At 58.6% G+C, this 114,468-nt stretch carries 111 protein-coding genes (2 of these 111 running past the window's edge); 68 read left to right on the top strand and 43 right to left on the bottom strand.

Annotated elements, in window-relative coordinates:
* Both trpA and ACR3E2_RS09020 read right to left on the bottom strand, forming a co-directional pair.
* A protein-coding gene (gene trpA, locus ACR3E2_RS09025; protein WP_480484007.1) for a tryptophan synthase subunit alpha crosses the window boundary here: on the bottom strand, window positions 1–214 show its beginning. The gene continues 578 nt to the left of window position 1, outside the view; 214 of the gene's 792 nt are visible here — the first part of the coding sequence; its start codon is at window positions 212–214; the stop codon falls past the left edge of the window.
* Window positions 215–315: 101 nt separating this feature from the next.
* Window positions 316–804 (bottom strand): acyloxyacyl hydrolase, encoded by a 489-nt coding sequence (locus ACR3E2_RS09020; protein ID WP_480484006.1) that lies wholly within the window; start codon window positions 802–804, stop codon window positions 316–318.
* Window positions 805–1,004: 200 nt separating this feature from the next.
* On the opposite strand from ACR3E2_RS09020, the gene ychF reads away from it, so the two are divergent.
* Window positions 1,005–2,102 carry a redox-regulated ATPase YchF gene (gene ychF, locus ACR3E2_RS09015; RefSeq protein WP_480484005.1) on the top strand — a complete coding sequence of 366 codons (1,098 nt, stop codon included), beginning with the start codon at window positions 1,005–1,007 and terminating at the stop codon, window positions 2,100–2,102.
* 95 nt (window positions 2,103–2,197) lie between these two features.
* Here ychF and ACR3E2_RS09010 read toward each other — a convergent pair whose 3' ends face one another.
* On the bottom strand, window positions 2,198–2,788 hold the full coding sequence (locus ACR3E2_RS09010) for a hypothetical protein (RefSeq protein WP_480484004.1): 591 nt from the start codon (window positions 2,786–2,788) through the stop codon (window positions 2,198–2,200).
* A gap of 227 nt (window positions 2,789–3,015) precedes the next feature.
* Between ACR3E2_RS09010 and ACR3E2_RS09005 the strand changes: the two genes are divergently transcribed.
* From ACR3E2_RS09005 to ACR3E2_RS08985, 5 genes are all read left to right on the top strand, one after another.
* Window positions 3,016–3,897 (top strand): LysR family transcriptional regulator, encoded by an 882-nt coding sequence (locus tag ACR3E2_RS09005; RefSeq protein ID WP_267365476.1) that lies wholly within the window; start codon window positions 3,016–3,018, stop codon window positions 3,895–3,897.
* An 85-nt stretch (window positions 3,898–3,982) separates the two neighbouring features.
* Entirely contained in the window at window positions 3,983–5,686 is a 1,704-nt protein-coding gene (locus ACR3E2_RS09000; RefSeq protein ID WP_480484003.1) for an NAD(P)H-dependent oxidoreductase subunit E, read from the top strand.
* Window positions 5,687–5,699: 13 nt separating this feature from the next.
* Window positions 5,700–8,483 carry a formate dehydrogenase subunit alpha gene (fdhF, locus tag ACR3E2_RS08995; protein WP_480484002.1) on the top strand — a complete coding sequence of 928 codons (2,784 nt, stop codon included), beginning with the start codon at window positions 5,700–5,702 and terminating at the stop codon, window positions 8,481–8,483.
* Window positions 8,484–8,594: 111 nt separating this feature from the next.
* Window positions 8,595–9,383 (top strand): cyclase family protein, encoded by a 789-nt coding sequence (locus tag ACR3E2_RS08990; RefSeq protein ID WP_480484001.1) that lies wholly within the window; start codon window positions 8,595–8,597, stop codon window positions 9,381–9,383.
* 10 nt (window positions 9,384–9,393) lie between these two features.
* Complete coding sequence (locus tag ACR3E2_RS08985; RefSeq protein ID WP_480484000.1) at window positions 9,394–9,915, top strand: thioesterase family protein; 522 nt, start codon at window positions 9,394–9,396, stop codon at window positions 9,913–9,915.
* Window positions 9,916–9,937: 22 nt separating this feature from the next.
* Here the strand turns inward: ACR3E2_RS08985 and ACR3E2_RS08980 are convergent, their stop codons facing one another.
* Entirely contained in the window at window positions 9,938–13,984 is a 4,047-nt protein-coding gene (locus ACR3E2_RS08980) for a translocation/assembly module TamB domain-containing protein (RefSeq protein ID WP_480483999.1), read from the bottom strand.
* 38 nt (window positions 13,985–14,022) lie between these two features.
* The gene (locus tag ACR3E2_RS08975; protein WP_480483998.1) at window positions 14,023–15,828 is read right to left on the bottom strand and encodes an autotransporter assembly complex protein TamA; all 1,806 of its coding nucleotides are present in this window, start codon (window positions 15,826–15,828) and stop codon (window positions 14,023–14,025) included.
* A 329-nt stretch (window positions 15,829–16,157) separates the two neighbouring features.
* On the opposite strand from ACR3E2_RS08975, the gene ACR3E2_RS08970 reads away from it, so the two are divergent.
* Entirely contained in the window at window positions 16,158–17,093 is a 936-nt protein-coding gene (locus ACR3E2_RS08970; protein WP_209598213.1) for a LysR family transcriptional regulator, read from the top strand.
* 36 nt (window positions 17,094–17,129) lie between these two features.
* Here the strand turns inward: ACR3E2_RS08970 and ACR3E2_RS08965 are convergent, their stop codons facing one another.
* From ACR3E2_RS08965 to ACR3E2_RS08955, 3 genes are all read right to left on the bottom strand, one after another.
* On the bottom strand, window positions 17,130–18,116 hold the full coding sequence (locus ACR3E2_RS08965; RefSeq protein WP_480483997.1) for a type I glyceraldehyde-3-phosphate dehydrogenase: 987 nt from the start codon (window positions 18,114–18,116) through the stop codon (window positions 17,130–17,132).
* Between the two features lie 53 nt (window positions 18,117–18,169).
* Window positions 18,170–18,493 (bottom strand): hypothetical protein, encoded by a 324-nt coding sequence (locus tag ACR3E2_RS08960; protein WP_480483996.1) that lies wholly within the window; start codon window positions 18,491–18,493, stop codon window positions 18,170–18,172.
* A 111-nt stretch (window positions 18,494–18,604) separates the two neighbouring features.
* Window positions 18,605–19,438 carry a bifunctional allantoicase/(S)-ureidoglycine aminohydrolase gene (locus tag ACR3E2_RS08955; protein WP_267366556.1) on the bottom strand — a complete coding sequence of 278 codons (834 nt, stop codon included), beginning with the start codon at window positions 19,436–19,438 and terminating at the stop codon, window positions 18,605–18,607.
* A 176-nt stretch (window positions 19,439–19,614) separates the two neighbouring features.
* Here ACR3E2_RS08955 and ACR3E2_RS08950 point away from each other — a divergent pair, with 176 nt between their 5' ends.
* A complete protein-coding gene (locus ACR3E2_RS08950; RefSeq protein WP_480483995.1) occupies window positions 19,615–19,971 on the top strand; it encodes a hypothetical protein in 357 nt (118 codons plus the stop codon).
* A gap of 15 nt (window positions 19,972–19,986) precedes the next feature.
* On the opposite strand, the gene ACR3E2_RS08945 is transcribed toward ACR3E2_RS08950, so the two are convergent.
* The gene (locus ACR3E2_RS08945) at window positions 19,987–20,922 is read right to left on the bottom strand and encodes a 2-hydroxyacid dehydrogenase (RefSeq protein WP_480483994.1); all 936 of its coding nucleotides are present in this window, start codon (window positions 20,920–20,922) and stop codon (window positions 19,987–19,989) included.
* A gap of 231 nt (window positions 20,923–21,153) precedes the next feature.
* On the opposite strand from ACR3E2_RS08945, the gene ACR3E2_RS08940 reads away from it, so the two are divergent.
* The 3 genes from ACR3E2_RS08940 to ACR3E2_RS08930 are packed head-to-tail and all read left to right on the top strand — an operon-like array spanning window position 21,154 to window position 23,575.
* Window positions 21,154–21,957 carry a thioesterase family protein gene (locus ACR3E2_RS08940; protein WP_480483993.1) on the top strand — a complete coding sequence of 268 codons (804 nt, stop codon included), beginning with the start codon at window positions 21,154–21,156 and terminating at the stop codon, window positions 21,955–21,957.
* 44 nt (window positions 21,958–22,001) lie between these two features.
* A complete protein-coding gene (locus ACR3E2_RS08935) occupies window positions 22,002–22,676 on the top strand; it encodes a DUF1007 family protein (RefSeq protein WP_480483992.1) in 675 nt (224 codons plus the stop codon).
* Window positions 22,661–23,575, top strand: coding sequence for a nickel/cobalt transporter (locus ACR3E2_RS08930; protein ID WP_480483991.1), 915 nt, complete (start codon window positions 22,661–22,663; stop codon window positions 23,573–23,575). The genes ACR3E2_RS08935 and ACR3E2_RS08930 overlap by 16 nt, the downstream gene beginning before the upstream one ends.
* Window position 23,576: 1 nt before the next feature.
* On the opposite strand, the gene truA is transcribed toward ACR3E2_RS08930, so the two are convergent.
* Window positions 23,577–24,344 (bottom strand): tRNA pseudouridine(38-40) synthase TruA, encoded by a 768-nt coding sequence (gene truA / locus ACR3E2_RS08925; RefSeq protein ID WP_480483990.1) that lies wholly within the window; start codon window positions 24,342–24,344, stop codon window positions 23,577–23,579.
* A gap of 107 nt (window positions 24,345–24,451) precedes the next feature.
* On the opposite strand from truA, the gene ACR3E2_RS08920 reads away from it, so the two are divergent.
* From ACR3E2_RS08920 to ileS, 8 genes are all read left to right on the top strand, one after another.
* Complete coding sequence (locus ACR3E2_RS08920; protein ID WP_480483989.1) at window positions 24,452–25,867, top strand: YcjX family GTP-binding protein; 1,416 nt, start codon at window positions 24,452–24,454, stop codon at window positions 25,865–25,867.
* Window positions 25,864–26,319: an N-acetyltransferase family protein gene (locus ACR3E2_RS08915; RefSeq protein ID WP_480483988.1), complete on the top strand. Its 456-nt coding sequence runs from the start codon at window positions 25,864–25,866 to the stop codon at window positions 26,317–26,319. The genes ACR3E2_RS08920 and ACR3E2_RS08915 overlap by 4 nt, the downstream gene beginning before the upstream one ends.
* Window positions 26,312–27,301 carry a YcjF family protein gene (locus ACR3E2_RS08910; RefSeq protein ID WP_480483987.1) on the top strand — a complete coding sequence of 330 codons (990 nt, stop codon included), beginning with the start codon at window positions 26,312–26,314 and terminating at the stop codon, window positions 27,299–27,301. The genes ACR3E2_RS08915 and ACR3E2_RS08910 overlap by 8 nt, the downstream gene beginning before the upstream one ends.
* A gap of 62 nt (window positions 27,302–27,363) precedes the next feature.
* Complete coding sequence (locus tag ACR3E2_RS08905; RefSeq protein ID WP_267367744.1) at window positions 27,364–28,074, top strand: VIT1/CCC1 transporter family protein; 711 nt, start codon at window positions 27,364–27,366, stop codon at window positions 28,072–28,074.
* A gap of 76 nt (window positions 28,075–28,150) precedes the next feature.
* Window positions 28,151–29,467, top strand: a complete 1,317-nt coding sequence (locus tag ACR3E2_RS08900; protein ID WP_480483986.1) for an SDR family oxidoreductase — start codon at window positions 28,151–28,153, stop codon at window positions 29,465–29,467.
* Window positions 29,467–29,946, top strand: coding sequence for a DUF2269 family protein (locus ACR3E2_RS08895; protein WP_480484073.1), 480 nt, complete (start codon window positions 29,467–29,469; stop codon window positions 29,944–29,946). Before ACR3E2_RS08900 ends, ACR3E2_RS08895 begins: the two co-directional genes overlap by 1 nt.
* Before the next feature lie 80 nt (window positions 29,947–30,026).
* Window positions 30,027–32,735: a DUF2339 domain-containing protein gene (locus ACR3E2_RS08890; protein WP_480483985.1), complete on the top strand. Its 2,709-nt coding sequence runs from the start codon at window positions 30,027–30,029 to the stop codon at window positions 32,733–32,735.
* 164 nt (window positions 32,736–32,899) lie between these two features.
* Window positions 32,900–35,812, top strand: a complete 2,913-nt coding sequence (ileS, locus tag ACR3E2_RS08885; protein ID WP_480483984.1) for an isoleucine--tRNA ligase — start codon at window positions 32,900–32,902, stop codon at window positions 35,810–35,812.
* A 42-nt stretch (window positions 35,813–35,854) separates the two neighbouring features.
* On the opposite strand, the gene ACR3E2_RS08880 is transcribed toward ileS, so the two are convergent.
* A complete protein-coding gene (locus ACR3E2_RS08880) occupies window positions 35,855–37,825 on the bottom strand; it encodes a hypothetical protein (RefSeq protein ID WP_480483983.1) in 1,971 nt (656 codons plus the stop codon).
* Window positions 37,826–37,957: 132 nt separating this feature from the next.
* On the opposite strand from ACR3E2_RS08880, the gene ACR3E2_RS08875 reads away from it, so the two are divergent.
* Together ACR3E2_RS08875 and ACR3E2_RS08870 are read left to right on the top strand one after the other, a co-directional pair.
* Complete coding sequence (locus ACR3E2_RS08875) at window positions 37,958–38,413, top strand: methylated-DNA--[protein]-cysteine S-methyltransferase (RefSeq protein ID WP_480483982.1); 456 nt, start codon at window positions 37,958–37,960, stop codon at window positions 38,411–38,413.
* Window positions 38,414–38,489: 76 nt separating this feature from the next.
* Window positions 38,490–38,957: a hypothetical protein gene (locus ACR3E2_RS08870; RefSeq protein WP_267364127.1), complete on the top strand. Its 468-nt coding sequence runs from the start codon at window positions 38,490–38,492 to the stop codon at window positions 38,955–38,957.
* Window positions 38,958–38,979: 22 nt separating this feature from the next.
* On the opposite strand, the gene ACR3E2_RS08865 is transcribed toward ACR3E2_RS08870, so the two are convergent.
* From ACR3E2_RS08865 to fsa, 4 genes are all read right to left on the bottom strand, one after another.
* Window positions 38,980–39,675 (bottom strand): CDP-alcohol phosphatidyltransferase family protein, encoded by a 696-nt coding sequence (locus tag ACR3E2_RS08865; protein WP_480483981.1) that lies wholly within the window; start codon window positions 39,673–39,675, stop codon window positions 38,980–38,982.
* A gap of 69 nt (window positions 39,676–39,744) precedes the next feature.
* On the bottom strand, window positions 39,745–40,665 hold the full coding sequence (locus tag ACR3E2_RS08860) for a tyrosine recombinase XerC (protein ID WP_480483980.1): 921 nt from the start codon (window positions 40,663–40,665) through the stop codon (window positions 39,745–39,747).
* A complete protein-coding gene (locus ACR3E2_RS08855) occupies window positions 40,662–41,369 on the bottom strand; it encodes a DUF484 family protein (protein ID WP_480483979.1) in 708 nt (235 codons plus the stop codon). Before ACR3E2_RS08855 ends, ACR3E2_RS08860 begins: the two co-directional genes overlap by 4 nt.
* A gap of 197 nt (window positions 41,370–41,566) precedes the next feature.
* On the bottom strand, window positions 41,567–42,220 hold the full coding sequence (fsa, locus tag ACR3E2_RS08850; RefSeq protein WP_209505487.1) for a fructose-6-phosphate aldolase: 654 nt from the start codon (window positions 42,218–42,220) through the stop codon (window positions 41,567–41,569).
* An 88-nt stretch (window positions 42,221–42,308) separates the two neighbouring features.
* On the opposite strand from fsa, the gene ACR3E2_RS08845 reads away from it, so the two are divergent.
* The 4 genes from ACR3E2_RS08845 (at window position 42,309) to ACR3E2_RS08830 (ending at window position 47,206) form a co-directional block, all read left to right on the top strand.
* A complete protein-coding gene (locus ACR3E2_RS08845) occupies window positions 42,309–44,504 on the top strand; it encodes a primosomal protein N' (protein ID WP_480483978.1) in 2,196 nt (731 codons plus the stop codon).
* A gap of 79 nt (window positions 44,505–44,583) precedes the next feature.
* A complete protein-coding gene (locus tag ACR3E2_RS08840) occupies window positions 44,584–45,816 on the top strand; it encodes an MFS transporter (protein WP_480473741.1) in 1,233 nt (410 codons plus the stop codon).
* A gap of 65 nt (window positions 45,817–45,881) precedes the next feature.
* Window positions 45,882–46,760 carry a 50S ribosomal protein L11 methyltransferase gene (locus tag ACR3E2_RS08835; RefSeq protein ID WP_480483977.1) on the top strand — a complete coding sequence of 293 codons (879 nt, stop codon included), beginning with the start codon at window positions 45,882–45,884 and terminating at the stop codon, window positions 46,758–46,760.
* Window positions 46,761–46,849: 89 nt separating this feature from the next.
* On the top strand, window positions 46,850–47,206 hold the full coding sequence (locus tag ACR3E2_RS08830) for a hypothetical protein (protein ID WP_480483976.1): 357 nt from the start codon (window positions 46,850–46,852) through the stop codon (window positions 47,204–47,206).
* Window positions 47,207–47,313: 107 nt separating this feature from the next.
* Here ACR3E2_RS08830 and ACR3E2_RS08825 read toward each other — a convergent pair whose 3' ends face one another.
* Complete coding sequence (locus ACR3E2_RS08825; RefSeq protein ID WP_480483975.1) at window positions 47,314–47,529, bottom strand: DUF1127 domain-containing protein; 216 nt, start codon at window positions 47,527–47,529, stop codon at window positions 47,314–47,316.
* Window positions 47,530–47,862: 333 nt separating this feature from the next.
* Here ACR3E2_RS08825 and ruvC point away from each other — a divergent pair, with 333 nt between their 5' ends.
* From ruvC to ACR3E2_RS08735, 18 genes are all read left to right on the top strand, one after another.
* The gene (ruvC, locus tag ACR3E2_RS08820) at window positions 47,863–48,360 is read left to right on the top strand and encodes a crossover junction endodeoxyribonuclease RuvC (protein ID WP_480483974.1); all 498 of its coding nucleotides are present in this window, start codon (window positions 47,863–47,865) and stop codon (window positions 48,358–48,360) included.
* Complete coding sequence (gene ruvA / locus ACR3E2_RS08815; RefSeq protein WP_480483973.1) at window positions 48,357–49,034, top strand: Holliday junction branch migration protein RuvA; 678 nt, start codon at window positions 48,357–48,359, stop codon at window positions 49,032–49,034. The genes ruvC and ruvA overlap by 4 nt, the downstream gene beginning before the upstream one ends.
* Window positions 49,035–49,038: 4 nt before the next feature.
* On the top strand, window positions 49,039–50,058 hold the full coding sequence (ruvB, locus tag ACR3E2_RS08810) for a Holliday junction branch migration DNA helicase RuvB (protein ID WP_267364110.1): 1,020 nt from the start codon (window positions 49,039–49,041) through the stop codon (window positions 50,056–50,058).
* A gap of 64 nt (window positions 50,059–50,122) precedes the next feature.
* On the top strand, window positions 50,123–50,746 hold the full coding sequence (locus ACR3E2_RS08805) for a hypothetical protein (RefSeq protein WP_480483972.1): 624 nt from the start codon (window positions 50,123–50,125) through the stop codon (window positions 50,744–50,746).
* Window positions 50,743–51,126, top strand: coding sequence for a tol-pal system-associated acyl-CoA thioesterase (gene ybgC, locus ACR3E2_RS08800; RefSeq protein ID WP_480483971.1), 384 nt, complete (start codon window positions 50,743–50,745; stop codon window positions 51,124–51,126). The genes ACR3E2_RS08805 and ybgC overlap by 4 nt, the downstream gene beginning before the upstream one ends.
* A 109-nt stretch (window positions 51,127–51,235) precedes the next feature.
* A complete protein-coding gene (tolQ, locus tag ACR3E2_RS08795) occupies window positions 51,236–51,931 on the top strand; it encodes a protein TolQ (RefSeq protein WP_209505518.1) in 696 nt (231 codons plus the stop codon).
* A 2-nt stretch (window positions 51,932–51,933) separates the two neighbouring features.
* On the top strand, window positions 51,934–52,410 hold the full coding sequence (gene tolR, locus ACR3E2_RS08790) for a protein TolR (protein WP_480483970.1): 477 nt from the start codon (window positions 51,934–51,936) through the stop codon (window positions 52,408–52,410).
* Window positions 52,411–52,419: 9 nt separating this feature from the next.
* Complete coding sequence (locus tag ACR3E2_RS08785) at window positions 52,420–53,523, top strand: energy transducer TonB (protein WP_480483969.1); 1,104 nt, start codon at window positions 52,420–52,422, stop codon at window positions 53,521–53,523.
* Window positions 53,520–54,839, top strand: coding sequence for a Tol-Pal system beta propeller repeat protein TolB (gene tolB, locus ACR3E2_RS08780; RefSeq protein ID WP_480483968.1), 1,320 nt, complete (start codon window positions 53,520–53,522; stop codon window positions 54,837–54,839). The genes ACR3E2_RS08785 and tolB overlap by 4 nt, the downstream gene beginning before the upstream one ends.
* 72 nt (window positions 54,840–54,911) lie before the next feature.
* A complete protein-coding gene (gene pal / locus ACR3E2_RS08775; RefSeq protein ID WP_267364104.1) occupies window positions 54,912–55,421 on the top strand; it encodes a peptidoglycan-associated lipoprotein Pal in 510 nt (169 codons plus the stop codon).
* Between the two features lie 4 nt (window positions 55,422–55,425).
* The gene (gene ybgF, locus ACR3E2_RS08770; protein WP_209598305.1) at window positions 55,426–56,250 is read left to right on the top strand and encodes a tol-pal system protein YbgF; all 825 of its coding nucleotides are present in this window, start codon (window positions 55,426–55,428) and stop codon (window positions 56,248–56,250) included.
* Window positions 56,241–57,500, top strand: a complete 1,260-nt coding sequence (gene tilS / locus ACR3E2_RS08765) for a tRNA lysidine(34) synthetase TilS (protein WP_480483967.1) — start codon at window positions 56,241–56,243, stop codon at window positions 57,498–57,500. Before ybgF ends, tilS begins: the two co-directional genes overlap by 10 nt.
* Before the next feature lie 75 nt (window positions 57,501–57,575).
* Entirely contained in the window at window positions 57,576–59,492 is a 1,917-nt protein-coding gene (gene ftsH, locus ACR3E2_RS08760; protein WP_267367030.1) for an ATP-dependent zinc metalloprotease FtsH, read from the top strand.
* Between the two features lie 98 nt (window positions 59,493–59,590).
* Window positions 59,591–60,187, top strand: coding sequence for an MOSC domain-containing protein (locus ACR3E2_RS08755; protein WP_480484072.1), 597 nt, complete (start codon window positions 59,591–59,593; stop codon window positions 60,185–60,187).
* 144 nt (window positions 60,188–60,331) lie between these two features.
* Window positions 60,332–62,008, top strand: coding sequence for a formate--tetrahydrofolate ligase (locus ACR3E2_RS08750; RefSeq protein WP_480484955.1), 1,677 nt, complete (start codon window positions 60,332–60,334; stop codon window positions 62,006–62,008).
* Window positions 62,009–62,063: 55 nt separating this feature from the next.
* A complete protein-coding gene (locus ACR3E2_RS08745; RefSeq protein WP_480473724.1) occupies window positions 62,064–62,369 on the top strand; it encodes a chorismate mutase in 306 nt (101 codons plus the stop codon).
* 51 nt (window positions 62,370–62,420) lie between these two features.
* A complete protein-coding gene (gene folD, locus ACR3E2_RS08740) occupies window positions 62,421–63,311 on the top strand; it encodes a bifunctional methylenetetrahydrofolate dehydrogenase/methenyltetrahydrofolate cyclohydrolase FolD (protein WP_480484954.1) in 891 nt (296 codons plus the stop codon).
* 385 nt (window positions 63,312–63,696) lie between these two features.
* Window positions 63,697–64,290, top strand: a complete 594-nt coding sequence (locus tag ACR3E2_RS08735) for a LytTR family DNA-binding domain-containing protein (RefSeq protein ID WP_480484360.1) — start codon at window positions 63,697–63,699, stop codon at window positions 64,288–64,290.
* A gap of 2 nt (window positions 64,291–64,292) precedes the next feature.
* Here ACR3E2_RS08735 and pdeM read toward each other — a convergent pair whose 3' ends face one another.
* The 15 genes from pdeM to ACR3E2_RS08660 form a co-directional block, all read right to left on the bottom strand.
* Complete coding sequence (gene pdeM, locus ACR3E2_RS08730; protein WP_480484361.1) at window positions 64,293–64,955, bottom strand: ligase-associated DNA damage response endonuclease PdeM; 663 nt, start codon at window positions 64,953–64,955, stop codon at window positions 64,293–64,295.
* 40 nt (window positions 64,956–64,995) lie between these two features.
* Window positions 64,996–67,407, bottom strand: a complete 2,412-nt coding sequence (locus ACR3E2_RS08725; protein WP_480484362.1) for a ligase-associated DNA damage response DEXH box helicase — start codon at window positions 67,405–67,407, stop codon at window positions 64,996–64,998.
* Between the two features lie 40 nt (window positions 67,408–67,447).
* Window positions 67,448–68,755, bottom strand: a complete 1,308-nt coding sequence (locus ACR3E2_RS08720) for an ATPase (protein WP_209505546.1) — start codon at window positions 68,753–68,755, stop codon at window positions 67,448–67,450.
* A gap of 117 nt (window positions 68,756–68,872) precedes the next feature.
* A complete protein-coding gene (locus tag ACR3E2_RS08715) occupies window positions 68,873–69,418 on the bottom strand; it encodes a prepilin peptidase (RefSeq protein ID WP_480484363.1) in 546 nt (181 codons plus the stop codon).
* A 3-nt stretch (window positions 69,419–69,421) separates the two neighbouring features.
* Window positions 69,422–70,273, bottom strand: coding sequence for a tetratricopeptide repeat protein (locus tag ACR3E2_RS08710; protein WP_267363020.1), 852 nt, complete (start codon window positions 70,271–70,273; stop codon window positions 69,422–69,424).
* A 30-nt stretch (window positions 70,274–70,303) separates the two neighbouring features.
* The gene (locus ACR3E2_RS08705) at window positions 70,304–70,888 is read right to left on the bottom strand and encodes a tetratricopeptide repeat protein (protein WP_480484364.1); all 585 of its coding nucleotides are present in this window, start codon (window positions 70,886–70,888) and stop codon (window positions 70,304–70,306) included.
* A 9-nt stretch (window positions 70,889–70,897) separates the two neighbouring features.
* A complete protein-coding gene (locus tag ACR3E2_RS08700) occupies window positions 70,898–71,878 on the bottom strand; it encodes a type II secretion system F family protein (protein WP_480484365.1) in 981 nt (326 codons plus the stop codon).
* Between the two features lie 10 nt (window positions 71,879–71,888).
* Window positions 71,889–72,857, bottom strand: a complete 969-nt coding sequence (locus ACR3E2_RS08695) for a type II secretion system F family protein (protein ID WP_267363023.1) — start codon at window positions 72,855–72,857, stop codon at window positions 71,889–71,891.
* A gap of 11 nt (window positions 72,858–72,868) precedes the next feature.
* The gene (locus ACR3E2_RS08690; protein WP_480484366.1) at window positions 72,869–74,314 is read right to left on the bottom strand and encodes a TadA family conjugal transfer-associated ATPase; all 1,446 of its coding nucleotides are present in this window, start codon (window positions 74,312–74,314) and stop codon (window positions 72,869–72,871) included.
* 23 nt (window positions 74,315–74,337) lie between these two features.
* Window positions 74,338–75,573, bottom strand: a complete 1,236-nt coding sequence (locus tag ACR3E2_RS08685) for a CpaE/TadZ family protein (protein WP_480484367.1) — start codon at window positions 75,571–75,573, stop codon at window positions 74,338–74,340.
* A 221-nt stretch (window positions 75,574–75,794) separates the two neighbouring features.
* On the bottom strand, window positions 75,795–76,418 hold the full coding sequence (locus ACR3E2_RS08680; RefSeq protein ID WP_480484368.1) for an OmpA family protein: 624 nt from the start codon (window positions 76,416–76,418) through the stop codon (window positions 75,795–75,797).
* Window positions 76,419–76,435: 17 nt separating this feature from the next.
* Window positions 76,436–77,809, bottom strand: a complete 1,374-nt coding sequence (locus ACR3E2_RS08675) for a type II and III secretion system protein family protein (protein WP_480484369.1) — start codon at window positions 77,807–77,809, stop codon at window positions 76,436–76,438.
* A 193-nt stretch (window positions 77,810–78,002) separates the two neighbouring features.
* The gene (gene cpaB / locus ACR3E2_RS08670; protein WP_480484370.1) at window positions 78,003–78,881 is read right to left on the bottom strand and encodes a Flp pilus assembly protein CpaB; all 879 of its coding nucleotides are present in this window, start codon (window positions 78,879–78,881) and stop codon (window positions 78,003–78,005) included.
* A gap of 292 nt (window positions 78,882–79,173) precedes the next feature.
* Window positions 79,174–79,401 (bottom strand): hypothetical protein, encoded by a 228-nt coding sequence (locus ACR3E2_RS08665; protein ID WP_480484371.1) that lies wholly within the window; start codon window positions 79,399–79,401, stop codon window positions 79,174–79,176.
* A 302-nt stretch (window positions 79,402–79,703) separates the two neighbouring features.
* Window positions 79,704–79,940 carry a Flp family type IVb pilin gene (locus ACR3E2_RS08660; RefSeq protein ID WP_480484372.1) on the bottom strand — a complete coding sequence of 79 codons (237 nt, stop codon included), beginning with the start codon at window positions 79,938–79,940 and terminating at the stop codon, window positions 79,704–79,706.
* 353 nt (window positions 79,941–80,293) lie between these two features.
* On the opposite strand from ACR3E2_RS08660, the gene ACR3E2_RS08655 reads away from it, so the two are divergent.
* Window positions 80,294–81,160 carry a lytic transglycosylase domain-containing protein gene (locus tag ACR3E2_RS08655; RefSeq protein WP_480484373.1) on the top strand — a complete coding sequence of 289 codons (867 nt, stop codon included), beginning with the start codon at window positions 80,294–80,296 and terminating at the stop codon, window positions 81,158–81,160.
* A gap of 37 nt (window positions 81,161–81,197) precedes the next feature.
* On the opposite strand, the gene ACR3E2_RS08650 is transcribed toward ACR3E2_RS08655, so the two are convergent.
* The 6 genes from ACR3E2_RS08650 to tldD all read right to left on the bottom strand — a co-directional run bounded on the left by ACR3E2_RS08650 (window position 81,198) and on the right by tldD (window position 88,888).
* The gene (locus tag ACR3E2_RS08650) at window positions 81,198–81,824 is read right to left on the bottom strand and encodes a CoA transferase subunit B (protein WP_267363038.1); all 627 of its coding nucleotides are present in this window, start codon (window positions 81,822–81,824) and stop codon (window positions 81,198–81,200) included.
* On the bottom strand, window positions 81,824–82,528 hold the full coding sequence (locus ACR3E2_RS08645; protein WP_209505579.1) for a CoA transferase subunit A: 705 nt from the start codon (window positions 82,526–82,528) through the stop codon (window positions 81,824–81,826). Before ACR3E2_RS08645 ends, ACR3E2_RS08650 begins: the two co-directional genes overlap by 1 nt.
* Before the next feature lie 112 nt (window positions 82,529–82,640).
* Window positions 82,641–83,168 (bottom strand): superoxide dismutase family protein, encoded by a 528-nt coding sequence (locus ACR3E2_RS08640; RefSeq protein ID WP_480484374.1) that lies wholly within the window; start codon window positions 83,166–83,168, stop codon window positions 82,641–82,643.
* A gap of 123 nt (window positions 83,169–83,291) precedes the next feature.
* Entirely contained in the window at window positions 83,292–85,919 is a 2,628-nt protein-coding gene (topA, locus tag ACR3E2_RS08635) for a type I DNA topoisomerase (RefSeq protein ID WP_480484375.1), read from the bottom strand.
* A gap of 180 nt (window positions 85,920–86,099) precedes the next feature.
* On the bottom strand, window positions 86,100–87,227 hold the full coding sequence (gene dprA, locus ACR3E2_RS08630; protein WP_480484376.1) for a DNA-processing protein DprA: 1,128 nt from the start codon (window positions 87,225–87,227) through the stop codon (window positions 86,100–86,102).
* Window positions 87,228–87,466: 239 nt separating this feature from the next.
* Window positions 87,467–88,888: a metalloprotease TldD gene (tldD, locus tag ACR3E2_RS08625; protein ID WP_480484377.1), complete on the bottom strand. Its 1,422-nt coding sequence runs from the start codon at window positions 88,886–88,888 to the stop codon at window positions 87,467–87,469.
* Window positions 88,889–89,064: 176 nt separating this feature from the next.
* Here tldD and coxB point away from each other — a divergent pair, with 176 nt between their 5' ends.
* The 12 genes from coxB to ACR3E2_RS08565 all read left to right on the top strand — a co-directional run bounded on the left by coxB (window position 89,065) and on the right by ACR3E2_RS08565 (window position 99,023).
* Entirely contained in the window at window positions 89,065–89,976 is a 912-nt protein-coding gene (gene coxB, locus ACR3E2_RS08620) for a cytochrome c oxidase subunit II (protein ID WP_267363050.1), read from the top strand.
* Between the two features lie 88 nt (window positions 89,977–90,064).
* A complete protein-coding gene (cyoE, locus tag ACR3E2_RS08615; RefSeq protein ID WP_480484378.1) occupies window positions 90,065–91,015 on the top strand; it encodes a heme o synthase in 951 nt (316 codons plus the stop codon).
* The gene (locus ACR3E2_RS08610; RefSeq protein ID WP_267363054.1) at window positions 91,012–91,173 is read left to right on the top strand and encodes a hypothetical protein; all 162 of its coding nucleotides are present in this window, start codon (window positions 91,012–91,014) and stop codon (window positions 91,171–91,173) included. Before cyoE ends, ACR3E2_RS08610 begins: the two co-directional genes overlap by 4 nt.
* Window positions 91,173–91,748, top strand: coding sequence for a cytochrome c oxidase assembly protein (locus tag ACR3E2_RS08605; RefSeq protein WP_480484379.1), 576 nt, complete (start codon window positions 91,173–91,175; stop codon window positions 91,746–91,748). The genes ACR3E2_RS08610 and ACR3E2_RS08605 overlap by 1 nt, the downstream gene beginning before the upstream one ends.
* Before the next feature lie 22 nt (window positions 91,749–91,770).
* On the top strand, window positions 91,771–92,586 hold the full coding sequence (locus tag ACR3E2_RS08600) for a cytochrome c oxidase subunit 3 (RefSeq protein ID WP_209505605.1): 816 nt from the start codon (window positions 91,771–91,773) through the stop codon (window positions 92,584–92,586).
* Between the two features lie 88 nt (window positions 92,587–92,674).
* Window positions 92,675–92,767, top strand: a complete 93-nt coding sequence (locus ACR3E2_RS08595; protein WP_480484380.1) for a twin-arginine translocation signal domain-containing protein — start codon at window positions 92,675–92,677, stop codon at window positions 92,765–92,767.
* Window positions 92,743–93,420, top strand: a complete 678-nt coding sequence (locus ACR3E2_RS08590; RefSeq protein WP_480484381.1) for an SURF1 family protein — start codon at window positions 92,743–92,745, stop codon at window positions 93,418–93,420. Before ACR3E2_RS08595 ends, ACR3E2_RS08590 begins: the two co-directional genes overlap by 25 nt.
* The gene (gene thrC, locus ACR3E2_RS08585) at window positions 93,417–94,805 is read left to right on the top strand and encodes a threonine synthase (RefSeq protein WP_480484382.1); all 1,389 of its coding nucleotides are present in this window, start codon (window positions 93,417–93,419) and stop codon (window positions 94,803–94,805) included. The genes ACR3E2_RS08590 and thrC overlap by 4 nt, the downstream gene beginning before the upstream one ends.
* Window positions 94,802–96,064 carry a M16 family metallopeptidase gene (locus ACR3E2_RS08580; protein WP_480484383.1) on the top strand — a complete coding sequence of 421 codons (1,263 nt, stop codon included), beginning with the start codon at window positions 94,802–94,804 and terminating at the stop codon, window positions 96,062–96,064. The genes thrC and ACR3E2_RS08580 overlap by 4 nt, the downstream gene beginning before the upstream one ends.
* Window positions 96,064–96,648, top strand: coding sequence for a GNAT family N-acetyltransferase (locus ACR3E2_RS08575; RefSeq protein ID WP_267363063.1), 585 nt, complete (start codon window positions 96,064–96,066; stop codon window positions 96,646–96,648). The genes ACR3E2_RS08580 and ACR3E2_RS08575 overlap by 1 nt, the downstream gene beginning before the upstream one ends.
* Window positions 96,649–96,750: 102 nt before the next feature.
* A complete protein-coding gene (locus ACR3E2_RS08570) occupies window positions 96,751–97,569 on the top strand; it encodes an MBL fold metallo-hydrolase (protein ID WP_480484384.1) in 819 nt (272 codons plus the stop codon).
* A 38-nt stretch (window positions 97,570–97,607) separates the two neighbouring features.
* Window positions 97,608–99,023 (top strand): FAD-binding oxidoreductase, encoded by a 1,416-nt coding sequence (locus tag ACR3E2_RS08565; protein ID WP_480484385.1) that lies wholly within the window; start codon window positions 97,608–97,610, stop codon window positions 99,021–99,023.
* A gap of 42 nt (window positions 99,024–99,065) precedes the next feature.
* Here the strand turns inward: ACR3E2_RS08565 and ACR3E2_RS08560 are convergent, their stop codons facing one another.
* Window positions 99,066–99,605 carry an adenine phosphoribosyltransferase gene (locus tag ACR3E2_RS08560; protein ID WP_209505620.1) on the bottom strand — a complete coding sequence of 180 codons (540 nt, stop codon included), beginning with the start codon at window positions 99,603–99,605 and terminating at the stop codon, window positions 99,066–99,068.
* 325 nt (window positions 99,606–99,930) lie between these two features.
* Here ACR3E2_RS08560 and ACR3E2_RS08555 point away from each other — a divergent pair, with 325 nt between their 5' ends.
* Window positions 99,931–100,104 (top strand): hypothetical protein, encoded by a 174-nt coding sequence (locus ACR3E2_RS08555; protein ID WP_209505622.1) that lies wholly within the window; start codon window positions 99,931–99,933, stop codon window positions 100,102–100,104.
* A gap of 8 nt (window positions 100,105–100,112) precedes the next feature.
* On the opposite strand, the gene ACR3E2_RS08550 is transcribed toward ACR3E2_RS08555, so the two are convergent.
* On the bottom strand, window positions 100,113–100,742 hold the full coding sequence (locus ACR3E2_RS08550; RefSeq protein ID WP_209598172.1) for a LysE family translocator: 630 nt from the start codon (window positions 100,740–100,742) through the stop codon (window positions 100,113–100,115).
* Between the two features lie 163 nt (window positions 100,743–100,905).
* Between ACR3E2_RS08550 and ACR3E2_RS08545 the strand changes: the two genes are divergently transcribed.
* Window positions 100,906–101,058 (top strand): hypothetical protein, encoded by a 153-nt coding sequence (locus tag ACR3E2_RS08545; RefSeq protein ID WP_480492712.1) that lies wholly within the window; start codon window positions 100,906–100,908, stop codon window positions 101,056–101,058.
* Here the strand turns inward: ACR3E2_RS08545 and ACR3E2_RS08540 are convergent.
* On the bottom strand, window positions 101,055–101,927 hold the full coding sequence (locus ACR3E2_RS08540) for an S-methyl-5'-thioadenosine phosphorylase (protein ID WP_480484387.1): 873 nt from the start codon (window positions 101,925–101,927) through the stop codon (window positions 101,055–101,057). The two genes, ACR3E2_RS08545 and ACR3E2_RS08540, sit on opposite strands and share 4 nt — an antisense overlap.
* Window positions 101,928–101,993: 66 nt before the next feature.
* Window positions 101,994–102,554, bottom strand: a complete 561-nt coding sequence (locus tag ACR3E2_RS08535; RefSeq protein WP_480484388.1) for an invasion associated locus B family protein — start codon at window positions 102,552–102,554, stop codon at window positions 101,994–101,996.
* Between the two features lie 165 nt (window positions 102,555–102,719).
* Here ACR3E2_RS08535 and ACR3E2_RS08530 point away from each other — a divergent pair, with 165 nt between their 5' ends.
* Window positions 102,720–104,354 carry a SulP family inorganic anion transporter gene (locus ACR3E2_RS08530; RefSeq protein ID WP_480484389.1) on the top strand — a complete coding sequence of 545 codons (1,635 nt, stop codon included), beginning with the start codon at window positions 102,720–102,722 and terminating at the stop codon, window positions 104,352–104,354.
* A 135-nt stretch (window positions 104,355–104,489) separates the two neighbouring features.
* On the opposite strand, the gene ACR3E2_RS08525 is transcribed toward ACR3E2_RS08530, so the two are convergent.
* On the bottom strand, window positions 104,490–105,095 hold the full coding sequence (locus ACR3E2_RS08525; RefSeq protein WP_480484413.1) for a flavin reductase family protein: 606 nt from the start codon (window positions 105,093–105,095) through the stop codon (window positions 104,490–104,492).
* Window positions 105,096–105,167: 72 nt separating this feature from the next.
* On the opposite strand from ACR3E2_RS08525, the gene ACR3E2_RS08520 reads away from it, so the two are divergent.
* From ACR3E2_RS08520 to ACR3E2_RS08500, 5 genes are all read left to right on the top strand, one after another.
* Entirely contained in the window at window positions 105,168–105,662 is a 495-nt protein-coding gene (locus ACR3E2_RS08520) for a GNAT family N-acetyltransferase (protein ID WP_267363076.1), read from the top strand.
* A gap of 52 nt (window positions 105,663–105,714) precedes the next feature.
* Entirely contained in the window at window positions 105,715–106,458 is a 744-nt protein-coding gene (locus ACR3E2_RS08515; RefSeq protein WP_480484390.1) for an EcsC family protein, read from the top strand.
* A 140-nt stretch (window positions 106,459–106,598) separates the two neighbouring features.
* Window positions 106,599–107,060 carry an NUDIX hydrolase gene (locus ACR3E2_RS08510; protein ID WP_480484391.1) on the top strand — a complete coding sequence of 154 codons (462 nt, stop codon included), beginning with the start codon at window positions 106,599–106,601 and terminating at the stop codon, window positions 107,058–107,060.
* 72 nt (window positions 107,061–107,132) lie between these two features.
* Window positions 107,133–107,588, top strand: coding sequence for a DUF1178 family protein (locus ACR3E2_RS08505; protein ID WP_480484414.1), 456 nt, complete (start codon window positions 107,133–107,135; stop codon window positions 107,586–107,588).
* 3 nt (window positions 107,589–107,591) lie between these two features.
* A complete protein-coding gene (locus ACR3E2_RS08500; RefSeq protein WP_480484392.1) occupies window positions 107,592–108,230 on the top strand; it encodes an SDR family oxidoreductase in 639 nt (212 codons plus the stop codon).
* Here ACR3E2_RS08500 and ACR3E2_RS08495 read toward each other — a convergent pair.
* Complete coding sequence (locus ACR3E2_RS08495) at window positions 108,224–108,580, bottom strand: hypothetical protein (protein WP_480484393.1); 357 nt, start codon at window positions 108,578–108,580, stop codon at window positions 108,224–108,226. The two genes, ACR3E2_RS08500 and ACR3E2_RS08495, sit on opposite strands and share 7 nt — an antisense overlap.
* Before the next feature lie 165 nt (window positions 108,581–108,745).
* On the opposite strand from ACR3E2_RS08495, the gene ACR3E2_RS08490 reads away from it, so the two are divergent.
* The 4 genes from ACR3E2_RS08490 to edd all read left to right on the top strand — a co-directional run.
* On the top strand, window positions 108,746–109,984 hold the full coding sequence (locus ACR3E2_RS08490) for an aspartate kinase (RefSeq protein WP_209505646.1): 1,239 nt from the start codon (window positions 108,746–108,748) through the stop codon (window positions 109,982–109,984).
* A 46-nt stretch (window positions 109,985–110,030) separates the two neighbouring features.
* A complete protein-coding gene (gene ptsP, locus ACR3E2_RS08485) occupies window positions 110,031–112,274 on the top strand; it encodes a phosphoenolpyruvate--protein phosphotransferase (protein WP_209505648.1) in 2,244 nt (747 codons plus the stop codon).
* A gap of 149 nt (window positions 112,275–112,423) precedes the next feature.
* On the top strand, window positions 112,424–113,869 hold the full coding sequence (zwf, locus tag ACR3E2_RS08480; protein WP_480484394.1) for a glucose-6-phosphate dehydrogenase: 1,446 nt from the start codon (window positions 112,424–112,426) through the stop codon (window positions 113,867–113,869).
* Between the two features lie 2 nt (window positions 113,870–113,871).
* On the top strand, window positions 113,872–114,468 hold the 5' portion of the coding sequence (gene edd, locus ACR3E2_RS08475; RefSeq protein WP_480484395.1) for a phosphogluconate dehydratase. The gene runs 1,209 nt beyond the window's last position; the window shows 597 of its 1,806 coding nt (coding positions 1–597); the start codon lies at window positions 113,872–113,874; the stop codon falls past the right edge of the window.

The following is a 114,468-nucleotide window of genomic DNA, read 5'->3' as shown; positions in this document are numbered from 1 at the left end:
GCGCACGTTGGCCCGCGGCCTGAATTGTCGGGCCGTCGGCCATCGGGTCAGTAAAGGGCAAGCCCAGCTCGATAACATCCACGCCAGCACCAGGCAGGCCTTTGACCACTTCAAGCGAAGTGTCATAGTCGGGATCTCCGGCCATGACATAGGCGACAAAGGCTTTTTTTCCTTCGGCTTTCAGGGCGGCGAACTTGGCGTCGATACGGGTCATCGGATGTCCTTGCACTCGGGTTTCGACCTGATGTGCAGAAACTTTGACCGAAAATCAATCCCGCCCAGACAGGAATGGATCAGAAGCCCAGATGATATGGATCAGAAGCCCAGATGATAGCGTACCAGCAGGGCATTCACGCCCGGGTTCTCGTCATTGGTACTGGCGTTGGATTTATGGGTTAGCGCGACAGACACGCTGTTGCCATTGTTCAGGTTATAGCCAAGTCCCAAAAGGCTGCGAATCTGGAAATCGCCCCCAAGATCATTCAGGTCGTTGCTGGCATTATAGTAGCCGGGCATAACACTGCCTTCCAAAAACCAGCGATCACTCAGCGCATACTGCCCGATCAAACCCGCGCCGATATGCGTGTCACCATCTTCATTTACAGTTAGGGCCGCACCCCAACCGGCGCGAAACCGCGTCGCCTGATGAAATGGCGTGTGGTGGTATTCGATCGAGATCAGACCCTGATCTTCGGATGTGTCTTCAGAATAGTCCGCGTATCCGGCACCAAAAACAACGGTTTGGGCCTGGGCTGACGCGCAGGCCGTTGCCGCCAGAACGGTTGCAAGAAAAAGGTGTTTCATCAGTGTCCGCCAACAAAAAGTGATCGTGTGCTATTAACTGGTAATCGTAGGAGTTGTTTTTCAATTTCGGCAAGAACACAATTTTCAAACGATTTTGTGATGTGGCGAAATGGACTCGGCAAAGGTGCCGCCAGCAATCCCTTGCGCATTCAGGCGGACCTGCATAGAAGCTGCGATCGTATTCTATGCAGGAGGCCGTGATGGGCTTTAAAATGGGAATCGTGGGTCTGCCGAATGTCGGCAAGTCGACCCTGTTCAATGCGCTGACCAAAACCGCTGCTGCGCAGGCCGCGAACTTCCCGTTCTGCACCATTGAGCCCAATGTCGGGGATGTTGCGGTTCCCGACGCCCGCCTCGACAGGCTGGCAGCGATTGCGTCCTCAAAACAGATCATCCCCACGCGGATGACTTTTGTGGATATCGCGGGTCTGGTGAAAGGCGCGTCAAAGGGCGAAGGGCTGGGCAACCAGTTTCTGGCGAATATTCGCGAAACGGATGCGATTGCCCATGTGCTGCGCTGTTTCGAAGACGGTGACGTGACACATGTCGACGGGCGTGTTGATCCGGTTGCGGACGCTGAAACGATCGAAACCGAACTGATGCTGGCCGATTTGGAAAGCATCGAAAAGCGCCGGGCCAATCTGGTGCGCAAGCTGAAGGGCAACGACAAAGAGGCGCAACAGCAAGATCGCCTGTTGGCCGAGGCGCAGGCCATGCTGGAAAACGGCAAGCCCGCACGTCTGGTCGAAGTCAGAGACGAGGACGCCAAGGCATGGAAGATGTTGCAACTGCTGACAACCAAACCGGTTCTCTACGTCTGCAACGTGTCCGAGGAAGACGCCGCACAAGGCAACGAATTCTCTGCCCGCGTGGCCGAAATGGCCGCCGCGCAGGGCAATGCCCATGTCATCATCAGCGCCAAGATCGAAGAAGAGATCAGCCTGCTGGATGAGGACGAAGCCCAGATGTTCCTTGAGGAGATGGGTCTGGAAGAGCCCGGCCTCGACCGTCTGATCCGCGCAGGTTACGATCTGCTGAAGCTGGAAACCTATTTCACCGTCGGCCCGAAAGAGGCCCGCGCCTGGACCATCCGCACCGGCACCGCTGCACCGCAAGCAGCAGGTGTGATCCATGGCGATTTCGAAAAGGGTTTCATTCGCGCCGAGACCATCGCCTTTGACGACTATGTCGCTGCCAATGGTGAGCAGGGCGCGAAAGAGGCGGGTAAGATGCGGGCAGAGGGTAAGGGCTATATCGTCAAGGACGGCGATGTGATGCACTTTTTGTTTAATACGTGATTCACGGTCTTATTTGTGGATGGTTGTTTGAAGTGTTTTGAGGTGGGCGCTGTAACGTCTGCGGCGTCGCACCAATTGCCATTAGTAATTTGGTATCATCCTCTAACTGGATACCCACAGAGTGTTTCGCCGAAGCTTTTGAAGGGGAAAAAGCGGAAATCTTCGTAGCCGATGCTATGTTTTGTTTCGTTTGAATTTGGATGATACCGGAAGGCACCAAGGTATTTCATATCCTTGAAAAAGATTGAAGCAGGTGGGGCGACACCAGCGGTGGGCCCTACTTCACTGCAACTCCAATCATCATTACGCAGTCGTGCGTCCACTTCTTCCTGATGGTCGAAGATGCGGACGCTTGGCCCATCTAAAATCTTCATCATCCATACACTGTTCACGACGATAATAGTGCCGTCATCGTGCAGGTATAGATTAACCTCGCGGCCCAAATCGGCCACGAGCCATTCGTAGGCGCAAGAGAAGGGGGTGTCGTCACACACGACCAAGCGGCGCTCATACTCAGTAAAGAGTGATCGAAAAAGCGTGGGAACCTGCACGCGTACAGTCAAGCCGTCAGGGAACTTAAATGCATTCTTGTAGGGCTCATCTGCAGCCGCTGCTCGTAAGTTGACGGTTATAGAAACAGTGAAGACAAAGCAAATAAATAGGAAAGTTCTAAATGGTTTGCTCATCAGCTGCTCCGGTTTCTGGCGTTTTGATCTTTAAGGGCAAATGACATTTCATCTTTTGTGTGACAACGGTTTTGAATATCCAGTTTCACTTCAAATAAGAGGTGTCGATGGATAGTAACAAGTGTAAGCTCTTCTCGCTTATTGCGCGCGCCATGTAACGCCTGCTTTCCTTCCCAATCGAAGTCTCGCTAAGGTATGGATCAACCAGCTGTCGGAGACAATTGTAAGTGATCGAAATCCGCGACCTGCAACTGCTCAGCGCCTTGGCGCGGCATCGGCATTTTGCCAAAGCAGCCGAGGAATGCGGGATTTCGCAGCCCGCGTTTTCAATGCGCATCCGCAATCTTGAGGACCGATTGGGTGTCTCAATCGTCCGTCGCGCCAACCGCTTTCAAGGGCTGACCGAAGAGGGCGAGATGATTGTCCAGCGGGCGCGGCGTATTCTGGACGACACCAAGGCGCTGGAACAGCAGGTACTGGCCGCCAAGGGTGAGATTACGGGCACACTGATCCTCGGCGTGATCCCGACCGCAATCGCCTTCACGGGACGGTTGGTCAAAAGGCTGCGTGACGCGCATCCTCGTATCGTCACACGCATTGAAACCATGTCTGCCACCGCAATTCAGCACCGGCTGGACGAAGGCAGCCTTGATGCCGGGGTGACTTATGGTGACAGCATCGGCACGGACTTCCGGCAGGTTCAGCCTCTTTACGAGGAAACCTATGTGTTGTTGGTGCCCACGCATCTGACGGACCAAAGCGGCCCGATTCCGTGGGCGCAGGTCGCAGAATTTCCGCTCAGCCTTTTGGAGCCGCAGATGCAGAACCGGCGTATTCTGGACCGGGTGTTTGCCGAACAGGGGCTGCACCCCGATATCGTTGCCGAAACCAGCGGTTTCACGGCTTCGATGGTCATGGTGCGTGAGGGGCTGGCGGCGACGGTTGTTCCTCGGGTTCTGGTACGTGCGCTGGGCGATTTGAAGGGAACGAAAGTGTTGCCGCTGATCGAACCTGTTGTCAGCAAACCGATTTGTCTGGCGACCCTCAGCCGGGACCCCGAGTTGCCGACGGTCAAGGCTTTGCGGGATGTGGTGACCTCTTTGCGGTGATAAGGTGTCGTTATCGTGCGATTGCCAAAAGCGATTTGACGATATGTTTGCCTGATGAGAGACGGAACCTCAATCGGAGGGCATCATGGCACCATTAGATACCAAGCCATCAGGCACACCCAAGGGCGTCTGGAAGTCAGGTAAAGGCAAGGGGCGGCACACACCCAAAGGCCGTCAGTTCACGGATGAGGCGCAGGCTGAAATCACACGCCTGCTGGGCGATCGTCCGCGCCGCCGCGATCTGTTGATCGAATTCCTGCATTTGATTCAGGACGAACACGGCCATATCAGCGCCGACCATATCGCGGCATTGGCCGTCGAGATGCGGATCGGTCAGGCCGAGATCTACGAGACCGCGACTTTCTATGCCCATTTCGATGTGGTGAAAGAAGGCGAGGCGCCTCCTCCCGCTTTGACCATCCGGGTTTGTGATTCCCTCTCCTGCGAAATGGCCGGTGCCCAGCAGTTGCAGCAGGCGCTGCAAGACGGTTTGGACCCTGTCGAAGTTCGCGTTGTTCGCGCACCCTGCATGGGGCGTTGCGATACCGCCCCGGTATTGGAGATTGGCCACAATCACATTGATCATGCGACCCCCGAAAAGGTGCAGTCGGCGATTGCAGCAGGGGACACCCATGCGCATCTGCCCGACTATGAGACCTTCACGGCCTATGAGGCAAACGGCGGCTACGCCAAGCTGAAAGATCTGCGCAACGGCGGTAACTGGGAAGAAGTACAGGAAACTGTTCTGGCCTCGGGCCTGCGTGGTCTGGGCGGCGCAGGCTTCCCGTCGGGCAAGAAATGGGGCTTTGTTCGCATGAACGAAGGTCCGCGCTATCTGGCCGTAAACGGCGACGAGGGTGAGCCCGGCACATTCAAAGACCGCTATTACCTGGAGCGCACGCCGCATGTCTTCTTGGAAGGTATGCTGATCGCGGCATGGGCGGTCGAGGCCGAGACCTGCTTCATCTACATGCGCGACGAATACCCGGCAGTGCTGGAAATTCTGCGCCGTGAGATTGCGGCATTGGAAAATGCCGGTATCGTCGCAAAGGGTTACATCGACCTGCGCCGGGGGGCCGGTGCCTATATCTGCGGTGAAGAATCCGCGATGATCGAATCGATCGAGGGCAAGAAGGGCCTGCCGCGCCACCGTCCTCCGTTTGTGGCGCAGGTTGGGGTCTTTAACCGTCCGACCTTGGTGCACAATGTCGAGACGCTGTATTGGGTCTCAAAAATCTGCCGCGAAGGGCCGCAGGTTCTGAACTCTGTTGAAAAGAACGGTCGCAAGGGCCTGCGCAGTTATTCAGTCTCGGGGCGTGTGGCGAAGCCGGGCGTTTACCTGCTGCCCGCAGGTTCGACCATTCTTGATGTGATTGATGCCGCCGGCGGCATGGCTGATGGCCATGTGTTCAAGGCGTATCAACCGGGCGGGCCGTCGTCTGGTCTTCTCCCCTCGAGCATTGACGACGTCCCGCTCGACTTCGACACGCTTCAACCGCTTGGCACTTTCATCGGGTCTGCCGCCGTTGTGGTTCTGTCCGATCAGGACACCGCCCGCGATGCCGCGCTTAACATGCTGCGGTTCTTCGAGGATGAAAGCTGTGGCCAGTGCACCCCCTGCCGGGCAGGCTGCGAAAAGGCGGTCAAGCTGATGCAGGCCGACAAGTGGGACACCGATCTGTTGGAAGATTTGTGCCAGGTCATGAGCGATGCCTCGATCTGCGGTCTGGGGCAGGCGGCCCCGAATCCGATCCGCCTGGTCATGAAACATTTCGCTGACGAAATCTGAGGGAGACAGAGCCATGCTTGACGCAAGCCCAACCAAGACCGTCACCTTCAACCTGAACGGCGATGACGTCACCGTGCCCGCGGGCACCACGATCTGGGAAGCGGCTAATGGCCGGGGCCTGGTGATCCCGCATCTGTGCCACAAGCCTGCACCGGGATACCGCCCCGATGGCAACTGCCGCGCCTGCATGGTCGAGGTGGAGGGCGAGCGCACGCTGGTCGCCTCGTGCATCCGCCCGGCGGCCGATGGGATGGTGGTCAAGACCGACACCGACCGCGCCGAAAAATCGCGCGCCATGGTCATGGAACTACTGGTGGCCGATCAGCCCGAGCAGCCGCATGACGTATCCAGCCATTTCTGGGATATGGCCAAGCTGAACGATGTCAGCGACAGCCGTTTTCCTGCGAAAGAGGCCGAGAAAATCCCGCTTCTGGATGACAGCCATGTGGCGATGCGTGTCAATCTGGATGCGTGTATCAACTGCAACCTTTGTGTTCGGGCCTGCCGCGAAGTGCAGGTGAATGACGTGATTGGCATGGCTGGTCGCGGTCATACCGCGCAGGTGGTGTTCGACCAGAATGATCCGATGGGTACCTCCTCCTGTGTTGCTTGCGGTGAATGTGTTCAGGCCTGCCCCACCGGTGCGCTGATGCCTGCCACCGTGCTGGACGATCAGCAGCAGGGGGACAGCAAGGATTACGATAGCGAAACCGAAAGCGTCTGCCCGTTCTGCGGTGTGGGCTGCAAAGTGTCGCTGAAGGTCAAGGACGGCAAGGTGAAGTATGTCGAGGGCATCAACGGCCCCGCAAACGAAGGTCGTTTGTGCGTCAAAGGTCGCTTTGGCTTTGACTACATCCACCACCCGCACCGCCTGACCAAACCTTTGATCCGGCACGAGGATGCGCCCGCCAAGGGGCTGAACGTTGATCCGGGCGATCTGTCGACTCATTTCCGCGAGGCGACCTGGGAAGAGGCGATGGACTTGGCCGCGACCAAGCTGATGACCCTGCGCGCCGAAGACCCACGTTCGGTTGCGGGCTTCGGTTCGGCCAAGTGCACCAACGAAGAGGCGTATCTGTTCCAGAAGTTCATCCGTCAGGGCTTCAAGCACAACAACGTCGATCACTGCACCCGTCTGTGCCACGCTTCATCCGTTGCGGCGCTGATCGAGAATGTGGGTTCGGGCGCGGTGACGGCAACCTTTAACGAGATCGAAAACGCCGATGTGGCGATCATCATCGGTTCGAACCCGATCGAGAACCACCCTGTCGCGGCGACCTATTTCAAGCAGTTCGCCAAGCGTGGCGGCAAACTGATCGTGATGGACCCCCGCGGCGTTGGCATGCGTAAGTTCGCGGATGAAATGCTGCAGTTCCGTCCGGGGGCCGATGTCTCGATGCTCAACGCGATCATGAACGTGATTGTTGAGGAAGAGTTGTATGACAGCCAGTACATCCACCGCTGGACTGAGAACTGGGAGGCCGAGAAAGAACACCTGCGCGCCTTCACGCCCGAAGCGATGGCACCGATCTGTGGTATTGAACCGGATCAGCTGCGCCGTGTCGCGCGTACCTTTGCGCAGGCTAAAGCTGGCCTGATCTTCTGGGGCATGGGCGTCAGCCAGCACATCCACGGCACCGACAACTCGCGCTGCCTGATTTCGCTGGCTCTGATGACGGGCAATGTCGGTAAACCCGGCGCTGGGCTGCACCCACTGCGGGGGCAAAACAACGTGCAGGGCGCATCGGATGCGGGCCTGATCCCGATGTTCCTGCCGGACTATCAGTCGGTGACTGACGACGGCGTTCGCGCCAGATTCAATGATGTCTGGCATTCGGATGACTTCTCGAACGAGAAGGGTCTGACGGTGACAGAAATCATCGATCAGGCCTATGCGGGCAATATCAAGGGCATGTATATTCAGGGTGAAAACCCGGCCATGTCCGACCCGGATGTGAACCACGCCCGCGCGGCGCTGGCCAAGCTGGATCTGATGATCGTGCAGGACATCTTCCTGACCGAGACGGCGAACTATGCCGATATCATCCTGCCTGCCTCGGCGCTCTATGAAAAGAACGGTACGGTGTCGAACACCAACCGTCAGGTACAGCGTGTACGGCCTGCCGTTACCCCCCCGGGAGAAGCGCGCGAAGATTGGAAGATCACGGTCGAGCTGGCACAGCGCATCGGGCTGAACTGGGATTACACCGATGTCTCTCAGGTCTTTGCCGAGATGAAACTGACCATGGCATCGCTTGACAACATCACGTGGGAGCGTCTGGAGACCGAGACGATTACCTACCCGTCGCTCAGCGAAACCGACCCGGGTCAGGCCATCGTGTTCGGGGATGGTTTCCCCCGCTCGGGCGGTAAGGCGAAGTTCACCCCCGCCAGCGTCATTCCGCCGGATGAGGCCCCGGACGAGGAATACCCGATGATCGCCACCACTGGCCGTCAGCTGGAACATTGGCACACTGGCTCAATGACCCGCCGGTCCAACGTTCTTGACGCGGTGGAGCCCGAGGCAAACTGTTCGATGAATCCACGTACGCTCAAGCTGATGGGCATCGAGCCGGGCGACATGATCCGCCTGACCACACGCCGTGGTTCGATTGAGATCATGGTCCGCGCGGACCGGGCGATTGCCGAGGATATGGTGTTCATCCCGTTTGCCTATGTTGAGGCGGCGGCGAACATCCTGACAAACTCAGCCATCGACCCTTATGGCAAAATCCCCGAGTTCAAATTCTCGGCCATTCGCGTCGAGAAGATCGAAGGCGCAGTTGCGGCTGAGTAAACCCAATACATATCAAGCAAAGAAGGCGGCCAGACGGGTCGCCTTTTTCTTTTCTTGACAGGCGCTTGCGCTCAACCAACCCTGTCCGGGAATATGGTGGAGGAGTTGCTAATGGCCCGTCGTTTCGTCGATCTGTCCGTTCCGTTGGAAACCGGGATCGTGTCTGACCCGCCAATCATGTTGCCGCAAATCGAATATCTGACCCATGATCAGACGGCAGAACAGGTCATATCTTTCTTTCCGGGTCTGGAACGGCAAGACCTGCCGAACGGTGAAGGGTGGGCCATCGAACGGTTGCAGATCGCGACCCACAACGGCACGCATCTGGATGCGCCGTATCACCATCATTCCACGATGAACAAAGGTGAACGGGCGATAACCATCGACGAAGTGCCGTTGGAATGGTGCATGAACCCTGGCGTCAAGCTGGACTTTCGACACTTCGAGGACGGGTATGTCGTTACCGCGGCAGATGTCGAAGCCGAATTGAAGCGCATCGGCCACGAGCTTTGCCCGCTGGATATCGTCGTGGTCAACACTGCGGCAGGGACACGTTATGGCGCGCCGGACTATCTGGTCAAAGGATGTGGAATGGGGCGCGAGGCGACGCTTTATCTGACGGAACGTGGCGTGCGTGTCACCGGCACCGACGCCTGGAGCTGGGATGCACCGTTTCCGCTCACCGCTCAGGAATACGCAGAGACCCGAGATCCATCAATTATCTGGGAAGGCCACCGCGCGTCGATGGATATCGGGTATTGCCACTTGGAAAAGCTGACCAATCTGGAAGACCTGCCGCCCACCGGGTTCGAGATTTCCTGTTTCCCCTTCAAGATAAAAGGGGCCTCTGCGGGATTTGTCCGGGCCGTGGCTATATTTGACGATGAAGGCGCACAGTAAAGGGGGCCAAATGCAGCTGACTTCGACACCTCCTGGCGGGCATGATGGCCCGTATGCCGCGCCTGTGGAAATTCGCGGCTTTGAAGTACGGCCCGAATGGATCGACTATAACGGCCATGTGAATGTCGGGTTTTACGGTGTCGCCTTTGACATGGCGTTGGAAAAGCTGATGGTTGACCATCTCGGGTTGGGCGAGGTGCAGGTCAAGGCGTTGGGGCAGGGGCCTTACATCCTGCAGTCTCATCTGCATTTCGTGCAAGAGGTCAAAGATGGTTCGTCATTTTATTTCAGGTTCCGTATGCTGGATGCTGACAGCAAGAGAGGACATTACTTCGCCCAGATGCTTTTGGCAGAAACTGACGAGATTTGTGCGACGCAAGAGGCGCTTTTCATGAATGTCAGCCATAGTACCGGGCGATCCGCGCCCTATCCGAATTGGGCAGCGGCGCGTCTTGCGCAAATGGTGGAGGATCACAAGTCTCTGGAACCGGCTTCGCAGATCGGCCAACCGATAGGAATTCGCCGGAAATAGTTTGCTGGGGTCGGACGCGATCCTAATAGTCCTTTGAAAAGAACACTCCGATGCCCGTTTCGCCACGACCGTCAACCGTGCCCTTGACCGAGAAATTGTCGGTTACATCAAGGTTCAGGTTCACCTCGGTATTGCCTTCGGTATTGACGGTAAAGTCGGTGTAGAGGTTTTCACCCAGATAGGCCCCGGCACCCAGTCGGCCCGCGCCACCCTCTGACGCACCAACATCAATCGTATCAACACCGGTAGAGTCGCGTAATCCCTTGGTCGCATCCCCGCCAGCACCGCTGAGCTGCGCCAGCGATGCGGCCATCTGCGCAATCAGGAACGGTGAGATTTCCGAGAACCTGTTCCCAAAGAGCAGCATCGCCAGCGCCTCTTCAGCCGGACGCTCGGGATCGGAAAACACGTTAACCTCGGGTGAATCCAGTGGCCCTGCGATTTCGATGGTCGCGGTGCCGTCCGAGGTGCTGGCAGAGGATTCAAACTCGATATAAGGCGTCAAGTCACCTTGTAGGGTCACGATGCCTTTGGTCAGGGCCAGCCTGCGGCCCAGAATATCGAAATTACCGCGGATCAATTCAATCTGACCTGACGGGACCACCGAGGTCGTCGTACCACCAATGGAGATCCGGCCGCCCAATTCGGCATTTACACCGCGCCCCCGTACGAACACAGCTTTGGGTGCCAGCAAGTTGACGTCCAGTGCTATTCTGGACGTGCGTTGCCCCTTGTCTTCGGTGGCTACCAGACCTGCACGCTCACGCGTGATGAAACTGGCTCCGCTTTCGTTGACATGCTGTATCTCAGGGATCGGTGCGGCACCTACAGCCCCCGAAGCCGCAGCGAGGTTGATATTGGTCTCACCAAAGGTGATCTGCCCGGCCAGCGAACTGTTCCCGGCTAAGGCGCCGGTCATGGCAATCTGGCCATTCAAAGTCGTCTCATACAAAAGCCGATCGGTCAGGACGAGGTTGTCGATTGTTGTCGTGATCTGCGCGTTGAACGGGGGCGTCAGATCGACAGGTCCATTTACGGTAAAGCCACCACCGGCCCGCACACCGCCGTTCAGTTTGATGGTTGCACGGCTTTGCGCCAGATCCACCTGTCCGTTGATCCCGGTGATGGTCTGACCCGCGCCGGGAAGTGCTAGGGATGTTCCCGAGGTGGTAATCGACCCGCTTAGGGACGCCAGATCAGCCGGGCCTTTGAGGGCCAGATCAAAACGTGCGGACCCTTCAATCTTGTTAGGCGTGATGAAGACGTTTGCTATCCCCAGGTTTACGCCACCCTTCGCTGAAATATCTGCATTGCTGCTGGTTTCATCAAAGGTGCCTGCAACCGTGCTGACGATGTCTGCGGGACCTTGCGCCTTGGCGTCGATGGTCCAAACGCCACTGTCCCGCTTTGCATTGCCCGCAGCGGTAAGGGTGCCGGGAAACTCTGGCACAAACCTTTCGATGCGGTTGAACTTGGCATCAAAGTCCAGATCGGCGGATCCATTTGTGTCCACCGTACCGGCCACTTTGGCATAGGAACTCTCTGGCCCCAGCAGATGAGCTGACCCTTCCAGCCCGGATTGTGTCGGAGCGACGTTGCCGTCCAGCTTCAGAGGCCCGGAGAGTGTTTTCGACAGCCGCCCCAAATCATCCAGCGCAGCGGTAAAGGTCAGTCCGCCAGCATCGCGGTCCAGTTTGCCGGATGCATCCGCAGAAAGGGCGGTGCCGATCAGCTGGAATGTGCGAATATTCAGACCGGCCTCGTCATTCACCGCATCCACCGTCAGGTTCGTTCGCCCCTGGATCAGGTTGTCAACCGCATTGATGCCGGATTTGATGTCATCAGCAGCCAGGTTGCCTTTTACGTCAAAGGCCTTGCTGCCAACCGTACCTTTGCCTGCGACATCCGTGATAATCGAACCTGCAAGATCTCGCCCGGCAAGAGTTGAAAAGGGTGACAGGTCCGGGATGTTCAGACTGACCTGCCCGTCCACAGCCAATGCATCCGTCGGATCGTCAATTGTTGCTGCGGCGCTTGCCACAAGGGCTGAACCTTTGATCACCGCGTCACGGATTTCAATCTGCTTCTGGCTCAGCGCGCCGTCGAGCGTGATCTCGGTCCGGCCGACCAGCAGCGGGTCAATCTCGGGTAGGCCCGTTTTGACATCCCGGCTCATCATGCTGGCTGTGCCATCGAATTCGAGCGTCTGAACAGTGCCTTTGCCGTCCAGTTTCGCCTGTACCGCACCGCCAAGCTCACGTTTGGCGAGGCCCGAGAACACGGAAAGGTCCTGCGCGTTGACTGTTGCTTGCCCATCAATCGTCACGTTGCCGTCAGGGGTGGTAACCGCGCCATCCGCCTGCGCGCGCAGAGCGTCGCCGATCAGCGTAAAATCCCGGATCGTTACGCCATCCGCTCCGCGTTTGGCGTCCAGCGTGATTGTTGTGTTGCCCCTTATCACCGGGTCAATGTCGTCGCGCCCTGTGGAAAGATCGCGCCCTTCGACCTCAAGCTTGCCATCGAAACTGCCTTCAAGCGGCGAACCCTGGCCGGTGAGCCGGGCAGAGGCCTGACCGCCCAGTTCCAGCTGCGCCAGACCCGAAAACCGCGACAGATCGGTCGCCTGCAACGTCGCAGCACCATTGACGGCCAAACCACTGGACAAGCCGCTGATCTCGGCATCAACGCCCAGTTCATAGTCCGAGCCGACCATCTCGACCCCTGACAGGTTCAGGGTCTGATCCCTGCCATATTGGAACATACCGTCCAGCGTAATGCGGTCGCCAACGGCGGTGTTCAGGGCATCGTCAGTCAGGTCGATACCGTCCAAAGCAGCCTGCAAATCACCGTCGATCCGCAAAACGTCACCCTGTTCCAAGGTCCCTTGCGCCGTAATCTGCGCGCGTTGCAGGTTCAGGGTGTCGGATCTTACGGCGTTAGCGGTCAGACTTAGATCCCAGAGATTGCCGTTTTTCTCATCAAACAACGCAGAGACCTGCGCAGCTTCGATCGATGTGTCGCCACCTGATAACGGAAGGACGACGCTTTGCCCCTCTGGTGGCGTAATGCGTCCTTGCAGGGCCGCCAGTTGCAGCCGACCGCCCGGCGCCAGTTGCAACGCCCCTTTCAGGTTCAGTGCCTGAGAACTGAGTTCCAGATCACTGATATCCAACGCGCCTTCAGGCAGGGTCCGTCCTTCCACGATCAACTGCGTTTTGGGGCCGAAGAACGTATCCATATTCTCAGCGACAAAGGGCGTTAGGTCACCGCCCAGATCTGCGGTAAAGGCGATGCCCTCCTCCGCGCTAGCCGCGGCTGTTGGGGCCGAACGCAACCGAACCTGTCCGGTCACTCGTGGCTGCCCATCACTGCTCAGGCCAATATCGGCCGTAAAATCCGTCACCGGCCCGGACCCTTTCGCGGACAATCCGATCGGAGGGCTGTCCGGCATTTTTAGCGCGGTCGAGATCAGACCCCCCGCAGCTTCGGTGACCTGAAGGTCAAGATCGATCTGGCTGTCAGTGTTCCTAAAACCCGCAGCCAAAGAGATTTCATCACCGGCCCGATCCAGTCGGGTGATGTCCAGTTTGGTGTCCAGCGTGCCGTCGGCCAGCGACAGGTTGCCATTGACGGCCAGTTCCGCCGCAACGCCGATCAAAGGTTTGCCCAATGCCAGCTCGCCAAAACGGATTTCGCCGATTTCGATGGCCACAGGCAGTTCAGGCAGTTGAAAAGCCTGGGTCTCGGCAGAAGGGGACGGCGTGTCCTTGGTCGTGGTGCCCGGCGCACGGGCCACGTCGATTTCCTGTGCGGTCAGCGCGTTGACCGAAAACCGCCCGCGGATCAGCGCCAACCGGTTCCAATCCAGTTCCGCTCCCCGAATGGTCAGCCAGACCCCTTCATCATCGGCCACCGTGATCTCGGCAATGGTGGCGCGTGAACTCAGCGCGCCTTGCAGGCCTTTGACGGTGACATTCTGATCGTCGCCCGACAGCGTGTCCTGTAGGAACCGCTCGATCATGCTGCCGCCTTCGTCCTCCTGCGCGGGGCCGGCCACTGGCACAAGCATCAGCGTGCCAATCAGCAGAGGGTATGAAAGGTGCCGTCTCAAAACGCTTGCCCGATCCCGATATAGAATTGCAAACCGTCTCCGGTGGGGCCGCTTACCGGGAAGGCCAGGTCAAACCGCAGGGGTCCGAAGCCGCCCAAATCATATCTTACGCCGATACCGGCACCTGCATGATCTTCCGCGCCACTTCCAATAAAGGAAGAGGTATCGACGACACCGTAGTCGTAAAACCCAACCAGCGACAGAGAATCTGTCACCTTGCCCCGGATCTCGCCGGAAAGTCCAAGAAAGGACTTGCCGCCTGCGACACCGGTCCCGACAGGGATGCCAAGGCTTTCATAGGGTTGCCCGCGCACGGTTCCCGCACCACCGGAAAAAAACAGAAAGTCGGGTGTGACACCATCTGCTGGTGGACCAATGATTGATCCAATTTGCGCCCGCCCCGCCAGCACTATCCTTCCACCCGTGCCAAGGCTGGTATAGGCCCGACCGTCGAAGAACATGCGAATGCCAGTGTCTGTGCCAGAAAAACCGACAAACGGCATTATCTGAGAATCCAGATAGAAACCGCGTGTGGCACTAACTTTGCTGTCTCGCTCATCCCATTCCGAGCGGAAGGGCAGGATAAAGTATCTGAACTTGCGGCCACTTCCATAGGCGTCGTCAGCATCTGACCACTGTAACCCAGCCGAGGCTTCGGCATAGAGCGTGTCCGAGAATGTGCGGCGCGCACCATATGCCACAGACGCAACCGAGACATTGTAGTTTTCGGTGTTGCGGCGCTCCAGCAACGCGTTCCAGAAAGTATTGTCGTCCGGACCCAGACGATCGGGCTGATCCAGGCGCAATCCGATCCGCCCATCAAGATCTTCGGAACCACCGATATTTCGTATCGCGGCCTCGAACCGCAGGCGTTCCGCGCGTTTGAACATGTTTCGATGTGTCCAGGTCGCGGTCACGTCGAGGCCGTCGCGCGAGGCCAGCTCGAGCCCAAAGGTCAGCTGACGCTTTGGCAAGTCTTCGAATGTGGCGTCGAAATCCAGTGTGCCGTCGGGGTTTGCTGTCTCATGTTCCTGCAATGACACGACGTTGAACGTGCCGGTGCGGCGTAAACGTGTTCCAACCTTCTGGATTTTTTCTGGTGAGTAAACTTCTCCGCTTGGGAAACCGGCGATTTTTTCGATGGACCGGTGGCGCACATCCGTGTCGCCCTTGATGAACATTCTGCCAAACGTCAACCTGCGCCCCGGGTCCAGATCAATCTGCGCATCCAGACGGGCCTGCGCGTGGCGGGCGATGATGGTCTGATCCTCAATTTTCGCTTTCGCATGGCCCGCATTCCGCCACCCCTGCACACCGTCCGAGCCTGCTTTTTGAATGGCTCCGGTCGTTGCCAACTTGCCGGGGGCGAAACCTTCGGGCAGAACGGTGCCAGACGCCAGGGGCTGAACAATGGCCGTGCCGAATTTGAAGCTTGGTCCGGTTTCAACGGTAATTGCGGCCCTGTTGATCTGTGTTGGCACAGTCAAAGAGCTCAACTCAGCGGCTTCCTGCCCGTCAAGCTTGATGCTGACAACCGGGCTGAAATACCCTTCATCATACAAGATCTGTACAAGCGTGCGGTAATCCGACAAGGCGGCAGACAGGATCTCAAGTGGCGTATCCAAGCCCCGCTCTTTCGCTGTTGTAACCGATGATGTCTTTTTCAGGCGTTCAACCAGTTCCTTCGAAGCGCCCGGCGCCGTCAGAGAGGTTTCCAGCGCCATCAGAGCAGTCGGGGTCAGTGAAATGACAATGGCACTCAGCCAGAACTTCAAACGGCCTTGCGGCGTGCGCCCTTGCATGAATTGCCCCAATTGTCCCAGTTCCAAATCTCAGCTACCGTGTCACGGACGGTCTTATAGTGTCAGGTTAGAACATCTGAATGCTATTGGGAAAAGGGATAAACGCGGGATCGGGTAATTTTGGTCAAATTGTCCCGGTTTGTGCCGACACATCGTATTGCGCATCTAGATTGGCAGACTGGAATTGCCGCGTTGCAGGCGATAGTCAACCGTATGCAACAAATGTCCGGGCTGGCCTTTGGTCTTGGCCAGTGCAATTCACTAGGCAAACGGGCGGTTCTTCGGTATTCCCAGTATATTGCCAACGGGTATCAAAAAAAACCGAAAAAATGTCCTATCTCGACAACATCCGAACCTTTGTCAGGGTTTACGATCTGGGCAGCATGTCTGCGGCCGGGCGGGATCTTAGGATTTCGCCAGCGGTGACATCGGCGCGAATATCGCAGCTTGAGGACCATCTGGGTGTACGTCTGTTCCAGCGCACCACACGCAACCTGTCCCCGACAGAGCAGGGAAAGGCATTCTATCCCGGTGCGGTGGCGGTTCTGGATGCGGTGGACGAGGCCGAGGCTCAGGTCACACATCTGACCGAGGCACCGCGCGGGTCGTTGTTCGTGGCGTCTCCACTGGGGGTGGGGAGGCGATTGCTGGCTCCACATGTGCCCGAGTTTCTTGCGGAATACCCCGAGATTGATGTCCGGTTGCGCCTGACGGATCGCTCGGTTGATCTGACGACGGAAGGTCTGGATCTGGCGTTTTTCATTGGCCAGCCCGAGGACAGCACGTTGCGTATTCGCAAGATTGCCGACTGCCAGCGTGTACTGTGCACTGCGCCAGACTATGTGGCGCGGCGCGGTATGCCTAAGACCGGGGCTGACCTGATTGCCGACAAGCATGAATGCCTGAATCTGCGCTTTCCGGGTGCGACCGAGTTTCAGTGGATGCTGGTCACACCCGATGGCCCGAAACGATTTGCCGTGTCCGGGCGGTTCGAATGTGATGATGGGGATGTTCTGACGGATTGGGCGTTGTCCGGTCAAGGCATTGCAATGAAGCCGGTTTTCGAGGTGGCCGAGCATCTGAAATCCGGCCGCCTCGTGCCGGTTGCAACGGAAACTCCGCCTGTTTCAGTTCAGATGGCCTGCCTATACACGCATCGGCGCCATCAGGATCCAAAGGCACGCCTGTTCATGGATTTCATGATTGAACGGATCAGTAAGGTGGTTCGCGTTACAGAATACCCTGTCGCGGGGCCTAAACCATAGTTGCCGACCCGACGCTGTGTACGAAGGTTAGTCCGGTCACGACGCGGCCATCAGACGGGCCACGTCCAGCATGCGAGCCGAAAAGCCCCATTCATTGTCGTACCAGCCGAAAACGCGCACCTGATTTTCTCCGACCATGCGGGTTTCCGGCCCGGCAATGACCAGCGAATCCGGGCGCGCCCGCAAATCGGAAGAGACCAGCGGCATATCCGTCCAACCCAAAACCGGTGACGCGACAACAGCCTGACGCAAAGCACGATCGAAATCCTCGGCCCGCATACCGCGTTCCAGCGTGACCACGAGGTCGACCGCCGAAACGCTGGCTGTCGGGACGCGAACTGCGGCACCCGAGATGCGCCCGGCCAGATGTGGAAGGACCACGTCGATCAGGTGTGTGGCGCTGGACGTTGTCGGAATCATGGACAGCGCACCGGCCCGCGACCGGGCAAGGTCGCCGCGCGGGGCGTCAACCATGGGTTGGCTGTTGGTATAGCAATGGATGGTTGTCATATGGCCCGACAAAATACCGCCAATGTGGTCCAGCACTTTGACCAGCGGTGCCAGCCCATTCGTTGTGCAGGAGGCGTTCGATACGATCCGGGCGCTGCCCAACTGATCCTCGTTCGCCCCCAGAACGACGGTTAAGTCGGCCGCAGGCGAAGGACCCGAGATCAGGACCTTGCTGGCGCCCGCAGACAATCCGCGACGCGCCACGTCGGATGCGCGCGCGACCCCGGTACAATCCAGCATCACGTCTACGCCGGATAAATCAACGCGTGTCAGATCGGCACTGTGCGTCATAGGAACAGAGCGTCCGTCTACGATCAGCGCGGCATCGCCCTGTGACACATCGCCGGGATAGGGGCCGAAGGTGCTGTCGTATTTGAACAGGTAAGCACAGGTCTCCAGCGGCGCGATGTCATTGATCAGCACCAGCTCGATATCCGACCCTTCGGGCAGGGCCAGAACCTGCCGCAGGATCGTGCGGCCAATGCGGCCGAATCCGTTTATCGCGAGTTTCATGCGCAAGCTATGGCAGGGCGTCGGGTCGATCTCAATGCCTGATCAGCAACAGCTTACTTGCACCTGACCTGAGAAAAGAACTGACCCGATATATTCTGGTACATGCTGTTGAAGATCACCTTGCAGCCCGTCGCTTGTTGAATGGCAGTAATAGCTTGCGTCGTGCGAAGGCGTGGGGGCGGGCCGAACGGGTTCAGGTTGTTGTTGTCGCGTGTGGCGCGATAAATGACCGGTTCGTCTGCGACCTGTGTCACAGCCCAGTTGCGGCTCATGACGAAGACGGATTTGGTCTCTTCCCCCGCAATGGCGGGTGCGGTGTGCAGGATTGCAGAGGTAGAGAGTGTGGCAACGGCTATCAGGGCAAGGCGCAGTTTCATGGACAAATCTCCAATGCTCAAAACAAGAAGTTACCTGGATTTCAGCAAATTCCGACCCTTGTGTGAAGCCCCGGGGCAAAAGATCACTGCGATTCCCAGCCAGCCCAGCGTTTAGCGGCGCGACAGGGACAGGGGCATATGCCGGTTGACGTCCTTGTAAAGCAGATACCTGAACCGGCCCGGCCCCCCTGCGTAACAGGCTTGCGGGCAAAAGGCGCGCAGCCACATGTAATCTCCGGCCTCAACTTCGACCCAGTCCTGATTGAGGCGATAAACCGCTTTCCCTTCCAGAACATAAAGCCCGTGTTCCATCACATGGGTTTCGGCGAAGGGAATGACCCCGCCTGGTTCGAAATTGACGATGTTCACATGCATGTCATGGCGCAGGTCCTGCGGGTCTGCGAACCGCGTGGTGGACCATCGGCCTTCGGTGCCCGGCATTTCGACAGGCGTCACATCGCGTTCGTTGGTGATGATCGGGTCTGGCGCGGACAACCCGGGAACGGACTCATAGGCTTTGCGGACCCAGTGGAACCGGGCTGCCGTCTGGCCAGTGTTCCGCAATGTCCAGTCGCTGCCGGCGGGGATATAGGCGTATCCGCCTGTCTCCAACACATGGTTTTCCGAGTTCAGCGTCAAAGTGACTGTTCCTTCGACGACAAAAAGCACTGCCTGTGCTTGCGCGTCTGTCTCTGGCTGATCGCTGCCGCCGCCGGGCTGCACTTCCATGATGTATTGCGAGAACGTTTCGGCAAATCCGCTGAGCGGGCGTGAAAGAACCCACAGGCGTGTTCCTTCCCAGAACGGCAGATAGCTGGTGACAATGTCGCGCATCGTACCTTTGGGAATGACCGCATACGCGTCTGTGAACATGGCGCGGTCGGTCAGCAACTGGTTCTGGCCGGGGTGGCCGCCGGTCGGGGCGAAGTAGGTCGGATGGGTCATTTGTGTGCCTCGGGATCGTTTGAATGGCACTATGGGGACAAAGGCGCGGCGCTATTAGGTCCTGACGCGCGATAGGTTTGTTCGGGATATTTTGAAGGTCGGCACCCCGGGGCTTGGCCCTGCTGAAACAGAGGTATATCCTTGGTCGTAAATGATTTCAGTTCTGTGAGGCCACAATGAAAGCCCAGTTTTTACCCGTCATTGCCGCGTTTGGCACCCTATTGATGACCGGTTCCGCCGACGCCAAGTCACTCTCCCGAATCATAGCTGAGATGGGGCTGTCCCCGGCAGACTTTGAAGTGGTCAGTGAAACCTCGAATGCCCTTTTGAACAATGGCACGCCTTCTGTAGGGCAGGAACGGTCCTGGCAAAACGACGATACCGGCTCAAAAGGAACGATCCGGGTGCAAAACGTTCAGGGCAACTGCGTCGGCCTTCAGCATGTCATCCAGCCGGAAGGCAGCGACCAAAGCCGCGAGATCAGAACCCGCCGGTGCAATGATGGTAACGGAAACTGGATCCTGACACCCTGATCTCTGACTTGGCTATCAGTACCCGAGGTCCCGGCTGACTTCGTGCAGCAGGGGATCGCCGGATTTGAGCCTGTGGTAGTTCTCGGCCACATCCGACAGTGCATCGCCCAGATACCAGCCCGAGACATGCGGTGTGATCGTCACAGAAGGGTGCCGCCACAAGGGACTGTCTTTTGGCAGCGGTTCCTGTGACGTGACGTCCAACACGGCATGGCCCGGTGAGCCGTTATCCAGCGCCGCGATCAGCGCCGCCTCGTCAATCAGGTTTCCGCGTCCGGCGTTCAGCAACTGACTGCCCGGCTTCATCGCGGCCAGCGTCTGTGCGTCAAACAAACCCGCGGTTTGCGGCGTCGAAGGAAGGATGGCACAGACGTGATCACATTGCCCCAATAGCCGAGGCAGCGCGTCTTGCCCATGCAGGCAGGTGACACCATCGATGGACTTTGGTGAGCGGCTCCAGCCCATGACCTGAAACCCGACGGCATGTAACATGCGGGCAGTGCGGGCCCCTATATGGCCCAGACCCAGAACGCCCACAACCGTATCAGGTGTGAAGATAGGTGCGCGCGGCAACCATTCGGCGCGGCTCTGGGATGCCTCGTGAAAAACCATATGGCGCTGAGCGCGCAGAATATAGGCCAGAAACCATTCGGCAATGCCCTGCGCAGGCGCGTCTGGCTTCAATCGCGCTACACGGATATGCGGAGGCAGGTCCGGATGGCCAACTATGGTCTCAACCCCGGCCCCCAGCTTCTGAACCAGTTTCAGGTTGGGCAACTTCGCCGGGTGATTGCTTTGCATGCTGACCACTGCAAGCATCGTAATGTCGTTGGGGTCGCCCAGCGTTCCGGGTGTGCGGATGTCTGCACCGGGCGCTAAGGCTTGTAGTGAGGTGGCGATTTCCTCATCCCCAATCCAGTCCGACAACCCGGTTTCAATCAACAACGCCATATGCGACCCCACTTGGATGTGATGTGGTGACGTCCCGTCACAGCGGTGGACAGGATCAGGTCTGTTAAGCCATCCTCGTGCCTAAAAGTACAGCCCGGTTTCATAACCCGAAAAGGACAGTTTCGTGAAGATACCACTCACCTCGTGCAAGGGAAACCACGTTACTTCGCAACCGGTTACCGGTATGAGTGAACCGAGGCACACAACGCAGCGAATGACCAGAGGGGACTGATGGCAGGGCTCGACTTCACGGATCAGACCTATTTTCATCAGCGCGAGGATGGGGCGTTTGTAGGACATGATCCTGCACGCGGTCCGTGGTCTGCCGATCATTGCCACGCAGGGCCGGTCAGCGGGTTGATAGTGCGGGCAGCGGAAACTGAGGTTGGCCCCGAAAAGATGCTGACCCGCCTGACAGTTGACCTGTTGCGCCCTCTGCCCTTGGCCGGGTTGCGGGTTGCCGCAGAAACCACGCGCCATACCAAGACGCTGGCGACCACACGGGTTACGGTGCATGATCTGGATGACACACTCTGCGCCACGGCCACCACCATGCATCTGGTGCGGCGCGATCTGGGCGTGGTGGCAAACGTCGAAACCAGCGCGCCACAGTTGGAAGACGCGGTAGAAGGTCCTTTTCCAATCGGCGAGATTCGTCATGATTTGAAGGGGTTTGCCCACTACAGTGACATCCTTTATCCCAAAGACGGCAAACAGGGGGCCGGACCCAAAACGGTCTGGATGCGCACCCCAAAGCTGTTGAGCGGCGAAGATCAGTCGCCCATTCAGGCACTGTGCCCGTTGGCGGATTGCGGCAATGGAATCTCGTGGAATGCTCCGACGTCGGAAATGGGGTTCATGAACACCGATCTGACCGTGAATATCCACCGCGAACCGGTGTCAGATTGGCTGGCGTCCCGTTCGGTTTCACATTGGCAACCTACGGGCATCGGCATGTCTCAGTCCGTGCTTTTCGACACGCAGGGTCCTGTAGGAACCGCTCTGCAAACACTTGTGCTGTTCCCGCCAGTCTGAAGGTCGGCCAGTTTCCGCATGTGTGTGTAAAGGCCGTTGTCGCCGTGTCCCTTCAGACCTATATTGCGCATATGCGCTGGCTGTTCACTGTCATGACCTGTTGCCTGCCGATCCCGGCACTATCCCACCCGCATGTCTTTATCGACACCGGGCTGGAATTCATCGTGGATGAGGCCGGTCACCTGACCCATATCCGGGTGACTTGGGCATATGACGAATTCTACTCTCTGCTTGTTCTGGAAGACATGAATTTGGATCAGGATGCTGACGGCATTTTGACGAAAAGCGAAGAAGAACGTCTGAGCGGGTTCGATATGCAATGGGTCGAGGGGTATAACGGCGACTTCGTGCTCACCAAAGACGGAGCGCTGGTTGCACTGTCCGGTCCAATGGAGCCCAGTGCGACAACGGAAGATGGGCGGGTCGTGACCACCCATATGCGCGCGGTCGAAGGCGACGCGATACCTGCCATAGGGCTTTCCGCCAAGGCATTTGATGAGTCCTTCTATACGGCCTACGAGATTACGCGCCCTGTAACCGTGACGGGCCCGGCTTTATGCCGGGTGGATCGTAACGACCCTGACATAGACGGGCAGCTTGCACAGATGCAGGCGTTTCTGTTGACACTGGACGCGGATTACGACCTGGAGGAAAACGATATTCCCTTGGTTGGTGAGAGCTTTGCGACCGAGATCCTCATTTCATGTCCCGTTTCCTGATTGTTCCGGTCGCTCTGGCCTTTGGTTTGCTGCTTTGGTTCTGGGGCAGTGGTGGGTTTGACAGTCTGGCAGGTTGGGCAGCCGGAGAGCAGCGTGACTTTCAGAACCAGATCGCGCGATCCTTGCGTTCAGCGCGCGCGGAACAGCCTCAGGCGGTGGCCACGCTTCTGACTGTCTGTTTCGCCTATGGGTTCTTTCATGCTGTGGGTCCGGGCCACGGGAAGGTTTTGATCGGCGGCTACGGTTTGGGTCGGCGTGTCGCCTTCTGGCGGTTGTCGGCGATCAGTGTATTGTCCAGCCTTTGTCAGGCGGTGACGGCGGTTGTGCTGGTCTACGCGGGGGTACTGGTCTTTCAGATGTCCCGCGAAAGCCTAGTTGGGACGACCGAACAGGTGATGGCTCCGATCAGCTACGGGGCCATTGCGTTGATTGGGCTTTGGCTGGTTGTACGGGCTGTGCGCAATTTCGCACGACAGCAAAAAAAGCATGTCTCTAACGATCACACCCATCGGCACCATCATGATGAGGGAGCCTGTGCGGAGTGCGGTCATCGTCATGGTCCAACCGCGGACGAGGTCGCAAATGTGGGCACGTTGCGCGAAGCCCTGATCCTGATCGCAGGCATAGCAGCGCGGCCTTGTACCGGTGCCTTGTTTGTACTGATCCTGACGTGGCAAATGGGCATCGCCATGGTAGGGATCGCGGGTGCTTTCGCCATGGCGCTTGGCACGGCGACTGTGACTACGCTGGTCGGGTGGACGTCTTTTGGTCTGCGCGGCGGGCTACTGGCTTCGGCGTCGGCCACGCGCTTTGCGTCGGTTCTGGCACCCTCCATCGAACTGGTGGCGGGACTTGTCATTGCGGTGATTGCAGGCGGGTTGCTTCTGCGCGCGGTTTAGATCAGTCGAACACCGGGTCCGGATATCCGACCCGCGCCAGATACAGCCCGTGCGGCGGACATACCGGCCCGCAGGCAGCGCGGTCGGCGGCTTCTAAAGCCTCACGCACATCTTCCGGGGTCCACGCTCCGGCGCCCACACGTTCCAACGTTCCGACGAAACTGCGTACCTGATTGTGCAGGAACGACCGGGCGCGCACGTGGAAATGAACCTCGGGGCCGGAAAAGCCTGCGACCCGTTCAACGCGCAGTTCATCCAGGGTTTTGACCGGGCTGGCCGCCTGGCAGATCGACGACCTGAACGTGGTGAAATCATGCCGGCCCAGCAGCATGTTTGCCCCTTCCTGCATGGCGTCGACATCCAGAAGGTGGCTAATCTGCCAGACCTGTCCCCGGTCGTGGGTTGCGGGCGCCCGGCGCATCAGGATGCGGAACAGATATTGCCGTTCAACCGCTGAAAACCGCGCGTGCCAATCCTCGGTCACGGGGGCGGCCTTTACGATGGCCACTGGGAGTGGCTTGAGGTGATAGTTCAGCGCCTCAGACAGGCGGAACGGGTCCCATTCCTTTGCCATGTCGCAGTGGGCAACCTGCCCCAGGGCGTGAACACCGGCGTCCGTGCGCCCCGCTGCGGCAATTGTGTGGTCGCCCGGCTGAATACGGGACAGGGCCTGTTCGATGGCGCCTTGTACAGATGGTTGATCCTTTTGCCGCTGCCATCCGGCAAACGGTTCCCCCTGGTATTCAACTTTCAACGCATATCTGGGCATGTGCCGCTGGTACAGCGCAGCGCAGGATCGGGCAAGGGGGCGAAAGCGCTGGTATGTGCCGCGACCGCTACCTATCTTGGGTAAAAGGAAAATTGCGGGGCGGCGGATTGGTGATCTCTTCACTGGCAGACAGTCTTGCACGTGGCGTCGAAAGTATCGGCGACAGCGTGTCCGAGACATTTTTCGAGCCGGTCATCCGTTTGGGTGTCACCGGGCTGGCGCGGTCCGGTAAAACAGTATTCATCACTTCGTTGGTTGCCAATCTGCTGGATCGGGGCCGTATGACCGCGCTGGTTGCGCAGCAGGAGGGGCGAATCAATGCCGCCTTTCTGCAACCCCAACCGGATGACACTGTGCCCCGGTTTGATTATGAATCGCACCTGTCCGCCCTGACGGGACCGACACCGCACTGGCCAGACAGCACGCGCGCGGTATCTGAATTGCGCTTGTCCTTCAAAGCCCGTCCCGCCGGGCTGCTTGCCGGGCTGCAGGGGCCGCGCACGGTCCATCTGGATATTGTCGACTACCCCGGTGAATGGCTGCTGGACCTGGCCTTGCTGGACAAGTCTTACGCAGACTGGTCTCAGGAAACACTGGCACGGATTAAGACCCGCGCCGAGGCTGCCGCGTATCTGGCGCTGGTCCAAGATACAGACCCGTCGGTAGGGCACGACGAACCTGCCGCACAAGCTCTGGCCGCGTCGTTCACCGCCTATCTCAACGCAGCGCGCGATGCCGGGTTTTATGACTGTACTCCCGGTCGGTTCCTGTTGCCGGGTGATCTGGCGGGATCTCCGGTTCTGACCTTTGCACCGTTGGCAATCACTGGCCCGTCGCGGCGCAGGACCCTTCAGCGCGAGATGGAACGGCGGTTCGACGCTTATAAATCTCAGGTCGTGAAACCGTTTTTTCGGGATCACTTCTCGCGGATTGACCGGCAGGTGGTTCTGGTTGACGCGCTGGGCGCAATTCACAAAGGTCCTCAGGCCGTTGAAGATATGCGCCGCGCGATGGCCGATATCCTGTCGGCTTTTCGTCCGGGACGGAACGCATGGCTGAGCCAGCTTTTGTTGGGCAAAAAGGTCGAGCGCATCCTGTTTGCAGCGACAAAAGCGGACCACCTGCACCACACTCAGCATCCCCGCCTGACCGCGATTATCGAAGCTTTGACGCGCGAGGCACGCGATCGTGCGAATTTCGCCGGGGCCCGGACTGCGGCCCTGTCTCTGGCCTCGCTGCGTGCAACGACCGAAGAGATACGCAGCCATGACGGAACCGATCTGCCATGCGTGCGTGGCACTTTGTTGGACAGCGGCAAACAGGCTGCTTTTTATCCCGGAGAATTGCCCGAGGATCCGGCGCATCTGTTGGGTCCGGCGCGAAATGGGGCGGAGAGCTGGTTGAACGAAGATTATGGGTTCATGGCCTTTGCGCCTGCAAAACTAACCCTGAAACCTGGTGACGGCCCCCCGCATATTCGACTGGATCGTGCAGCGCAGTTTCTGATCGGAGAAAGATTATGATCGCGACACTGCGCCCCGCACGCACCACAGATGCCGGTACAATCGGTACGATCCTGCACGATTTCGCTTTGGAAAACGACTGGATGCCCAAATTGCACAGCTGTGCTGAAACCATCGCCTTTTGCGGCCGGATGATTGATCAGGGCTGGGTCACTGTGGCCGAGGCAGAGACGGGCGTGGTCGGGTTTCTGGCGCTGAATGGTGGTGAAATCCATTCACTTTATCTGGATGCACAAGCTCGGGGGCAGGGGATTGGTCAGCAATTGCTGGGTCACGCGAAAGCAAGCCAGCGGCGGCTGGGCTTGTACTCGTTTCAGGATAATTCCCGCGCCTGTCGGTTCTATGAGCGAAACGGCTTTGCCGAGGTGGCGCGCAGCGATGGGGCAGAAAACGATGAAAACCTGCCGGACATAAGGTTTGTCTGGCACAGCAGGGATACGACAAATGGCTAAAGGTCCGGTTTTGATCGATCTTGACGATGATGAACCCGCTGCTGATGTCGCGCAGGCAAAACCGGTGCCGGATATTGTGCCGCCTCAGGGGCAGGCGATGCAAAGCGCGGCCCGACTGGCGGCCCGCAAACCCTCGGCCCTTGCGCGCTGGTTCTGGGGGCTTGCGCTTTCCGTAGTCGGGGCGGCCATATCGGTGGCCGCCTGGGATTTTGCAACCTCTCTGGTGGCGCGGACGCCCGTTTTGGGTTGGATCGTTGCCGGATTGTTGGCTGCATTGGTTCTGGTGGTGGTGATCATCGCGCTGCGCGAGCTCGCGGCTTTGGGGCGGTTGTCCCGTGTTGATGGGATGCGCCGTGCAGCGGATATTGCATTGGCTGATGAAGACCTGGCTCAGGCACGTGCTGTCACACATCGCATCATTGCATTCTACAAAGGGCGCGAGGATACCCGCTGGGGTCGCGAGCGGTTGTCCGAGCGTATGGGGGAACAGTTCGATGCCGAGGCGCTTTTAAACCTTGCCGAGGATGAATTGTTGGCCCCGCTCGACGCCGCTGCCAGCCGTGAGGTTGAGGCCGCAGCACGGCAGGTTGCCACCGTGACCGCTCTGGTCCCGCTGGCACTGGCGGATGTTGTAACGGCACTAGCCGCGTCCCTGCGGATGATCCGCCGCGTCGCGGAAATCTACGGGGGGCGGGCTGGCACACTGGGAAGCTGGCGTCTGACCCGTGCCGTCTTTGTGCATCTGGTCGCAACTGGGGCGGTGGCCGTTGGTGACGATCTGCTGGAACCTGTTCTGGGCGGATCCGTTCTCAGCAAATTGTCCCGACGGTTCGGAGAAGGTCTGGTCAACGGTGCGCTCAGCGCCCGAGTGGGCGTGGCCGCGATGGAGGTCTGCCGCCCCTTACCATTCTCAAAACGCCACAAACCTTCCACGCGAGGCATCATTAAACGCGCCTTGCAGGGTCTGTTCTCCAAGGGTTGATCCAGAGCAAAGCGTCAGACCACACCCTTCTGCACTCTGCCAGTGAACAATAGGAGCAAACCATGACGGATCACGGTCACAGTCCGCAGGAAATTGCCGACCGGATCAACGCTCCGCCCGGGCGCGGTGTGTTACGCGACGTTGTGTATGGCGGCATTGATGGTTCCGTCACCACATTTGCCATTGTCGCCGGTGTCGCGGGGGCGGGCCTTTCCCCGTTTGTTATCGTGGCACTTGGTTTGGCAAACGTTCTGGCGGACGGGTTTTCAATGGCTGCCGGGAATTACTCGGGCACCAAGGCCGAACTGGACAACATACGGCGCATTCGGGCGATCGAGGAACGCCACATCGCACTCTACCCCGACGGCGAGCGCGAGGAGGTCCGTGAAATTCTGTCGCAAAAAGGGTTGTCAGGGGAAATTCTGAACGAAGCCACCGCCGCGATCACGTCGAGCCACGAACATTGGGTCAACCTGATGATCGAGGGTGAATATGGGCTGGGCAGTGTCGACCCACATCCGATGAAAGCCGCGTTGGCAACGTTCTTCGCGTTCCTTGTGGCCGGGATGATCCCGCTGTTGCCGTTTTTGGCGTCGGTGGAGAATGCTTTCGAGATGTCGGTCTGGATGACGATGGGGGTCTTCTTTGCGATTGGTGCGTTCAAAAGCCGGTGGTCGTTGGCGCCCTGGTGGCGGTCAGGTATCGAAACGCTGTTGATCGGTGGTCTGGCGGCACTGATCGCGTATCTCGTCGGGTCTCTGTTCCATCCATAAATGTCGCAGCACGGTAGTCGCGACTGGTCAAAACTTCCCGGATAGGTAGAGTGGCGCAAAACAGGTGCAAAGGACGATGGCAGATCACGAGCTTTCTGGAAAGAACGTATTGGTTCTGGGTGCTTATGGGTTCATCGGCACCGCCGTCACGCGGGCATTGTCGGCCGCAGGTGCCACGGTTCAGGGCATGGGGCGCAATCTTGCTCAAGGGGCAAAGGTCCTGCCGGGGGTTTTGCTGAAACAGGGCGATATGCGCGATCTGTTGCACAAGGACGATTGGCAGGACCTGCTGGCCGACGTCGATGTCGTGGTGAATTGCGCAGGGGCTTTGCAGGATAACGCGCAGGACAACCTTGAAGCGGTGCACCATATGGCGGTCGCAGCCCTTGCAGGGGCCTGCGCGGAAGGTGGCATAAGCATTGTTCAGATTTCGGCCATCGGAGCAGAGCCGGACGCCAGCACGCATTTCCTGTGCAGCAAGGCACGCGGAGATGCCGCTTTGCGCGCATCGGGCGTAACACTTTGGATTCTAAAGCCAGGGCTTGTTATCGGGCAAACGGATTATGGGGGAACGGCGTTGCTTCGAATGCTGGCGTCTGTTCCTTTTATTCAACCGCTGGCTTACCCCGATACACCCGTTCAATGCATCGGGATGCCCGATCTGTGTGACGTCGTGATTGCTGCCGTTGCCGGTCGTCTGCCGCAGGGTAATTACGATCTGGTCGAGGATACCCCGCATAGTTTGTCGGACGTGGTGCGCTGCACGCGGCAGTGGCTGGGGTTTCCCGCTGCGCGCTTCCATCTGGTCCTGCCGCCTGTCCTGACAAAAGCCGTTGCGGCCATGGCGGATTGTCTGGCCCTGTTGGGTTGGCGGTCTCCGCTGCGCAGCACGGCGATGACGGTCATGGCGGATGGCGTGGTTGGCGACCCCGGCCCCTATCGTGCAGCGGCCGGGCGCGGGATTGCCGCCTTGCCTGATGTCTACGCCAAGCTGCCTTGCGCGCGCGAGCATCGGTTGACCGCTCGGATGACGCTGTTGATGCCGCTGATCGTTGCAACACTCAGCCTGTTCTGGTTGCTGTCGGGCCTGTTTGGGCTGGCGGGTTTGTCTACGGCTTCTGGTATGCTGGTCGAAGCAGGGTGGTCATCCGCCATGGCGGTGACCAGCGTTGTGTTCTGGTCCCTGATCGACATAGCGCTGGGTCTGGCCATCCTGTGGCGCCCATGGGCGGCGCGGGCCTGTGTGGCGCAGTTGACAGTAGCCATATTCTACCTGATTGCCGCTTCGGTCACGATGCCGGAATTGTGGTTGGATCCGCTGGGGCCGCTGGTGAAAATCCTGCCCGCGATGATCCTGTCGCTTGTGGCGTTGCCCTTGTTTGAGAGCCGATGATGGACCCTGAACTGATCTTGCGATGGCTGCATGTCATCGGTGCATGTGTGCTGCTGGGAACAGGGGCAGGGATCGCCTTTTTCATGCTGATGGCGCACCGGACAAACGACCCGCGCGTCATCGCCCATACGGCGGGTATCGTGGTGCTTGCCGACCTTCTGTTCACCACGACTGCTGTCATCCTGCAACCAGTGACCGGAGCGCTGCTTGCCTGGCAGATCGGGTGGCATTGGGGCGAAGGATGGATTGTGTTGTCTCTGGTGCTTTATGTTTTGACAGGCCTGTTCTGGTTGCCGGTGGTTTGGGTCCAAATCCGGTTGCGGGACCACGCGCGAACGGCGGCAGAGCAGGGAACGCAACTGCCACCGGAGTATTACCGCTTGTTTCGGTTCTGGTTCGCCTGCGGGGTTCCGGCGTTTCTGGCGGTTTTGACCATCCTTTGGCTGATGATCGCTCGCCCGGCGATTTCTGTGCTTTAGACTTTCTCACGGCTTTCCTGACTGTTGCTGACCGACAGCACAAGATAGCTTGGCCGAAATTACGGATCGGAGAGACTCGGTTGGAAACGCTGCTTGTTCTTATTGGCCTGGTTGTTCTGGCCATCCCGGTGACATTGATTGCACTTCTGGTCGGACATTCCCGATTGCGTCGCCGGGTCGAACAACTGGAAGCGCAGATCAATGCGTTGGTGTCGGGTGATGCACCGGCGTCGCTGCAACCGGAACAGGATGCACCTGCACCGCAACCTGTGGCAGAGGAACAGGTTCACAGCCCGGGGCCGTGGGCCGCGCCAAAGCGACAGGAAGACGAAAGCGCCGAAGATGTAGACACCGACGCCGCTACTCCTGCAATTGTATTTCGCCATGACAGGTTTGCTGCGCTGGGCGCGTGGCTGCGTGAGAACTGGTTTTACGCGGTCTCGGCCCTGTCGCTGGCATTGGCCGGAATTTTCCTCGTGCAATATGGCGTTGAGAATGGATTGTTACCTCCGACGGCCCGCGTTTTCGCCGCGCTTGGTTTCGGCTCGGCTTTGATTGTCGGGGGCGAGGTTCTGCGCCGCAGGTTCGGGGATGACGAAGCGGTGGCCACTGCCTATTTGCCATCGGTCTTTTCGGGGGCCGGCCTCGTCACCTTGTTTGGGGCAATCCTGTCTGCGCGGCAGCTCTATGGCTTGATCGGGGCCGAGACGGCATTGGCAGGGATGGTCGTTGTCGCGCTTGTTGGTCTTGTTCTGGGGTGGTTCCACGGCCCGCTGTTGGCTGCGGTTGGACTGATTGGAGCTTTTGCTGCACCCTTTCTGGTTGGAGGCGCATCTGACGATCCCTCGTGGCTCTATGCCTATTTTCTTTTGGTTGCTGTTTTGGGGCTGGGTATCGACACGGTGCGGCGTTGGGCGTGGATTTCGGTTCTGACGTTGGTCGGGGTTTATGCGGCAAACCTGCTTTTGGTCAGTGGCGCTCCGTATACGGAACCGGGATATCTGGTCGCGACAACAGTGCTGGCACTGCTGGCAACGGCCATTCCGGTGCGGCGCGTTTGGCCCGATCATGCAGGGTGCATGATGTCTCAGGTGATCCGCACCCCCGGAACCCGCCCGTGGCCCAAGTTTCCAACTCGGCTCGCCGCCGGAGCGATTGCGGCCAGCACAGCAATCCTGTCCTGGCATTGGGCAGACTCAGCGGCTGAATTCTGGTTGGGTGTCTGCCTGCTGTCCGTCCTGCTTCTGGCGCTGCTTTTGTGCGCCAAGGATGCGCCTGCGTTACAGGATCTGACCGTCCTGCCTGCGGCGGGCCTTGTGTTTTTTGTGGCCTCTCACGGGCTGGAATACGGAGTAGTTCTTCGCAGTTTCACCGACACCTATGCCGAGACGCCCGAGGCCGACTTTCCGATGGCAGCCACCGCGCTGGTTGCTTTGGGCGCGCTCATGTCGATTTTGATGGCATGGCGGTCATTCAGGGCAAACCAGTATCGTGCAATCTGGGCCGGGGGCGCTGTAATTCTTGCACCGGCGCTGGCCATCGCTTTGGAATTGGGCTGGCGTCCTGCCACGGTTATCGGTGCGTACGCCTGGGCCCTGCACGCGATTGTCCTGGCAATTCTGATGGTGGTTCTGGCCGGGCGTTTTGGTCGCGCCGATGGCGACGACCGGATGCGGGCTGCTCTGGCCACGTTGTCCGCGTTGTCTTGTCTGGTCTTTGCTTGCGTCATCGTGCTCAGCTCGGCCGCGCTGACGATTGCGCTGGTGGCCAGCATCGTCGCAGCAGCAGCCTTGGATCGCAGGTTCACCTTGCCGCAGATGAGTTGGTTTATCTGGGCCGGTGTCTTTACGGTCACGGTGCGCTTGGTGCTTGACCCGGGTCTGGACTGGGCCAATGCGGCCCCGGTGCCCGAAATGGCGATGGTCTATGGTGCGGCCACGTTGGGTTTCGTGGCTGGCTGGTGGCTGTTGTGTCCCTTGCAGCGGCCGGTTGCAGCACTGTTGCTGGAAAGCGCGGCATGGGCGACGGGCGGCATCCTGCTGTCCCTGTTGCTACTGCGGTGGCTTGAAGGTTTCGGAGAAGGCGGGGCCGACAACAGCCATTGGGGTCTTGGCCTGCTGGCGGTCATCTGGCTGCTGCTGGCCTTCGCTCAGGTTCAGAGGTTTGGGCTGGGTGGCAAACTGAATTATGCACGGTACGTGTTGGCGGCGTTCTTTGCCGGTCATGGCGTGTTCCGACTGACCCTGGCTTTGACCGACCAAAACCCGCTTCTGAACCCCAACGCCGACCCGGTGCTTGGCCCACCGGTTCTGAACACTCTTGTCCTTGCCTATCTGGTGCCTGCACTGACCATCGGATTCTCGGCATGGCGGATCAGGGACATGCCAAAGCAGATCAGGCTGGCAAGCTATGCCATTGCGGGTGCGTTGGTTGCCGTGTGGTTCGGGTTGACCATCCGCCATGTCTGGCAGGGAGCAGCAGGCATGTTTGAAGGCAACGGCGTCACGCAGCCCGAGCTTTATACATATACCCTTGTTCTGCTGCTGGTCGGGGCGGCGCTGTTCTACCAATCTCTGGCACGTGGTTCGGATGCGATGCGCAAGGCGGGGTTGGTGGTGATCGGGCTGGCGGTGGCCAAGGTCTTTCTGATCGATATTGCCGGTCTGGGCGGGCTGATCCGCGTGTTCTCACTGCTGGCGCTGGGGCTTGGGTTGGCCGGTCTGGCATGGTTGAATCGCTGGGCCAAGCTGCGCCATTCGCCGCATGGGCCGGAACCTCTGGACCATTGAAGGCAGGCGTCTTATAAGCGCGGCCATGTATGACCGGACGGCCATCATTATTCGAATTATATCCCCGGCGCTCTGACCCTCTGAGACGCCGGGCAAAGGTGTTTGAGAATTCGCACCGACCGCTTCGATCCTAGTACGACCAGATCATCCAAAGGACGCTCAAAATGTGCGCCGACACGACCCAAACGCCTGACTATAAAGACACGCTGAACCTGCCCAAAACCGATTTTCCCATGCGCGCGGGCCTGCCTGCACGCGAACCCGCATGGCTGGAGCGGTGGGAGACCATCGGTGTCTATGACCGCCTGCGCGAGAAAACGGGGCGCAAACCCTTTACTCTGCACGACGGCCCCCCCTATGCGAACGGCCACCTGCATATCGGCCACGCACTGAACAAGACGATCAAGGACATGATCGTGCGCTCTCATCAGATGATGGGCTTTGACGCGCGTTACGTGCCCGGTTGGGACTGCCACGGCCTGCCGATCGAATGGAAGATCGAAGAACAGTACCGCAAGAAGGGCAAGAACAAGGACGAGGTGAACATCGTCGACTTCCGTCAGGAATGCCGCAAGTTCGCCGAAGGCTGGATCGACATCCAGCGGGAAGAGTTCAAGCGCCTGGGCATCACCGGCAACTGGCCTGATCCCTACATCACCATGGACTTTCATGCCGAGGCCGTGATCGCCGACGAGTTCATGAAATTCTTGATGAACGGCACGCTGTATCAGGGCTCGAAACCCGTGATGTGGTCGCCCATCGAAAAAACCGCGCTGGCCGAGGCCGAGGTCGAGTATCACGACAAGGAAAGCTTTACCATCTGGGTGAAGTTCAAGGTCATGAACGCGGGTGATCTGGATGATGCGTTCGTCGTAATCTGGACCACCACTCCCTGGACCATGCCGTCGAACAAGGCGGTCGTGTATGGCAACGACATCTCCTACGGCCTGTACGAAGTCACCGGCGCGCCTGAGGAATGCTGGGCTAATGTGGGTGACAGATTCCTGCTGGCTGACAATATGGCCGCAGATGTGTTGGGTCGTGCCCGTCTGAACGACGATCAGTGGACCCGTGTACGCGGTGTCGCCACCGATGAACTTGAAGGTGTTCAACTGACCCACCCGCTGGCCGGGGCCGAGGGCGGCAATGGCGAATGGGACGACCTCCGCGACTTCCGCGCGGCTGACTTCGTGACCGATACCGAAGGCACCGGTTTCGTCCACTGTGCGCCGTCACATGGTATGGAGGAATTCGAACTCTACCGCGATTTAGGCATGTTGGAGCAGGTCATCACCTATAACGTGATGGATGATGGTTCGTTCCGCACCGATCTGCCGTTCTTTGGTGGCAAATACATCCTGTCCCGCAAGGGTGGTGAGGGTGACGCGAACAAAGCTGTCATCGACAAGCTGGCCGAGGTTGGCGGGCTGCTGGCGCGCGGCAAGATCAAGCACAGCTATCCGCATTCGTGGCGCTCCAAGGCTCCGATCATCTACCGCAACACGCCGCAGTGGTTTGCATCCGTTGACCGCAACCTGGATGACGGCATGGGTGAGATGGGCGACAGCATCCGCGAACGTGCCCTGCGCTCGATCGACGAACTGGTCAAATGGACGCCGCAGACGGGGCGCAACCGCCTCTATTCGATGATCGAAGCGCGCCCGGACTGGGTTCTCTCGCGCCAGCGTGCCTGGGGCGTGCCGCTGACCTGTTTCACCAAGAAAGGTGCCTTGCCCACCGACGCGGATTACCTTCTGCGCAACGCAGACCTGAACGCGCGCATCAAGGCGGCGTTTGAGAAAGACGGCGCCGATATCTGGTACACCGACGGGTTCAAAGAGAAAATTCTCGACGGCATCGCCAACCCCGATGACTACGATCAGGTGTTTGACGTGCTGGATGTGTGGTTCGATTCTGGTTCGACCCACGCCTTTGTTTTGCGCGACCGCGAAGATGGGACCGAGGACGGTATCGCCGACGTCTACATGGAAGGCACCGACCAGCACCGTGGTTGGTTCCATTCTTCCATGTTGCAGGCCTGCGGCACCAAAGGCCGCGCGCCTTATCGCAACGTCGTGACACATGGTTTCACGCTGGATGCCAAGGGCAACAAGATGTCCAAATCGCTGGGCAACACCATCGTACCGGAAGAGGTCGTCAAGCAGTACGGCGCCGATATCCTGCGTCTGTGGGTGGCACAGACCGACTATACCGCCGATCAGCGGATCGGGCCGGAGATCCTGAAAGGCACTGCCGACAGTTATCGCCGTCTGCGCAACACTATGCGGTTCATGCTGGGCTCGCTGGCGGATTTCACCGAGGCCGATCGCGTCGCGCCCGAAGATATGCCGCGTCTGGAACGCTGGGTGCTCAGCCGGCTGGCGGAATTGGATGAGCAGGTGCGCAAGGGTTATGCGTCTTTCGATTTCCAGGGCGTATTCAGTGCGGTCTTTACCTTTGCCACGGTTGATCTGTCGTCCTTCTATTTCGACGTTCGCAAGGATGCTCTTTATTGTGACGGCGACACGCCGCGCCGTCGTGCTGCGCGGACGGTGTTGGATATCCTGTTCCATCGCCTGACCACGTGGCTGGCACCGGTTCTGGTTTTCACCATGGAAGAGGTCTGGCTGGGGCGCTTTCCGGGCGACGATAGCTCGGTCCACTTGGTCGACTTCCCGGAAACGCCTGCGGATTGGCGCGATGCCGAGCTTGAGGCCAACATGGCAAAGGTGCGCCGAGTGCGCCGGGCCGTGACTGCCGCGCTGGAAATCCAGCGCCAGGACAAGGTGATCGGCTCAAGCCTCGAAGCGGCCCCGATCGTGCATGTCGATGATGGCGATACCCGCGATCTGCTGGCCACGTTCGACGTGGACGACATGTGCATCACCTCGGGCCTGACCGTGACCGGCGACCCGGCCCCTGCCGAGGCGTTCCGTGTGCCCGAAATCGAAGGCGTGGCCGTCGTGTTCGAAAAAGCAGAAGGCGAGAAATGTCAGCGCTGTTGGAAAATCCTTCCTGACGTGGGCCGCCACGCCCATGTCGGAGTTTGCCGACGCTGCGATGAGGCGCTAAGCTGATTGAAACCGCCCTCTCGATCCTTCGAGGGGGCGTTTTTCGTTTCACGTCTGCGCGGATTGCGGTGTCGGATTAAACAGGTCAAAGCCTATGGCTGAGTCCTTCAGGGCCTTCCAAACCTGATAATCCGTGAAATATCCGGTGTGACCACCGGGCTCGACCGGAATGTTGCGGTTTGCGGAAATCAGCCCGCCTTCAATCTCGGTCCCTACAAAGTCATCCTGCCTGAAGATGTTGAACCATGCGGCGTTCAGGTTTTTGGGAACGACTGTGAACATCTCGGGAAAATAGCGCTGATAAATATGGGTCACAGGACAGCCCATCGTAATCAGCGTCACGTTGCGCCCGTTGATAAGCTTTTGCACGCGTGGATCAGCCAGCATTTGCGTGGCAATCACGGTGCCTTGTGAATGTGAGATCACCGTGATGTGGTCCGCGGCAAAGATATCCACCACATAATGCAGTGCACGATAAAATCGTTCATCAATCGCCTTGCGATCCGGATAATTGCGCAGCCTCGTTTTCAGGTCCGCTTTCAGTAAACACTTGTCGCGAATGGCATAGGTGACAATGTCCCGTGCCACACCCAGCCCTGCTGCGACGAAATCGGAAAAGCGGTACATCAATGCTGTTGCACCCAGGACGATCAGGCCAATCTCGCCCTGTTTGCTTGCCAGTTTGTTCAAAACCCGGCCAATCAGGTTGCAATTGTCCGTTCCGATCTGACACAGGGGATCGACGTGCTGGCTCAACGCGATTTCTCGGATAGTGACCATCGCCAGTACGATTGCACCGAACAAAAAGACCCATTGTGCAAAACGATTGAGGATGGCGCGGCTGATCAGCCCGTCGCGGATATGCAGGTTTGCCTTCAGCCCTCTGCGACCGGCAAACAGGCCAACACCGACAAACGCAAGCAGGACAATTGCCGCGAAGGCAACACTGAGTGTTTCGATGGAGTCACTGAGGAAATTGTCAAAAAGACCGGTCAGTTTTCCATCCGACAGCCCCGGAACCGTGTCGAGCATTTCCCGCAGCATTAGCCACAACCCGGAAATGAAGAACATCCAGAACACCAACATGCCTGCACAAATGCTGGGGTACAGCCGCCTGTGTTCTTTCAGATTGTCTGCCTGAACCTTTTCATCAAGGCTGGTCGCAGAAAGCACGTACAAAATGATTGTCATGAAGATCAGAGAAGCCCAGAAAAACGCGAGCAGGTAGACCTGAAAAGCTACAAACTGCTCCAGCGCCGAAGGGCAAACCGGGCTGTCCGGCAAGGGTGTGCAGGCTCGGATTTCCAGACCAAGCGGACCAATGATCAGGCAGATCAGCAGCAAAAACCCTATCCCGAAAATGCCGCGCCAGAATACGCGTCTTAGATAAGTCGGGGCTGCAAAGCTGCGCCTTAGTCCGTATGCGGCCCCTCCGGCGTAAAGCGTGAACAAGAGCCAGAACAGCAGGATCGTGCTTTGAAAGAAGATCCCGGGAACGCGATCAACCATAACGGCTATGGCACCGATCAGAAGATAGGCATTCAGGGTCGCAACTGCGCCGAAGAAAACCCAGGTAAAAAGGTGAACCAGCCGCGCGGCCAAAGTGTTCCTGCCGTTGACTTGGTCCGAGGCCACATCCGCGCGGCTATGCGTTTGTTCGGCATTGTCCATGGCCAGATAACCCAGCGCAAGAACAACCCAGATCAGGTCCAATGCTGTCTTAATGGCTCCTTTCGGGGCGGGTGAGCGGTCGGCCCAGAAAACCTCGGCAAACATGGCCTCGTCCTGCGGTGCTGACGGTTTCGTCACCTTGCGCAGGTTGACCGGGAATAGTTTTGCGCTTCGGGGCGTGCCGTCGAAGGTTGTTTCGGCCAGCTCTATCATCCCACGCTGAACCTCAATCGGGGGTTCGGGATTGCCATCCAGCCAGGTTGTCGCGGCCCCGACGACCTGATCGACGGTCTCACCGGGTATTTGTTCGCCAATTCCGTGAACCGTCAGGATCAAATGGCGACCCATCTCATGCTCCAAATCTCTTTTTGACAATGCGGCTAGGCTAACATGATTGCGGCAATTCGCAAAATCCGCGCGCCTCGCAGCCCCATGGCTTCGCCACTTGAACTTGGAGGATTGATCTGAAACCGTCAGCCCATGGCGATGATTGCAGTTGATACTCAGTTCGGAAAACTTGGGATCGAGGAAACGGATAGTGCCCTCACGCGGCTGGTCTGGGACGGTCAGGACGACGGCGAACCAACAGCTCTGCTGCGCGAGGCGGCGGCGCAGTTGATGGCCTATGACGCTGGACGGCTTGACCGCTTCGATCTGCCCTACCGCATTCATGGATCGCAGTTTCAAAGGCAGGTCTGTGATCTCATGTATGCCATTCCCCTTGGGGAAACGCGCACCTACGGGGATATCGCCAAGGCGTTGGGGCAACCGGCGCAACCGGTCGGTCAGGCCTGCGGGGCAAACCCGATCCCCGTTATTATTCCCTGCCACCGAGTGCTGGCTGCCAATGGGCTGGGCGGGTTTTCCGGGTGCGGCGGGATCGAGACAAAGGTTGCACTGCTACGGCATGAGCGGGCGGCGGGTCTTTTGATCTGAGCCTCGAAATTCGGTTGCAATCCGGTTCTGGGAAGCACAACTTATATCAGTTGCTGAATTTGAAGGATCGCATTGAATGAGCACCGAAAAAGATCGCGCAGCCCAGAAGAAGGCCATTATCGACCGGTTGATGTCGCTTGAGGCAGAGGAGCTTGCAACGGCGCAGGCCCATTACGACGCATTTCTGAAGGATGCCCAACTGGATGACCGGGAAGGCCACGACAAGGATGACATAGCCGCATCGCGCGAAAATGCCGATCTGGCAGCTGCATTTGACGCGCCTGTTCATGCGCATCATGCCAAAATCGATGTGATTGAGAATACCGATTTTGGTCTGACAGATACAGTCAGGCCGGGATCGGTGATCAGGTTCAACAACCGCAGCTTTGTCGTCTGCGTTTCGACGACCCGGTTCGAGGTGGGTGGAGATACATATATGGGGATCTCGACACAAAGCCCGATCTACCTAGCCATGGCGGGCCTGCAAGCAGGCGACGTCTTTACCCATAACGGTACTGAATTTGAGGTTCAGGACGTTCTTTAAATCCGGTCCGGCAGCGCTCGTGTCAGGTACGGCGCTGCGGAACAACCTGTTGTGCGATACCCGCAAATGTCAGGTACAGGCTGGCGATGACCAGACCCCAGTGGGCCCAGCTTTCGGGATGAAAATCGACCCATGCGGCCCAGCCCGCAAAGAACGTCCAGGCAAGGGCGACCGGCAAGGTCAGACTGCGCCAACGCTCGGTGCGCACGGGGTGAACGAATTTCAAAGGTAGAAACATCGCAAGCGACAGCAGCGTGACCAGCAGCAGGATGATCCAGAAATTGGGCTCCAGTGCGAAGATCACGACAACGAACATGTTCCAGCATCCGGGAAAGCCGGAAAAGGAATTGTCCTTTGTTTTCATCCGGGTGTCCGCGAAATACATCGCGCTGGCAAAGGTGATGACGATGATTGCGAACCAGCCGGTCCATCCATCCATCAATCCGGATTTGAACAGCGCAAAGGCTGGGATGAACACATAGGTCAGATAATCGATGATCAGATCCAGCAAGACGCCGTCAAACTCGGGTGCGTTTTTCTTGACGTGATAGTGCCGCGCCAACGGGCCGTCGATGCCATCGACAATGAAGGATACAACCAGCCAAAGGTACATGAGGCTCCATTTCTCTTCCACGGCGGCCAGCATGGCCAGCATTGCGAAAACAGCACCAGTGGCAGTGAAGAGATGTACGGCAAGAGCTTTGAATCTGAGTGTCATGCTAGGGTCATGACCGATGCACGCCAGAGATGCAAACCAAAAGCCCGAGGTTCCTGTTCGATGTGTCGGTCACGCCTTTGGATGCGCACGGTTGTAGACCTCCATCAGCCGTGCGGTATCCACGGCGGTATAGGTCTGTGTGGTTGACAATGAGGCGTGCCCCAACAGTTCCTGAATGGCCCGCAGATCTCCTCCGGCGGACAGCAGATGGGTGGCAAAGCTGTGTCGCATGGCATGAGGCGTGGCAGTTGAAGGCAGCCCCAGTTGCATTCGTGCCTTGGTCATGACGCCCTGAATCGCGCGCGGGTTCAGCGGACCGCCACGGGCACCCCGGAACAGGGCGGCGTTCTTCGCTTGCGGGTGGGGGCAAAGCTGAAGATACCGGTCAACCGCGTCTCGGGCAGCTGGAAGAACCGGAACGATCCGTTCCTTGTCGCCCTTCCCGACAATGCGCAATGTCTCGGGCAGGGGCGCGTCTGCACCGGTCAGGGACAAGGCCTCGGATATCCGCAGGCCGCATCCATAGAGCAGCGTGACAACCGCAACATCACGGGCCGCGACCCAGTCGGACACAGATTGCAGCTCGACCGTGTCAATCATGGCGAGCGCGGCGTCTTCGGCCAGAGGGCGGGGCAATTTCTTGGTGAATTTGGGCGCGCGGGTCGACAGAACGGCGGTGGGTTCAAATCCCTCTCGCTCGGCCAGCCAACGATAGAAGCTTTTGACGGCGGACAGTTTGCGCGCAAGGGATCGCGCGCCGATATCCCCGCTGCGCTGATCTGCCATCCAGGCGCGCATGTCCGAGACGGTGATCCGTTCCAGCGCCTTCAACCCTTGTCGTTCCCCTTGATGAAGGGTCATGAAAGACAAAAACTCGGTGACATCGCCGCGATAGGCGGTCTGGGTGTTCTGGGACCGCCCCGCCAGCGCGCCCAGAGTGTCCAGCCAGTGCTGGAGCGCGTCGCGGCAAGCAGGTGAGATAAGGTTCATGACAGCCAGTGGCGCATCGAGCGTTCGAATACGCCGGAAAAGAAGGTGAGAAGATCGGTGCCGAGTTGCGGTGTGAAATGCCGCGGATCACGGGCCCCCATGACGATCATGCCCGGCAGGCGACCCGGACCGAGGTCCAGCTTCAGGCAGGCTTCCGAGCGCAACTGATCCGCCAGCGCGCCGAAAACACGTCGGTTCGGCTGATGAGTTTCGCGCAAGGTCACGTCGCGGACAGGGCCGCCGCGACCATTGGTCAGGTATTGGTTGATGAAGCCGGGCTCTGCGATCGTCAGAACGCCTCCAAGCCTGTCGATGGCAGGATCGTTCTGAGCCACGGTGGTTTCCAGAACCAGCGTGATATGGTCAACCCGCAGGATATTTGCGACATCGGCGCCAAGGGCACGCAGGAAATCCTCGAATTCGACGGGTTCCAGCAAGCGCAAAATCGCGCGGTGTACCTGATTGGTGCCTGCAAGGTTTTCATAGGCCGCAGCGATGACCGAGCGGTGGGTATCTTCCAACCGGTCCAGCCGCGCCTCGAGCCGCTGCATGGCAATGCCGCGCAGATCGATCACATTATCACCCCGGGCGCGTTCGTTCGCGGCCACAAGGGCTTGCATCAGGTCCTTGTCGTCCAGAACGACGTCGGGCTCGGCCAGAATTGCCGCGCGGAGATTATCCTCGAGTTTGGGATTGCTGCTCATGTCCTGTCCGGTCTTTTTTTGTTGGGCGGCTTATAGCATGCTGAACCGGATTTGCCTTGGGAAAAATGCACGCAAGAGTGGATTTCCCCGGATGCTGTGGCGGATAGGCTCCCGCCTGCCACGCCTGATCGCAGATCAGGCTTTGGGCCGTTGGGCCGGGCACGGCGCCTGATAGCGCCGCGCGGTTGCACACCAGATTAGAGGATTTTCTGACCGGTTTTGGCCCAGTCTGCCAGAAATGTTTCCAGACCTTTGTCAGTCAGCGGGTGATCGGCCAGTTTCTTGATTACGGCTGGCGGCGCGGTGATGACGTCCGCACCAATGCGGGCACTTTCGGTGACGTGGTTCACGGTGCGGATCGAAGCAGCCAGAATTTCGGTTTCGAATCCGTAATTGTCATAGACCTGACGGATGTCGGCGATCAGATCCATGCCATCCAGGTTGATATCGTCCAGACGGCCGATGAAGGGCGAAATGAAGGTCGCACCTGCTTTTGCAGCCAGAATCGCCTGATTGGTCGAAAAGCACAGGGTGACGTTGACCATCTGCCCTTCGTCGCTGAGCGTCTTGCAGGTTTTCAGACCGGCCCATGTCAACGGAACCTTCACGGCGATATTCGGGGCAATCTTGGCCAGCTTGCGGCCTTCGGCGATCATGTCGTCAGCTTCGGTGGCGACAACTTCGGCGGAAACGGGACCGTCGACCAGATCGCAGATCTCCTTTGTCACTTCCAGAATGTCGCGGCCCGATTTCAGGATCAGCGAGGGGTTGGTGGTCACGCCGTCCACCATGCCCAGATCGTTCAGTTCAGCAATGGCGTCGATCTCGGCAGTGTCTACGAAGAATTTCATGAGGGCAGTCCTTTGATGGGTTGGCCTTGGTCGCGGATGGCTTTACCTCAAAGAGAGCCATGCTGGAACCCCCTGCAAAGGATATGCTGTGAGCGCTAACGGATTTTTCGACGAGGGAGAGCTGATTGCGGTGCTGACAACGCAACCGCTGGACCGGACGTTGGATTACAAAGCGCCGGAAGGAGGATGCTTTCTGGGTGCGTTTGTCGAGGTGCCGCTTGGTCCGCGCAAGGTGTTGGGGGTTGTCTGGGGGCCGGGGCAGGGCGGATTCGATCTGAACAAGGCGCGGTCGGTGATCCGTGTGCTGGACGTTGCGCCCATGCGCGAGGAGATGCGGGCATTCCTCGGCAAGGTTGCCGACTACACCCTGACGCCGATGCCCGCGATGTTGCGACTGGCGACCCGCGCGCCGGGGCTGGGTGACCCACCGTCCATGCGCAAGATCTATCGTTTGGGAACCACCTCGCCAGACCGGATGACCGACGCCAGAACCCGTGTGCTTGACGTGTTGCGCGACTATGGCGGGTTGGCATTTACGTTAAAGGAACTGGCAGAACAGGCCGGGGTAACTTCGTCCGTTGTCAAAGGCTTGGTCAAGCAAGGCGCGGTTCGTGAAGAAGACAGCCCGCGCGACCTGCCGTATCCGCATCTTGATCCCGATTTGCCGGGAAAGAACCTGACCGAAGATCAGGCAAGTGCGGTTGCGCAGCTTAGCGCCGGGCAACGGACGGGGAATTACGGCACAACGTTGCTGAAAGGCGTGACGGGTTCCGGCAAGACCGAAGTCTATCTGGAGGCTGTGGCCGAAGCGCTGCGCATGGGGCGGCAGGCACTTGTCCTTTTGCCGGAAATTGCGCTGACCGCAGAATTCCTGACACGGGTTGAGGCGCGGTTTGGCGCGCGCCCTGCCGAGTGGCATTCGGGCGCGACCATGACTGAACGCAGGCGCGTCTGGCGGATGGTCGGGCAGGGGGAAGCTCAACTGGTTGTTGGCGCGCGGTCAGCCCTGTTTCTGCCATTTCGCGATTTGGGGCTGGTCGTGGTGGATGAGGAACACGACACCTCGTACAAACAAGAAGACGGGGTGCATTACAGTGCGCGCGACATGGCGGTCCTGCGGTCGGCCATCTGCGGCGCGCGGGTGATTCTGGCCAGCGCAACCCCCTCGCTGGAAAGCTGGGCGAATGCTGAGGCAGGTAAATATGATCGGATCGACCTGACTTCGCGTTTCGGCGCGGCGGTGTTGCCCGAGATGAAGCCCATCGACATGCGGGCCGAACAGATGCAGCCGGGAACGTGGATATCTCCGGCTTTGCGGCAAGCGGTGCAGCAGCGGATCGAAAAAGGCGAGCAGTCGCTGCTGTTCATCAACCGCCGTGGCTATGCACCGGTTACCCTGTGCCGTGCGTGCGGAGAACAGATCGCCTGCGACCATTGCGACGCGCGCATGGTGGAACACAGGTTCCTGAAGCGTTTGATGTGCCACCAATGCGGTGAGACCAAGCCGATGCCCGAGATATGCCCTTCCTGCGGGGTCGAGGGCAAGCTGGCCCCGGTGGGGCCGGGGATTGAGCGTTTGGCCGAAGAGGCCGAAGCAACCTTCCCCGAGGCGAAAATCGCGATGCTGAGTTCCGATCTTTTTGGTTCAGCCCGGGCATTGAAAGCCAAGATTGAAGAGATCGCCGCCGGGGATGCCGACATTATCATCGGCACGCAATTGGTCGCCAAAGGGCACAACTTTCCCAAATTGACATTGGTTGGTGTGATCGACGCTGATCTTTCCCTTCACGGTGCGGACCTGCGCGCGGCTGAGCGTACGTTTCAATTGATGCGGCAAGTGGCTGGGCGTGCGGGACGGGCTGACAAGCCGGGGCAGGCGCTTTTGCAGACATTTCAACCGGAACACCCGGTGATCCGGGCCATCCTCTCGGGTGATGAGGAAGGGTTCTGGAAAGCCGAGGCAGCGGGTCGGCAGGCGGCAGGCGTGCCGCCCTATGGTCGCATGGCCGGGATCGTGTTGTCGGGCCCCGAGGTTGGACCGGTTTTCGATATCGGCAAGGCAATGGCCCGCAACGATGCGCCCCTGCGCGCGATCGGTGCTCAGGTCTTTGGCCCTGCGCCTGCACCCATTGCGCGTATACGCGGCCGCCACAGGGTGCGCTTGTTGGTGAAAGCCCCCAAGGGGGCGCCGATACAGGATGCCATTGCCCGCTGGATCGCCCCTTTGCGTCTGAAGGGCGATATCCGCCTGACCGTCGATATCGATCCACAAAGCTTTTACTGACTATTGCATTAACGCAGGGCCATTGTGCGCCGGTCGCTTCCCCCTCGCCAAAGTCGGGAAATGGGCGTAGAGGATTCTCATGCTGAAACCCATGCCCCTTGCCGAGGCGCAGAGCCTTCCGTTCTGGCGTCGTCCTGTCACGCTTCTGTTCGTGATGGCCTTGACCATGCCCATCGCGTTTAATGCGTGGAGCGCGCTGTTGAACAACTTCGTCATTGAGGCAGCGAATTTCGACGGGGCCGATATCGGCCTGCTACACACGGTGCGCGAGATTCCGGGCTTTCTGGCGGTCGGCGTGATTGCCGTCATCATTTTCATTCGCGAGCAGGTGCTGGCCATGATCTCGCTGATGATGCTTGGGGTCGCAACGGCTTTTACGGCCTGGTTCCCAAGCCTTGGCGGATTGCTGTTCGTGACCTTGTTCAGTTCAATCGGGTTTCATTACTATGAGACTGTAAACCAGTCGCTTCAGTTGCAATGGCTTCCCAAGGATCGCGCGCCGCAGATATTGGGATGGCTGGTCGCAATGGGCTCGGCTGCAACGATGGTGGTTTACGGGCTGATCGTTCTGACCTGGGAGCGGTTCGATCTGTCCTATAACTTTGTCTTCATGGCTGCTGGCGGTGCAACAGCTTTGCTAGCCCTGTTTTGCCTGTTCGCCTTCCCGCAATTCGATGCCCCCACACCGCAAACCAAGAAACTGATCCTGCGCCGTCGATACTGGCTATATTACGCGCTGCAATTCATGGCCGGTGCGCGGCGACAGATCTTTGTCGTCTTTGCCGGGTTCATGATGGTCGAGAAGTTCGGCTTTGAAGTGCATGAGCTGACCAGCCTGTATCTGATCAACCTGATGATCAACATGATGGTTGCTCCGTTGCTGGGTAAAGCGGTGGCCAAGTTTGGCGAACGGCGCACGTTGATCTTTGAATACACCGGTCTGGCGATCGTGTTCGCAGCCTATGGTGGCATCTACTGGTTTGGCTGGGGCGTGCTGTTGGCGGCGACGCTCTATGTCATCGACCATGTGCTGTTTGCGCTGGCGCTGGCGCTGAAAACCTATTTCCAGAAAATCGCCGATCCGGCGGATATTGCGCCAACTGCCGCAGTCGCGTTCACGATCAACCATATCGCTGCTGTTTTCCTGCCCGCGTTGCTGGGTTTGCTCTGGGTCATGTCGCCAGGCGCCGTATTTGGCCTAGCGGCGGCGATGGCGGTCGTTTCTCTGCTGCTGTCCCTGCTGGTTCCACGCCACCCGGAACCGGGCAATGAGACCGTCCTGAGCAAATACGCGCCAGCCCCGGCGGAATAGGTCGCAAGCTTGACGTTGGCGGCGCACCGTCCTACGCGCAGTGCCAACTGAAACAGGAGTTCCCCATGCCCACATTCACTGCGCTGACCACGCTGACAGGTAAGAAAGCCGCCGAAGGTTTGGGCGAAGCGATGGAGCGGCTGGAGCCCGAACCAACCGGCGTCGGTGTGTTCGAGGTCGAAGATGGCTCGGGCCTGTGGGAAGTGGGTGGATATTTCACCGAAGCCCCTGACGAGGCCGCACTGGCCGTTCTGGCAGTTGCCTTTGAAGCCAAACCTTTTGTTGTGTCGGAATTGCCTGAAACCGATTGGGTGGCCCATGTGCGGCGAGAGCTTGCCCCGGTTGAGGCGGGCCGCTTTTTTGTCTATGGCAGCCACGATGCCGACAAGCTGCCCGACGGTCGCATTCCACTGCTGATCGAGGCGGCAATGGCCTTTGGTACCGGGCATCATGGCACCACGCTGGGATGTCTGAAAGCTCTGGACCGGTTGTTGGATGAAGGATTCAGTGCCTCGAAAGTAGCGGATATCGGTTGCGGCACGGCCGTTCTGGCCATGGCGGCAGCCCGGGTATGGGATGGCGATTTCATTGCCAGCGATATCGACGAAATGGCCGTTGAAGTGGCCGAAGCCAACCTGAAGGCAAACGGTATGTCCGGCGCGGTTCGGTGTGTTGAAGCCGCAGGTTTCGATCATCCCGACCTCAAGGCACACGCACCCTACGATCTGATCTTTGCCAATATCCTCAAAGGGCCTTTGGTGGCCTTGTCACCCGAAATGGCAGCGAATCTCCGCCCAGGTGGGCATGCGATCCTGTCGGGAATCCTTAACGAACAGGCCGATGACGTGGTTTCCGTTTATTCACAAAACGGGTTCAATCAGACCTATAGGGCCGAGATTGGTGAGTGGACGACCCTAATTTTAACCAAACAGGGCGCGAATTAGGCTATTTGCAGGAGTTTTATAGGTTTTTGCCACGTTTTTGTCGCAATCTCTTTTTACCGTTTTCTGAATGAAGTCGAGGGGGGCGGTTTTTGGAGGCTGCCATGACGGGTAAACAACTGGAGTTCAATCAGCGCGTAAATCGCCTGAACAAGAAACACCAAAAGATGAGCCGTGGCTATCGTGCGACGATGCGCAAGGATGGCCTGGTTGTGATGAGGCCGCAGCGGGTGAGCTCGGCGGTGCCAGCAAAGGTGCTGTTGCTTACGCTTGTGGGTTTCTTCGCCTTCAAAGCATTTCTTTTGTCCCACCTTAGTCCCACCGGCTATCAATATCGGATCGACAGCCTGAACGAAGGCACACCAGTCGAAAAAGCCGGTGCCTGGGTGATGCAAATCGATCCTGTGTCGCAAGCCCTCGCCAGTCAGTTGAACAAAGTTTTCTACTAATCCGCTCCCTCGGATTAAAAAAAACACCGCGTACCCTTATGGTGCGCGGTGTTTTTGTGTGCCCCTCAAGGGAGGAGGAAGGGGCATATAAGTGTTGGGGTCGGTTCTTAGCGGCGACCTTCGGCAATGATGTCGATGTCACCACGGCACAGGCCGATATCATCCAGTTCGCGGTCGGTCAGACCGGTCAGCGCGTTGCGGGTTACGCGGGCGTCATTCCATTCAACTGCGGCGTTAACGGCCGATACGAAAAATGCGCCGATACGGCCAACAAGGCCGAACGAGCCAGTGGTAGCGACGCGGGTTGTGTCCAGTGCAGCCATATCCTGTTTCCTTCTGGTTAGTGTTCACATTGCATTTCTGCGATCTGCGGGGCATCTAGTGCCGTCATTTCGTTCGCACAAGTTCAGTTTTTGCATGTGTCCTATGCGTTTTCTGCAAGGCTTCACGAAGTTGTAATCCCCTTAAACAATTGGTGAAAAAGCCTTTGAGAAAGTGTCGAATTCAGACTTCACTGGGTCGCAAAACGCGCCCGAAGTCGCGCCTGAAACACGCGTGTCGTTTTCAGCCCTGGGGTCAATTCGCTTGGAAAATGTTCACGCTTCGTGCTAGGCGTTGAAAAAAGATCACACAACCCGAGCAGGCCGAGGCAAAACATGCGAATTCTGGGCATCGATCCGGGGCTTAGAACCCTGGGATGGGGCGTCATCGAATCAAATGGCAGCCGCCTGAGCCATGTGGCCAATGGATTATGCAAATCGGATGGCGACGATCTGGGCGAGCGGTTGCTATCGCTGCACAATCAGATTGTCGAAGTGATTGCGGATCACAGGCCCGATCAGGCTGCTATCGAACAGACATTCGTGAACAAGGACGGGGCCGGAACCCTCAAGCTTGGGCAGGCGCGTGGCGTGGCGTTGCTGACGCTGGCACAGGCCGGTCTGCCGGTGGGGGAATATGCACCCAATCGGGTCAAAAAGACCGTGGTGGGCGTGGGTCATGCCGAGAAAGAGCAGGTTATGCACATGGTCAAACTGCAATTGCCGGGCTGTTTTCCGAAAGGGGCCGACGCGGCGGATGCACTGGCGATTGCAATCTGCCACGCCTATTACGGAAAGACGCAACAGGCGCGTGTGAAAGAGGTGCGGGCATGATCGGAAAACTGACAGGGCGGCTGGATTATCGTGCGGCAGATCATGTGCTGATCGATGTCCGGGGCGTCGGCTATCTTGTCTATTGTTCCGACCGGACCTTGGCGGCATTGCCGGGGGTGGGCGAGGCGGTCTCGATCTACACTGACATGGTTGTCCGCGAAGACCTGATGCAGCTTTACGGGTTTCTGTCGCTTGTCGAGAAAGAGTGGCATCGCCTGCTGTGCTCGGTCCAGGGGGTCGGCGCGAAGGTGTCGCTGGCGATCCTGAGTGCATTGGGACCCGACGGTGTCAGCCGCGCAATTGCCCTGGGGGACTGGGGTGCGGTAAAGGCGGCCAAGGGGGTCGGGCCAAAAACAGCCCAGCGGATCGTGTTGGACCTCAAGGACAAGGCGCCGGGTGTGATGGCCATGGGTGGCACGATTACTCAGGCGCTGGACGGCCCGGAACTTGAGGTTGTTGAGCCGAATGATTCTACGCCCGCACCTAGACGTGTGTCGAAACCGCCATCAGGTGCTGCGGCCGCGTCTGCCGGGGCGTTGTCGGCGCTGGCCAATCTTGGATATGGGCCGTCCGACGCGGCGGGCGCTGTGGCTGAAGCGGCTGCAAGCCAGCCGGATGCGGACGAGGCTGATCTGATCCGCGCGGCCCTCAGGCTGCTGGCTCCGAAAGGGTAAGTGAATGGTTGACGCTGATCCCACCCTGCGCCCGGAGCCCCTGCCGGAAGACAATGACCGCGCCTTGCGTCCTCAGGGGCTTGATGAATTCATTGGTCAGGCTGAGGCGCGTGCCAACTTGCGCATCTTTATTCAATCCGCCCGGCAACGCGGCGAGGCGATGGACCACACCTTGTTTCACGGACCTCCGGGGTTGGGTAAGACGACCCTCGCACAGATCATGGCGCGTGAACTGGGGGTGAACTTTCGCATGACCTCTGGCCCGGTTCTGGCCAAGGCGGGGGATCTGGCGGCGATCCTGACCAATCTTGAATCGCGGGATGTGTTGTTCATCGACGAGATTCACAGGCTCAACCCGGCGGTGGAAGAAGTGCTGTACCCGGCGATGGAAGATTTCGAGCTGGATCTTGTTATCGGCGAAGGCCCTGCTGCGCGCACTGTACGGATCGAGTTGCAGCCATTCACACTGGTGGGGGCCACCACGCGGATGGGCCTGCTGACAACGCCCTTGCGTGACCGGTTTGGTATCCCGACCCGGCTTCAGTTCTACACGGTTGATGAATTGCACGAAATTGTCACCCGGAACGCGCGAAAACTGGGCGCGCCTGCGGATAACGATGGTGCGCGCGAAATCGCGCGCCGGTCGCGCGGAACGCCACGTATCGCCGGGCGATTGCTGAGGCGTGTTGTGGATTTCGCGATTGTCGAAGGGGACGGGCGGATCACACGGGACCTGGCCGATGGTGCCTTGACCCGTCTGGGCGTCGATAATCTGGGTCTTGATGGCGCGGACCGGCGATATCTGAAGCTGATTGCCGAAAACTATGCAGGTGGCCCGGTGGGGATTGAAACCCTGTCTGCCGCGCTGTCCGAAAGCCGCGACTCGCTTGAGGAAGTGATTGAGCCCTATTTGCTGCAACAGGGGCTGATCCAGCGTACTCCGCGCGGGCGGATGTTGGCGCAGAAGGCGTGGACGCATCTTGGGATGGCCGCGCCCAAGCGGCAAAGCGATCTGTTCGGTTGAAGCCAGCGCGCTTAGATTTTATGCCTTTCGGCGAGAGTATTTTTGAAAAGATGAAGGGCTGGCGGTGACACCGGAAGAAATTGAAGCGCTGTTCACACGCGAAAGCGGCGAGTTTCTGTTTGCGCGCTGGGGGCGGCCTATTGTTCCGATCGTTTTCGGCGTCGAAGACGAGACGCTGGCCACCGTAAAAGGGGCTTTCGAAGCCGTTGTCACGCTGGCCGGTCACCAAATGGCCGAGACGGACCCTGAGCTTGGCGCGAATTGCATGGTTTTCTTTTTCCGGGACTGGCAGGAGCTGCTGGAGGTACCGGACCTTGATCGATTGATCCCGGATCTGGAACCTTTGGTCGCGCGTCTGGTCGCGGCAGATGCAAACCAGTACCGCATTTTCCGGTTCGAAGAAGATGGCGCGGTCCGCGCGGCGTTTGTGTTTCTGCGCATGGACAAGGAATTGTGCAAGGTTCCGGCGGAAACCCTTGCGCTCAATCAGGTCGTGCAGACCATCTTGCTCTGGTCGGACACTGCATTTCGCAATCAATCTCCACTGGCAATCGCAGGTGAGGCCACGATCCTGCGTCCCGACATCGCGTCCTTGATCCGGGCGGCCTATGATCCGGTTTTGCCACGGGCGGCACAGGATGCCTCGCATGCGTTAAGGCTGTTTGCCCGACTGGAGGCGTTGCAATGAAACACACCTACCCCATCCGCGTGTATTATGAAGACACCGACATGGGTGGGGTTGTCTATCACGCGAACTACCTGCGCTATATCGAGCGCGCGCGCTCGGACTGGGTGCGTAATCTGGGCAATGACCAAAACGCCATGCGGGAGGAGGGCATTGTTTGGGTCGTGCGGCGGGTCGAGGCCGAGTATCTGGGGCCTGCAAGGTTTGATGATGAATTGATCGTCGAAACCGAGGTCACCGAAATCTCGGGCGTGCGTCTGACTATGGCGCAGCTTGTTCGCCGCGGTGAGACCGAAATATTTCGTGCATCTGTCACGGCCGTTTGCATCAATAAAGCGGGCAAACCGATCCGATTGCCGGCAGAGATTCGCGCATTGATGTAACAATTTGCGGACCATGGGTGGTTCTGTTGGCTTTTCATGACCAACTGAGATAGCGTTTGGCAAAATAAGGCCAAACGAACGGCCATCAGGCAAAACAAAGAGCAGGTTCATGGAAGCTGAAACGCTGGCGCTGGCGCAGGAGATCGACTTCTCCATGTGGGGGCTGTTTGCCCGCGCGACCTTTATCGTCAAACTGGTGATGCTGGTACTTACCGGCGCATCCATCTGGTCCTGGGGGATCATCATTCAGAAGCTGATCAACTATCGCGCGGCCCGACGCGAGGCGCAGGTTTTTGATGAAAGCTTCTGGTCGGGCAACCCGTTGGATGAGTTGTTCGAGCAGATCGGAACGCAGCCGGATGGCAGCTCGGAAAAGATCTTTGCGTCAGGCATGATCGAGTGGCGCAGGTCACATCGCAATGATGGCGGGCTGATTGCCGGGGCAACCGCGCGGATCGACCGGTCGATGGATGTCGCCATCGCGAAAGAGGCGGAAACCCTGCAAAAAGGTCTTCCCATTCTGGCAACTGTCGGCTCCACGGCTCCGTTTATCGGGCTGTTTGGCACCGTTTGGGGCATCATGAATGCATTCATCGAGATTGCCGAACAGCAAAACACCAACCTTGCCGTTGTGGCCCCCGGTATTGCCGAGGCGTTGATGGCGACAGGGTTGGGCCTTTTGGCGGCGATCCCGGCGGTGATTTTCTATAACAAACTCAGCGCCGATAGTGACCGGATCGTTGGCGGCTATGAAGCCTTTGCGGATGAATTCGCAACCATTCTGTCGCGCCAGTTGGACAGCTGACGATGGGCGCTGCGATCCAGCAATCTTCGAACGGCAATGGGCGCAGGCGTGGTCGGCGTCGCGGTCGCGCGCAGCCGATGGCCGAGATCAATGTGACACCTTTCGTGGATGTCATGCTGGTGTTGCTGATCATCTTCATGGTGGCCGCGCCATTGCTGACGGTTGGTGTTCCGGTCGATCTGCCCAAGACCGCAGCCAGTGCGCTGCCCGGCGACAATGAAGAGCCTTTGACCGTGACCCTGACCGCTGACGGACGCGTGCAGATCCAGACCACCGACGTGTTGCGCGAAGAATTGATTGGCAAGCTGCGTGCCATTGCGGCAGAGCGGAGCAGTGACCGGGTTTTCCTGCGGGCCGATGGCGCAATCCCTTACGCACAGGTGATGCAGGTCATGGGTGCGCTGAACGCGGGCGGGTTTTCCAACGTTGGCCTTGTGACCGATACCGGCGGGCCGACGCTGGATGAAGGTGGAGAGTGAGGTCGCACGGTGGATACCGGCACCAAGATTTCAGCGATTGCGCATGTCAGCCTGATCGGATGGGCGATATTCGGCGGCACCTTCCGGTCCGAACCGTTGCCGATTGCTGTGCAGGATGTCTCTGTGATCACGGCTGAACAATTCGCGGCCATGACGGCCCAGCGGGATGCGCCGGAACTCCCCGAAGTGCCGACCGCGTTGCAGCAGCCGCCCGAGCCGGAGGCTGTGACCAAGCCGCCGGAACCCGAGAGTGACGAACAGCCCCGCCCTGAACCTGTTGCACCGGCTGAACCGGAACCAGAGCCAGAGCCCATCATCGTGGAAGCGCCGCCAGAACCCGAGGTTCCTGACGAGCCTCCGGTTCTGACGGAACCTCAGATCGAGCCTGTTGCACAGCCTGCGCCGCCCGGTCCGGAGGCACAGCCGCGCCCATCAGACCGCGTCGCGCCTGAGGCAATAGCTCCGCCACCGCCCGAGGCAAAGCCTGATGATTTTGAAACGCCTCCGGTATCCCTGGATGAAGGCGCAGAGGTTCAACAGGAACAGCAGGATCAGACCGCGCCGCAAGAGGCAGCCCCGGAGATTGTGACCGAAGCCGAGGAAACCAAGGACCAGTCGCCCCTGACATCTCCGCGACCGCGCGTGCGCCCAAACCGGCCAAGCCCGCCGCCGGAACCCGCTGTGGCCAAAACGCCTGAGGCGACCCCGGAACCTGAGAAACAAACCGATGAAACGGCAATCAACGACGCCCTGGCCGAAGCCTTGGGCAGCGGGTCCGAACCTTCTGGCCCACCGCTGACCAGCGGAGAGAAAGACGCGATGCGACTGGCTGTCTCTGGATGTTGGAATGTGGGTTCCTTGTCCACGGATGCGCTGAACACTGTGGTTGTTGTCGCGTTTTCACTGAACCGTGATGGTACGGTCGTCGGTGGCAGTGTTCGGATGCTGGACAGCTCTGGTGGCTCGGCGGGAGCCGTTAAACAGGCCTACGAGGCTGCGCGACGTGCTATTTTGCGCTGCGGGGCCAAAGGATATGATTTGCCTGCTGACAAATACGAACATTGGCAGGATGTTGAGATTACATTTAACCCCGAGAGGATGCGGATCAAATGATGAAGCTTCTGACCAGCCTCTTTGTCGGCCTGACACTGATGTCTGCGCCGGTTTATGCACAGAACGGGCCTTTGCGCCTGGAACTGGATGAGGGGATTATCGAACCCTTGCCCTTTGCCGTTCCGAATTTTGTGCCGGACGGCCCGGCCGCAGCTCAGTTCGCGCAGGATATCTCGCGCGTGGTGGCGGCTGACCTGACCGGGACCGGGTTGTTCCGCGAAATCTCCTCGGATGCGTTCATCAGCCGGGTCAGCAGCTTCGAAGCTCCGGTTCAGTTTGCGGATTGGAAGGCGATCAACGCTGACGCGCTGGTCACCGGCGCTGTCAATGTGTCCGGTCAGAAACTGACGGTCCGGTTCCGGGTGTGGGATGTGTTTTCGGGCCAGGAACTGGGCAATGGCCTTCAACTGGCAGGTACCACAGACGGGTGGCGGCGCATGGCGCACAAGGTGGCCGATCAGGTCTATAGCCGGATCACAGGTGAAGGCGGTTATTTTGACAGCCGCGTTGCCTTTGTTTCGGAAAGCGGGCCGAAGGACCAGCGCCTGAAGCGTTTGGCGATCATGGATTACGATGGCGCGAATGTGCAGTACATGACCGACAGCGCCGCAATCGTTCTGGCGCCCCGGTTCTCACCCACCGGTGACCGGCTGCTTTATACCAGTTATGAAAGCGGCAGCCCGCGCATATACGTGACTGAAATCGGGCGCCCGAAACCGCGGGAACTGAAGACGCAGGACGGGACGATGAGCTTTTCGCCTCGGTTCTCGCCGGATGGCCGGTCGATTGTCTATTCGCTGATTCAGGGCGGCAATACCGATCTGTGGAAGATGGATATCGTTTCGGGTCAAAGCACGCGCCTGACCAACACGCCCGCAATTGAAACTGCCCCCAGCTATTCACCCGATGGCAGCCGGATCGTCTTTGAAAGCGACCGCTCCGGCACGCCGCAATTGTACGTGATGGCAGCAAACGGGGGCGAAGCCACGCGGATCAGCTTTGGTGCAGGTCGCTATGGTACCCCGGTCTGGTCACCGCGCGGCGACCTGATCGCCTTTACCAAGCAGAACCAGGGCCGGTTCCATATCGGCGTGATGCGCATCGACGGGTCAGAAGAACGTTTGCTGACAGCCTCTTTCCTGGATGAAGGCCCCACCTGGTCGCCTAATGGCCGGGTCATCATGTTCGCCCGCGAAACGCAGGGGGCCAGTGGTAGGGCATCGCTTTACTCGGTGGATATCTCGGGCAGGAACCTGCGCCCGGTACGTACACCGGACGGCGGCAGCGATCCGTCCTGGGGCCCATTGCAGAATTGATCGCAGCAAAGTTCACAACAAATCGTCCCTGTGGTAGACAGGCGGCAATAAACATAACACGAGGCACCTGAAATGAACGTATTGAGCAAAGTTCTGGCGCTGGGCGCGCTGAGTGTGATCGCCGCCTGCACAAACAATGACCCCTCAGCCTTGGGTGGCGGTGGTGGTAGCGGAGGCATTGGATCCATTGTCCCCGGATCACCGAGTGATCCGCGCTCGCCCGCGTATTTCCAGCAAACAGTCGGGGACCGTGTCCTGTTTGCCGTTGACCAGTCAACCCTGTCGCCCGAGGCGCAAACAGTGCTGCAAGGGCAGGCGGACTGGCTGCTGGCCAATCCGGATTTTGTCGCAACGATCGAAGGCCACGCGGATGAGCAGGGCACGCGGGAATACAACCTTGCGCTGGGCGCACGCCGGGCGAACGCTGCGCGTGAGTACCTGATTTCGCGCGGTGTTGCGGGCAGCCGCCTGAACACCGTGAGCTATGGCAAGGAACGCCCGATCGAGATTTGCAGCACCGAGGAATGTTATTCCAAGAACCGCCGTGCGGTAACGGTTCTGACCGGGTCAACTCTGGGGTAAGATGATGCGCATTGCAGGATGGGTTTTGGCGGCGGTTGTGGCGACGGCTGGTGTAGCACAGGCACAGGATCAACAGACCCTTGCGGACATCCGTCAGGAACTGACGGTGCTACATGTGGAAATTCAGCGTTTGAAACGCGAATTTTCCACTACGGGTTCACCCGCACCTAACCTGTCCGGCAGTTCGGTCCTTGAACGGGTGGATGCCATCGAGGCCGAATTGCAGCGCCTGACCCGCCAGACCGAGCAATTGAACCAGCGGGTGCAGAACATTGTCACCGACGGCACCAACCGCATCGGTGACCTTGAGTTCCGGCTGGTTGAACTGGAAGGCGGCGATTTGTCGACGTTGGGTGAGACCTCGACATTGGGTGGTGACACGGCCACTGTGATAACCGGACCAACAAGTATCGAAACGCCAACGGCGACCGATAATGGTGAACTTGCCATAGGTGAGCGTGCTGATTTTGATGCTGCCTCGCAAGCGTTGGCCGATGGCGATTTCCAGACTGCTGCCACGTTGTTTGCGCAGTTTGAAACAAGCTATCCCGGCAGTCCGCTGGCGCCCGAAGCCAACCTGAAACGCGGTCATGCCCTAGAAGGGATTGGCGACACACGCGAAGCGGCCCGGGCATTTCTGGCCAGCTTCACGGGTGATTCCGAGGGCGCGTTTGCACCCGAGGCGCTGTACGAACTGGGCGCGGCGCTTGGCCGTTTGGGACAGACCGATCAGGCCTGCATCACGCTTAATGAGGTCGGAGTACGCTTTCCTTCTGCGCCAGAGTTTTCGAGCGCCACGCAGGAGATGACCGCGTTGGGATGTACTTGAACCATCACTCCGGCAAACTACTTGCAGACCTGCGCGCCCAGCTACCGGAAACACTTCCGCGCAAGTTGGGGATTGCCGTTTCGGGAGGCGGGGATTCCGTCGCCTTGATGCATCTTTTGCATCAGGTGGCGCAAGATGAGGCCATCACTCTTTTCGTTGCCACGGTCGACCACGGTTTGCGACCCGAATCCGCGTGCGAGGCCGAAACGGTATTTCGGCAGGCGGCTGCGTTGGGGATGTCTCATGATACGCTGCGTTGGTCGGGATGGGACGGTACCGGCAACTTGCAGGACCGGGCACGTCAGGCGCGATATGATTTGTTATCCGAATGGGCGAAGGGCCGCGGAATCGACGCCATTGCGCTGGGCCACACCGCAGATGATCAGGCGGAAACACTGCTGATGCGGTTGGGCCGATCATCCGGGGTCACGGGCCTGTCCGGCATGTCGGCTATTCGGAAACGGCGGGGTCTGACGTTGCTGCGTCCGATGCTGGGGATCACCCGTGAACAGCTGCGCTCCTATCTGACTGAGGCTGGCGTAGCATGGGTGGACGATCCTTCGAATCAGGATGCCCGTTTCGATCGGATCAAGGCGCGCGAAGCTTTGGGTGGGCTGGAACCTTTGGGAATTGATGCGCTTTCATTGTCCCGCGTGGCGGATAATCTGGCGCAGGCAAACACGGCACTTGGCCTCTGTACGCAAGAATCCGCAGGGTCCGTGGCGCAGGTGGATCAAAGTGACGTGAGGGTGAATCGGGCCGGATTTGCCGCGTTGCCCCTTGAGATTCGGCGTCGTGTGCTGCTGGGAATCCTCTCGTGGATTGCCGGGTCGGGTTATCCCCCGCGTCAGGCGGCCGTGGATCAGGCAATGGATGCAGTTGCGAATGGGCAATCGGGGTCAGTGGGCGGTTGTCTGATTGTTCCACAAGGCGGGAGTGTTTGGATTTGCAGGGAATTTAATGCCGTGAAATCTCAGATCGCGGCGCCCAGTGCTGTGTGGGATGGCAAATGGCGGCTCAGCGGACCGGCAATAATGGGCGCAGAAATCCGCGCTTTGGGCGGTGAGGGGTTGCAACAGGTGCCCGAGTGGCGTGCAACCGGGCGTCCCAGGATAGCGTTGACGGCGACGCCTGCGGTTTGGATTGCGGACAGGGTGCTGGCCGCCCCGCTTGCGGGTCTCGCGAATGGCTGGCATGCCAGGCTTGCGTCAGATTGGCCCGAGTTCCACGCATCTTTTTTATCGCATTGAACATACGACAATCCTCTCTATTTTAAGAGGTAACTTGGCAGCGTCTCACCTGCCGGAACTTTTAGGAGAATTTCCTTGGGCAACGCTCGCAATATCGCGTTTTGGGTCGTTTTGTTCCTGCTCATCCTTGCACTGTTCAATCTGTTCAGTGGACCGGGCGGAACGCTTCAGAGCAACGAGAAAACCTATTCCGACTTTGTCGGTGCCGTCCAAAGCGGTGAAGTCAAGAACGTGACCCTGGATGGTGAACAGATTCGCTATACCCTGCAAAGCGGTGCCAGCTATGTCACGATCAAACCCGGCGACGCCGAAGTGACCAAGCTTCTGATCGAAGAAAACATCCCCGTTCAGGCCGTAAAACAACAGCAATCAGGCTTTCAGTCGTTCCTGATCACGCTGCTGCCTTTCCTGCTGCTGATCGGTGTCTGGGTCTATTTCATGAATCGGATGCAAGGCGGCGGCAAAGGTGGCGCGATGGGCTTTGGCAAGTCCAAGGCCAAGATGCTGACCGAAAAGCATGGCCGCGTGACCTTTGACGATGTTGCCGGTATCGACGAGGCCAAGGAAGAGCTGGAAGAGATTGTCGAATTCCTGCGAAACCCGCAGAAGTTCAGCCGCCTTGGTGGCAAGATCCCCAAGGGCGCGCTGCTGGTTGGCCCTCCGGGTACCGGTAAGACGCTTCTGGCCCGTGCCATTGCGGGTGAGGCGGGTGTGCCGTTCTTCACCATCTCGGGTTCGGATTTTGTCGAAATGTTCGTTGGTGTGGGTGCGTCCCGCGTGCGTGACATGTTCGAGCAGGCGAAAAAGAACGCGCCCTGTATCGTGTTTATCGATGAAATTGACGCTGTGGGTCGTCATCGCGGCGCCGGGTATGGTGGCGGCAACGACGAGCGGGAACAAACGCTCAACCAGTTGCTGGTCGAAATGGACGGGTTTGAGGCCAACGAAGGTGTAATCATTCTGGCGGCGACAAACCGCAAGGATGTTCTGGACCCTGCGCTGCTGCGACCGGGCCGGTTCGACCGTCAGGTCACAGTCGGCAACCCGGACATCAAGGGCCGCGAGAAAATTCTGGGCGTTCACGCACGCAAGACGCCGCTGGGCCCCGATGTCGATCTGCGCATCATCGCGCGCGGTACGCCCGGCTTCTCGGGTGCGGATCTGGCCAACCTCGTGAACGAGGCTGCGTTGATGGCCGCACGCGTGGGTCGTCGCTTTGTCACCATGGAAGATTTTGAAAACGCCAAGGACAAGGTGATGATGGGGGCCGAGCGCCGCTCGATGGTGCTGACGCAGGATCAGAAGGAAAAAACTGCCTATCACGAAGCGGGTCATGCTGTTGTTGGTCTGTCTCTGCCCATGTGCGATCCGGTCTACAAGGCGACCATCATACCGCGCGGGGGTGCGCTGGGTATGGTGGTTTCGCTGCCGGAAATGGATCGCCTGAACTATCACCGGGATGAGTGCGAACAAAAGCTGGCGATGACCATGGCAGGTAAAGCTGCCGAAGTCATCAAGTATGGCGAAGATCACGTGTCGAACGGTCCTGCCGGGGACATCATGCAGGCCAGCCAACTGGCACGCGCCATGGTGATGCGCTGGGGTATGTCGGATAAGGTCGGCAATATCGACTATGCCGAGGCGCATGAGGGATATCAGGGCAATACTGCCGGGTTCTCGGTATCGGCTCATACCAAGGAACTGATTGAAGAAGAGGTAAAGCGTCTGATCCAGCAAGGCTATGAACAGGCGCACAAGATTCTGACCGATCAGAACGAGGAATGGGAACGTCTGGCCCAAGGTTTGCTGGAATACGAAACGCTGACCGGTGACGAAATCAAACGCGTCATGAACGGGGAGTCGCCCGGCGATAGCGATGACCGGAACGACAAGTCGGACGAGGGCAGTGCGCCCAGCGTGACAGCCATCCCCAAGACCAAGGCAAAGAAATCACCACCTGAGGGTGGGATGGAACCTGAACCGACAGCATAACCAGCAAGAACCCGGGCTCTGACCCGGGTTTTTCTCTTTCCATCAGAGCGTTACTGAGCATTATGCGCTGGCAGACACCAATGGGAAGGGAAGCGCGTATGCCGTTTTTGCGGGAAACCGAATTTGCAGCCGAAGTTCTTTGGCTGGGCCTTGTTCCTGCCGGCGGATCGCTTCGTGCCAAGCCCGTTGAGTTGCTGGATCTTGGGTTTGAGGGCGTGAAAGGCGAGCGGCACGAAGGTCTGAACCGTGCGTCCTGTGTTCGGGTCTCGAACCTCTATCCCAAGGGCACTGAAATCCGCAATGTTCGTCAACTGTCGGTGCTGTCCTTGGAAGAGTTGCAGCAGATCGCGCAGAACATGGGGCTGGACCAGCTTGACCCGTCTTATCTGGGCGCATCCATAGTGCTGAAAGGTATTCCGGATTTCTCGCACATTCCGCCGTCCTCGCGTCTTCAGGCGGTCAACGGGCTGACGATCACTGTGGATATGGAAAACGCACCTTGCGTATTGCCCGGTCGCGAAATCGAAGCGGATCATCAGGGGTATGGTGCAGGGTTTAAACCTGCTGCCGTCGGACGCCGGGGTGTCACGGGCTGGGTCGAACGTCCCGGGCGCATTCAACTGGGCGATCACCTCAAGCTCTTTGTTCCGGACCAGCCTGCCTGGAGCCCTGAAAATATGCAGGTTTCCGATTAGTTCCCGATGAAGTGACCTGACGACGCTTCGCGACGCCAGAATGTCGGAATCCATGGCTAATCAGATTGTACACAAGGGTATGGAATGCGTAGCGCCGACGTTAGACGTCGGTTTTGCACGGTATTCAATCAAGGACCCCGGCCAATGAGCTATAAATCCGACATCGAAATTGCGCGTGAAGCGAATAAGAAGCCGATCCAGGAGATCGGCGCGAAGCTTGGAATATCCAGTGATGATCTTTTGCCGTATGGGCATGACAAGGCGAAGGTGAGCCAGGAGTTCATCAACTCGGTGCAGGGTCGTGAGGACGGCAAGCTGGTGCTGGTGACGGCGATCAACCCGACGCCTGCGGGTGAAGGCAAGACGACCACAACGGTTGGTCTGGGTGACGGTCTGAACCGGATCGGCAAGAATGCGATGATCTGTATCCGCGAGGCCTCGCTGGGTCCGAACTTCGGCATGAAGGGCGGCGCTGCGGGTGGCGGCTATGCGCAGGTTGTTCCGATGGAAGAGATGAACCTGCACTTCACCGGCGATTTCCACGCGATCACCTCGGCCCATTCGCTGCTGTCGGCGATGATCGACAACCACATCTACTGGGGCAATGAATGCGAGATCGACACCCGCCGGGTCGCATGGCGTCGTGTGGTCGACATGAACGACCGTGCCCTGCGCCAGATCACCGCCAGCCTGGGCGGCGTGTCGAACGGGTTCCCGCGCGAAACAGGTTTTGACATCACCGTGGCGTCCGAGGTCATGGCGATCCTGTGCCTGTCAAACGACCTGAAGGATCTGGAAAAGCGTCTGGGTGATATCATCGTGGCCTATCGCCGCGACAAGACGCCGGTCTATTGCCGCGACATCAAGGCCGAAGGCGCGATGACCGTTCTGCTGAAAGACGCAATGCAGCCGAACCTGGTGCAGACGCTGGAAAACAACCCGGCCTTTGTCCACGGTGGCCCGTTCGCGAACATTGCGCATGGCTGCAACTCGGTGATCGCGACCAAGACCGCGCTGAAAGTGGCTGACTATGTGGTGACCGAGGCGGGCTTTGGCGCCGATCTGGGCGCCGAGAAGTTCATGAACATCAAGTGCCGCAAGGCGGGCATTGCGCCCTCTGCCGTGGTTCTGGTTGCCACCGTGCGCGCGATGAAGATGAATGGCGGTGTCGCCAAGGCCGATCTGGGTGCCGAGAATGTCGCTGCGGTCAAGGCGGGCTGCGCCAACCTGGGCCGCCATATCGAGAACGTGAAGTCGTTCGGTGTGCCGGTTGTTGTCGCCATCAACCACTTTGTCACCGACACCGATGCCGAGGTTCAGGCGGTGAAGGATTATTGCGCCTCTCATGGGGTCGAGGCGGTTCTGTCGCGCCATTGGGAGCTGGGCTCGGAAGGCTCTGCCGATCTGGCCCGCAAGGTTGTGGAAATCGTCGAAGGGGGCTCTGCGAACTTCGCGCCGATCTACCCCGACGAGATGCCGCTGTTTGAGAAGATCGAAACCATCGCCAAGCGCATCTACCGCGCCGACGAGGTTCTGGCCGACAACAAGATCCGCACGCAGCTGAAAGAATGGGAAGCTGCGGGGTATGGCAACCTGCCGGTCTGCATGGCGAAAACCCAGTACAGCTTCTCGACCGACCCGAGCTTGCGGGGCGCGCCCACCGGCCATTCGGTGCCGGTGCGTGAAGTCCGCCTGAGCGCGGGCGCGGGCTTTATCGTGGTTGTCTGCGGTGAGATCATGACCATGCCGGGCCTGCCCCGCAAACCGGCCGCGGAAACCATCTGCCTCAATGACGCAGGTGAGATCGAGGGCTTGTTCTAAGCCGCTGAATAAGACATCTCGTGGTCCGGGACCCCCGGGCCATGAGGAGACGATGATGCCCACTCTGACACCGCCGCAGGACTGCCATTCGATGCGGGATCTGCGGGTTCAGATCGACAGGCTGGACCGCCAGCTGATCGGGATGCTGGTGAGGCGCGCAAGCTATATCGACCGCGCGTCTGAGCTGAAGCCGGGCGAGGGCCTGCCCGCCCGCATCCCGGACCGGGTCGAGGATGTGGTGCAAAAGGTGCGCGCCAGTTCGCAGGCGGCGGGGATGGACCCCGATTTGTCCGAAACGCTCTGGCGCATTCTGATTGACTGGTCGATTGCACGTGAGGAACGTGTGCTCGGCCCCGAGTAAAGACCGGGCGCGTTCTGCGCCCGTTTGGGTTTTGAAAGAAGGGACCAAAGGATGGTAGCGCAGGTTATCGACGGGAAGGCCTTTGCCGCCAAAGTGCGCGCGCAGGTGACCGATCAGGTTGCAAAGCTGAAAGAGGAAAACGGCATCACCCCCGGCCTGGCCGTGGTTCTGGTGGGCGAGGATCCGGCCAGCCAGGTCTATGTCCGCTCGAAAGGCAAGATGACCGTCGAGGTCGGCATGAACTCGTATGAGCACAAGCTGGATGCGGAGACCTCGGAGGCGGAGCTGCTGGCGCTGATCGACAAACTGAACACCGACCCGGCGGTGCATGGCATTCTGGTGCAGTTGCCGCTGCCCAAGCACCTGAACGAGGATCTGGTGATCAATTCGATCGATCCGGCCAAGGATGTGGACGGCTTCCATATCTCGAACGTGGGCCTTTTGGGCACCGGTCAGAAATCGATGGTGCCCTGCACCCCGCTGGGCTGCCTGATGATGCTGCGCGATCACCACGGGTCGCTGTCGGGCATGGATGCGGTTGTCATCGGTCGCTCGAACATCGTGGGCAAGCCGATGGCGCAGCTGCTGCTGGGGGACAGCTGCACCGTGACCATCGCGCATTCGCGCACCAAAGATCTGCCGGATGTGGTCCGCCGCGCCGATATCGTCGTGGCCGCTGTCGGTCGCCCCGAAATGGTGCCTGGCGACTGGATCAAGGAAGGCGCCACCGTGATCGACGTGGGCATCAACCGCATCGAGCGGGATGGCAAGACCAAGCTGGTCGGCGACGTCGACTATGCCAGCGCTGCCGAACGCGCCGGCGCCATCACCCCGGTCCCCGGCGGCGTCGGCCCCATGACCATCGCCTGCCTGCTGGCCAACACCCTCACCGCCTGCTGCCGCGCAAACAAACTCCCAGAACCAGAAGGCCTGACCGCCTGATAAACACGGGGGCCGGAGGGGATCCGTCGGACCGGTCCCCTTTTTTTGGCAGGCAAGGTTCCAGCCAAACCGCCCCCAGACCGCCCCATGAGAGCATGGGCAAAGCAGCCTGAATGGGTTTGACAGCCGAACAATTCATGATATCCCTGTATTCCCAGTTGGTTACAGGTGAAGACACTATTGTGTCTGAGGCATTCGGGTTGAGCTATGCTAATTCATGCACAAAAGCGGTATGACGTCTAAAATAAGTATAATCCAGAAGGCATTTTCACCGCAGCGTGTGGCAGCGGGTTTGGTCTTTCTTCCTTTACTTGCATATGCGTTTCCACCCTTTCTTGATTCTGACCTGTCATTTGGATTGCGGCTTGTATTCTGGGCCGGGGTAATGCTCCTTGCTCTGACGGTGACCGGGCTGGTCCGAAAGCTGATGCAGAAGAATTTTGCACTTCTGAACCTTCTGGCACGGGACCTGACATATGTTGTCTTGACCGTGGCGTTGTTCACGCCTTCTTTGTGGATGCTAGCCTGGGCACTTTACATCCTTGGTGGAAATATGGTGCCAGATACCGAACGGGTTGTCGTGTACGGCGCTTTGTTCGCGACAGGCTTGATGCTTGTTCAGCGTAACGACCTGAATGCCTCGGCCAATACTGAATCCGATTCTGAAAAACCACGCCTTGTCAAACGCTTGCCGCCCAGGTTCAACGGGCAGATCTATCGCCTGACTGTTCGGGATCACAACGTAGATGTTGTCACCTCAGAAGGCACCTTCACGCTTCGGTCGCGTTTCACAGATGCAATCGCCGAGATGGAGCCTGTCCCGGGTCATTGTTCGCACCGTTCGCATTGGGTCACCGACGCATCCATTGCAAGTGTCGAAAGAGAAGGCAGCAAAACCTTTCTGAAACTGGTCAATGGCGATCTGGTTCCGGTCAGCCGGAAATACAAGCCGTTGCTGGAACAGGACGGCCTGATCTGAACCTATTGTGGCATTGGCATCATATGCGGATGCGGACCTGTGAGGATCGCCATCGCCTGCGATCCCATGAGTGCCGACAGCACATGATCCGAACTGCGCAGCCCCCCGGTAAAGGTGCCATATGCCGGAAGTATCAGGCGATGATCGTTCAGCAGAAAGGCGGGGCGTGAAATATGACGTCCCTTGACCCTGATCCGGACTTTTGGATGGTAATGGCCGGAAACTTCTCCTCGCGTGGGATCCTGCGCGATATGACGGAAAACAAGCGGGCCACGGTGCCATTCGAACAGATGGGTTCCACCCATCTCAATAGGACCGGGATCGTGGTTCCCCTCAATCCAGATCCACTGACGTCCGGACTGTAAGGTCGCGATCCTTAGCATTTCTGATTTTGGCAGCGCCCGGGCAGCCTCAAGATCATCGAAGCTGTCGCCCAGACATACAATGGTTTTGGCGTTCGTATGCCCCAGGTCGTCCTTCAGGCGGTCCAGCGTTTCGCGGCTGTCATAAGGCGGAAGCGAAGGCCCACCACGCCGCGCCACGCGCTCGGATTTGCCCAGATGCAGGTCCGACACGCACAGCAGGTTCTCGTCTGGCCACCAAAGCGCACCGGAAGGCAAAGCACACAGGCGCTGACCTGCAAACGGAAACTCAAGTTCGTTCATGATACGTTCTTGACCTGTTTCAGAGCCCGGCGCAAGCAGATCAAAGCTGTTCCAACCCCGCCGCTTGCAGCAGCCGTGCGCTTTCCTCCGCCAGAAGCCTTTCTTCGGCACTGCCTTTCACCGGCACTTTGCCAACCTCCAGAAACAGAGGCGCTGACAGGGGCGAGACACGCTCGAGCCGCACCAGATCAATTCTGTCGCCAATTCGGGCCAGCATTGTTTCGATCCGACCGAAATCGACAAGCCCGCGCATGGCTTCTTCGCGGGTGATCTGCATCAATAGGTGATCGGGATCGTATTTAAGTAAGGTGTCATACAGGATGTCCGACGAAAACGTAGCCTGCCGCCCGCTTTTGCGCTGCCCTGCCATGTTGCGTTCGATCAGACCGGCAATGGTGGCCGATGCACGAAACGTGCGCTTCATAACGGCGTTGCCTGCCAGCCAGGTGTCGAGCCCGTCGCGCAGGGCATCGGGTTGAAGCAATGGGCGGGGATCGGTAACCGCGTCCAGACCCCAGATCAACGTGGCATAGTCCGTGGCGACAAACCCCAGCGGGGCCAAACCGGTTTCCTCCATCCGTTTGGTCAGCAGCAGGCCCAGTGTTTGTTGCGCGTTGCGCCCAGCGAATCCGTAGACGCACAGATGTTCACGCCCGTCGCTGGGAAAGCTCTCGATCAGCAGCCGATCACGCTGGGGCAGGCGGGACATCTGGCGCTGCAAATCCAGCCATTCAGACGTATGAGGGGGAAGCTGTGGCCAGCCCTGTTGGGCGAACATGTTCAGGATGCGGTCGCTGAGTTGCGTTGAGGTTGCGAATTTCGTGCCCGAAAAGGTCGCAATCTTTGGCTTTCGGTCAGCACGCCGCGTGACTTCGACCACCATCTCGCGCAGTCCCTCATACCGCACGATTTGCCCGCCGATCAGGAAGGTGTCGCCGGGCGTCAGCGAGGCAGCGAATGCTTCTTCAACCTCACCCAGAGGTTTGCCGCCCCGGTTACGCTTCAGACGAACTTTGAGCGTATCCGTGTCCTGAATAGTGCCTAGATTCATACGAATGCGCGACGCGGCGCGTGGGTCGCGCAACTGCCATTGCCCGTCGGTACGCTGCTGCAACCTTTGCCAGCGATCATAGGCTTGCAGAGCATAGCCGCCGGTGGCGCAGAAATTCAGGCAGGCGTCAAACTCTGCCCGCTTCAGCTGAGCGTAAGGCCCGGCGGATGTCATCTCGGCATATAGATCATCTGCGTTAAACGGCCCGGCGCAGGCGGCAATCAGGATATGCTGGCACAAAACATCGCGCGGGCCGCGACCGCGGGGTTCCCCATCTAATTCATGGGCTTTGGCGGCCTCTAGCGCGGCGACGCATTCGACCACTTCGAAGCGATTGGCAGGCACCAAAAGCGCCTTGGAAGGTGCGTTATAGCGGTGGTTGGCCCGTCCGATCCTTTGCACCAGCCTTTTGACATTCTTTGGCGCGCCGATCTGGATCACCAGATCGACATCCCCCCAATCGATGCCCAGATCCAGCGAACCGGTGCAGACGATGGCGCGTAAGTCCCCCCGAACCATCGCCGCCTCGACCCGCTCGCGCTGTTGTCGGTCCAGACTGCCGTGATGGATACCGATGGGCAGACCGTCATCATTGGCCAGCCAAAGATTGTGAAAGAATATCTCGGCCTGGGCGCGCGTATTGTGAAAGATCAACGTGGTCTTGTGGTGCTTGATCTGCTCCAGCACAGCTGGGATGGCATAAGCCGCGCCACCACCAGACCAGGGTGGCATCTGTGGCGTTTCCAGCATTCGGATATCCGGGTCCGGGCCGGGGTCGGCCTGTACAATCTGGCAGGGATCAGGACGGCGGGCCAGAAAGCGGGCAATCGCAACAGGATCTTCCACTGTCGCCGATAACCCGACGCGGCGCAGATCGGGATTGAGGCGTTGCAGACGTGCCAGCGCCAGCATCAGCTGATCCCCTCGCTTGCTTTCAGCCAGTGCGTGGATTTCATCAACGATGATCCGCTGCACCCCTTCAAACATACGCGGCGCATCCTCGTACGAGGTCAGCAGCGCCAGACTTTCCGGTGTGGTCAGCAGGATGTGGGGCGGATCGACCCTTTGGCGTTTCTTTTGCGTGGCTGAGGTATCACCGGTGCGATCCTCGATCCGAATAGGCAGACCGATCTCATCCACCGGGGTGCGCAGGTTACGTTTGATATCCGCTGCCAGCGCCTTGAGCGGCGAGACATAGATTGTGTGCAATCCATTGTGATCAGCATCCGCAAGTTCAGCCAGCGACGGCAGAAATCCGGCCATGGTCTTGCCGCCACCGGTGGGCGCAATCAACAGTGTCGCCGGGCTGCATGCGCGGTCGAACATCTCTTGCTGATGCGGGTGGATGGACCAGCCTTTGGTGGAAAACCAAGTGGCAATCCGTGCGGGAATCTGCGTCATGAACGCAGACTACCCGCCCCGGAGTGGTAATGGCACGGCGTTATTTGACGATTTTCTCGTCTTTGACGAACATGTTGGCCCAGGCCCGGTCGATCAGTTCCGGGCTCATCTGATAGGGGATGCCTTCGAACTCGCAGATCGAGATCATCTGGTCGATCAGGAAGATCGGTTGATAGTTGGCGTAGATATTGTTGATGGTCGGGTACTTGACCTTCAGCAGATGCACCAGCGCCGCCTCATCCAGCGGCATCCCGCGTTTGCGCGCAACCATGGCGAAAATCTTCAGGAAGTTTTCCTGATTCGGGCCGTCGATCTTGATCTTGAAGAAGATCCGGCGCAGGGCCGCTTGGTCAAAGATCTCGTTCGGGTGGAAGTTGGTCGAGAAAATGACCAGCGTATCAAACGGAACTTCGAATTTCTCACCCGATTGCAGGCCCAGGATATCCTTGTTTTCTTCCAGTGGAACAATCCAGCGGTTGACCAGCGCCTGCGGCGGTTCGGCCTGACGGCCAAGGTCGTCCACGATAAAGATGCCGCCGGTGGATTTCAGCTGCAGCGGTGCCTGATAGGTTCTTGCCGTGGGGTTGTAGACCAGGTCCAGCATACTAAGCGACAGTTCACCGCCGGTGACCACGGTCGGGCGTTCGCACTGTACATAGCGTGAGTCGAACCGCTTGCGTCGGCGCAGGCTGTTCGGGTCGTCGGCCTCCTGCTCGATCGCGGTATGCACGATCGGGTCGTAGACTGTGATCACCTGCCCCGCATATTCGATGGCATAGGGTACATAGACATTGTCCCCCAACGCATCGCGAATGCCGTTCGAGATGGACGATTTACCGTTGCCCGGCGGGCCATACATCAGGATCGACCGGCCTGCACTGACCGCCGGGCCCAGATGATCCAGCAAGCTGTCGGGTAGAACCAGATGGCCCATGGCATTGGTCAACTGGTCGCGCGTGACCTGAATGTTGCGGATCGACTGGCGCTTGACCTGCTCGCGATAGACATCCAGCGGCACGGGCATCGCACCGAAATACTCGGACTGGCTGAGGGCATCCAGTGCGCGGGCCTTGCCGGCATCAGTCAGCTGATATCCCATCTCGTTGCCACTGTTGGCGTTCAGCGTCCCCGTAGCCTCAAGCAATTTTTGTTCGCGCGCGATATCGATCAGTTCCTGCGTGACAGCACCGGGCAGACATATGGCCGCAGAAACTTCTGACACTGTGCTCGCATTCTTGCGAAATATGGTCTTCAGCAAAATATCCCGCATCATCACCAGCGGAAGCTTCATTTCGCCTAACCCCTTCGGGGCAGGGGGGGCCATAACAGAGGAAGTCTGCATATTCATGCGCGGTGCTCGTTCGTCAAATTGTAACGCCAACTGCCCGAATAAGGGCGACTTGAAGGAAAAGTGACCCAGCTTTGTGGCGGGACAAAGGCAGCGGCAAGGCGCGCTGATGATAGTTTACGAACCGAGAACAGTACCCAGAATCAGATACATGGCCAACGAGCCACCCAGTGCGAAACCCATGGGGAACTGTTTGCCCCGATCCCAGCTTTCCCAATGTGGCGCTATGGTGCGCAACCTTGTGATTTTCGCCAAACGGTGCGTGACCACGGCAGCCAGAATACAGGCGGTCAGAATAAGAAGCACGAGCTTTAGATCGCCAAGCCAGACAAATGGCGCGGACGCGGCAAGAAACTTCGCGTCACCCGCGCCCATTGCTCCTGACGCGTTCAGAAGAATGCCGAAAATCAACACCACGGGGATATGCAGAAGGTGCCAGAAATAGATCGGCATCGACACATTGATCAGCAACAGATGACCGCTGACCGCGCCGGTGGACCAGGGCGGGATGGCAACCAGCCCGACCACGACAAAAATCAACGCCAGCGCAACAACTGCATGGTTTTTGATCCGCATCTCACGCATATCCGTGAAGGCCACGTAAAAGCAGATCGGCAGTACGAAGGGCAGGAACCATGCCGCCGCCGTAGCGGGGATTTGCATGTGTCAGGCCTCTTCAAGCGCACGAAGCGAGCGAACCGCTTCATCGAAATGCTGCGGATGAGTGGCAATAGCCTCGCGGAACAGGTTTTTCGCGGTTTCCACGTCGCCTTGTTTGACGGCGGAAATACCCATCGTATTCAGCAGTAGCGCCCGTTCAACCTGGGTCATCGGCACCACGGGAAGGCTATAATTGCCCTGCGCTGACCGGGCCAGCACCAGATTGTTCTTGGCAGTGAACAAAGAGCTGTCCTGACGGACTGCGTCGGTAAACAGGCGTTCGGCCTCGGCATACTGGCCGCGGGTTAGTTTCGAATACCCCCAATTGTTCATCACGCTGCCCGGGCGGGTGGTCAACCCAACGGCCGTTTCATAGAAATGATCAGCCCGCTTCCACTCTTTCCGGGAATCCGCGACCACCGCCTCAAGACGGTAGCGTTTGAAGGTTTCGAACGTTGGGGGAACCGAATCCAGAACGGTTTTGGCCTGAGACCAGTCGCCATTTCGCACCAGCGCATCGGCATACTCGACCTTGTCCGCAGCGTTCGTACCCTTCATTGTCGTCACGCGCTTCCACGCTGCTGCCGCTTCGGTAGTGCGTTTTGCGCGTCCCAAGGATATTGCCAATCCGCGCTGAAGGTCGATGCGATCAGGGTTCTTGAGTGTGGCACCGTGAAAATAAGTCACCGCCTCATTCGGGTCGGCGGCACTCAACAACACATCGTTCAGGTTGGTTTCGTCAATGACGTTCACTTCCTGAAACGTTCGTTCCACCTTTTCCTCTTCGGTTTCCTTTGCACAGGCCGAAAGGATCAGACCGCTGACAATAACTGCCGGAATCAAGAATTGCTGGCGCATTTTTTGCGTCCTTTACTGCTCTTGCCTCGATTACTGGATTTTGCGTAGCGCGAATTGCCCGTCGCCAAGCTGCTCCAGTGTAAATTCTTGTTGTTCTTGCGGGATATTATTAACAGGATTTTCCATTTTTGCGAGTGCTAAGCGCAGATTGTCGCGGATTGCGTCACTTTCGCCATTGTCCAGCGCGTAAGCCCGTTGAAAGACCTGCGCCGCTTCGGGGTATTCCTGTTTCTCCATCAGCAGAACGCCCAGATTATTCCATGCAACAGGCCAATCCGGATCGTCTTCCACGGCGCGGCGCAGCAGTTCTTCGGCCTGCCCTAAACGCCGCAACCCAAGATTGGCGGTACCCAGAGAAGTCAGGACCTGTGTCGTCATGCCCTGATCCAACGCGGCACGGGTAAAGGTCTCAAGCGCCAGTTCGTATTCACCGGCAGCCATCAGCCGGTTTCCAACCTCGATATTGTCTTCTGCTTGTCCCCTGAGATCAACTCCCGGCGCATCCAGGCCGTTAGGTGACAGGCCTTCTGTGCAAGAAGCCACCATGGCGCAAACCACGGTGGCCTTAAGTATTCGGCGAAACCCGGATGGGAAGCACCAAAATTCAGCTTTCATAGGGTTTTATCATCCTGCACGTCCGAAAGTCGAAATGACGTTCGCCGACGGGCCGACCAGAATGATCAGCAGTGGCGGAACTGTCAGCATCATTGTGACAAGAGTCATCTTGGTAGGCAACTTGTTCGCAGCCTCTTCGGCCCGCATCACGCGTTTGTCGCGCATTTCAGCGGCGTAAACCCGCAATGCCTCGGCAATGGATGTACCGAAAGTCGCCGACTGGATCATCACAGTGACGAATGAGTTCACGTCCTGTACGCCGCAGCGCACTCCGAAATCGCGCAAAACAGTGTCTTTGTCCTTACCGGCTTTCATCTCGTGTGCGACGGTTTCGAATTCCTGTGCAATATCTGGGTAGGAGGATTTCATTTCACCGGACACGCGCACGATGGCCTGGTCCAGTGATTGTCCGGCCTCAACACAGACCAGCATCAGGTCAAGCGTATCTGGAAAGCCTGCGGTAATCGCCTCTTTGCGTGCTTCGACCCGGCGCGTGATCCAGTATTTCGGCGCGAAATAACCGATTGCGGCTGGCACGAATACCCGAATTATCATCTGCTGGCCGGTGAATTCCTGACCGTTTGACAGGACCGTAATCAGCAGAACACCGACAACGATACCAATGATACCCAGCGAAAACTGCGCAAAGTGAAAGAACCGGACCGCATCTTTTGACCGGTATCCCGCCTGACGCAGCTTCAGCTCAACCGCCGAATACTCTTCTTCGTTTTTCGGCTCCAGGAAAGTCGCGAATTTCTCAAGCTGCTCATTGCGGCTGGAGTTACGCAGTTGCTCTTTCTTGCTTTTTTTCGTCGCCCGGGGCGCCGCATTCGACCGCTGAAGCTTTTTCAGAGGATCTTCCGGCTGGCTCATGATCAGTGAGACAGCGACAAGAACCATGATCAGGCCAAGTACACCCACTACGATCAGGGGGCCGAACTCACCCAGGTGTTGGGTCAGCAGGTCATTGATGTTGGTCAGAAATTCCATTGTGCTGCCCTCAGACCTTGATGTTGGTGATGATCTTCATGACGATCAGGTTCAGTGTCAGCAAAATGCCGACAACGAAACACGCAGGGATGAACCAGGGGTGATCCAACACTTCGTCATAATACCCCGGATCCTTGACCAGGATGAAAATCAGACACGCAATTGGGAAGCCAGACAGGAACTTACCTGACCATTGGGCTTCGGCCGTGATCGCCTTGACGCGCCGGAACAGGCGGAACCGCGCGCGGATCACCTGTGCCAATCCAGCCAGAATTTCAGCCAGGTTACCACCGGACTGCTGCTGAATACCCACAGCAACCGCGAGGAACCGAAGATCCTGCATGTCCAGACGTTCGGCCATATCTTTGAGCGCCTCGCCCACATCGCGTCCATAGGCGCATTCATCCGCGATAATACCAAACTCGGTTCCCAGCGGATCCTGAACTTCGTTGGAAACAACCTGAATTGTCGAAACGAAAGGATTACCCACACGAAGCGAACGCACCATCAGCTCAACCGCGTCAGGCAGTTGCTCTTCGATCATGCCCATACGTTTCTTGGCCTTGTGGTTTACCCACGCGTAAACACCGCCAATACCGATGGCGATTGAAATCGCGATGCGCAGCGCCGTATCCGTCGCGGTACCAATGCTCAGACCGACAAATGCCATGGCCGAGACCAGAGCCATGATCATGATCAGCTGACGGGGTGAAAACGCAATCGCGGCTTTTTGAGCCTTGTCAGCAAGCAGCGAATACAGAGGAATGCTCTGTGATTTCATGTGCTGCTGCATTTCCTTGCGCAGCTGCTCCAGAACCTGTTCGCGCCCGGCACCCTTTTCCAGCATGTCCAGACGCCGGTTGACCCGGCTGTTCAGGCTGATGGATTTGCCGAACGCAACCAGATAGATGCCCTCGACCAGGGCAAGAACCCCCACAAAGATGGCGACATAGATGATCGCCTCCATAGGCAATTGCATACCCGGTTCTCCTACATTGTGGTTGGGTCGTAGATGGATGCGGGCAGATCAAACCCCCACAGACGGAAGCGTTCCGAATAGTGGCTGCGCACACCAGTTGCCGTAAAGTGACCGATGATCTTGTTGTCAGGTGTCAGGCCAACACGTTGAAAACGAAAGATTTCTTGCATTGAAATCACGTCACCTTCCATACCGGTAATCTCGGTGATCGAGGTCATGCGGCGCGAACCGTCCTGCAATCGGCTGGCCTGAACGATCAGGTTCACAGCGCTTGCGATCTGGCTGCGGACGGCCTTAATGGGCATTTCGATGCCGGCCATCGCGATCATGTTTTCCAGACGTGAAATCCCATCCCGGGCCGAGTTCGCGTGGATCGTGGTCATCGAACCGTCGTGGCCAGTGTTCATGGCCTGCAACATATCGATCACCTCGGCGCCGCGTGTCTCGCCGACGATGATGCGGTCAGGTCGCATACGCAAGGCGTTCTTCAGACAGTCGCGCGGACTGACCTCACCTTTGCCTTCCACGTTGGGCGGTCGGCTTTCCATCCGGCCCACATGCGTCTGTTGCAGCTGAAGTTCCGCTGTATCCTCGATGGTCAGGATGCGTTCGGCATCGTCGATAAAGCTGGACAGAGCGTTGAGCGTAGTCGTTTTACCGGAACCGGTACCGCCCGACACGATAACGTTCAGTCGGGTCGACACGGCAGCTTGCAAATAGGCAGCCATTTCCTCGGTGAACGCACCAAAATTGACCAGATCATCGATACCCAGCTTGTCTTTTTTGAATTTACGAATCGAAACCAGAGACCCATCAACCGCGATAGGGGGCACCATGGCGTTGAATCGCGATCCATCGGCCAGTCGGGCGTCAACATAGGGGTTGGATTCATCGACACGACGGCCTACCGCGGACACGATCTTATCGATGATCCGCATCAGGTGCTTTTCATCCTTGAAGGTGATGTCGCTGATTTCCAGCTTACCGGCACGTTCGACGAAAATCTGATGCGGTCCGTTGACCAGAATATCGTTGACCGTATCGTCCTGCAGAAGCGTCTCAAGCGGGCCAAGGCCTGTTACTTCGTCATAAAGTTCTTTGTTCAGCTGCGATCGGTCGTCGCGATTCAGAACGATGTTCCTGGTTTCCAGAACTTCGCTGGCGATTGCGCTGATTTCGGCTCGTAGCTCCGCTTCGGCGGCAGTTTCCAAAGCTGCCAGGTTCAGGTTCTCCAGCAACTCGCGGTGAAGTTCGATCTTGATCTCACTCAGCCGCTCTTTGCGTTTTCGATCACGATCTGCCCCGGCAACCTCGGCCGTTTTTTTCTGAGGTTTGCGTACGACGGCCGTTGCAGCGGGGCTGGGGGCAGCTTGTGCGGCAGGTGCCGCCATTTCGACCGGCTGCGCTGCCGCTTTGACGGGCTGCGCTGCTGGCTGTTTTTTATATCTTGAAAACACGGCGATCCCCCCTTGGGATGATGTTACGCAGCTTCAGCGCTGCTGCTGCCAAGGCTGTGAAGTGATTTGGCGAGCTTCGCGATTTCCCGGCGAAGCGGGTTCTTGGCGGCTGAATTGGCCAGCGGCAAACCATGGTCGCCACTTTGCATGACAGGTTTGCCCCCATCAGGCAGCAGCAGATCAATAGAGATGCCAAGGCTTTCCCCCATACGTTTCACGCGGCTTTTTCCATTCAGGTCGGTGAATTTTGGGGCCCGGTTCAGCGCAAAGCGCAGCTTGTTGAAGGGCAGTTCTTCGGCCTGCAACGCGCGCTTGAGGCGCAGGGCGTTCTGAGCCGAGCGCATATCAAGCTCGATCATTGCAAAATATACATGCGCCGCTTGCAAGACCGTTTCCGACCACAAGACCAGCGTTTTAGGCATATCCACAACCACATAGTCGAAATGCGTGCGCGCCACGTCAATCACGCGCTGGATGTCTTCGGGGGTAATCAGGTCCAATGGCACCATGTCGGATGGTGCAGTCAGAACCTGCAGTTTTTCTTCATAAGTTTGAAGAGCTTGTGAGAAAACCTCGCTGTCCATCGAATCCGTATCCGACAGCATTTCGAACACCGTCTCGCGGCGTGCCAGGTCCAGATAGGTTGAAACCGTGCCGTATTGCAGATCCAGATCGATCAGACAGACAGACGGGGCATCCTTGTCCGAGGCACAGGCCAGTTCCCAGGCCAGGTTTACCGCCAAAGTCGTGGATCCCACGCCACCAGCAAGTCCCTGAACGACGAACAACGCGCCTTCCTTTGATTCGCCATTTGCCAATGGAACAGCTGCGGCTTGCGCCATGACAACCGGATCGGGCTGCTTCATGCGTTCTACCGCTTCCTGCAATTCACCTTCCGGAAGCGGGTAGGGGACAAACTCGTCCGCACCCTTGCGCAGCAGTTGGTGGAGCGAAGCAGGTGTGACGTCCTCGGCGATCAAGACGACCTTGATCTTCTTTTCCTTGGCCCTTGTGATGATTTCACCCATCAATGACAGGTTGTCTTCATCTTCCCCGTCGATTGCCAATGCAACGAATTCAAGCGCTTCGGCTTCTGGTTGGCTAAAAAAGGCCAGCGCTTCGGCAAAGCCCAGGTCGCCCCAGCGCTCGCCCAGAATGGTTTCCATGTCTTCAATCAGAAGGTCGAAATTCTGGACATCCCGGCTTATGGTGCAGGCCAGGATTGCAGAATTTTCGTCTTGCGGCGTTGCGCTGGTCATAAACACTATCCTCGTCGTGAGGGCTCAGCATGTCATATGAACGAATTCCGCCAGATTGATGTGCTGTCGCCCCAATACGGTCAAATTTGGCCGCAGGTCACCCTATTTTTCACAATGTTACTTTGAAGTTGGGCAAGAATTGGGCGCAAAAGAACCAATTGTAGGGAAATGGGCGACGATGTCGCCCATTCTGCTTGTATTATCCACCAATGCCAGCGGCACTAGTTGGCCGTATCTGTTGTTGATACATCTTCGATCACGCTCTTCCACGTCGCACTTTCAACGTATTCGCGATAGATGATGTTGGCGTATTTGCCGTCCAGCAGCTGCGGGTGACGATCAACAAAGCCAGAAACTTCCGTTACCGTCCGGCGGTTGCGGCGATCCCGATTCGGTGTCGCGATCAACGGCTGCGTTTTTCCAAAGGATACAACGGCTTCAAGACGTGAACGAGAGATTCCTTGCCGTTCAAGGAATGCGACTACTGCCTGCGCGCGGCGTAGACCAAGGCTCTTGTTGTAACTGGTTGATCCTACGGCATCTGTGTGTCCGTAAACCCGGAACCTGGCTTCGGGGAACTGTTTGATCCAGTCAGCCTGCTGCAACAGTATGCTTTGCGCTGATGCGTCCAGTTGCGAACTGTTGAAGGCAAAGTTCACTTGGCTGGGCACATCCGCGGCAAATCTGCGCCCAAGAATCTGAGCGTAGGTCAACTCGCCGTTTTGAACCTGGATATTGTTCAATGTCGCGTTTCCAAAGGTTCCGGCATCGATCTCATATCCGACCTCGCGCGTACATGCGGCAACGGCGACCGTAAGACCCAGTGTGATGATCCACTTCTGCATTGGTCCTATCCTCCTGATCAATCTAGGACGTAGCCGTACGAGCTGCCAAAATTCTGTTTGGCAACTTCGGATGCTCCGCCGGCTCCGGGACGCTGTGTACGAGCAACCCGACCATTCGCGAACAGGTCAAATTCGCTGGGTGGTTTGACACGATCGGTGGGAAGGGCTAGCGCCTCGCCACGCGTCGGCGTCACCAGATGCGCCGTTATGATGACGACAAGTTCACTTTGTTCGCGCTGATAGTCAGCGCTGCGGAACAAGGCCCCCAGAACCGGCACATCTCCCAGCCACGGCACTTGGTTGACCTGGTCAACAAAGTTGTCCTGAAGCAGCCCTGCGATGGCAAAGCTTTCCCCGTCGCGCAACTCTACAGTGGTCTTGGCTTCCCGCACGATAAAGCTGGGAACGGTGTCTCCATTGATCGTGAAGTTCGTGCTGGTGTCGATGCTCGAAACCGAGGTGCCCATTTCCAGATTGATCAGGTCGCCGTCCACAACCCGCGGGATGAAGTTCATATTCACACCGAAGGCTTTGTACTCGATTGCCACGACACCGTCGTCTTGCGGCACTGGAATCGGAACCTCACCGCCAGCCAGGAACGTTGCTTCCTGTCCGGACAGGGCCGAAAGGTTTGGTTCGGCAAGGTTGCGAACAAGGCCCTTCGACTCGAGGGCTTGCAGCAGCAAGTTGACCTGAGCTGATCCGACCCCGAAGCCAAACAACAACGTACCATTTTCCACGGTGATAGGGGGAACAAGGTTCTGCGGATTGAAGCCACCGAGAAAATCAGTGCCCGCAACTGAAAGTGTTGAAGAAAGCTCTTTTGCGACTGAGCGATTCATCTCGGCAAAGCGTACTTTCAGCATCACTTGCTGCACGCCACCTACAGACATCAGGTTCGATACACGTTCGGGCGCGTAGCGTTCAGCCAATTCAAGTGCGCGGGCCAGTTTGGCGGCGCTTGAAACCGTGCCGGAGAGTACGATGCCATCATTGGCGGTGCGCACTTCAATCTGCTCACTTGGCAGGATCTGACGCAGACGCTCTTTAAATTCGGTTACATCGGGCGAGACCCGGACACGTACGTTGGCAAGCAGATTTCCTGCGCCATCAAACAGTGTTAGCGTGGTCAGGCCAGGGGCCTTGCCCAAAACATAGATTGTGCGATCCGAAAGCGAAGAGATATCTGCAATGCCTGCGTTGGCAATGCTGAGCTCTGCAAACGGTTGTTCGCTTTCCACAACAATCGCGCGATTCATCGGAACTTCCAGCGTTTCCACTGTGCCCTTTTTCACCACGCGAAGGGTTTCAGCCCAGGCGGCATCGCCGACCGGGCTCATAACAAGCGACAACCCCAGCAGGGTTGCGCTGATCCAGGAACGTATTGTCATGTGACCTGCCTCTCCGATCACGCCTCGTTTTTTGGGTCTTATGCCCTATGTGCAAAGAGACTGCGCGAAATCCGAATTTATTGCAATAATCAATGGTTTCTGGAATTTTCCTTATGTGGAGAATTGGCAACAACAACAAGAAAAGAGCCGCATCTGAGATGCGGCTCCGATCTTGTAACACTCTGAATTGGCGTCAATTTGTACAGGGGATAGGCACGTTGACAATCTCTCCACCGCGTCTGATGCGCGTCGTGCAGACCTGTTCAACCTCTTCCTTCGGTTCCGGAGCGGCTGCCGTTATTCCAAGCAGTTTGCGCTGATCCACCTCGATTGCCGACGCAACAGAGTCATCCTGTACCCCAACAAGGGCCAGTGACAGCCGCCCGGTGTTCTGGGCCTGCGCGAGTGCTGCGACCTGTTCCGGCGTGGCTGCGACCGTGACTGTGCGTGCAATCGTTGCGCTTGCGACGTCCGAACCAGCGGTCTGGTCGACGGCGATCAGCTGAACGTTGGTTTCGATCAGTTTGGTGATGCCGCCAGAATTCCCTTCTACCGTCCCGCTTGATCCGGTCCAGTAGATGTCGACATTGTCGCCGGGGCGCAGGAAGCCTGAAACACCAGATGCCACGTCAACGCTGATCGCAAAGGCGCGCATACCTTTTTCAAGACGAGAGGTCAGCCCGGCCGATTCGCCTGGCCGTGTGATCTTGACCTCCATAATCGCCTCGTCTTTTTCCATGGTCCTCAGAATATAACGCTCATTGGCGCCACTTTCGGGAAACAAGGCAGTGAGATCAGAGAACGTACCTTCGGGAATCGCGTTTTCCGGCCAGTCTACAGCGCGCACGTCTTCCTGCGTCAGGCGTTCACCGTATTTCAGAGGACGATTTGAAACGTAAACAGTTACCGTCGGGATGACATCGACTTTGGCATTGGCCAGCGCTTCTTCTGCCGCTTGTTTCTGCCGTGCCAGTTCGCTTTGATAAGCCGCAATATAGTTGCGCGCCATGTAAACGGCGCCCCCAGCCAGAGCAACGCCGACAATCAGGACAAGTCCGAATACCGCTCGCATACATGCACCTCTTTCTTATTTAGTCGGATACTAAGCGGCCAAAGGGCCACTTTGAAACAGCCCAAGTGTTAAATGTAAATTGTGTCGAAATGTGGGACAAAAATGTCTGCTTGTTAGATTCTGCGTCAGCTTTCGCACAATTCCGCAAAACAACTGCTGTCATCTCCCTGCGGCAGGCCAGACGAAGAACAACGAAACAAACGCCGCGCCCAAAAAGGTCGCCGCGATTATTTGCCCGACACGTTCACCAACAAGCTCAGGAAAGCTGGTGAATGTGAAAACTCGCTGTGGGTCAGTTGGTTCCCGCTGTTACAAGGCCACCGGGAGCGGTGTTCGAGCCGGTACTGACAACAGAGGAACTCATGGCTTGGTTGATGTTACCGCCGATACCATCAACACTTGATCTGATGACAAGGTAGGTCGCGCTTGACAGACCGATGAGCACTGCGGTCAAAACCACCCAGTCAACGGTCACCGCTCCTGCTTCGTCCGATTTGAACCGATTAAGGAACTTTAGCATCTACTTATCTCCAATACGACAATTCAGTGTTTCCTGTAACGTCGCCTAACAGTGGTTCGTTCGGATGGCGGAAATCAGGCCAAAAGTTGATTTCGGTGGAAATATCCAAGATTCCAAACTTTTTCACGGGCTCTTTTGTGCGCAAAGACCTGCAAATTGGGCGTGATCAATTCGGTGGCGCTCGCGGCGTGGCGTGCGAGGTAGGACCGTCAAACTCTATTCTTAGAGATATTGAAAGACCTCTGAACGAAAAAAAGCCGCGCCTGAATGGCGCGGCTTCAAAATCTTGCTCAAGCAGAAGCTTAGCTGCCGCTGTTGCTGCCTGCAGTTGTGATACCGCCGGTTGCGGTGTTGCTGCCGGTGCTCAGCGATGCGCCGTTCAGGGCCTGGTTCACGTCTGTTGCCAGGCCGGTCGCGCCAGCCGAGATCTGCTGGTATGCAACGGCTGCCAGGCCGATGACTGCTGCGGTCAGAACAACCCAGTCAACTGTTACTGCGCCGTCTTCGTCTTTGCGGAAGTTCTTGATGAACTTGATCATGTTACGTCCCTCCTAAAGGATCAAAAAGAGTTTAACAAACCTCGGCGTTCTTCAGAGCTTTCTCTCTCAGTCCGCTCATGTCCGTCTCGGTATGGATTAATGTTTGCCTGTTGTGCGTGGCAGGAATTGGGCCAAACACAGATTTTTTTTCGCGCGGCTTAACTTTTTAGTCACTAAATGCGTAAGCGTTTGTAAATAAGTCAAAAAAAAATTCTTTGATTGATGCCAAGCGCTCTGTAGCGGTGCAAATTTACGCCAAATGAGGCGAAATTGCCCCAATTCGCTTTGTTTTTCTGGCCTTGGGCGAAGATTCGCGGTTCAAATCGCGTAAAAAGAATACATGAGGCAGGCACATGACTCTCCGGAACGCACTTCAATGCGCCGGTGTACTGGCGTTTCTACTATCTGGTGTCGCACCCGGGTATGCGACCGAGGTTGAGCCGCGCGGAGTTTACAAGCGGATCAAGGCCCCCAAGCCGGGTGAGCGTCCTCGCGTGACCATTCAGATCACACCCGAGGAACACGCGGCCAAGCCCTCAGCCCCCAGCACAGGGGTGGAGCTGGCGGTTCCAGAAATCATAGCAAGAACCAAAGTGGTTCAGCCCACAGTGCCGGGAATCGGTGCCGTGCCTGACCCGAAAGGGTCGTACAAGGCATTCTGGGACCGCATTTCACCGCATATCGATGAAGGTGGGGCCGGGCGGCTTGATGCTGCGATAAACGCGCTGGCGGCGACGAATGTAAGATCACCCCGGCTGCAATCGCTGCAAAACATAGCAAAAGAACGCGGGATCGAGATTTTGCGGTCAACCGTGGGAACCAATGTGTCGCCAGCGCTGGTGCTGGCCGTCATTTCGGTTGAATCGGCCGGTCGCGCAGATGCCGTCAGTTCGGCCGGCGCGCAGGGGCTTATGCAGTTGATGCCCGCCACAGCTGCCCGCTTCGGTGTTAAGGACAGTCTGCAACCCTCGCAGAACATCGCCGGGGGCGTGAAATACCTCAACTGGCTGATGGAAGAGTTCGGGAATGATCCGATTCTGGTTTTGGCCGGTTACAACGCGGGTGAGGGGGCTGTACGTAAACACAGCGGCGTGCCGCCTTATGCCGAAACCCGGGATTATGTCCCCAAGGTTCTGGCCGCTTTCCAGATCGCGCGGGCTTTGTGCGCGACACCGCCGGATCTGATTTCAGATGGGTGCGTGTTCCAGACCTCAAATTGAAAAGGCCCGCCTCGATCCGGCGGGCCTTTTCTTTTGTTCAGCCGACGATTGTCGCTTCGGTCGCAGCGCGCATTTCGTCTTCACTGACACCATCTGCCAGTTCGACGATCCTCAATCCGCCCTCGACCACGTCCAGAACGCCCAGATTGGTGATGATGCGATCCACGACACCCTTGCCTGTCAGTGGCAGAGTGCATTCCTTCAGGACCTTGCTTTCACCGTGCTTGTTGGTGTGGTCCATAACCACGATCACGCGCCCAACGCCTGCAACCAGGTCCATGGCGCCGCCCATGCCTTTCACCAGCTTGCCGGGGATCATCCAGTTTGCCAGGTCACCTTTCTCATCCACTTCCATGGCACCCAGAATCGCAGCAGCGATCTTGCCGCCCCGGATCATCGCAAAGGACGTGGCGCTGTCGAAATAGGCAGTGCGGGACAGTTCGGTGATCGTCTGTTTACCGGCGTTGATCAGGTCCGGGTCTTCTTCACCTTCATACGGGAAAGGGCCCATGCCCAGCATACCGTTTTCCGATTGCAGTGTGATGTCCTTGTCGCCGACATAGTTCGCCACCAGCGTCGGAATACCGATGCCGAGGTTCACATACATGCCGTCTTCCAGTTCCTCTGCCGCGCGTGCGGCCATCTGATTGCGGTCCCAGGGCATTATGCGTCCTCCTTCTTGCGGGTGGTGCGCTGTTCGATGCGCTTTTCATGATCGCCCTGAATGATGCGATGCACATAGATACCGGGCAGGTGGATCTTGTCCGGGTCCAGTGAGCCGCGCGGAACAATCTCTTCCACTTCGGCCACGCAGATCTTGCCGCAGGTTGCAGCGGGCACATTAAAGTTGCGGGCGGTCTTGCGGAACACCAGATTGCCGGTGTCGTCAGCTTTCCAAGCCTTGACGATGGCCAGATCGGCAAAAATGCCTTCCTCAAGGATATAGGTCTCGCCGTTGAAATCCTTGTGCTCCTTGCCTTCCGCAATCACGGTGCCGACGCCCGTCTTGGTGTAGAACCCGGGAATACCGGCACCACCGGCGCGCATCCGTTCGGCCAGTGTTCCTTGCGGGTTGAATTCCAGTTCCAACTCGCCGCTCAGATACTGACGCATGAATTCGGCGTTTTCGCCGACATACGAGCTGATCATCTTTTTGACCTGCTTGGTCTGCAACAGGATGCCGATACCGAAATCGTCCACACCGGCGTTATTCGACGCAAAGCTCAGGTCCTTGACGCCCGAATCCCGGATGGCAGCAAGCAACAGTTCGGGAATGCCGCACAGGCCAAACCCGCCCGCGGCAATCAGCATGCCATCCGTCAGCACCCCATCGAGTGCCTCGGCGGCATTGGCATAGACTTTCTTCATGGAAAACTCCCCCAATGTCATGGTGATGGGCAGGTTGTGCCGCCACGTCATGGGGAAGTCAATAAAACCAGAAGGTTCAGGTATTTCTACGGTAGATCAGCTGACAATAGTGTCAGTCGGCGATCAGGATCCCACAGGCGATGCGCCCGCCAGCACCGCCAATGGGCTGGCTAATGTGATCGTCGCCAGCTTCGTGGATGATGAAAGTTGACCCGTCCGCATCCAGCAATGTGTTCCCGTCACCCTCAAGCGAAACCAGGTTTGTAAAGGCCTCCATCTCGCCCACGCCATCCTGTCCCACATATAGATTGGGCAGATCGCCGGGCTCGGGGCCTTCAGGGTTCAGCAGACCATGTGCGCCTTCAACTTTTCCAACATGGCCTTGGGCCGTCTTGAACCCTTCGCCGGCCTCGCAGACACCATGGCTGTGCAGGTGCAACCCATGTTTTCCCGGCGGCAGGTCTGTGACGCGCACGTGCAGCAGAACACCATTGGGCCCTTGCGTCGCCTTCGCCTGACCAATGACGTCGCCTTGCGCGTTGATGATTTCGGCTGTGGCGGACTTGACGTGATGCGCGGCCTGGCCCTGCGTGGCAGCCGCAACGCTTATCGCCGCAACAAGAATGGCGGTTCTGAACATGTCTCAACTCCTTTACTTAACAACGCAATCCTGTATCGCGTCAGTCCATAAACACGCGGGCCGGTTCCTTTATTCAGAAACCGGCCCGCGCGTTTGGTGACATGTCCCGGTCAAAAGTCCGGTTTATTCAGCCGCTTTCTTTGCTGTCTTCTTGGCGGCAGCCTTCTTTTTGGGTGCAGCCTTTTTCTTGGTGCCCTTCTTGGATGCGCGCTCATTGACCAGTTCGATGGCCATTTCCTGCGTCACGTCTTCGGGCTTGATGTCTTTCGGGATGGTCGCGTTGACCTTTTCCCACTTCACATATGGCCCGTACCGTCCGTCCAGAACCTGCATCGCGCCGCCATCGGGATGCTCGCCCAGGTCTTTCAAAGCTTTTGCCGCTGCGCGCCCGCGCCCACCGGGATTGGCTCGTTTTTCCGCCAAAAGCTCTACGGCGCGGTTCATACCGATCTCGAACACATCGTTTGGGTCTTTGAGGTTGGCATAGACCGGCTTGGCTTCATCGGCCAACTGATGCATCAGATAGGGGCCAAAACGCCCGAAGTTCGAGGTGATCATGCCGCCTTCGGGGTGCTCACCGATCTGGCGCGGCAGGGACAGAAGCGTCAGCGCCTTGTCCAGATCCATGTCATCCTTGCTCCAGCCGCGTGGAAGCGAGGCGCGCGGAGGCTTCTTGTTCTCGGGCGTGGGTTCGCCTCGCTGGACATACGGCCCAAATCGGCCGGACTTCAGCCAGATCTCATCCCCGGCGTCTTCGCCCAGCAATTGTTCGTCGCCTTCCGCGCCTTCACCGGCGATGGGCCGTGTATAGTTGCACTCCGGATAGTTGCCGCAGCCCACGAAGCCGCCAGTGCGCGAGGTTTTCAGGTGCAATTGCCCCAGACCGCATTTCGGGCAGATGCGCGGGTCGGACCCGTCCTCACGCGGGGGGTAAAGCTGTGGCGCCAATGCCTCGTCCAGCTTGTCCAGCACTTCCGATATGCGCAGTTCGGATGTTTCACCAATCGCTGCTGAGAAATCACGCCAGAACTTGCCCAGCAGATCCTTGTAGTCACGATCACCGGCGCTGACGTCATCCAGTTGCTCTTCCAGATTCGCGGTGAATTCGTATCCAACGTATTGACGGAAGAAGTTCAGCAGAAAGATGGTGACGATCCGACCCTTTTCCTCGGGGATCAGCCGGTTCTTGTCTTTGCGCACATATTCGCGGTCCTGAATCGTGGTCACGATCGAGGCATAGGTCGAAGGACGTCCGATCCCCAACTCCTCCATCCGCTTGACCAAAGTGGCCTCGGTATAGCGCGGGGGCGGTTGCGTGTGATGCTGCAACGCCAGAACGGCTTCGTTATCAGCCATGATAGCGGCTTTGTCCGACTCGCTGGTGGCCTTGGCAAACTGATCGCGCAGCGTGGTCTTGGAAAAGCGCGCGGGGTCGCCCTCCATGATCTGTGGCAGGCGCTTTTCGTCATCATCGGCGACATCATCGCGGCCTTCCTCATAGACGCGCATGAACCCGTCGAACATTACCACCTGACCGGTGGCTCGCAGACCGACCTGACCGTCGTCACTGCCAATCTCGACCGTTGTGCGCTCCAATCGTGCTGCCGCCATCTGGCAGGCAATGGTCCGTTTCCAGATCAGATCATAAAGCTTGCGCTGATCTTCATCCGTGACCTTCAGCGCCTTGGCATCGCGCGTCATATCCGTGGGGCGGATACATTCGTGTGCTTCCTGCGCGTTCTTGGCCTTGTTCTTGTACATACGCGGGCTGTCCGGCACATATTCTGCACCGTACCGGTCCGCGATGGTGTCGCGCGTTGCCGTCACAGCCTCGGGTGCCATGTCGATCCCGTCGGTTCGCATATAGGTAATGTATCCGGCCTCATAGAGGCGCTGCGCAACCTGCATCGCATGGCGCGCGCCCATGCCGAATTTGCGGCTCGCCTCCTGTTGCAGGGTCGAAGTCATGAACGGCGCGCTTGGATTGCGCGCGGCGGGCTTGGCTTCGACCGAAGTCACACGCAGCGCGCGGCTGGTGACGGCCTGAACCGCCAGTTCGGCCTGTGTTGCGTTGGCCAGATCGTGCTTGTCCAGTTTCTTGCCCGCCAACGTGACCAGCCGCGCCTCATAGGTCTGACCACGCGGTGTCTCGAACAGGGCCCGAACCGACCAGTACTCGACCGGCTTGAACGCTTCGATCTCCATCTCACGCTCGACGATCAGGCGCAGACAGACCGATTGCACCCGACCTGCGGATTTTGCACCGGGCAGTTTGCGCCACAGAACCGGTGACAGGTTGAAGCCAACAAGGTAATCCAAGGCGCGGCGTGCCAGATACGCTTCGACCAGGGGCATATCGACGTCGCGCGGGTTCTTCATCGCCTCGGTCACCGCCTCTTTGGTGATGGCGTTGAAGGTCACCCGGCTGACCGGTGTATCTTTCTTGATCGAGCGGCGCTTGGTCAGGGCTTCCTGCAAATGCCAGCTGATCGCCTCGCCCTCACGATCAGGGTCAGTGGCGAGGATCAGCGCGTTGTCTTCTTTCAGCGCGTCGGCGATGGCCTTTACATGTTTGCGGCTGTCATTGCCCACTTCCCATGTCATGGAAAATCCATGGTCCGGATCGACCGATCCGTCCTTTGGCGGCAGGTCCCGCACATGGCCGTAAGAGGCCAGAACGGTGTAGTCAGGGCCGAGATATTTATTGATTGTTTTTGCTTTGGCCGGAGATTCTACAACAACTACGGGCATTTAAGGGGAAACCTCGCTCGACGAATTTGGCGCCTTTTATGGTGGTGCAAAATGTGTGGGGCAAGCGGGGATTGTCAATGCGTTCCTTTGGCAGGCGGAAAAGCGACGTGATTTCAGCGTGATACCCGCACCTGATAGCAGGCAGAGCGTTCGATTGGGCAATCTTGTTTTCCGTCCAAATCAGCCTGCCAGAGACAACAGCCCGCCCGGCTGTCGCTGGATTCGTCCGTCCAGTTCAAGGTCGACCAGCGCTGGCCCCAGATCCCCTGCCGAGGCCGCAATATCGCGCAGCAACTGATCTTCGGCGATGGGGGAAGGTCCCAGCCGCTCAAGGATTTGCGCCTGCAAATCCTGTGCGGCAGACCGTGGCTGCTTGGCAGGTGGCAGCTCGGGTTCGGCAAAGATCGGATCACCGTGCCGTGGCAGGGCTTCGACAACGTCGTCCGCCGACCGAACCAGCGTTGCACCGTCCCGAATCAAAAGGTTGCACCCGGCAGCGCGGGCGTCGAACGGGTGGCCGGGCACGGCCAGAACCTCGCGCCCCTGGTCCAGGGCGTCACGCGCCGTGATCAGGCTGCCGGATTTGGCGGCTGCCTCAACCACCACGACAGCTTGGGCCAGGCCCGAGATGATACGGTTGCGGCGCGGAAAATGCCTGGCCTGAGGTGTCACGCCCATCGGCTGTTCCGACAGCCGCAGTCCCTTGGTTGCAATATTATGCGCCAGTTCCGTGTTCTCGGCCGGGTAAATGACATCGACACCGCCCGCCATGACGGCAACAGTGCCGGTGTCCAGCGACGCCATATGCGCCGCCGTATCAATGCCGCGCGCCAGACCCGAGACAATCACATGTCCCTTTTCACCCAAGGCGCGCGCCAGACCACGCGCCATCCGTGCGCCCAGCGAGGAACAGTTGCGCGCGCCCACCATCGCAATCGCCGGTTTCTGCAACAGCGACACATCCCCGATGGCCCAAAGCAAGGGCGGGGCATCGGATAGGTCGTTCAATGCGTTGGGGAAATCTGCGGACCCAAGGCACAAAAGCCGCGCTTTGGCGGCTTCTGCGGCCCTGAGTTCCGCCTCGATCACGCCGGGGGGACAGGTTTCATACCCATCTATTCCGGCGGCGCGCGCCATTTCAGGCAGCGCGGCCAGCGCGTTCTGCGCCGAGCCATGTTCACGCAGCAGCCGACGAAACGTCGCCGGGCCGACCTTGCGCGAGCGCAACAGGCGAAGCCACGAAAACCGGTCCTCTTCCGTGGTGGGTGGGAGTGGGGGGTGATTGGAAGAAAGCTGCTCTTCGGTCATCCGTTGCTCCGCCTGATTGCAGAACTGGTTTACGGGACAGGGGGTTAACAGCCTCTGAATCGCAGATAATTAGCAGCGATTTATCTGTATTTCTCGAAGAATACACCGATCAAGTGTCTGAAAATAAATAAAAGAATATTTTCCAACCGGCGCTCAAATCAATGGCGTCGGTTGGAGTGCTATCGAATCAAAGTGGCGCATGGTTAACCCTGCGCCTGCCTTTGCGCTTCTCTTCCGCCTCAGGCTGCCGACCCGCCGACAGTCAACCCGTCCATCAGCACCGTCGGTTGACCCACACCCACGGGCACCCATTGACCGTCCTTGCCACAGGTTCCCATACCCGGATCCAGCGCCATATCGTTGCCAAGGCCGCGGATGCGCTTCAAGGCCGATGGCCCGTCACCGATCAGCGTGGCGCCCTTGACCGGCGCGCCGATCTTGCCGTTTTCGACACGATACGCCTCGGTGCACGAGAAAACGAACTTGCCGTTGGTGATGTCGACCTGGCCGCCGCCGAATCCAACCGCCCAGATGCCGTCATTAATATCTGCCACCAAAGCCGCCGGATCAGCGTCGCCCCCCAACATGATCGTATTGGTCATGCGCGGCATGGGTTTGTGCGCATAGCTCTGTCGCCGCCCATTTCCCGTGGGTGCAACGCCCATCAGCCGGGCGTTTTGCCGATCCTGCATGTAGCCGGTCAGGATGCCATCCTCGATCAATACGGTGCGCGAACTGGGCGTGCCCTCATCATCCACAGTGATCGAGCCGCGACGGTCGGCAATCGTGCCGTCATCCACCACGGTCACGCCCTTAGATGCTATCTGTTGCCCCATCAGTCCGGCAAAGGCCGAGCTTCCCTTGCGGTTGAAATCGCCCTCAAGCCCGTGACCGATGGCTTCGTGCAGCAAAATACCGGGCCAGCCGGGACCAAGTGCAACCTCCATCACGCCGGCAGGGGCGGGAACCGCGTCCAGATTGACCAATGCGATGCGCAGGGCTTCGCGCGCCTTGGCCTGCCAGTCGGCAGGGTCGATCAACCCGCTCAGGCCAACCCGCCCGCCGCCACCGGCCGATCCGCTTTCGCGCCGCCCGTCCTGTTCAACAATGACCGAGACATTCACGCGCGTCATGGGGCGCACGTCACGCACCGTCACACCATCGGGTCGCAGAATTTCCACCTCCTGAACGGCGGCTGCGATCATTGCGCTGACCTGAACCACCCGCGGATCCAGGTCGCGGGCAAAGGCGTCAATCTCCCGCAGGGTTTCGATTTTCACCGGGAAGGCGGCGGATTCGATTGGGTCTTCGTCCGTGTACAGGCGCGTATTCGTGGGCCGGGGCGCTTCGGCGAGCGTTCCGCCTCCATCGCCAACCGCCAGTCGCGCGGTTTCGGCGGCACGTTTCAGCGCGGCAATCGATACATCAGTCGAATGCGCATATCCGGCAACTTCGCCCTGAACGGCGCGCAGGCCAAATCCCTCGGATGCGTCATAAGACGCGGTGCGAAGCCGCCCGTCGTCAAACACCAGAGATTCGGATTTCCGACGCTCGACAAACAGCTCTCCATCCTCGGCCCCGTCCGTTGCCGAGCGCAATATGGCCAGTGCTTCATCTTGCGGCAGGGCGCTCTCTAAGGGGCGAAACGGGGCTTCAGGCATGGGTTGCGACCTTTCGGGTTTGATCCAGATCAAAAATAGCGTCTGTTTGACGCAAGCATTTTGCTTTATCTACCCGCTGGAATATGGTTTTTAACGCGGCCAAAGACAACGGGAGAGGTGCGACCGATTCACACCTTTCCGTCAGGGACGCAAAGATCAAACGATCAGGACAGAACATGAAGAATGCTTTGATGCTTTCAGGGTTTATGACAGCCCTCTCCAGCCTACCCGCCATGGCTCAGGAGCTTGAGATTATTGGCAAGCCGGTAGACGGCGGCATGGGCTTCCAGCCCGCGGCCACCAGCCTTGCCCAGGGTATCCGGGATCTGGACAGCATGATTCTCGTGATCATCACCGCAGTCTGTCTGCTGGTTGCAGCTTTGTTGATCTATTGCATTGTGCGCTACAACCAGCGCGTAAACCCAACTCCGGCGCGTTTCTCGCACTATACTCCGGTTGAAATCGCCTGGACCCTGGGACCAATCCTGATTCTGGTTTTTATTGGCGCGTTCTCGCTGCCGGTTCTTTTCAAACAGCAGGAAATCCCCGAAGGTGACATCACCATCAAAGTCGTCGGCAACCAGTGGTACTGGACCTACGAGTATGTTGATCACGATTTCGCATTCGACAGCTATCTGCTGGGCCACCCGGCGACCCTGGACGAGGGCGCACGCCCTGCGGACGCGGACGTGACGCCATTTGTTCTGGATGACGCAATGCGCGCCAAGCTGATCGATGCAGGCTACAGCGATGATGAATGGCTGTTGGCCACCGACACCGCTGTTGTCGTTCCGGTCGGCAAGGTCATCGTGATGCAGGTGACTGCATCCGACGTGATTCACTCGTGGACCATCCCGGCCTTTGGCGTAAAGCAGGACGGTGTGCCCGGACGTCTGGCCGAACTGTGGTTCCAGGCCGACAAGGAAGGCATCTATTTTGGTCAGTGTTCGGAACTGTGCGGCAAGGACCACGCCTATATGCCGATTACCGTCAAGGTCGTAAGCCAGGAAGTCTATGACGAATGGCTGCAAGGTGCGATCGAAGAATATGCGGGCCTGCCGCAAAGCTATCAGGTCGCCTCGAACTGAGTACGATAGGGGCGGGCTCAACCCCGCCTGAAACAAATTTCAGGCTGCGCGGGCGATCCGCGCAGTTTTCGCCCCAGAAGGACCGGAAATGACTGACGCAAGCATCAATGCCAGCACTGCGACCGCCCGGGCGGACGAGGCCGGCTTTGGCGATTACTTCGCCCTGCTGAAGCCGCGCGTGATGTCGTTGGTTGTGTTCACGGCATTGGTCGGCCTGTTGGCGGCCCCTGTTCCTGTCCATCCCTTCGTCGGATTCTGCGCCATCCTGTTCATCGCCATCGGAGGCGGAGCATCAGGTGCGCTGAACATGTGGTGGGACGCGGATATCGACCGTGTCATGAAACGCACCAAATCCCGCCCGATCCCTTCGGGCAAGGTCGAGGAAGGCGAGGCGCTGGCCGTTGGTCTGGCTCTGTCTGGTCTGTCGGTGATCATGCTGGGCCTTGCGACCAACTGGTTTGCAGGCGCGTTTCTGGCCTTCACCATCTTCTTCTACGTTGTCGTATACACGATGTGGCTGAAGCGTTCGACGCCGCAGAACATCGTGATCGGTGGCGCAGCGGGTGCGTTCCCTCCGGTGATCGGCTGGGTGGCCGCCACAGGATCGATGTCGGTCGAGCCCTGGCTGATGTTTGCACTGACCTTCATGTGGACGCCGCCGCATTTCTGGGCGCTGGCCCTGTTCATGCGCTCGGACTATGACGACGCGGGCGTGCCGATGCTGACCGTCACCCATGGTCGCCGCGCGACACGTGTCCATATTCTTGTCTATACAGCCCTGCTGGCCCTGCTGGCCATCGGAACTGCATTTTCAGGCATTGGCGGCCCGATCTATCTGACCGTTGCATTGATTCTGAACATCCTGTTCCTGCGGGGCGCGTGGAAAATCTCGCGCCGGACCGAGGATGATTCCGAGGCAGATAATTTCAAGGTCGAACGCGGTTTCTTCAAGCTGTCGCTGCTGTATCTGTTCCTGCATTTCGGTGCCGTTCTGGCCGAAGCCCTGCTGAAACCCTATGGTCTGGGGGGATGGTCATGAGCCTTCGCAAAGACCACGAGCTGCATCAGCGCCGGTTCAGCCGCAATTTGGGTGTCGGCCTGACGCTGGCTGCCTTTATCGTGATCATCTTCGGCCTGACCATCGTCAAGGTCTCGGGCACTGATTTCAACAGGGCGACGCAAGAGGTTCAGAACTGATGGCGTTGTCCGGTCCTCAGAAAACGGTTGTCCAGACCGTCGGTGTGGTTGTCCTGATGGGCAGTCTCGCCTGGGCGTCGGTGCCGTTCTACAACTGGTTCTGCCGGGTGACCGGATTTGGCGGCACCACTGGTGTTGCCGAAACTGCCCCCGATACCATTCTGGATCGCACCGTTACCATCCGCTTTGACGCGTCCAAGGCCAAGGACATGGAATGGGAGTTCAAGCCGGTCGTGCGCGAGATGGATGTGCGCATCGGCGAAACAGGTCTCGCGTTTTACGAGGCCTATAACCCGACAGACCGCCCCATTGCCGGGCAGGCGTCTTACAACGTGGCGCCCTATTCTGCGGGTGGGTATTTCCAGAAGATTGCCTGTTTCTGCTTTGAAGAGCAGGTGCTGCAACCCGGCGAGCGCGTTGAGATGCCGGTGACTTTCTTCGTCGACCCGGAAATGGTCGAGGATCTTGAAGCCAAGTATGTTCATACGATCACGCTGTCGTATACATTCTACGAAATTGACCTGCCCGAGGGCTATGCCGCCCTTGATGCGCAGGCAGATACAAACACGAACTAACGCCTGTAGGTGAGGGACGCTGATGGCACACGCTAAAAACCACGATTATCACATTCTGGCCCCGTCGATCTGGCCTCTGATCGGCGCCGTCGGCGGCTTTGTCATGCTGTTCGGAGCTGTTCTCTGGATGCAAGGCATCACGCCCTTCATGTTCTGGGCCGGTCTGGCAGCTGTGCTTTACACGATGTTCGCCTGGTGGTCGGATGTGGTTGCGGAAAGCCGTCAGGGCGATCACACCCCTGTTGTCCGCATCGGTCTGCGTTACGGCTTCATCCTGTTCGTCATGTCCGAGGTGATGTTCTTCTTCGCCTGGTTCTGGTCGTTCTTCAAACATCGCATGTACCCGATGTACGACTATGCCGGCACCGAATACATTCAGCCGGATATTCATGCCGTTGACCCGTTCCACCTGCCGCTGATCAACACTCTGGTCCTGTTGCTGTCAGGCTGTGCGATCACCTGGGCGCACCATGCACTGGTGCATGACAATGACCGCAAGGCGCTGATCAATGGACTGGCCATCGGTATCGTTCTGGGCATCGCCTTTACCTTCCTGCAGGGCTATGAATACGCCGAACTGCTCAAGCATGAAGGCTGGGAATTCGGCGGCGACCAGTTCTATTCCAACTTCTTCATGGCAACGGGTTTCCACGGCGCACATGTGATCATCGGGACAATCTTCCTGACCGTCTGCCTGATCCGCGCGCTTAAGGGTGACTTCACCCCCGAAAAACACGTCGGTTTTGAGGCCGCCGCTTGGTACTGGCACTTCGTCGACGTGGTCTGGCTGTTCTTGTTCTTTGCCGTCTACATCTGGGGCCAGGCTCCGCTGATGTAACGCCGGTCAGGCTGATCAGTTGCAAAAGCCGCCCCAAGGGGCGGCTTTTTCTCTATGCGGGGCGTAAGATTGCGCCCCATACAATTGCGTGGTTGCAATTCAGCACGCGCGCCCCTTAACAAGACGCCGGTTCCTGAAAAGAAGTTTGGTCCTGACATGCGCCGTATCCTGTTCCTGCTAATCTTCGGCCTCGCCGGTTTGGGCGTGCTGCTGTCGCTGGGCATCTGGCAGGTGCAGCGTCTGGCGTGGAAGCAGGACGTGCTGACCGAGATCGAAGAGCGGATCTCGGCTGCGCCGGTTTCCCTGCCGCGGCAGGTTTCGGTGGATCAGGACAAATACCTGCCGGTAACAGTGTCGGGCGAAATGGAGCCTGCGGAAGTCCACGTTCTTGTTTCGCTCAAACAGGTCGGTGCGGGGTATCGCATCATTCAGGCTTTCAACACCGAAGATCGCACTATTCTAGTTGATCGGGGTTTTGTCCCGACAACTGCGAAGCAGACCGAACGTCTGACCGGTCCGATGGAGATCACCGGCAATCTGCATTGGCCAGATGAAGTTGACAGTTACACGCCCGCACCTGATCTCGACGCCAACATCTGGTTCGCCCGCGATGTGCCCGCGCTTGCGGCTGCACTGGGCGCGGAGCCTGTTCTGCTGATCGCCCGTTCGCGAACCGATCCGAATGTGACACCGCTGCCGGTGGACACGGCGGGCATACCAAACGATCACCTGCAATATGCAATCACCTGGTTTGGTCTGGCTCTGGTCTGGGCCGCGATGACTGGGTACTTCCTGTGGCGCAGCCGTGCCAATTCTGAAAGTGACGCGACATGAAATATATCTCGACCCGAGGGCAGGCGCCCGAACTGACGTTTGAAGAGGCAATGTTGACCGGGCTTGCCCGCGACGGTGGCCTGTATCTGCCCGCCGAAATCCCGGTGATGTCGCAGGACGAGATCGCGGCGCTGGCCGGATTACCCTATGAAGAAATCGCGTTCCGCGTGATGTGGCCCTATGTCAGCGGCTCATTCGCCGAGGCTGAGTTCAAGGCGATCATCGCCCGCGCTTATGAAGGTTTCGGCCACGATGCCCGCGCGCCATTGAAGCAGCTGAACGAGAACCACTTCCTGCTGGAACTGTTCCACGGCCCCACACTGGCCTTCAAGGACTTTGCCATGCAGCTGATCGGCCAGTTGTTCCAGGTGGCGCTGAAACGCCGTGGTGACCGTGTGACCATCGTCGGCGCGACCAGCGGGGATACCGGTTCAGCCGCGATCGAGGCGTTCCGCGGGCTGGACGCGGTGGATGTGTTCATCCTGTTCCCGCATGGCCGCGTGTCCGAAGTGCAGCGCCGCCAGATGACCACGCCTGCGGACAGCAATGTGCATGCTCTGGCCGTTGATGGTGATTTTGACGATTGTCAGGCTGCGCTGAAAGACATGTTCAACGATTTCGACTTCCGCGACGGCGTGAAACTGGCGGGTGTGAACTCGATCAACTTTGCCCGCGTCTTGGCGCAGATCGTTTATTACTTCTCGGCTGCCGTCAGCCTTGGTGCGCCGCACCGCAAGGTCAGCTTCACGGTGCCAACCGGCAACTTTGGCGACATCTTCGCGGGCTATCTGGCCAAGCGAATGGGGCTGCCGATTGATCGCCTAGTGGTGGCGACCAACCAGAACGACATTCTGCATCGCTGCCTCTCGGGTGAGGGGTATTTCAAGGGCGAAACCATCCCCTCGATCAGCCCGTCGATGGACATTCAGGTCAGCTCGAATTTCGAACGCGCGCTCTATTATGCCTATGGCGAAGACGGCGGGGCCATCGCACAATTGATGGATGAGCTGAAACAGGGTGGCTTCAATATCAGCCAGGGCGCGATGAAAGCGCTGCGTGAGAATTTCGATTCGGGCCGTGTGTCCGAAGAGGAAACGCTGGCCACGATCAAATCCACGCTGGCGCACAGCGCCGAACTGGTCTGCCCGCACACCGCCGTGGGCATCAAGGTCGCAGAAGAACACCGCGCGGCAGACGTTCCGATGATCACGCTGGCCACTGCGCACCCGGCGAAATTCCCGGCCGCGGTCGAGAAGGCGAGTGGTGAACATCCGCCTCTTCCCTCCCGCATGTCTGATCTGTATGAACGTCCGGAACGGGTGACCCGCATCGCCAATGATCTGGGTGCCCTCGAGGATCATATTAAAAGGCACATCGCTGAGTGACTGTCAGACAAGACCAACTGAAGAACGGGTTTCGTATCGTCAGTGAACATATGCCGGGGCTGCAATCTGCGGCCATCGGCATCTGGGTAACCGCCGGTGGGCGGCATGAGCGGATCGAACAGAACGGTATTGCGCATTTCCTTGAACATATGGCGTTCAAGGGAACCGAGCGCCGTTCGGCCTTGCAAATTGCCGAGGCGATCGAGGATGTGGGCGGCTATATCAACGCCTATACCTCGCGCGAGGTAACGGCCTATTACGCACGCGTCTTGAAGGACGACGTGGCACTGGCGATGGATGTGATCGGTGACATCGTTCTGAACCCGGTGTTTGATCCACGTGAGATCGAGGTCGAGCGGGGCGTGATCCTTCAGGAAATCGGTCAGGCCCATGACACACCCGATGATGTGATCTTTGACTGGCTGCAAGAGCAGAGCTATCACGACCAGCCCCTGGGCCGGACGATCCTGGGCCCGTCCGAGCGGGTCAGTGCCTTTTCGCGCGAAGATTTGTCGGGCTTTGTGACCGAACATTATGGCCCCGAACAGATGATCCTGTCCGCAGCTGGTGCTGTGGATCACGACATGCTGATGAAACTGGCCGAAGAGATGTTTGGCCATCTGCAATCCCGTAAAGGTCTGATCCCCGAGATTGCACGCTTTACCGGCGGCGAAGCCCGACAGGTAAAAGAGCTGGAACAGGCACATTTCGCCCTGGCGCTTGAAAGCCCCGGCTATCGCGATGACGCGATCTATACGGCGCAGATCTATTCGACCGCATTGGGCGGTGGCATGTCCTCGCGCCTGTTTCAGGAGGTGCGCGAAACACGTGGGCTTTGTTACACGATCTTTGCGCAGACCGGTGCCTATGCCGATACCGGAACAACCACGATCTATGCCGGGACCTCGGCCAATCAGGTGGCCGAACTGGCGACGATCACCATCAATGAGATGAAGCGCGCCGCCGAGGACATGAATCCCGAAGAGGTCGCCCGTGCCCGCGCCCAGATGAAGGCCGGGATGCTGATGGGGTTGGAAAGCCCGTCGAATCGGGCCGAGCGTCTGGCGCGGCTGGTGCAGATCTGGGGACGGGTGCCCTCGCTGGAAGACACGGTCGCCAAAATCGATGCGGTCAGCACCGAAGACGTGCGCGCCTTTGCCGAAACCATGGCCGTTCAGGCCCCGGCGGCGCTGGCGCTTTACGGACCGGTCGCAGACGCACCGACATTGGCGGACTTGCAGGAGAGGCGTGCAGCGTGATGCTGTTGGGCAGACGCAAGTTGAAACTCGAGACCGCGCGGCTTAGCTTGCGTCCGCCTGTACATTCCGATTTCAACGATTGGGCGGCGTTGCGTCGCGCCTCAAAAAATTATCTGACCCCGTGGGAGCCGATCTGGGCCAAGGATCACCTGAGCCGCAAATCCTTTACCAATCGGGTCTACTGGGCTCAGCGCTCGGTCGCGAGTGGCACAGCAATCCCGCTGTTCCTGTTTCGCCGTGAAGACAATGTGTTGGTCGGGGCGATCACACTGGACAATATCCGGCGCGGTCCTGCGCAGGCCGGAACTCTGGGTTACTGGACCGGTGAATCCTTTGCCCGTCAGGGATACATGCGCGAGGCGATTGGCGCGATGGTGCATCACGCCTTTACCCGTCTGGACCTGAGCCGGATCGAAGCCGCGTGCCTGCCGGAAAACCGGGCGTCGCGCGGTTTGCTGGAAAGCTCGGGCTTCAAATATGAAGGCGTGGCGCAGTCTTATCTACAGATCAACGGGCGATGGCGGACACATGTTCTTTATGCCAGCCTGCGGTCCGACCGGCGCGGCAAGACGGACGCGGGCTAGGGGGCTCTGCCCCCGTCGCGGCAAGCCGCGCCTCCCCCGGGATATTTTTGGCCAGATGAACAAGGGGCATGACTTGGTGGCGATCTGCGCTACACTTCGGGTATGCGCTGGTTGGTTGCAGCATTGATGGTGATTTCGGGCGAGGCCGTGGCGCAGGAGCGGCGGCCGAGCCATTGTATCGCTATCGCCGATGCTGCGCCGGGGATCGAATATCTGCACAAAGCTGCGTGGCAGGACCCGGTACCGGAGTTTTCGGTGCGCATCAGCTATGTCGCGCATGCCGCCTTCATGATCCAGACCCGTGGCGGGTTGAATGTGGTGACCGATTTTACCGGGTTCATCGGGGGTGCCGATCTGATTCCCGATGTGGTGACAATGAACCATGCCCATGACACCCATTGGACGGCGCATCCCGACCCGGCGATCCCGCATGTCCTGCCGGGATGGGGAGAGTTCGGGCAGGGGATCGAACATCACCTGGATCTGGGCGAGATGCTGATACGCAATGTCCCAACCGATATCCGCTCGGCCTATGGCGGAGTTGAGGAACGCGGCAATTCTATCTTCGTGTTCGAGGTCGAAGGGCTGTGTATCGGCCATCTGGGACATTTGCATCATGTACCGTCAGACGAACAGTTTGCTGCGCTGGGTCGGTTGGATGTGGTCATGGCCGCCGTCGATGGCGGAACAACCATGCCCTTGCCCGACATGATCTCGGTTCTCAAGCGGCTGAAAAGCTCGGTGATCATTCCGATGCACTGGTTCTCGGAGTTTTCGCTGGATCGCTTCCTCGTGGATATCCGGGATGAGTTCCCGGTTGAACGTGACGGCGTGTCCGAGATCACCGTCTCTCTGCGTGACTTGCCGGACCGTCCAACGGTTGTCGTGCTGGAGCCGCGCTATCTGATTGATCTGGAATAAGGCTTGCCGTGGTGGGATCGGTTGGGCATTGAAAGCGTATGAGTCTGAACCCCGCTGATGACCGCATTGCCACGCTGATCCGCTCGAAACTGGGCGATCACGTGCTGCGCCCGGTGACCGACCGGTATCTGGAAGAGCCGCGTGGGCGACTTGTCGGACAGGCTGGCCTGCTGGCCTTGCCCCGCACAACCGAGGAGGTCTCGGTACTGGTGCAGGTGGCGTCCGAAATGCGTGTTCCGGTGGTGCCTTATGGCGGCGGAACCGGTCTGGTCGGGGGGCAGGTAATGCCGCATGGGCCAGCGCCCCTTGTGATTTCGCTGGAACGGATGACCGCCATCCGGTCCGTCTATCCCACCGAATACGTACTGATTGCCGAGGCCGGCGCCATTTTGCAGGACGTCCAAGCCGCGGCCGAAGCGCAAGACCGCCTGTTTCCCTTGACGCTGGCGGCGCAGGGATCCTGTCGGATCGGGGGCAACCTGTCCACCAATGCGGGAGGCGTCAACGTCTTGCGATATGGCAATGCGCGCGACCTGTGCCTTGGGCTCGAGGCCATTCTGCCCAACGGTCAAATCTGGCATGGTCTCAGCCGGTTGCGAAAGGACAACACAGGCTATGACCTGCGCAACCTGCTGATCGGGGCCGAGGGCACGCTTGGGATCATCACTGCAGCCGCACTCAAGCTGTTTCCCCGGCCTGCCGGGATCGGGACGGCGATGTTTCAGGTGGCGTCACCCGAAGCCGCCATTTCCCTGCTGGCCCTGGCGCGTGATCGCGTGGGCGAGGCTGTCAGCACTTTCGAACTGATCCACCGGCAGGGGCTGAAGTTCTTGTCCGAGGTTCTGCCGGATGTCCGGCAACCGTTTGAAACACCGCCAGAGTGGAGCGTTCTGATCGAATTGGGGCTGGCCACGGGGCAGTCTCCGTCCGACGCGCTGGAGGATATCTTTGTCCACGCGCAAGCGCTTGGGCTGGTGCAGGATGGCGTGATTGCACAAAGCGAGGCGCAGCGTGATGAGTTGTGGGCCGTGCGCGAGCGAATCCCCGAGGCCAACCGCCTGATCGGCTCGGTGTCGAGCCATGATATCTCGATCCCGATCTCAGAAATTCCGGAATTTGTGCGCCAAGGGGAAAAGTTGGTTTCCGGTCTCGGGCAGTTCCGGATCAATTGCTTTGGCCATCTCGGGGATGGCAATCTGCACTACAACGTCTTTCCCCCCAAGGGGCAGCGCCGCGCGGAATTTGAGGGTCAGAGCGCTGTGGTCAAGCGGGCCGTGCATGATTTGGTCCATGCCTTTGATGGTTCGGTCAGCGCGGAACACGGCGTGGGCCGCATGAAAACGGACGATCTGGACCGCTATGGCGATCCGGTAAAGCTGGATGCAATGCGGACCATCAAGGCGGCGCTGGACCCCTTGGGCATCATGAATCCCGGCGCGGTGCTGAAGGCGTGAACCCGGCTCTGACTCTTGTTAAGAAATCCGAAGGTTGCCGCGTTAAAGCCCTTCGAATTCGCACAGGACATGCACGTCCATGCCCATATCTTCCAATACTTTGCGCCCGCCGAGGTCAGGCAGGTCGATAATGAACGCGCATGAGACGATCTCACCGCCCAAACGCTCGATCAGTTTGATGCCCGCCGCCGCAGTGCCGCCTGTGGCCAGAAGGTCGTCAACGACAAGGATTTTTTCGCCTGGCTGGATGGCGTCATCGTGGATCTCGACGATCGCTTCACCATATTCCAGCTTGTAGTCCTGGCTGATCGTTGTGCCGGGCAGCTTGCCTTTCTTGCGGATCGGCACGAAGCCCAGGCTCAGCTGATGCGCAATCGCCCCCCCAAGGATAAAGCCCCGCGCCTCGAGGCCGACAACCTTGTCGATGCGTTCCCCGGCATAGGGGTGCAGCATCTGGTCAATGGCCATCCGAAATCCACGCGGATCGGCAAACAGCGTCGTCACATCGCGAAACAGAATTCCTTCATGCGGAAAGTCGACAATCGTCCGGATGTAGTCTTTGACAGTCTTGTTCCTTGACATGAACCAACCCTTTTCCGCTTCAAATACCAAAACGTGTTTGGCCCAAGAGGGTTAGCCATGCAAGGAACAATTCATTCACGCGATCACCAGCGGCACGAAACCACAGCCTTGGGCAATCCGTAATACCGGTGAAGCGTGGCAGGTGGTCAAGACAGGTGCGGCTTGCGCATTTGCGTTGATCTCGCAAAAGAAAGGCCCCAGACGGTTTGAAGGTTCATTGCCATTTCCGTTCCGGTGCTGTTAAGTGCCCGATAACGACAATCACTATGCTATGTATACACAATGCATCGCCTGAATTAACGAGCATTTGCTAGGAGCAACGCGCGTGCCAAAGAAAGACGGCAAGGGATCGACGAAGAAAAACAGCCAGCTGGTTCTGCGTCTGGACAAGGATGAGCGCGACGCGTTTGTCGAGTTGTGCAGAGAGCTGGATACATCAGCTGCCCGCGAAATCCGCCGGTTTATCCGCGGGTTCATGAAGGAAAACGCCGAAAACTGAAAAAGGGGTCAGGCCGGGCGGCGCAGAACTGCCGTGGCGAAACCCATCCCGATCAGAGTCAGCCCGCCAAACCGCGTCATCCCGGTGATCACGCTGGCGCGGCCAATCAGCCGCCGCAACCGGTCGGCCAGCAACGCATAAGCCAGCGCATTCAGCCAGGCCAGTCCGACGAAAGTGGCGATCAGGATGGCAAATTGCGGCCCCAGCGGTTCAGCCGGGCGCAGGAACTGCGGCACAAAGGCGATGAAAAAGGCGATGGATTTCGGGTTCAGTGCCGTGACAGCGGCTGCATGTCCAAACACGCTGCGGGGGGTGACATCCCGCCCGGTCGCGACCGTTCCCAACCCACTTGCCGGGGCGCTGCGCAGCAGTTTAACCCCAAGCCAGACCAGATAGGCCGCACCGACCCATTTGAGGACGGAAAACAAGGTGGCCGAGGCCAGAACAAGCGCGCCTAGCCCCAACAAAGATGCGGTCATCGCCACAAGATCCCCCACAGCGACCCCCGTGGCCGAGGCCACGGCAACGCTGCGCCCCTTGGACAGCGCATAGCTCAGCACCAACAGCACGGTCGGGCCCGGGATCAGCAGCAAGGCGGTGGATGCGGCAACAAAGGCCAGCCAGAGTTCCAGAGACATAAGGGTCAGCTCGCAATACGTTCCTTTGGTATCGCTATAGCCAAACTACCGGTGCTTGACAATTTTCATGGCGACCAGCTTTCGGGCCCGCCAAAGCAGTCCGATCAGGCCCAGACTTGCACGAAAACTGATACCAGTGCGATCCTTCACAACCGTCGCATTCTTGCGGCGAGTATCCGGCAGAAAGAACCCGCATCCCCTGTGCCCGGACAGTTACGGGCGCAGGGTCGATGTCATGCTTGGACGCTTGCATAACGTGATCCGGGAACCCGAACTGCTGGCGGCGATGATGCCTGATGCGTCGCGCGGAACCTAGAGAATCCGCCCCGCCACCGCGTCCAGTTTGGCCAGCAGCACCGGATCGCGCTTTTCGGGCGCGGTGAGGATGGCATATTCTAGCGCCCGGTCACAGCCATGCGGACAGGGCGCGCGGTCGGTCCCCAACAGGATGGGAAGGCCTTTGACCAGTGCACGGCCCTTGTCGGCATTGCCGGTCAGGGTCGCAATGATGGTGGTCACATCCACCTCGCCATGATCCGGGTGCCAGCTGTCAAAATCGGTGACCATCGCGATTGAGGCATAACAAAGCTCGGCTTCGCGGGCGAGTTTGGCTTCGGGCATGTTGGTCATCCCGATCACGTCGCAGCCCCATTGCTCGCGATACATCTTCGATTCCGCCAGAGACGAAAACTGCGGCCCTTCCATCGCCAGATAGGTGCCGCCGCGATGGATCGTGATACCGGCAGCCTTGCCTGCGGTCTCACAGGCGTCCGACAGGCGCGGGCAGGTCGGGTGCGCAACGCTGACATGGGCGACGCAGCCTGTTCCGAAAAAGCTCTTGTCGCGCGCAAATGTCCGGTCGATGAACTGATCGACGATGACAAAATCGCCCGGTGCCATGTGTTCGCGAAACGACCCGCAGGCCGAGACCGAGATCACATCCGTCACACCAAGCCGTTTCAGCGCGTCGATATTGGCGCGATAGGGCACATCGGTGGGCGAATGCACATGCCCGCGCCCATGGCGCGGCAGAAAGGCCATTGCGACACCGTCCAGCGACCCGGTCAGAATCTGATCCGAGGGCGCCCCCCAAGGGGTATCGACACTGACCCATTCCGCATTTTCCAGCCCATCGATGTCATAGATGCCTGATCCGCCGATAACGGCAATCCTGGTTTGGGTCACTGTCCTGCTCCGCCTGAAATACTGATATTGAATTTGTGCGGGTTCGGCCCGAAATTGACAAGAGGTCTATTCCTGTTTCGCCAGCAGGTTACGCTGTTGAGATTGCGTATTGAAATCCGCCCACGCGGCTCCAAACTCATCCAGCGGCCACGTCAGGTCCTGCGATTGACCATGCCTGTCACGAAACTCAAAACGATACGCATCCCCGTTCAGCATGGCATCCAGCAGGCTGTCGGCGCGATGATCCTCGAATGTGCAGCTTAACCCTGTCAGGCACCCGGGGCGCCGCGTGCGCCAGATCACATCCTGATCTTTCTCTATGCGGAATCCAGAAGGGCTGAAGAAGGTGCCGGGCTCAATCCCGAACTCGATTTTGAAACCATCTGGTTCAGGTGTGATGAACATGAATTGCGCCGCAAATTTCGGACGCAAGGAAAACACCTCGGCGCGCCTTATGTAGCAGCGCTTCACCAAAGTACCGGCTTCCTCACGCTCGTCACAAATCGAATTCCAGATGCCGAAAATTTCATGGTGCGTGACACGCCAGTTTCCAGCCGTGTCATTCCCTTGCAAGTCCTGTGCAAAGGCGGGCAGGGCCGATAGAAATATAAGGGCAATCCAACGCATGAACTCACATTTGGGTGCTTGATCCGGGTGCCGCAAATCACGTTGCCGAGAGGCGAGTTATGCGCTGTGCGCATGGCTGCATCCCACCTCCTGCGGTGGCTTAACAGCGGCGCGCCCGCTACAACGACCCCTTCGCGCGAACATAAAATCCTTTAGGACTGTCCAATGCCCCGAGCCTTGCTGGCAAGTTTTGCCAACCGTATCGCCATACCCGATCTGCGCTGGGTGCCGGATGAGGGGCTGACCTTCTCTCGCCTGCGGATCGAGCTGCTGTCCGGCCTGACCGTGGCCCTCGCACTGGTGCCCGAGGCCGTGGCCTTTGCCTTTGTGGCAGGCGTGCACCCGCTGGTGGGCCTTTATGCCGCTTTCCTTGTGGGGCTCATCACCGCGCTGATCGGCGGGCGACCTGGCATGATCTCGGGAGCGACGGGCGCGCTGGCGGTCGTCATGGTGGCTTTGGTGGCCGAACATGGTGTCGAATACCTGTTCGCGACGGTGGTGCTGATGGGGATCCTCCAGGTTATCGCCGGGGCGATGCACTGGGGCCGCTTCATCCGACTGGTGCCGCACCCGGTGATGCTGGGTTTTGTGAATGGCCTGGCCATCGTGATCTTTCTGGCCCAGATGGGCCAGTTCAAGGTGCCGGGTACCATGGAAAACACCGGTCACGGCATGGGCGGTGGAGAATGGCTCTCGGGTGCGCAGCTATACACCATGCTGGGCCTTGTGGCACTGACCATGGCGGTGATCTGGGTGGTGCCGCGCATCACGCGCATCATTCCTGCGCCTCTGGCCGGTATTCTGGTTGTCGCTGCGCTGGTGATCGGTCTGGGTCTGGATGTTCCGCGCGTCGGTGATCTGGCCTCGATCGAAGGTGGTCTGCCTGCCTTCCACATCCCCATGGTTCCTCTGAACTGGGGCACGCTTGAGATCATCCTGCCCTACGCCGTCATTCTGGCCGCAATTGGCCTGATCGAATCCCTTCTGACCCTGAACCTTGTGGGCGAGATTACCGGCAAGCGCGGCGGGGCGTCTCAGGAATGTATCGCGCAGGGTGCGTCGAATATCGTGACCGGCTTTTTTGGTGGCATGGGTGGCTGCGCGATGATCGGTCAGTCGATGATCAACGTGAAATCCGGTGGCCGGACCCGTATCGCCGGGATCGCCGCGGCGCTGTTTTTGCTGACCTTCATCCTGTTTGCCTCACCGCTGATCGAGCAGATCCCGCTGGCCGCGCTGGTCGGGGTGATGTTCATGGTGGTGATCGGCACCTTTGCGTGGAACTCGTTCAAGATCCTGCGCAAGGTTCCACTGACCGACGCCTTTGTCATCGTTCTGGTCACTGTGGTGACAGTGATGGAAGACCTCGCGGTCGCCGTTGTTGTCGGCGTCATTGTCTCGGCTCTGGCCTATGCGTGGAACAACGCCAAGCGCATCCACGCAGTCACCCGCGACTCGGCGACCGAAAAAGGGGCTAAGGTCTATGAAATCCAGGGGCCGCTGTTCTTTGGGTCATCGGATGGCTTTATCGAACTCTTCGATGTGCCGAATGACCCGGAAACCGTCATCGTCGATTTCGCTGAAAGCCGTGTGGTGGACCAGTCGGCATTGCAAGCCATCGAAAACATTGCGGCCAAATACGAGGCAGCAGGTAAACGCGTCATGCTGCGCCACCTGAGCCGGGATTGCCACAAGCTGCTGAACAAGGCAGGCCACCTGATGGTCGACAGTGATGATGACCCGGATTATGAACTTGCGGTCGATTACTCGGTCCGTACCGGCATTCTGGGCGGCCACTGATCCTTTTGCGAGGCTCTGCCTCGCGCTCCGGGATATTTGAAGCCAGATGAATGAAGGATCCCTGCTTCATCTCGCCAAAAAATATCCCGGGGGAGCCGCCCGGAACGGGTGGTGGGGGCAGAGCCCCCGACAACCTCAATCATCCGGGCGACTGAGCGAGAACAGCTCGGACACGACCGAATAGTCCCGGTACCCAAGCCGCGCCAGAGGTTTGAACGAGGTTACGTCGAACTTGCCCTCTCGGATGTGGTCGTCGAGCAGATGCACGCCTGTTACTTCGCCGAACACGACGCGGTTGGCCGCGCCCGGCAGAGTGACGATCTGGGTCAACTTGCATTCCAGTGCTGCCGGGGCGCCTTGTACGCGGGCGCAGGGTATGGTTTCACATTCGACCGGGGTTAATCCGGCATGGGCAAACTCGTCCACCTCCTTGGGAAGGCTGGCCGAGCTGGCGTTCATCGCATCCTGATGCGCAAGGGCCACGACATTCACGCAGAATACACCTGTCGCCTCGATATTGGCGATACTGTCCTTGCCGCCGATCTGATCGTGTTTCGTGCCGGTTGTGGCAAACATTACTTGCGGCGGTGTGTAAGCAACCCCGTTGAAAAAGGAATAGGGTGCCAGATTGTTGATCCCATCCGCATCACGGGTCGATATCCAGCCGATCGGGCGTGGCGTGATAATGGCGTTGAACGGGTTGTGCGGCAGGCCGTGGCCGTCTTCGGGGCGGTAGAACATCATATCTCCAAGCGTTTGCCCAAGGCGTAGCGAAGTGCTAGGGCGATTTCCAGCAAGGAAACGAGGGCGGGTGTGCAGCAATTCGGGATCAGGCCAGAAGAGCCGGACGATTGGTGGGAGGTCGAAGCCCTCTATGACCTGTGCTTTGCGCCGGGCCGTGAGGCGTTGTCGTCCTACCGGTTGCGCGATGATGTGCCGCCGGTTTCTGACCTGTCACTGGTCGCGCGCGACGGTCAGGGCATTCTGGCCGGGGCGATCCGCTTCTGGCCGGTCCATGTCGGTGAACACGACGCATTGCTGCTAGGCCCGGTTGCCGTACACCCAACCCACCAGGGCGAGGGTCTGGGCGGTTATCTGATCCATGCCGGTGTCGAAGCCGGGCGTAAGCGCGGGTGGCAGCGGGTCATGCTGGTCGGTGACGAACCCTATTACAGGCGATTTGGTTTTGCGCGGCTGCAAGGTGTCGAGATGCCGCCGCCCACCAACCCGGACCGGGTTTTGGGGCTGGAACTGATGCCTGGTGTCTGGTCCGGAGTTCAGGGGGCTGTCACCCGCTGGACCCGCTGACCTATTGAATCGGCGTGGCTTAACGCCGATGTTGATAGGCAGGAGGACGCACATGCAGAACGTGGTTCTTGTCGAAAACGTGGATGCCGACGCTGAACTGGATCGTTTGGCGGGTTATTACCGATCTGCCGGAGGGGCTGGTGTCAAACTGCTGAACAAGCTGGGCGGATCAGCCGAGTCCCTGCTCGAGCAATTGCCCGATCCGGTTCGGAACGGCCTGACAGGGGCTACCGAGCAGGCGCTGTGGCTTGCGATGCACGCGGCTCAGGGGTCCCGGCGTGCGATCCCTGATCAGCAGCCCTGGGTCAATACCGCGCTTGCCACGGCCATGGGCGCGGCCGGCGGGCTGGGCGGTGTATCAACAGCCCTGATGGAGCTGCCTGCAACAACCGCCATGCTGTTGCGCGCCATTCAGGGGGCCGCCGCGCGCGAAGGTTTCGACCCGTCCGCCGAGAACGTAAAGTTCGACTGTGTGCGGGTTTTGTCCGCATCGGGCCCGCTGTCGCATGATGACGGTGCGGATCTTGGCTTTTTCTCGGTGCGCCTGACACTGACGGGTCCGGCCATGCAGCGTCTGATTGCTGCAGTGGCACCACGCTTTTCAATCGTGCTGGGGCAAAAACTGGCGGCACAGTCCGTCCCGGTGCTCGGCGCGTTGGCCGGTGGTGGAACGAACTATGTCTATTCGCGCTATTACCAGCAAATCGCGCGCGTGCATTTCGGCCTGCGAAGATTGGCGGTTGATGCCGATATCCCGCATGACGAGCTGGTGAAACAGCTGTCAGCCCGTATGTGATCAACAAATGCGCCATCACGCCGGACTTGGCGGACACCACTTCATATGGTAGTTTTTCAAGGGAAGGGCGCTAAATAGGCGTGTCCTGCGGGCCTATAACGCCAACGGGTCCTTTGCCCGAGCAAAAGGTGCGTCGCGCAATGAATGCAAGACCGGTACTGCGTGAATTGGCTGAGACTGCGGAACACCCTGTTTTGCGGCAATCCTCTGCCCTGTGTTACCGGATACGGCGTGGCCATCCAGAGGTGTTGCTGATCACGACACGCCGGGCCCAGCGGTGGATTGTCCCCAAAGGGTGGCTCATCCCCGGCCTGACCCCATCGGAAACCGCAGTGCAGGAAGCCTGGGAAGAAGCGGGCGTGACGGGGCGATGCAGCAAAGCGGGGCTGGGGCAGTTTCTGCACCTCAAGCACCGCCCAAATCAGCCCCCGACCTTGATTCTGGTCGATGTTTTTGCGCTGCATGTACAGGTAATGTCGCAGGACTTCCCCGAAAAGCACGAGCGCAGGCGCAAGTGGTTTGCACCTGAAAACGCGGCCCAAAAGGTCAGATCACCCGAGCTTGCCGAATTGTTACGCGACTTTAAGACCCATACACATTAAGATAGTACCAGAGAGGCTTGATATTGTCAGTCTGGTCGGTATCTATTCGCCAATCGCAATTTTGGAATGAACATGATTCAATACGCGTTGAAATGCAGTGAAGGCCACACATTCGACAGCTGGTTTCAATCCGCAGAAGCCTTTGACAAGCTGGCCTCTGCCAAGATGGTGACCTGCGCGATCTGCGGATGTACGCAGGTTGCGAAGGCGATCATGACACCGCGTGTCCGACCGGCCCGGAATGCGCAGGGAAAGCCCGAAATCGCGCCTGCATCCAATGAACAGATCAACGTCGCCACCCCTTCGCCCGAGATCGAGAAAGTTCTGGCCGAGTTGCGCCGCCATGTCGAAAAGAACTCGGACTACGTTGGCAAGGATTTTGCAAGCGAGGCGCGCAAGATGCATCTGGGAGAGGCGCCAGAGCGTTCGATCTATGGTGAAGCCAGACCGGATGAGGCGAAATCGCTGATCGAAGATGGTGTGCCGGTGGCACCACTGCCGTTTCTGCCCAGCAGAAAGACCAACTGATCCATGCATGTCGTGATCACCGGTGCCAATCGCGGTATCGGTCGTGCCCTTGCCACGCGCTACGACAACCGTGGTGACGTGGTCACCGGAACCGCGCGCGATGGCAGCGCGCAGGTGCGTCTGGACGTGGCGGACCCTGCGCAACAGGCGGCAATGGCCGAACAGTTGAAAGACCAGCCCGTTGATCTTCTGATCTGCAATGCCGGGGTCTATCTGGACAAGGGACACACGATCAACGACTACCCCGCTGATTTGTGGGCGCAAAGCTTTGCCACCAACGTGACCGGCGTTTTCCTGACCGTTCAGGCCTTGTTGCCCAATCTGCGCGCCGCAGGCGGCAAGGTCGCGATCATCTCGTCGCAGATGGCGTCCCATACGCGGGCGCCGGGGGGCAGCTATATCTACCGCGCCTCCAAAGCGGCGGCGCTGAATCTGGGGCGAAACCTGGCGACGGATCTGAAAGCCGACGGGATCGCCGTGGGCATCTATCATCCGGGCTGGGTGCAAACCGACATGGGCGGTGGCGCTGCTGATATTGATGTCGATCAGGCCGCCTCCGGCCTGATGGAACGCTTTGAGGCCCTGTCGATCAGCTCAACCGGCTGTTTCGAAACCTATGACGGTCAGGCGCACGTTTACTGACGGGTCAGCGCCGCTTTGGGAATCTCATAGACCTCACCGGGTTCAATATAGACCACAAGCAGGTCACCCAGCGTTTCATATGTCATCTTCGAGGTCGAGCTGCTGGACTCAGGCGCACCATCCTTGAAATAGATGTTGCGCACCTTGCCATCACCCAAAGCCACGGCCAGCGTCGTGGTGCCGTCGTCATGGTGGCGCAGCTCTGCATTGCAGCTTTGCATCGGGTCACCGGCATTTGCGGCGCAGGGCACCTTGCCCAGTGCATTCTTTCCGTCCGTGCCTGCCACACTGGCAACCTGCGCCAATGCAGGCGACGACAACAAAGTAACGGCAAGGGCTAGGCGAAACATGGGGAACCTCTTGATTTGGTTGTTACTCGCAGGCTGACACTGCACCTGCGCAATGTAAAGCGGCCCTGTGCCACAGGCGGGTCCTGTTTGCGCTCTTGCTCTTGGGGTGCCCCTCGCTTATGAGGCTCGGGACCTCTAATCCAAGGCGCGGAGACTTTTGCCCCCATGCCCGTACTCGTTATGAAATTCGGCGGCACTTCGGTTGCCAACCTGGACCGCATCCGCCGCGCAGCCAAGCGTGTTGGCGTCGAAGTTGCCAAGGGCTATGACGTGATTGTCATCGTTTCGGCCATGTCGGGCAAGACCAACGAGCTGGTGGGCTGGGTGAACGAGACCTCGCCGCTGTTTGATGCACGCGAATACGATGCTGTTGTATCTTCGGGTGAAAACGTCACCGCTGGCCTGATGGCGCTGACATTGCAGGAAATGGATGTTCCTGCACGCAGCTGGCAGGGCTGGCAAGTGCCGTTGCTGACAACCAGTGCGCACAGCCAGGCGCGGATCGAAGACATCCCGACCACGAACATCACCCAGAAATTTGACGAAGGCATGAAAGTGGCCGTTGTAGCCGGGTTTCAGGGGCTCAGCCCCGAAGGCCGCATCACCACGCTGGGCCGGGGTGGCTCGGACACCACTGCCGTGGCTTTTGCCGCCGCGTTTGGTGCGGAACGCTGCGATATCTATACCGACGTGGATGGCGTCTATACCACCGATCCGCGCATCTGCGAAAAGGCGCGCAAGCTGCATAGGATCTCGTTCGAGGAAATGCTCGAACTGGCGTCGCTGGGCGCCAAGGTGCTACAGACCCGCTCGGTCGAACTGGCAATGCGCTACAAGGTGAAACTGCGCGTTCTTTCAAGTTTCGAAGAACAATCCGACGAGGCCGGTACGCTGGTCGTTGACGAGGAGGATATCATGGAATCCAATGTTGTGGCCGGTGTGGCCTATTCCCGTGACGAGGCCAAGATGACCGTCGTTTCGGTGGCGGACCGTCCCGGTATCGCCTCGACCATCTTCACCGCGCTCAGCGATGAGGGCGTCAATGTCGACATGATCGTGCAGAACATCTCGGATGAGGGGCGCACGGACATGACCTTCTCATGCCCCACCGATCAGGTGGTCCGCGCCGAAAAAGCGCTGATGGCGATCAAGGACAAGGGCGAGCTCAATTATGCCGAACTGGTCGCTGATACCGGTGTCTGCAAAGTTTCGGTGGTGGGAATCGGTATGCGCTCGCAATCGGGTGTCGCGGCCAAAATGTTCAAGATACTCTCGGATGAGGGGATCAACATCAAGGTCATCACAACCTCCGAGATCAAAATTTCCGTTCTTATCGACAGGAAATACATGGAACTTGCCGTTCAGGCACTGCATGATGCCTTTGAACTGGACAAGGCGGCCTGAGCTGATCGGCCAAGGGTTTCGCCTGACGCACTGAATTGGTTGGGCCATGGCAGACGGCACGGAAACAGAATCCCGCAAGCTGCTGGGGCGGTTGCGCGAGGCGATGGCCAGCGAAGCCGCTGGGCAGGAGCGTCTTGATCAGATCACCCATCTGATCGCTGACAGCATGCGCAGCGAAGTGTGCTCGATCTATCTGTTCCGCGATGATGAGACCCTGGAACTCTGCGCGACCCAGGGACTTGCGCCTGAGTCGGTACACCAGACCCGGATGCGCATGGGCGAGGGGCTGGTGGGCCGGGTCGCCAAGACCGGCAAGGTGGTCAACACCCCGGACGCGCCGTCTGAAAAAGGGTTCCGGTATATGCCGGAAACCGGGGAAGAGCGGTTTTCGTCCTTTCTCGGCGTGCCGGTGCAGCGCCTTGGGGAAAAACTGGGTGTTTTGGTTGTCCAGTCCCGCAAAGCGCGTGAGTTTTCCGCCGACGAGATCTATGCGCTGGAAGTGGTGGCCATGGTGCTGGCCGAAATGGCCGAACTGGGCGCCTTTGTCGGCGAAGGCGCGGCCCTGTCGCCACGGCACCAGCAATCGGTCCTATTGCGCGGCGGCCCGGCGCAGGAAGGTTCTGCCGAAGGCCATGTCTGGCTGCATGAACCCCGCGTGGTTGTCACCAATCCGATCGCCGAAGACCCGCACCGGGAACGCGAACGACTGAATGAGGCGGTGGAAGAGCTGCGCGTCGGCGTCGACAAGATGCTCGAGATTTCCCGGGATGGTGACACCGAACAGCTCAAGGTGCTGGAAGCCTACCGGATGTTTGCCAATTCCAAAGGCTGGATGCGCCGGATGGAAGAGGACATTGCTCTGGGGCTCAGTGCCGAAGCCGCGGTCGAGAAAGAACAATCCCAGGCGCGCGCCCGGATGGGGCAGGTGTCTGATCCCTACCTGCGCGAACGGCTGGCGGATCTTGACGATCTCAGCAACCGTTTGTTGCGCATTCTGACCGGGCAGGGAAAAACCGACAGCGCCGATCTGCCACCCGACCCGATTCTGGTCGCACGCAATATCGGCCCCGGCGACCTGCTGGAATACGGGCGGGCGCTGAAGGGGATCATCCTCGAAGAGGGTTCAGTCGGCAGTCACGCCACCATTGTGGCCCGAGCGCTGGCGATCCCTCTGGTGGTCCATGTGGGCCGCATCACGACCGAAGCGCTGAATGGCGACCACGTGCTGGTTGATGGCGATCAGGGCGTTGTTCACCTGCGCCCCGAAGACAGCGTGGTCGGCGCCTTCCGCGACAAGATCGCGATGCAGGCCAAAGCGCAGGAACGCTATGCCTCGATCCGCGAAACGCCCTGTATCACACGCGACGGGACGCGCATCAATCTGGTGATGAACGCAGGCCTTATGGCCGACCTGCCGTCGCTGGGAACATCAGGTGCCGAAGGTGTTGGCCTGTTCCGAACCGAGCTGCAATTCCTGATCCGCAATCAGATGCCCAAACGGTCCGAGCTTGTCACCCAGTATCAGCGGGTACTGGATGCGGCAGGCGACAAAAGGGTGGTGTTCCGCACACTGGATATCGGGTCGGACAAGGTGCTGCCCTATATGAAACACGTGGCCGAACCCAACCCGGCCCTGGGTTGGCGCGCCATTCGTGTCGGTCTGGACAAACGCGGCGTGATGCGGATGCAGTTGCAGGCCCTTCTGCGCGCTGCCAATGGTCGCCCGCTGACCATCATGTTCCCCTTTGTCGCGCAGGCCGAGGAGTATCGCGAAGCCCGCTGGGAGGTAAACAAAACCATCGAACGCGAAAAGCGACTGGGCCACGTTCTGCCCGAAACGCTTGAAGTCGGCGCGATGCTGGAAACCCCGTCGCTGGCCTTTGCCCCGCAAAAGTTCTTTGACGAGGTCGATTTCATCTCGATCGGCGGGAACGACCTCAAGCAGTTCTTTTTTGCCGCTGACCGCGAAAATGAACTGGTCCGCCGGCGCTATGACACGCTGAATGTCAGTTTCCTGAGCCTGATGGAACGCATTGTCGAACGTTGCGGTCTTTCGGACACCCCGCTCAGTTTCTGTGGCGAGGATGCGGGCCGCCCGGTTGAAGCGCTGTGCCTTGCGGCCATGGGAATTCGCACCCTGTCGATGCGCCCGGCGTCGATTGGTCCGGTCAAAAGCCTGTTGCTGCGGTGCGACCTGATGGAGGTGCGCAAAATCATCGCGGACGCACGCCATCGTGGCGAACAATCCGTGCGCCCGGCCGTGATGGAATGGCTGCGCAGTCAGGTATAGCCCGCAAAACCTCGCTTTTTGGGGAAACTATGCTTGATTTTTCCGCGCAGGCTTTTTATCACGCAGGCAATGTTAGCGGTAACAGTGTGCCGCAGAGCCGTTTCATGCCGTGCTGAACTGATATCGGCAAACTCGAGAAGGAGCCTGTGATGGTTTCACGCGTAATTCCGGTAGAGCCGTTCGATCTTGTGTTATTCGGCGCGACCGGGGATCTGGCGCAACGTAAGATCTTGCCGGGCTTGTACCATCGGTTCGAGGTCGGCCAGATGCCCGATGGGGCGCGGATCATCGGCACGGCGCGCTCGGATATCGACAGCGACGAGTTTCGCGATCAGGTCCGCGCATCGATGCAGGAATTCGCACCGAAGTTCAAAAAGGAAACGCTGGACCGGTTCCTGTCCCATGTTGAATACGTGCCGGTGGATGCGCTGGGCGATGCCGGATGGTCCGATCTGTCCAAGGTGCTGCGCCCCGACGTGGTGCGGGCCTTTTACCTGTCAGTGGGTCCCAGCCTGTTTTCGGGCATTGCGCAGCGCCTGCATGACGCCGGTCTGGCCACGCCGGACAGCCGCATCGTTGTCGAAAAGCCTTTCGGCCATGACCTGGCCTCGGCCAAAGCGCTGAACGAAGGCTTGCGGGCGTGTTTCAAGGAACACCAGATTTACCGGATCGACCATTATCTGGGCAAGGAAACCGTGCAGAACCTGATGGCGCTGCGCTTTGCGAATTCCCTGTTCGAGCCGCTTTGGAACTCGACCCATGTCGACCATGTGCAGATCACCGTGGCGGAAACCGTCGGGGTCGAGGGGCGCGGGGCCTATTACGATCAATCCGGCGCGATGCGGGACATGATCCAGAACCATCTGGTGCAATTGCTGTGCCTGACCGCGATGGAACCTCCGTCAAAGTTCTCTCCCAATGCGGTGCGTGACGAGAAGGTCAAGGTGATCGAGGCGCTGGAACCGGTCGAGCCCAGGGATATCGCCCGTGGTCAGTATCGCACGGGCAAGGGCGGTGACGGATACCTTGATCACGTTGGCAACCCGGCCAGCCGCACCGAAAGCTTTATTGCGCTCAAGGTCCATATCGGCAACTGGCGCTGGGCTGGGGTGCCGTTCTACCTGCGCACAGGCAAACGCCTGCGCGCCCGTGCCTCTGAAATCGCGGTGTTCTTTCGCGACCCGCCACACACGATCTTTCCAAATGTCGGCCCGTTGCATGGCAACGTTCTGGTGATCCGCCTGCAACCTGACGAAGGCATCACCCTGCGCACGACGATAAAGGAACCGGGGCAGGGCGGCTTCCGCCTGTCCGATGTCGCTCTGGACATGAGTTTTGCCGACGCGCTGGGTGATGACTCGCAATCCCCGGACGCATATGAACGCCTGATCATGGATGTCATCCGGGGCGATCAGACCCTGTTCATGCGTGGGGACGAGGCCGAGGCCGCCTGGGCCTGGGTCGATCCCATCATTCACGGCTGGGAACAGCGCGGGGACAAACCCGCCAAGTACGATCAGGGCAGTTCAGGCCCCGAAGAAGCACTGATGCTGATGCATCGCGATGGGCGTCGCTGGCGTCAGATCGGAGGGTAATCATGGTTCACTCTGTCATTTCCGACGTCACCAAACGGATCATCGATCGCAGCGCCGATCTGCGCGGCCCCCACATCGACCGGATGGAACAGGCCAGATCCAAGGGTCCCGCCCGTGCGCACCTGTCCTGCAGTGGTCAGGCCCATGCCTATGCGGGTGCGGGTGAAGACCAGCAATCCATGGCCACTGGTACGGCGGGCAATCTGGGCATCGTCACAGCCTATAACGACATGCTGTCCGCCCATCAGCCCTTTGAACGGTACCCCGCCCTGATCCGCGATGCGATCCGCGCTGCCGGAGGCACCGCACAGGTCGCGGGTGGCGTGCCAGCCATGTGCGACGGTGTCACCCAGGGCGAAGCAGGGATGGAATTGTCGCTGTTTTCACGCGACGTGATCGCATTGGCAACTGGCGTAGCACTCAGCCACAACACCTATGACGCGGCTGTCTTCCTCGGCGTCTGCGACAAGATTGTCCCCGGCCTGATCATCGGTGCGCAGGCGTTCGGGCATCTGCCTGCGGTGTTCCTGCCCGCAGGGCCAATGACCAGTGGCCTGCCCAATGACGAAAAGGCCAAGGTCCGCCAGAAATTCGCTGCC

The organism is Ruegeria sp. AL7 (genome assembly GCF_056536105.1).
This window is presented reverse-complemented; position numbering and strand designations above follow the sequence as displayed.

Coding starts and splice junctions, on each gene's coding strand:
- ACR3E2_RS09020 (WP_480484006.1), bottom strand. CDS start 804: ATGAAACACCTTTTTCTTGCAACCGTTCTGGCGGCAACGGCCTGCGCG.
- ychF (WP_480484005.1), top strand. CDS start 1,005: ATGGGCTTTAAAATGGGAATCGTGGGTCTGCCGAATGTCGGCAAGTCG.
- ACR3E2_RS09010 (WP_480484004.1), bottom strand. CDS start 2,788: ATGAGCAAACCATTTAGAACTTTCCTATTTATTTGCTTTGTCTTCACT.
- ACR3E2_RS09000 (WP_480484003.1), top strand. CDS start 3,983: ATGGCACCATTAGATACCAAGCCATCAGGCACACCCAAGGGCGTCTGG.
- fdhF (WP_480484002.1), top strand. CDS start 5,700: ATGCTTGACGCAAGCCCAACCAAGACCGTCACCTTCAACCTGAACGGC.
- ACR3E2_RS08990 (WP_480484001.1), top strand. CDS start 8,595: ATGGCCCGTCGTTTCGTCGATCTGTCCGTTCCGTTGGAAACCGGGATC.
- ACR3E2_RS08985 (WP_480484000.1), top strand. CDS start 9,394: ATGCAGCTGACTTCGACACCTCCTGGCGGGCATGATGGCCCGTATGCC.
- ACR3E2_RS08980 (WP_480483999.1), bottom strand. CDS start 13,984: ATGCTTGTGCCAGTGGCCGGCCCCGCGCAGGAGGACGAAGGCGGCAGC.
- ACR3E2_RS08975 (WP_480483998.1), bottom strand. CDS start 15,828: ATGCAAGGGCGCACGCCGCAAGGCCGTTTGAAGTTCTGGCTGAGTGCC.
- ACR3E2_RS08970 (WP_209598213.1), top strand. CDS start 16,158: ATGTCCTATCTCGACAACATCCGAACCTTTGTCAGGGTTTACGATCTG.
- ACR3E2_RS08965 (WP_480483997.1), bottom strand. CDS start 18,116: ATGAAACTCGCGATAAACGGATTCGGCCGCATTGGCCGCACGATCCTG.
- ACR3E2_RS08960 (WP_480483996.1), bottom strand. CDS start 18,493: ATGAAACTGCGCCTTGCCCTGATAGCCGTTGCCACACTCTCTACCTCT.
- ACR3E2_RS08955 (WP_267366556.1), bottom strand. CDS start 19,438: ATGACCCATCCGACCTACTTCGCCCCGACCGGCGGCCACCCCGGCCAG.
- ACR3E2_RS08950 (WP_480483995.1), top strand. CDS start 19,615: ATGAAAGCCCAGTTTTTACCCGTCATTGCCGCGTTTGGCACCCTATTG.
- ACR3E2_RS08945 (WP_480483994.1), bottom strand. CDS start 20,922: ATGGCGTTGTTGATTGAAACCGGGTTGTCGGACTGGATTGGGGATGAG.
- ACR3E2_RS08940 (WP_480483993.1), top strand. CDS start 21,154: ATGGCAGGGCTCGACTTCACGGATCAGACCTATTTTCATCAGCGCGAG.
- ACR3E2_RS08930 (WP_480483991.1), top strand. CDS start 22,661: ATGTCCCGTTTCCTGATTGTTCCGGTCGCTCTGGCCTTTGGTTTGCTG.
- truA (WP_480483990.1), bottom strand. CDS start 24,344: ATGCCCAGATATGCGTTGAAAGTTGAATACCAGGGGGAACCGTTTGCC.
- ACR3E2_RS08915 (WP_480483988.1), top strand. CDS start 25,864: ATGATCGCGACACTGCGCCCCGCACGCACCACAGATGCCGGTACAATC.
- ACR3E2_RS08910 (WP_480483987.1), top strand. CDS start 26,312: ATGGCTAAAGGTCCGGTTTTGATCGATCTTGACGATGATGAACCCGCT.
- ACR3E2_RS08905 (WP_267367744.1), top strand. CDS start 27,364: ATGACGGATCACGGTCACAGTCCGCAGGAAATTGCCGACCGGATCAAC.
- ACR3E2_RS08900 (WP_480483986.1), top strand. CDS start 28,151: ATGGCAGATCACGAGCTTTCTGGAAAGAACGTATTGGTTCTGGGTGCT.
- ACR3E2_RS08895 (WP_480484073.1), top strand. CDS start 29,467: ATGGACCCTGAACTGATCTTGCGATGGCTGCATGTCATCGGTGCATGT.
- ileS (WP_480483984.1), top strand. CDS start 32,900: ATGTGCGCCGACACGACCCAAACGCCTGACTATAAAGACACGCTGAAC.
- ACR3E2_RS08880 (WP_480483983.1), bottom strand. CDS start 37,825: ATGGGTCGCCATTTGATCCTGACGGTTCACGGAATTGGCGAACAAATA.
- ACR3E2_RS08875 (WP_480483982.1), top strand. CDS start 37,958: ATGGCGATGATTGCAGTTGATACTCAGTTCGGAAAACTTGGGATCGAG.
- ACR3E2_RS08870 (WP_267364127.1), top strand. CDS start 38,490: ATGAGCACCGAAAAAGATCGCGCAGCCCAGAAGAAGGCCATTATCGAC.
- ACR3E2_RS08865 (WP_480483981.1), bottom strand. CDS start 39,675: ATGACACTCAGATTCAAAGCTCTTGCCGTACATCTCTTCACTGCCACT.
- ACR3E2_RS08860 (WP_480483980.1), bottom strand. CDS start 40,665: ATGAACCTTATCTCACCTGCTTGCCGCGACGCGCTCCAGCACTGGCTG.
- ACR3E2_RS08855 (WP_480483979.1), bottom strand. CDS start 41,369: ATGAGCAGCAATCCCAAACTCGAGGATAATCTCCGCGCGGCAATTCTG.
- fsa (WP_209505487.1), bottom strand. CDS start 42,220: ATGAAATTCTTCGTAGACACTGCCGAGATCGACGCCATTGCTGAACTG.
- ACR3E2_RS08840 (WP_480473741.1), top strand. CDS start 44,584: ATGCTGAAACCCATGCCCCTTGCCGAGGCGCAGAGCCTTCCGTTCTGG.
- ACR3E2_RS08835 (WP_480483977.1), top strand. CDS start 45,882: ATGCCCACATTCACTGCGCTGACCACGCTGACAGGTAAGAAAGCCGCC.
- ACR3E2_RS08825 (WP_480483975.1), bottom strand. CDS start 47,529: ATGGCTGCACTGGACACAACCCGCGTCGCTACCACTGGCTCGTTCGGC.
- ruvC (WP_480483974.1), top strand. CDS start 47,863: ATGCGAATTCTGGGCATCGATCCGGGGCTTAGAACCCTGGGATGGGGC.
- ruvA (WP_480483973.1), top strand. CDS start 48,357: ATGATCGGAAAACTGACAGGGCGGCTGGATTATCGTGCGGCAGATCAT.
- ruvB (WP_267364110.1), top strand. CDS start 49,039: ATGGTTGACGCTGATCCCACCCTGCGCCCGGAGCCCCTGCCGGAAGAC.
- ybgC (WP_480483971.1), top strand. CDS start 50,743: ATGAAACACACCTACCCCATCCGCGTGTATTATGAAGACACCGACATG.
- tolQ (WP_209505518.1), top strand. CDS start 51,236: ATGGAAGCTGAAACGCTGGCGCTGGCGCAGGAGATCGACTTCTCCATG.
- tolR (WP_480483970.1), top strand. CDS start 51,934: ATGGGCGCTGCGATCCAGCAATCTTCGAACGGCAATGGGCGCAGGCGT.
- tolB (WP_480483968.1), top strand. CDS start 53,520: ATGATGAAGCTTCTGACCAGCCTCTTTGTCGGCCTGACACTGATGTCT.
- pal (WP_267364104.1), top strand. CDS start 54,912: ATGAACGTATTGAGCAAAGTTCTGGCGCTGGGCGCGCTGAGTGTGATC.
- ybgF (WP_209598305.1), top strand. CDS start 55,426: ATGCGCATTGCAGGATGGGTTTTGGCGGCGGTTGTGGCGACGGCTGGT.
- tilS (WP_480483967.1), top strand. CDS start 56,241: ATGTACTTGAACCATCACTCCGGCAAACTACTTGCAGACCTGCGCGCC.
- ACR3E2_RS08755 (WP_480484072.1), top strand. CDS start 59,591: ATGCCGTTTTTGCGGGAAACCGAATTTGCAGCCGAAGTTCTTTGGCTG.
- ACR3E2_RS08750 (WP_480484955.1), top strand. CDS start 60,332: ATGAGCTATAAATCCGACATCGAAATTGCGCGTGAAGCGAATAAGAAG.
- ACR3E2_RS08745 (WP_480473724.1), top strand. CDS start 62,064: ATGCCCACTCTGACACCGCCGCAGGACTGCCATTCGATGCGGGATCTG.
- folD (WP_480484954.1), top strand. CDS start 62,421: ATGGTAGCGCAGGTTATCGACGGGAAGGCCTTTGCCGCCAAAGTGCGC.
- ACR3E2_RS08735 (WP_480484360.1), top strand. CDS start 63,697: ATGCTCCTTGCTCTGACGGTGACCGGGCTGGTCCGAAAGCTGATGCAG.
- pdeM (WP_480484361.1), bottom strand. CDS start 64,955: ATGAACGAACTTGAGTTTCCGTTTGCAGGTCAGCGCCTGTGTGCTTTG.
- ACR3E2_RS08725 (WP_480484362.1), bottom strand. CDS start 67,407: ATGACGCAGATTCCCGCACGGATTGCCACTTGGTTTTCCACCAAAGGC.
- ACR3E2_RS08720 (WP_209505546.1), bottom strand. CDS start 68,755: ATGAATATGCAGACTTCCTCTGTTATGGCCCCCCCTGCCCCGAAGGGG.
- ACR3E2_RS08715 (WP_480484363.1), bottom strand. CDS start 69,418: ATGCAAATCCCCGCTACGGCGGCGGCATGGTTCCTGCCCTTCGTACTG.
- ACR3E2_RS08710 (WP_267363020.1), bottom strand. CDS start 70,273: ATGCGCCAGCAATTCTTGATTCCGGCAGTTATTGTCAGCGGTCTGATC.
- ACR3E2_RS08705 (WP_480484364.1), bottom strand. CDS start 70,888: ATGAAAGCTGAATTTTGGTGCTTCCCATCCGGGTTTCGCCGAATACTT.
- ACR3E2_RS08700 (WP_480484365.1), bottom strand. CDS start 71,878: ATGGAATTTCTGACCAACATCAATGACCTGCTGACCCAACACCTGGGT.
- ACR3E2_RS08695 (WP_267363023.1), bottom strand. CDS start 72,857: ATGCAATTGCCTATGGAGGCGATCATCTATGTCGCCATCTTTGTGGGG.
- ACR3E2_RS08685 (WP_480484367.1), bottom strand. CDS start 75,573: ATGACCAGCGCAACGCCGCAAGACGAAAATTCTGCAATCCTGGCCTGC.
- ACR3E2_RS08680 (WP_480484368.1), bottom strand. CDS start 76,418: ATGCAGAAGTGGATCATCACACTGGGTCTTACGGTCGCCGTTGCCGCA.
- ACR3E2_RS08675 (WP_480484369.1), bottom strand. CDS start 77,809: ATGACAATACGTTCCTGGATCAGCGCAACCCTGCTGGGGTTGTCGCTT.
- cpaB (WP_480484370.1), bottom strand. CDS start 78,881: ATGCGAGCGGTATTCGGACTTGTCCTGATTGTCGGCGTTGCTCTGGCT.
- ACR3E2_RS08665 (WP_480484371.1), bottom strand. CDS start 79,401: ATGCTAAAGTTCCTTAATCGGTTCAAATCGGACGAAGCAGGAGCGGTG.
- ACR3E2_RS08660 (WP_480484372.1), bottom strand. CDS start 79,940: ATGATCAAGTTCATCAAGAACTTCCGCAAAGACGAAGACGGCGCAGTA.
- ACR3E2_RS08655 (WP_480484373.1), top strand. CDS start 80,294: ATGACTCTCCGGAACGCACTTCAATGCGCCGGTGTACTGGCGTTTCTA.
- ACR3E2_RS08650 (WP_267363038.1), bottom strand. CDS start 81,824: ATGCCCTGGGACCGCAATCAGATGGCCGCACGCGCGGCAGAGGAACTG.
- ACR3E2_RS08645 (WP_209505579.1), bottom strand. CDS start 82,528: ATGAAGAAAGTCTATGCCAATGCCGCCGAGGCACTCGATGGGGTGCTG.
- ACR3E2_RS08640 (WP_480484374.1), bottom strand. CDS start 83,168: ATGTTCAGAACCGCCATTCTTGTTGCGGCGATAAGCGTTGCGGCTGCC.
- topA (WP_480484375.1), bottom strand. CDS start 85,919: ATGCCCGTAGTTGTTGTAGAATCTCCGGCCAAAGCAAAAACAATCAAT.
- dprA (WP_480484376.1), bottom strand. CDS start 87,227: ATGACCGAAGAGCAGCTTTCTTCCAATCACCCCCCACTCCCACCCACC.
- tldD (WP_480484377.1), bottom strand. CDS start 88,888: ATGCCTGAAGCCCCGTTTCGCCCCTTAGAGAGCGCCCTGCCGCAAGAT.
- coxB (WP_267363050.1), top strand. CDS start 89,065: ATGAAGAATGCTTTGATGCTTTCAGGGTTTATGACAGCCCTCTCCAGC.
- cyoE (WP_480484378.1), top strand. CDS start 90,065: ATGACTGACGCAAGCATCAATGCCAGCACTGCGACCGCCCGGGCGGAC.
- ACR3E2_RS08610 (WP_267363054.1), top strand. CDS start 91,012: ATGAGCCTTCGCAAAGACCACGAGCTGCATCAGCGCCGGTTCAGCCGC.
- ACR3E2_RS08605 (WP_480484379.1), top strand. CDS start 91,173: ATGGCGTTGTCCGGTCCTCAGAAAACGGTTGTCCAGACCGTCGGTGTG.
- ACR3E2_RS08600 (WP_209505605.1), top strand. CDS start 91,771: ATGGCACACGCTAAAAACCACGATTATCACATTCTGGCCCCGTCGATC.
- ACR3E2_RS08590 (WP_480484381.1), top strand. CDS start 92,743: ATGCGCCGTATCCTGTTCCTGCTAATCTTCGGCCTCGCCGGTTTGGGC.
- thrC (WP_480484382.1), top strand. CDS start 93,417: ATGAAATATATCTCGACCCGAGGGCAGGCGCCCGAACTGACGTTTGAA.
- ACR3E2_RS08575 (WP_267363063.1), top strand. CDS start 96,064: ATGCTGTTGGGCAGACGCAAGTTGAAACTCGAGACCGCGCGGCTTAGC.
- ACR3E2_RS08570 (WP_480484384.1), top strand. CDS start 96,751: ATGCGCTGGTTGGTTGCAGCATTGATGGTGATTTCGGGCGAGGCCGTG.
- ACR3E2_RS08565 (WP_480484385.1), top strand. CDS start 97,608: ATGAGTCTGAACCCCGCTGATGACCGCATTGCCACGCTGATCCGCTCG.
- ACR3E2_RS08560 (WP_209505620.1), bottom strand. CDS start 99,605: ATGTCAAGGAACAAGACTGTCAAAGACTACATCCGGACGATTGTCGAC.
- ACR3E2_RS08550 (WP_209598172.1), bottom strand. CDS start 100,742: ATGTCTCTGGAACTCTGGCTGGCCTTTGTTGCCGCATCCACCGCCTTG.
- ACR3E2_RS08535 (WP_480484388.1), bottom strand. CDS start 102,554: ATGCGTTGGATTGCCCTTATATTTCTATCGGCCCTGCCCGCCTTTGCA.
- ACR3E2_RS08530 (WP_480484389.1), top strand. CDS start 102,720: ATGCCCCGAGCCTTGCTGGCAAGTTTTGCCAACCGTATCGCCATACCC.
- ACR3E2_RS08525 (WP_480484413.1), bottom strand. CDS start 105,095: ATGTTCTACCGCCCCGAAGACGGCCACGGCCTGCCGCACAACCCGTTC.
- ACR3E2_RS08515 (WP_480484390.1), top strand. CDS start 105,715: ATGCAGAACGTGGTTCTTGTCGAAAACGTGGATGCCGACGCTGAACTG.
- ACR3E2_RS08510 (WP_480484391.1), top strand. CDS start 106,599: ATGAATGCAAGACCGGTACTGCGTGAATTGGCTGAGACTGCGGAACAC.
- ACR3E2_RS08505 (WP_480484414.1), top strand. CDS start 107,133: ATGATTCAATACGCGTTGAAATGCAGTGAAGGCCACACATTCGACAGC.
- ACR3E2_RS08500 (WP_480484392.1), top strand. CDS start 107,592: ATGCATGTCGTGATCACCGGTGCCAATCGCGGTATCGGTCGTGCCCTT.
- ACR3E2_RS08495 (WP_480484393.1), bottom strand. CDS start 108,580: ATGTTTCGCCTAGCCCTTGCCGTTACTTTGTTGTCGTCGCCTGCATTG.
- ACR3E2_RS08490 (WP_209505646.1), top strand. CDS start 108,746: ATGCCCGTACTCGTTATGAAATTCGGCGGCACTTCGGTTGCCAACCTG.
- ptsP (WP_209505648.1), top strand. CDS start 110,031: ATGGCAGACGGCACGGAAACAGAATCCCGCAAGCTGCTGGGGCGGTTG.
- zwf (WP_480484394.1), top strand. CDS start 112,424: ATGGTTTCACGCGTAATTCCGGTAGAGCCGTTCGATCTTGTGTTATTC.